This is a genomic window from Rhodovastum atsumiense, assembly GCF_937425535.1.
GTDB lineage: Bacteria > Pseudomonadota > Alphaproteobacteria > Acetobacterales > Acetobacteraceae > Rhodovastum > Rhodovastum atsumiense.
Genome location: NZ_OW485601.1, coordinates 798,906 through 912,460, shown reverse-complemented (window position 1 = coordinate 912,460; position 113,555 = coordinate 798,906). Strand labels below are relative to the sequence as shown.

The window sequence follows — 113,555 nt, the reverse complement described above, 5'->3', positions numbered from 1 at the left end:
AGCCGCCCGGCGGCGATTTCCTCGGCGGCGTGGAACTCGGCCACCAGGGCGAGGCCCTGGCCGGCCACCGCTGCGCGCACCAGAAGATGGTCATCGGGGAAGCGCGTGCCGCGCAGGGCGCGTCCCTCCGCGTCGTTGCCGCCCTGCGCGCGCAGCCAGAGCGCCCAGTCCGCCCCGTCGCTGTTCTGCAGCAGCGGGTAATGCAGCACGTCCTCCGCCCGGCTCAGCCTCGGGCCGGTGGCGAGCCGTGACGGGCTGCCCACCGGTACCAGCCGCGGCATGAGGAAACGCACCACTTCCAATCCCGGGTAGTCGCCGAGGCCATGGCGCAGCGCGACATCGGCGCTGCCGGGGCCGCGCCCGACCTCGACCAGGGCCGAGGTCGCGTCGATGCGCACCTCGATGCCGGGATAAAGGGCGGCGAAGCGTCCCAGCCGGGGCACCAGCCAGCCGGCGGCGAAAGAGGCCGAGGTGCTCACCAACAGGGGCCGGTGACGGTGGCCCCCGGTCGCGCGTTCGGTGGCATCCACCGCCGCCTCGATACGAGCGAAGGCGTCCACCAGCGGGTCGAGCAACTGCCTTCCGGTCCCGGTCAGGCGCAGTTCCCGGTTGTGCCGCTCGAACAGCGGCAGGCCCAGCCGCCGCTCCAGCGCCTTCACCTGCTGGCTGATCGCCCCCGGTGTGACGCCCAGCGCGCCCGCGGCCGCCTTCATGCTGCCGAGCCGTCCGGTTTCGGCGAAAGCGCGCAGGGCCAGCAGGAGCAGCGGTGGGCGTGGCATGGGGTCAGTTTAGCCAGGCTCATCCGAGGCTCAAGCAAACTGGTTTGTCGCCAGTGCCGCCGGTGACGAGGCTGGCGGTCCATCCACGGGATTTCCTCCATGCCGTTCCGCGCCCTGTCCGTCCATCCCCGGTTTCGTCTCGGTGCCGTCGTGGTTCTTGGCTTCCTCGCGCTCGCGCTGGCTTTCTCGGCACGAGCCGCGCTGGGGCTCGCCATGCCGGTATGGGAGCGCGAACTGGGTTGGTCGCGGGGCTTCGTCTCGGGCGTGGCGGCGGTGGGGCTGGTGGTGATGGCGTGCGTGGCGCCCTGGGCCGGTGCCCTGGTGGACCGACATGGCCCACGCAAGGTCCTGGTGCCCGGCCTCGCGGCCGTGGCCCTGGGGTGTGTCGGGGTGGCGGGGGCGGAGCGGCCATGGCAGTTCGTGCTTGCCTATGCCGGACTCGCGTCGATCGGCTTCGGCATCGTGGCGACCCATGTCGTTGCCACTGCGGTCGCGCGAATGACGGCGGGCCGACGGGGGCTCGCCACCGGGGTCGCGACCTCCGGGTCCACCGCCGGTCAGTTCGTGCTGGTGCCGCTGATCGCCGCCCTGCTGGCGGTGGCAAGCTGGCGCTGGGGATTCCTCGGGATCGCCATGGGCGCCGCGCTGCTCGCCATGCTGGCGCTGCCGATCCTGGCGGTGCCGGCGGTGGCGCGGCAGGGCGACCGGTCGCGGCCGCCATTCGCGGCGGAACTCCGTTTCCTCGCGGCGCAGCCGACCTTTCACCTGTTGTTCTGGAGCTTCCTGATCTGCGGTTTCACCAGCACCGGCGTGATCGAAACGCATCTGCTGCCCTATGCCGCGCTGTGCGGTTTCGCCCCGATGCCGGGTGCCGTGGCCTATGGCGTGCTCTCGCTGGTCAACATGCTCGGCATGATGGGGGCGGGATGGCTGACCGACCGGATGAACCGGCCGCTGCTGCTCGCTGTCATCTATGCGGGGCGGGCGGTGACCTTCCTGTTGCTCCTGCATGTCGGTGACAGCTACCCGGCATTGCTGCTGTTCGCCGCGGCCTTCGGCGCCGTGGACTATGCGACGGTGCCGGTGACGGCGAGCCTTGTGGCCAGCCATCTCGGCCTGCGCGTGATGGGACTCGCCATGGGGGTCATTTCCGCCGGGCATGCGGCAGGCGGGGCGGCCGGCGCGCTGCTGGGGGGATGGGTGTTCGACCACGCGGCCGGCTATGCCTGGCTGTGGTGGGGATCGCTGCTGGCGGCCCTGGTGGCGGCCGGGCTTGCGGCCATGATCCGCATGCCGGCCCTGCGGGCGGGCACCGACGCCGTGCCGGTCGACTAAAGGCAGGAGAAGGCTTTCGCGCTTCCCGCGATCGGCCGGGTCGCCCCTGGGGCGGCCCGGCGACCGGATCAGAACGGGAAGGCGCTGGTCAGAACGCGGCGCGATGGTAGGTGCCGTCGCGCCATTCGAAGAAGACGTATTGCGGCGCCTTCAGGTCGCCCTTGGCGTCGAAGGCGAGCGGTCCCACCACCGTGGGCAGCGGATCCTTGCGCAGGGCCGCCGCCACCGCCTTCGGCGTGGCCGAGCCGGCGCGGTCGATCGCCGCGGCCAGCGCCTGGATGGCCGCGTAGTTGTAGAAGGCGAAGTTGTCGGGCGGCACCTTGGCGTCGCGGGCCTCGATGGCCTTGCGGGCCTCGGAGGCGGCGGGGGTGCCGGCGACATCCGGCGAGTTGGTGAACAGCGTGCCGGTGCCGGCATCGCCCGCGATCGCCCAGAACTCGCTGGTGCCGATCCCTTCGCCGCTGACGAAGATGGCGTTCAGCCCGGCGCTGCGCGCCTGACGCAGGATCAGGCCGAGTTCCGGATGGTAGCCGCCGTAATAGGCGATATCGATCCGCTCCTGCTTCAGCCGGCTGACGATGGCCGAGAAATCCTTCTCGCCCGCCGTGACCGAACCGGTGAAGGCGATCGGCACCTTGCGCTGCTTCAGTACCTTGGCGGCTTCGGTGGCCAGGCCGCTGCCATAGGCGGATTTGTCGTCGACGATGGCGATGCGCTTGTTGGCGAAGCGGTCGGCGAGCATTTCCCCGGCGACGGCGCCCTGCTGGTCGTCACGGCCGCAGGCGCGGAACACCGTGGTCAGCTTGCGCTCGGTCAGCTGCGGATTGGTGGCGGAGGCGCTCATCATCAGGATGCCTTCCTCGGCGTAGACCGAGGAGGCGGGAATTGCCGCGCTAGAGCACAGCGGCCCGAGCACCAGCTTGATGCCACGGCCGGCGAACAGGTTGGCCACCGAGACCGCCTGCTTCGGGTCGCAGGCGTCGTCTTCCACCGCGAGCCGCAGCTTGCGGCCATGCAGCACGCCGCCGCGGGCGTTGATGACGTCCACCGCGGCCTGTGCGCCGTTGAGCGCCTGCTGGCCGATCGCGGCGACATTGCCGGAGAGCACGTCGGAAAAGCCGATGACCACGTCTTCCTGCGCCGCTGCCGGGCGCGCGAGCAGCAGGGCGCCGAGGACGGCCAGGGCCGACGCGGTCCTGGAAAATTGCATGACTGGTCCTCCTCTCGGGGAAGGATTGCCGGTGAGGCGTACAACCCGACTCGCGGTCCCGAGGGGGGAGGGCGAGCCAGGTGCGCCGCGACGGTGTAGCAGGGCCGAGGCCGATGTCATCCCGCTACCAGCCGCTGCCTTGTCTGTGCCGCGCAGCGCGAATGGGGTGCAGGGGCCTTGTGGCCCCTGCCGGGTCGAGGGCAGCGCCCTCGCCTTTCCTGACGTCTAACAGACTGTCAGTGCGCCCCTTCCAGGTAGGCTGCCCGGATTTCCGGTCGTGCCAGCAATTCGGCGCCGGTTCCGGCCATGGTGATGGCCCCGTTGACCAGCACATAGCCCCGATGCGCGAGGCGCAGCGCCTGGAAGGCGTTCTGTTCCACCAGCAGCACGGTCAGCCCGGTCTGCCGGTTCAGGTCGCGGATCGCCCCGAAGATCTGCCGCACCACCAGTGGCGCAAGGCCGAGCGATGGCTCATCCAGCAGCAGCAGGCGTGGCCGGCTCATCAGGGCGCGGGCGATCGCCAGCATCTGCTGCTCGCCCCCCGACAGCGTGCCGCCGCGCTGGGCCAGCCGCTCCTTCAGCCGGGGGAAGAGGGTGAAGACCTGTTCCATGGTCTCGGCCGCTTCCGCATCGGCCCGGCCATGGGCGCCCATCAGCAGGTTCTCGAGCACGGTCATGCGCGGGAAGATGCGTCGCCCTTCCGGCGACTGCGCCAGTCCCATGCGCATGATCTCGTGGGTTGGCCGCTGGGTGATATCGTGGCCGTCGTAGCGGATCGCCCCGTCGCGGGCGCGCGGGTTGCCGCAGATCGTCATCATCAGCGTCGATTTGCCGGCGCCGTTGGCGCCGATCAGGGTGACGATCTCGCCCTCGTGGACTTCCAGGTCGACGCCCTTGAGGGCCTGGATCGCGCCGTAGAAGGCGGTGACCCCGGTCAGGTGCAGCAGCATGCTCATGCGGTCACGCCACGCGCGGCCTTGTCGGCCTCCGCGGTCTCCTCGGTTACTTCGTCCTCGTCGCCTTCGCCCAGGTAGGCCGCGATCACGTGCGGGTCGCTGCGCACCGCTTCGGGCGTGCCGTCGCTGATCTTCTTGCCGTGGTCGAGCACGACGATGTGGTCGGAGATGCGCATCACCACCCCCATGTCGTGCTCGATCAGCAGGATGGAGCAGCCGGGCGTGCCCCCCGCGCCGTCGCGGATGCGCCCGAGCAGGGTGGCGAGCTCGTCCGATTCACGCGGATTGAGCCCGGCCGCAGGTTCATCGAGGCAGAGCAGCACCGGCTCGGTGCACATCGCGCGCGCGATTTCCAGCCGGCGCTGGTCGCCGTAGGGCAGGGCGCCGGCAGGGTCGTCGGCGCGCGCGGTCAGATCGATCGCATCCAGCCAGAACCGCGCCCGTTCCAGCGCCGCGCGCTCGGCGGCGCGGTGGCCGCCGAGGCCGAACACCGCGAGCAGGCCCCGCACCACCGAGGGCATCAGCGTGTTGTGCTGGGCCACCAGCAGGTTCTCCAGCACGGTCATGCCGGCGAACAGGCGGATGTTCTGGAAGGTGCGCGCGACATGGGCCGTGCGGGCGATCTGGTGGCCGGGCATGTGCTCGAGGTCGAACTGCACGCCGGTATCCGGGGTGAGGGTGATCGCGCCCGAGGTCGGCCGGTAGAACCCGGTGATGCAGTTGAACACCGTGGTCTTGCCCGCGCCGTTGGGGCCGATCACCGCGGTGATGTCGCCCTTGCGCACATCGAAGGACAGCTTGTTGACCGCGGTCAGCCCGCCGAAGCGCATCGTCAGGTCGGTGACCGAGAGCAGCGTTGTCGTGGTCATGGGCGCCCCCTTCATCCGCGGCCCTGGGCGACGAGGTCGGCGGATATCTGCCGCCGCTCGCCGAGCGAAACCGATGGCGTGCGTCCCGACACCAGGCCGCGTGGGCGCAGGATCATCATCATCACCAGGGCGATGCCGAAGATCAGCATGCGGTACTCGGCGAAGTCACGGAACAGTTCGGAGCCGCCGATCATCACCACCGCGGCCAGTGCCACGCCGAGCTGGCTGCCGAGGCCGCCGAGCACCACGATCGCCAGCACGATCGCGCTTTCCATGAAGGTGAAGCTTTCCGGGCTGATGAAGGCCTGGCGGGTGGCGAAGAAGGCGCCGGCGAAGCCCCCGAAGCAGGCGCCGATGGCGAACGCGGTCAGCTTGGTGGTGGTCACGTTGATGCCGAGCGCCCGGCAGGCCACCTCGTCCTCGCGCAGCGCTTCCCAGGCCCGGCCGAGCGGCAGCCGGCGCAGCCGCAGTGTCACCCAGTTGGTGAGCAAAGCGAGGCCGAAGATCACGTAATACAGGAAGATCACGCGCTGGCTGATGTTCGGCTCGATGCCGAAGAAGTCGGCGACCGAGCCCTCGCCTCCGCTGGAGGAGAAGGTGAGGCCGAACAGCGTCGGGCGGGGGATGCCGGAGATGCCGTTGGGGCCGTTGGTCAGCGAGACGAAGTTCAGCAGCACCACGCGGATGATCTCGCCGAAGGCGAGCGTCACGATGGCCAGGTAGTCGCCGCGCAGCCGCAGCACCGGGAAGCCCAGCATGATGCCCCAGCACGCCGCGAGCAGCCCGGCCAGCGGCAGGCAGGTCCAGAAGCCAAGCCCGAAATTGGTCGCCAGCAGCGCGTAGGAATAGGCGCCGACGGCGTAGAAGGCGACGTAGCCGAGGTCGAGCAGACCGGCGAGGCCCACCACGATGTTCAGCCCCCAGCCGAGCATCACGTAGGTCAGCACCAGGATGCCGAGGTCGATCCAGTAGCGTCCGGCATAGAGCGGCAGCGTCACCGCCAGCACCAGCAGGACCGGCGCTATGTAGCGCCCGGCACGGTGGGCGGTGCTGGCGAGTCGCCGCGGGGTGGGCGTGCCGGCCGGCCGCCAGGCCCGCCAGGCGATCAGGCCGAGTCGGCCGACGAACACCAGCCCGACCGCGACCGCGACCGCCCAGGGCCGCGGGGTCAGCACGAGGCTGGTGGCGCCGGCATCGGTCTTGAGCCCGATCATGACCCCGAACAGGCCAAGCGCCACCAGTGCGGAGAGAAAGGCGTCGCGCAGCGCCGCCGAAAGAGTGGGACGGGTCGCCATCGCCTATACTTTCTCCACGTCGGCACGGCCGAGGATGCCCGAAGGCATGAAGATCAGCACGATGGCCAGGATCGAGAACGCGGCGACGTCCTTGTACTCGACGGTGAAATAGGCCGACCAGAACACCTCGATCAGCCCGATCGCCAGCCCGCCGAGCACCGCACCGGGCAGCGAGCCGATCCCGCCGAGCACGGCGGCGGTGAATGCTTTCACACCCGCAATGAATCCGATGTAGAAGTCGATCACGCCATAATAGAGCAGGAACATCAGCCCGGCGACCGCGGCGAGGGCGGCGCCGATGACGAAGGTGATGCTGATGGTCTTGTCGGTATCGATACCCAGCAGGCCGGCCATCTTCAGGTCCTGCTCGCAGGCGCGCATGGCCCGCCCGAGCGGTGTCTTGGTCACCAGCCAGGTGAACACGCCGAGCACCACCAGGGTGGTCACGATGATGGAGATCTGCATCCAGGACAGGTGCGCGGTGAAATCGGCGCCGCTGAGCAGCGAGATGTCGCCCTGGATCACCGGGGCCATGGGTTTGACCCGCGCGCCCTGGCTGACCTGCACGAAGTTCTGCAGCACGATCGACATGCCGATCGCCGAGATCAGCGGCGCGAGGCGGAAGGAGCCGCGCAACGGCCGATAGGCGATGCGTTCGACTGTCCAGCCGTACAGCGCCGCGATGGCGGCGGCGAACACCAGGGTGATGGCGAGTGCCAGCGGCACCGAGGAGATGCCGAAGGCGGCCAGGCCGGTGAGCGCGATGAGGGAGAGGAAGGCGCCCACCATGAAAATGTCACCGTGGGCGAAGTTGATCATGCCGATGATGCCGTAGACCATGGTGTAGCCGACGGCGATCAGGCCATAGATCATTCCGAGCGTGAGCCCGTTGACGAGTTGCTGCAGCGCGTAGGCCACAGGGCGGTACCCCAAAGGCTGAGTGGTTGTACGGTTGGGCCGTCCCGCAAGGGTGGCGATCCCTGCGGCCAACGAAGCACGGGGTTGCGAGCAGCGCAAGCCGCACGCAGAGAGGCGTTGGGGGGGGCTTCACAGGATCCGGATCGCTTGCTATAGGGCGCGCCTCGGCGATCACGGGGCAACCCGAGCCGCCGCCGGGGCGGGCGCATAGCTCAGTTGGTAGAGCAGCTGACTCTTAATCAGCGGGTCCAAGGTTCGAGTCCTTGTGCGCCCACCACCCTTCCCCCTCCGGTTCAGGCGATTTCCGACGGCTGACGGCCGCGGGCGGCGACCTCGTCCGGAACGGTTCCTCGCAGCTTCCCATGTGTGGCCCCGCTATCCCGGACGCACGTCGTCACGTGCCGGCCGTGTGCGGCGGCAGGATGCCGATCCGGTTCCGTCTCGATTCACAGCCCTGCCGCGCCACGGAACCGTGAGGAAAAGCTGACGAAGATCGGCCGGGAGATATTCGCCTGGCTGGACGAGGTGCGGCCGTTCGTCGTGGCCCGTCGCATCGGCACGGCGCCGCATGCGGCGGTCAATCCTCTGGCCCGACCGCTGGCAAAGCCGCTCGACCCGGCGGACCGGCGCCGACTGGCGCACGCTCGGCGCCATGCCGGCCGGATAGGCCCCCGGACCGGACTTCCTGCGCCTGGGGGCGGAATGTGCCGATCTCCTCGTCGCAAAAGTTGAAATAATTGAAAAGATAATAAACTTTCAGGTTCGTATTGCCGCCTTTGCCAGTTTCCGGGGAGGGCGGCGGGCCTGAACGTTCGCCGGCCGTCTCCCCAGCGATCAGGCCCTGGCGAAACGTTTGGCGAGCGCAAAGCCGTCGCGCATGTTCAGGCCCATCAGCGTGAGGTTGGTGGCGCCTGCCAGCAACTCGATGCCCTGCACCAGGAAGAAGGCTTCTCCGAAATCCCCCTCGGCGGCACGCGCCTGCAGGAAGAATGCACAGGGCACCAGGACGAGCAGGCCATTGAGCGCGATGAATGGCATCCGGCGACGTTTGCTGGCGATGCGCGGCGCGGTGGCGCGGCCGGCCATGCGCCAGCCGGTCGCGCCGGCGACCGCCATGGCGGGCACGAGGAGCAGAAGTCCCCACAGGATCATGGTTTTGACCGCGAGAATCGCGGCGGCATCGCCCAGCGCCTCGGTGGCAACCGTGGAAAACCAGAACGTGGCGATGCACAGCAGGCCGGTGACGCCGGCGATCGGGTGCAGGACGCGGATCATGGCGTTTCTTCTTCCTGGTTGGGGGCCTGGAGTTGCTCTCGGACAAGATGCAGCACCGCCGCCACCCTCTCGGGCTCGCCGGTCGGCAGCGCGGCAGCAAGAGCATCCGCCAGCGCCAGCCAGCGGGTGCTGGCTGCTTCGAAGACGGCCGCGCCTTTGTCGGTGATCTGCATGAGTTTGGCACGGCGGTGATGCGGATTGGGAACGAAGCGGAGAATCCCTTCCTCCGCCAGTTCATCAGCAATCCGCTGCACGGACTGGCGCACGAGGCCCATGGTGCGGGCGATGCCGGCGACCGGCAGGCTGCCGCGTGCCTCGACGACCGCCCCCATCACCTGCCAGCGGGCGCTGGTCAGGCCGAGCGGGGCGACCAGCGCATCGCCGGCGGCGATGAGGGCGCCGTTCAGGCGAAAAACCTCCAGGACGAGCCGGCTGACGGGGTGGGAGAAGGAATTTGAGGTGGCATCCATTATGAGTGGATGCTGTCATAATGACTGTTTGCTGTCAAACTGATTGTCGACGAAGCTCTTCACCTCCCCCGCCTGGTCGCGCGCAGGACCGCGAGAGCCGCGCAAAGCGTGCCCGATCGCCGCCGCGGGCTTGCCTGTTGCCACGCCTCTGCAATCACCCGCGCAAGTGCGGAAATGCTGTGATCAGGACGCCAGCGCCGGATGGAAGAGTAACCCCCGGCATAGCCGCGCGGCGGGCGCTTCAAGGAAGCGATAGCTGACCAGGGCGGCACCTATACCGAAGCCCAGCACGAGAGGCAGGTTCAGGGGCTGTGGTATATGCATGATATGCATCAATCGATTGACAAAACTGATAACAACCAGGTGCAACAGATATAATGAATAGGACCTGTCCCCGAGCAGGACGAATGGCCTGAAAACCGGCCAGCATCCGACCCTCTCCAAAGCCAGTGCTCCGGACACCATGGCGAATGCTGGAATCCCGACCCAAAACGCTCGTCCCTGGCCCAGGCTCATCCCGGTTATCGCAACAGCGATGAACCACACGATGCCAGCCAGCAGCAACCCCACCCCAATCCAGAATCCGCGCAGGTATGCTGCTTACGATAGTAATAGACCAGCAACAAATTCAAGCATTACAGGAGATGAATAGGTCTGAAGGACGGGGTTGGTTGGGGCAAGCAATAAACCTGTTATAACAAATGCAATAATTGTTAGAGAAGAGCAAAAAATTGGCCATCGTGTTTCAAGAGAAATTGCAAATAATGCATAGAAAAATATTTCATAATTCAATGTCTATCCGATGGTAAGTAAAGGTGATATTTGCCCATTTGTGTTAATATATGGTATAAATAAATAAGATTTTATTAAATATACGAAACTAAAGCTAAAATTATTCGAAATTCCTGGCACCAGGGAACCCCCGGCACATCAGTGCCGTCACAGCCCAGTAGAGAGGAACAATGCGAATCAGACGTTTGGCGAAGAAATTGATTCGACTTTGGTTGATGCCAGTTGTTCCGATTATAAAACATGATATTACAAAAAATATATCAACGCCAATATGTCCCGCAACAAATGAATATCCAAATGGATTTACATGTACAAGAACTACTAATATAGCCGCAATGGCGCGTAACATTTGGATAGATTGAAAATGCGCTGCAGATGGATTTCGGATTTCGTAAATGGATGAAGGTGTGTGTTCAAGCATTTGCAATTTCATGACTTTTCCCTTCACTGCGACCATCATAATAATGTGCTTAATGTGAATCCGCAGTGCATCACCTGCCCAGAAACAGCAATCAAAATAATTTACCTCTGATGGATATAATACTTTAGGGGTGTGCGGCTCGGCGCCCACGCAAGAGGCGGGACTCTGGGGTGGCTGCTCGTCAGGCCATGCCTGCGCGTCCGGTCCCCGCTGGCACCCCGAAGGTCTGCGGGATGCCGGTGGGTATCGCGGGCGCGGAGAGGGCCGGGAGGGGCTGTCACCGCGGGCAAAAAGCCGGCCAAGGGCCTGGTCGCCCCGGCTTTCAGGCTGGCCCGGATCTCATTCCCGTTCGGTTCCGGGGTCTTTCGATCAGCGGGCCCAAGGTTCGAGTCCTTCTGTGCCCGTCGCCTTTTCCGACAAGAGTCAAAAAGTCGGGTCGGGTCGGGTCCCGGGGCCGGGGCCATCGATGCGCGTGCTTCCTCTGCCGATGCCGAACGTTTCCACCCTTTTGACGGGTCGCGGACGACCCATCAGGCAGAATCAGCCATCTGCCGGCTCCCGCAGTGCAGGTCGAATGCGTGGGCACAAGATCCGGCACCTGATCGGGAATTGCGCTGGCGGATCGGTTCGCCCGTCGGTCTGCCTTGCACCGTGGATCGGAGGCTGATCGGGGGGCACGCTGGCATTGGCGGAGATGATGACCCGGGTCGCATGCCGACCGCTACCATTTTTGATTTGTAACAAGGGGGCGGGCATGGCCGACAGGTTCGCTTGGCCGGTGTGGTCGATCTTGCCAACCGATCGCGTGAGCGTGGGCAATGAAGCCTGCCACAGGCGACCGCTTTTCTTGCGGCATGTGCCAGGAGGTGGCCTGCAATATCTCGCTGACAGCAATGAGCTGTTCACGAACATGACATCCGCCGCCGGATCGGCTATCCAATAGATTGCGACCGCAAGGGATGTCCCATCTTGACCAGACATGTCCACTCGATCGTTTCCTCGCTGCTGCTCGTGACTGTCATTGCGGCATGCGCGCCGGACTATTCGCCGAACACCTACAATCCCGGCGCTGTCCAGCAGGCCAACAAGGCCGAGCAAGGGGTCATCGTGGGCGTGCGGCAGGTGGCGGTGCAGGCATCGGGCACGACGGGGGCCGTCACCGGTGCCGCCGCGGGTGGCATCGTCGGGTCGCAGATCGGCTCCGGCGGCACGGCCGCGGCCTTTGGCTCGCTCGGGGGCGGCCTGCTCGGCGGGCTCATCGGCACCGGCGTGGAGCATGCCACCGGCGATACCAATGCCTGGGAATACATCGTGCGCAAGGGCAACGGGGAACTGGTCTCGGTTACCCAGAAGGACGACCCGCCGCTGGCGATCGGGCAACGCGTGCTGGTGATCGCCGGCAATCAGGCGCGCATCGTCGCCGACTACACGGTCAACCTGCCGCCGGTGCCGCCCAAAGAGGCAGCCAAGGACGCCCCCAAGGATCCGCAGACAGTGCCGTCGGCGTCCACCACCCCGGCGACGCAAGCTGCCACGGAAGCCCCGGCCTCCGCGCCTGCGCCTGCACCTGCGGCAGCGACCCCGCCGGCCGCCGCTGCGGCCACACCCGCGACAGCGCCTGCGGAATCGAGCGCGCCGGCCACGAATGCGCCCCCCTCCGGCGCCCCCACGGCAGCCTCCACCAGTTCGACCCCGGCGACCGTGGCGGCTGCACCGGCCGGGTCGGATGCCGCCCCGGCAACAACCGCCAGAACCGGCCCAACACCACTGACGCCGCCCTTGCCGACGGGTTCCTCCACGCCCGCGACGACGCAGACGGCGACTCCCGCGACGACGCCCTCCGCGCAGTGATCCCGGGCGGCGTGGCGGCCCCGTTGCCCGCGGGCGTGGATCAGTCGATCAACGCCGCACGCAGCCGGTCGCACCGCGCGGCATCGAGACCGATGCGCTCGTCCAGATAGGCGGCAAGCGAGCCATGCGCCTCGCGGATGGCCGCGAAGACGCCATCGATCAGCTCGACATGGACGCGCAGCAGCACGTCGGCGATCGCCGGCGGCAGCGAGGCGGCAACTTCGGGATCGCCGCGCCAAAGCCGGTTGGTGGCGATGTAGTCGGCGCGGATCGCTTCCCACTCCACCCCGAGGGCGGCCAGCAGCAAGGCCGCGCCGAAGCCGGTGCGGTCCTTGCCGGCGGTGCAGTGGAACAGCAGGGGGCGGCGCGTCTCCTGCAGCAACAGCCCGAACAAATCAGCGTAACGATGCGCCCAGTCGAAGGCATAGGCCGCATAGGCCCGGTGCATTACCCCGATCGCCGCCTCCGGCGCGGCGGCGATGTCATGCAGCGAGGCCCCCAGCGACGGATCGATCGGCAGGAACCGCACCTCCACGCCCGGCAGCGCATCGAGCCGCGACGGCCAGCGCACCCGTTCCTTTTCCCCGCGCAGGTCTACCACCGTACGCAGGAAGCTGTCGGTCAGCACCCTTGCATCGGCATCGGTCAGGCGGCCGAGCGAGGCGGAGCGGAACACCTGGCCAAAGCGCACCCGCCCCCCGCCGGCGACCGGCCAGCCCCCCAGGTCGCGAAGATTGGTTACGCCCTCGAGCGCGAGGCAGCGGGGCAGGTCGGCGTGATCGCTCACGGGTGGAAACTCCGGCACTTGGACGTGGCGGCACAGTAGCGGGCGCGGCGGCGCCGTCCCAGGTTCCTCGCAGGTCTCGTGCCGCCGGGCCGGGACGCCGTGCCCCGGCCCGGTCGATCAGTCCCGTGCCGGCAGCATCGGCGGGTCGCGGACCTCGACGGTGCGGATCGCATCGAAGCCGTTGAAGCCGGTGCGCAGGCAGCCGCCATAGGCGCCGAGCTGGCCGATCTCGATCCAGTCGCCCTCGGCGACATCCGCGGGCAGCGGGAAGGGGCCCGCCATGCGGTCGGCGGAATCGCAGGTCGGCCCGAACAGCATGTAGTCGCACGACGCGGCGGCGGCGGGCGGGCCGTCGGGACGCAGCAGGCGCGCGGGAAAGCGGAAGCCCGGCGCGCCCGCATCCGACAGGCTGCCATAGACGCCATCCGTCACGTACAGCGCATCGCCCCGGCGCAGCAGCACCTGCACCACCACCGATGCACCGCCCGCGACCAGCGCACGGCCGGGCTCGGCCCACAGCCGGGGCAGGTACGGCAGGTCGAGCGCGTCCAGGCTGGCCTCGATCTCGGCGAAGAAGGCGCCGAGCGGCAGCGGAGTCTCCATGCCGGGATAGGCAGCCGGAAACCCGCCGCCCACGTCGATCACGTCCACCGCCACGCCCGCGCGCGCGATCACCGCGCCGGCGAGCCGCATCGCCTCGCGCCAGGCCAGCGGATCGAGGCACTGCGAACCGACATGGAAACAGAGGCCGAGGCGGGCGGCATGCGGACGGGCGGCCCGCAGCAGCGCGGCGGCGTCTTCCAGCGGCGCACCGAACTTGCCGGTGAGGTCATAGACGGCGCGGCCGCGCGGCAAAGCGAGCCGGACGAACAGGCCGAGATCCTCACCCGCGACGGTTTCCGCGCGGATCTTGGCGAGTTCATCGGCATGGTCGAGCGCGTAGTCGCGCACCCCCGCTTCCCAGGCGGCCCGGATCGCCGGGCGGGACTTCACCGGGTGCATGAAGTGGATCGCCGCCTCGGGGAACAGGCTGCGCACCAGCGCCACTTCCTGCGCCGAGGCGCAGTCGAAATGGCGCACGCCGCCGTCCCAGACCGCGCGCAGCACGGCGGGCTCGGGGTTGCACTTCACGGCGTACATGACGTCGCCGGGGAAGCCGGCGACGAAGGCGGCGGTGTCGGTGGTGATGGTGGCCGGGCGCAGGCAGTGCAACGGCGCTTCCGGCCGCTCGACCGCGACCAGGTCGGCAACGGCAGGCAGCAGGGCGGCGGGCGCAGGGCGGGGGGCGGTGCGCAGGCGGAGCAGGTCCATCGAAGCAGTCCTCGCATCACGAGAGGCATCGCCCGGCGGTCAGGGCCGGACGACGGATCAGGCGGTGTGGGGGCCAGGTGCGGCGCGCAATGGCGCGGCGGACCGGGCGGCGGTGCGATGCCGCTAACTTCGAAGGGGAAGCATCGCGGCGGACCGGGCGGACAACATAGGCGGTTCCCTTGCGACCCCGGCCCATTCTGGTGGCCGGGTCCATCGAAAAGGACGCGTTACGTCGTTGCTGTGCCCCGGCGGGGCTCACGGCACGTGCGATGCGTCAAGTCCTTCCTCCCCATAGGGAAGAAGCAGCGCGCATATAGCGACGATGGCGGGCGAATGCCATGCAAAACGCGAGGGTCCGGGGGCGGGTGGGGGCATGGCTCCCCACCCGGCTCAGGCGACCAGCGCCAAGTACTCCCAGACCATGGTGGCGGCGGCCAGGGCGGTGATCTCGGCGCTGTCGTAGGCTGGGGCCACCTCCATCACGTCCATGCCGACCCAGTCAAGCCCCTCCAGCCGGCGCAGGATCGCCTGGGCCTGCCAGGAGGCCAGCCCGCCGATCTCCGGCGTCCCGGTGCCCGGGGCGAAGGCGGGGTCGAGCGCGTCGATGTCGAAGCTCAGATAGACCGGCTGCTCGCCCACCACGGCGCGGACATGCGCGGCGATGGCGGCCGGGCCGGCCTCGTGCACGTCCTGCGCCGAGAGCACCGTGACCTCCTGGTTGCGGGTCCAGTCCATCACCTCGTTCGCCACCGGCGAGCGGATGCCGATCTGCACCATCCGCCGCGGGTCCACCAGGCGCTCGGCGATGGCGTGGTAGAACACCGAGCCATGCGCGAGCGGCTGGCCGAAATTGTCCGGCCAGGTGTCCACATGCGCGTCGAAATGCACAAGGCCGAGCGGTCCGCCGCGCCGGGCAAGCGCGCGCAGCAGCGCCAGCGTCATCCCGTGATCGCCGCCGAGCGCGATCAGGTGCGGGATGGAAGCGGCCTGTTGCTCGATGGTGGCGAGCGTGGCCGCGATGTCGCCCAGCGCCACGGCGAAATCGCCGGCATCGGCGAGATCCAGCTCCGCCGGGTCGGTGCGGAACACCGGATGCGCGCCGTCCACCAGCATGCGGCTGGCCCGGCGGATGGCCTGCGGGCCGTCGCGCGCACCGGCGCGGTTGGTGGTGCCGGCATCGAAGGGGATGCCGGCCACGGTGAAACGTCCGACCCCGGTGCGGGGGGTACCCAGGAAGGTCGGTGGGATCGCGAAGGTAGGGGGTCCGGCCATGGTGCCAGGGTGCCGTTCGCCGTGCGCCCGGTCCAGTGCGAAGACGGCCTGCGCAACGGCGCCGGTTGGCTGGATGAACGCCGGTCCCTGTGTCAGGCTCGTCGCCAAAAGAGGGGAGAGACCGCATGACACGCCAGATCGCCTATGTGTCCTGCGCCGCCGAGAGCGCCATCGTCCTTTTCGGGCTGGATGGGGACAGCGGCGCGCTCATCCCGCGCGGGCGCGTCCGGGTGCCGGGCCCGACCGACCCGGTGCCTACCTCCATGGCGCTGGCGCTGAGCCCCGACCGGCGCGCCCTTTACGCCGCCTGCCGCAATCCGCCCTTCCCGGTCTCGGCCTTCGCCATCGGCGATGACGGGGGGCTGACCCTGACCGGCACCGGCCATCTGGCCGCTTCCATGGCGTATCTCGCCACCGACCGCAGCGGACGGTTCCTGTTGGGGGCGTCCTATCACGGCGCCCGGCTCGCGGTGACGCCGGTCGGCGCCGATGGCGTGCCGGGGGAGCCGGTGGCGGTGCTGGTCACGCCGCCGAAGGCGCACAGCATCCTGCCCGATCCGGAGAACCGCGCGGTCTATGCGGCGGTGCTGGGCGGGGACGTCATCCTGCGCCAGCCCTTCGATCCGGCTACGGGCGCGCTGGGGACAGTGCCGGTGCCGGTCGCGCGCAGCGCCGCCGGCGCGGGGCCGCGGCATCTGCGCTTCGCCCGGGGCGGGACGCTGCTCTATTGCGTCAACGAGCTGGACGCGACCCTGACCACCTACGCGCGCGACCCGGCGGGCGGGGTGCTGACCGAACTGCAGTCGCTGCGTCTGGTGCCGCCGCCGGCATCCGGCACGCCCCTGGCCGGGGCCGACCTGCATCTCACGCCCGACGAACGCTTCCTCTATGCCAGCGAGCGGTCCTGCAACGTGCTGTGCGGGTTCCGGCTGCGCGAGGACGGCACGCTGGAGGCGCTCGGCAGCGTGGCGGCCGAGCCGGTGCCACGCGGCTTCGCCATCACGCCGGACGGGCGGTTCCTGCTGTGCGCGGGGCAGCAGAGCGGGGCGGTCGCGAGCTACCGGATCGACCCGGAGAGCGGCGCCTTGTCGCGCTGCGCGGCGGCGGCGGCGGGCGGCAATGCCACCTGGATCGAGATCGTGGCCCTGCCGGGCTGACCGGGCGCCATCGGCGGGGCGTTGCCCCGCGCCCCACCAGGGGCTCTGCCCCTGGACCTCGCCAAGGGCTTCGCCCTTGGAACCCATGATTCTGTGCCGCGCAGCGCGAATGGGATCCAAGGGCCTTGTGGCCCTTGGCAGGTCCAGGGCAGCGCCCTGGCCTTACTTTTTCTGATCCAGCAGCCGCGCCGCGATCTCCGGCAACTCCGAGAACCGTGCCGCCACCGCGTTCGCCGTCTGTCCCACCTCCGCCGATCCATAGCCCCAGGCGGCGAAGATCGCTGGCATGCCCAACCCCTTCGCCGCCAGCACGTCGTTGTGGTGATCCCCCGCCATCACCGCCTGCGCGGGTGTGCCCCCGGCGGCCGTCAGCGTCGCCAGCAGATGCGCCGGATCGGGCTTGCGGACTGGGAAACTGTCTCCTCCGCCGATCGCCGCGAAGAACCGTGCCAGCCCCAGCGCCCCCAGCAGCGTGCGTGCCGGCGCCTCCGGCTTGTTGGTGCACACCGCCAGGCGCCACCCCAGGTCGGTGAGGCGTTGCAGGGTTTCCGGCACGTCGGGGAAGGCGCGGGTGTGCACCGCGGCGTTGGCGCCGTAATCGGCGAGGAAATCAGCCAGCGCCGTCGCGTCCGGGCTGCGGCCGCGCGCGGCGAAGGCGCGCTGCAGCAGCACGCCCGCGCCGTCACCCACCATCCGCATGACCTCCGGCTCGGGGAAGCCGGGGAGGTCCCGCGTCGCCATCAGCCGGTTCAGCGCTGCCGTCAGGTCGGGCACTGAATCCACCAGGGTGCCGTCGAGGTCGAGTACCAGAGTACGGGTCATGCAGGGTCCATCCGGGCAGGCGGGGGGAGTATTGCGGGGCGAAATCAATTTTGACCCTGCCGGCCATCCTGCAAGGCCGTTGTCCTTTGACAGCCGCGCGGCCCCGCCGCTACCCCAGGCGCATGAACTCCGCAACCGCCGTGCTGCTTGCCGCGGGTCTTGGCACCCGCATGAAGTCGGCCCTGCCGAAGGCTCTGCATCCGATCGCCGGGCGACCGATGCTTTGCCACCTGATTGATAGCTGCGCCACCGTGTTCGACCGCATCGTGGTGGTGGTCGGCCCGGAGATGGAGGCGCTCGCCAAGGTTGCCGCCCCGCATCCGGTGGTGGTGCAGCAGGAGCGACTCGGCACCGCCCATGCCGCGCGCCAGGCCGCCGCTTTGTTCGGCGACGGCGACGTGGCGGTGCTCTATGCCGATAACCCGCTGATCACGCCCGCCACGCTGCAACGCCTGCGCGACCGGCGCGCCGCCGGTGACGCGGGGCTCGCCTTGCTGGCCATGCGTCCGCAGGATCCGGGCCGCTACGGCCGGGTGATCGGCCGCGACGGCTTCGTCGATCGCATAGTCGAATGGGCCGACGCCTCGCCCGAGGAACGCAGCGTCGGGTTGTGCAATGCCGGTGTGCTGTGCGCGGATGCGGCGCGGATGCGGGGCTGGCTCGACGCCGTCCGCAACGACAACGCCAAGGGCGAGTACTACCTGACCGACGTGGTGGCGCTCGCCCGGGCCGAGGGCGCCCTGGTCGCCGCGGTGGAAGCGCCGGAGGCGGAACTGCGCGGCATCAATTCCCGTGCCGAGCTGGCGGAGGCCGAGGCGGTGGTGCAGGCGCGGTTGCGCGTGGCGGCGATGGAGGCGGGGGTGACCCTGACCGATCCCGCCAGCGTGTTCTTCTGTGCCGACACCCGGCTGGCGGCGGATGTCACGATCGGCCCCAACGTGGTGTTCGGCCGTGGCGTGACCGTCGAGGCCGGGGCGGAGATCCGCGCCTTCAGCCATCTGGAAGGCTGCCATGTCGGCCCGGGGGCGGAGATCGGCCCCTTCGCCCGGCTGCGTCCGGGCACGGTGGTGCGCGCCCGTGCCCGCGTCGGCAATTTCGTCGAGCTCAAGGGCACCTTGCTCGGCGAGGGCGCCAAGGCCAACCACCTGAGCTATCTGGGCGATGCCGAGATCGGGGCCGGCAGCAACATCGGTGCCGGCACCATCACCTGCAATTATGACGGCTTCGGCAAGTACCGCACGGTGATCGGGGAGGGGGCGTTTGTCGGCTCGGACTCCATCCTCGTCGCGCCAGTAACGATCGGCAACGGCGCCCTGATCAGCGCCGGCAGCGTGATCACGCAGGACGTGTCGGCGGATGCGATGGCCTTCGGCCGCGCGCCGCAGGTCGAAAAGCCGGGCCGGGCCGCTGCCTTCCGCGCCCGGCACAAGCAAGCGAAATCCTGAACAGCGGAGAACACGGACGCATGTGTGGGATCGTGGGCGTCATCGGGTCGCGACCGGCGGCGCCGCTGTTGCTGGAGGCGCTGCGGCGCCTGGAATACCGCGGCTATGACAGCGCCGGCATCGCCACGCTGGTGAACGGCCATATCGAGCGGCGGCGCGCGCCGGGCAAGCTGCTCAACCTGGCCGATGCGCTGGCGCGCGAGGAACTCGCCGGCACCACCGGCATCGGCCATACCCGCTGGGCCACCCATGGTGCCCCCACCGAGGCCAATGCGCATCCGCATGGCACCGCGCGGGTCTCGGTGGTGCATAACGGGATCATCGAGAACCACGCGGAGCTGCGCGCCGAGCTGGAAGCGGCGGGCCAGCAATTCCGCACGGAAACCGATACCGAGACGGTGGCGCAACTGGTCGACCTGCTGCTCGCCCGTGGCGCGACTCCGGTGGAAGCCGCTGCCGCGGCGCTGCGCCGGCTGGAGGGCGCCTATGCGCTCGCCATGATCTTCGCCGGCCATTCCGAGCTGATGATCGGGGCCCGTCACGGCGCGCCGCTGGCGGTGGGGTTCGGCGAGGGGGCCATGTACGTGGGCAGCGACGCGCTGGCGCTCGCCCCGCTCACCCAGCGCATCGCCTATCTCGAGGATGGCGACTGGGCGGTGGTGTCGCGCGAGGGCGCGACCTTCTTCGATGCCGAGGGCACGGAAGTGACGCGCGAGATCAAGCGCACCGCCGTGTCCGGCGCCGCCGTGGGCAAGGGCAACTACCGCCACTTCATGGAGAAGGAGCTGCACGAGCATCCCGCGGTGCTCGGCGACACGCTGCGCCAGATGGTCAATCCCGGCACGCGCGCGGTGGTGCTGCCGGAGCTGCCGTTCGATCTGGCCGGGATCTCGCGCGTCACCATCACCGCCTGCGGCTCGGCTTTCTATGCCGGGTTGGTCGGGCGCTACTGGTTCGAGAGCATCGCCCGCATCCCCACCGATGGTGATGTCGCCTCCGAATTCCGCTACCGCGCGCCGCCGCTGCCGCAGGGCGGGCTCGGGCTGCTGGTCAGCCAGTCCGGCGAGACCGCCGACACGCTCGCCGCGCTGCGTTACCTGAAGGCGCAGGGCCAGCACGTGCTCTCGGTGGTCAATGTCGAGGAAAGCAGCATGGCCCGCGAGAGCGATGCGGTGCTGCAGACCGTGGCGGGGCCGGAGATCGGCGTTGCCAGCACCAAGGCCTTCACCGCGCAGCTTGCCGTGCTGGCCTGCCTCGCGCTCGCTGCCGGCCGGGCCCGCGGTACGCTGTCGGCTGCGCAGGAAGCGGCGATGACGCAGGCCCTGCTTGAGGTGCCCGGGCGTGCCGCCGAGATCCTGGAGCATGACGCGGCGATCCGCCGCATCGCCGCGCGCATCGCCAAGGCGCGCGACGTGCTGTATCTCGGCCGCGGCAACTGCTTCCCGATTGCCCTGGAAGGCGCGCTGAAGCTGAAGGAAATCAGCTACATCCACGCCGAGGGCTATGCTGCGGGCGAGATGAAGCACGGGCCGATCGCGCTGATTGACCCAACGGTGCCGGTGATCGCCACGGTGCCGTCGGGGCCGCTGTTCGAGAAAACGGCGAGCAACCTGCAGGAGGCGGCGGCGCGCGGCGGTCAGGTGATCGTGTTCAGCGATGCGGCCGGGGCGGCGAAGCTGCAGGGAATCGCGGCGGAAACGATCGTGATGCCGGCGGTCGATCCGTTCGTGGCGCCGATCCTGTACGCGATCCCGGTGCAGTTGCTCGCCTATCACGTGGCGGTGCTGAAGGGCACGGATGTCGACCAGCCACGCAACCTGGCCAAGAGCGTGACGGTCGAATGAAGGACGGGGCAGGCCGGCCGCGCGGCCGGCCTGCCTTCTTCACGATGCGGATTGTCGGGGCGTCGTGCGCCGGCGCAGCAGCGCGTTCGGAGAGGTCGCCATCATTTCCATCTCCGGATGGGCCGCGAGGAACGCATCGGTGGCGCTGCGGCAGCCGCCATAATCCTCGTAGTCATCGATGACGATCGCCGCACCCGGCGACAGGCGTGGCAGCAGCGATGCCAGGATATGCGCGACCGGGTCATGCCAATCGCAATCGATATGCGCGAAGGCCACCTGGTCCGGCAGGGTGGCCGGCACGGTTTCCTCGAACCGGCCCTGCACCAGCGTGACGCTGTGGCCATCCACCGGTACACCAAAGCTGGCAAGCCGGCCTGACACTTCCCCCATCAGGTCGTTGCGGTAGCCATAGTAAAGCTGGCCGCCGATTCCCGCGGAATGACCGGAAGTGATCTCGGCATAGCGCTGGTGGGCGGCCTGCGGGTCCTTCGCGCCCGGCGGTGGAATCAGGCCGAACACGTCATAGCCGAGGAAACGCCGCTGTCCGCGGACATGGCGCGCGATCATGATCGCCGAGCCGCCGAGCGCCACGCCGAACTCGAGCGCCTCGCCCGGCACATTGTCCCGCTGCAGTCGTTTGAGTTCCTGCCTGATCCGCAGCAGGCGCTCGGCCGAAAGGTAGGTGAGCCCGCCGCGGCGAACCATCACGCCGATGCGGCCGAGGCGGGCCGCCAGGGTGGCCTTGCGCAGAAATCCCCCGACATCGGGGATGGGCCGTGGTGCTGCGTCCATGGCCGTCACCTCGCATTTCCCCCTACGGCCCGACGGTCTTGTCCGGCCGTGCTGACGCAATGCCAACGGGATGCCGAGGCGCGGGTTGCCGTTCTGTCAGTGTCTCAGGGAGGGGGCGGGAAGTCCTGCACGGGCTTCAAAGCGTGCAATCCTTCCGATTTGTGCTGATCTGGCAGTCATGGGCCGTTGCATTGACCCAAATGTGATGGTGTTTACTGAATGTATTCAGAAAGGCAAATTTCGCGATCTGTCAAAAACGACGATGGCGGGAAGAGCCCTGAAAGCTCTGCCCGCCATTTGTAGCAAGATGCGCTGAAGCGCTTCTTACTTCGCCGCGACGGTCTTAACCGGCCCGTTGATCCAGTTGAACTTGGGCTGGGAGACAACGGCGAAATGCACGGCGATCGCGACCACGAGGGCGGCAATCCAGATCACCGGCAGCCAAACCTTCGGGTTCAGAACCAGCCAGATCTTGTAGTCGTTCTTGATGGGATCGTACTGCATGGGATGCTTCTCCTCAGAACCAGGGCTTCCAGACCCACACGAGCAGGTGCGCAACCGCGGCGACGCCGAGGAAGGCCGAGAAGGTGGTCTTGAACTGGTTGTGGAATTCCTGGGCTTCGTCGTCGGTGAGGCCCGACAGGCTGTTCGCCATGGTTAATCCTCTCTTAATTGGGTGTTGTAGCTACCGCCGAAATCAAGAGGCACGACCATTGTCGAGAGGTAACGCCCGACAAGACCATCACCCGCGGACATTCGGCGCTCAGCTCGTGAACACGGATGGAGAGTAGATTGCCGGCCTGTAATGTGTCAATCCGCTTTTACGCCTGAGGCGTCATTTTCTGTGGACAGTTCTTGACGCCCACGCATCGACACGTGAAATGCCCCGGCATCCCGCGTGCGCGGAGATGCCGGTCCCGGCAGGCCAGGTGTGGGAAAACGGGGGCCTGCTGGAACAGCCGCACCCGCCCCACAGCGTCAGAAGCGCAGGCCCGCGAAAAGCGCGCCACCGAGCGCCATCCCGCCGACCAGGGGCACGATCGCCAGCAACCATCTGTCCGGGCGGAGCGCGATCAGCGCACAGCCGAGCAGGAACGCCACGGTGGCGGCCAGCAGCAGCCACTGGGCGGAAATCTGATCCATCAGCATGATGGTTTCTTTTGGCACATCCGCGCGCGGAAGGCGAGGGATCGGCGGCCCCGCCCCCTGACATCCCCCGGTGATGGGGCTATCTGTCCGGCAACCACGCCACAAGGAGGGACCGCCATGCAGACCCCTGCCGCTTCGCTGCCGCTGAAGGATCCCACGCTCTTCCGCCAGGCCAACTACATCGACGGCAAATGGGTCCAGGCCGACAGCGGCAAGACCCTGGTGGTCGGGAATCCGGCCACCGGCGAGCCGATCGGGGCCGTGCCGGCCATGGGGGCGGCCGAAACCCGCCGGGCGATCGAAGCCGCCGACCGCGCCTTGCCGTCCTGGCGGGCGATGACGGCCAAGGAGCGTAGCGTCATCCTGCGCCGCCTTTACGAGCTGATGCTCGCCAATACCGAGGATCTCGCGGTCATCATGACCGCCGAGCAGGGCAAGCCGCTCGCCGAAAGCCGCGGCGAGATCGCCTATGCCGCCAGCTTCCTCGAATGGTTCGCCGAGGAAGGCAAGCGGGTCTATGGCGACGTGATCCCGCAGAACCTCAAGGGCCGGCGCATCCTCGTGCTGAAGGAGCCGATCGGGGTGTTCGCCTCGATCACGCCCTGGAATTTCCCGGCCGCCATGATCACCCGCAAGACCGGCCCGGGCTGGGCGGCGGGTTGCACCGGCGTGATCCGGCCCGCCAGCCAGACCCCGTTCTCGGCGCTGGCCATCGCCGCGCTGGCCGAGCGCGCGGGGATGCCGCCCGGCGTGTGCAACGTCATCACCGGCCCCTCCGGCGAGACCGGCACCGAACTGACATCCAACCCGCTGGTGCGCAAGCTGACCTTCACCGGCAGCACCGAGGTCGGGGCAAAGCTGCTGGCGATGTGCGCGCCGACCATCAAGAAGACCAGCATGGAACTGGGCGGCAATGCGCCCTTCATCGTGTTCGACGATGCCGACCTCGATGCCGCGGTGCAGGGCGCGATCGCCAGCAAGTACCGCAACACCGGGCAGACCTGCGTCTGCGCCAACCGCCTGCTGGTGCAGGAGGGCGTCTACGATGCCTTCGCCGCGAAGCTGAAGGTGGCGGTCGAGGCCCTGAAGGTCGGCAACGGCATGGAAGCCGGCGTCACCCAGGGGCCGCTGATCAATGCCGAGGCCGTCGCCAAGGTCGAGGCGCATATCGCCGACGCCCTGCAGCGCGGCGCCCGGGTGGTGACGGGCGGCAGGCGGCATGCCCTCGGCGGTAACTTCTTCGAACCCACCTTGCTCGCCGACGTGCCCGCGGATGCGGTGATCTTCCACGAGGAAACCTTCGGTCCGGTGGCCCCGCTGTTCCGCTTCGCCACGGAGGCCGAGGCGATCCGGCTGGCCAACGCCACCCCGTTCGGGCTCGCGTCGTATTTCTATGCCCGTGACATCGGCCGCATCTTCCGCGTCGCCGAGGCGCTGGAATACGGCATCATCGGCATCAACGAAGGCATCATCTCCACCGAAGTGGCGCCGTTCGGGGGCATGAAGGCGTCCGGCCTCGGCCGCGAGGGGTCCAAATACGGCATCGACGAGTACCTGGAGGTGAAGTACCTCGCCCTCGGCGGCATCGGTACGTAAGACTCCCCCGGCGTTCTGGAGACTCCCCCGGCGTTCTGGCGCACCGACAACGAGGCCCAAGCATGTCCTACGACTTCGACCTTTTCGTCATCGGCGGCGGTTCCGGGGGCGTCCGCTGCGCCCGCATCGCCGCGAGCCATGGCGCCCGTGTCGGCGTCGCCGAGGAGCGGTTCTGGGGTGGCACCTGCGTCAATGTCGGCTGCGTGCCGAAGAAGCTGCTGGTCATGGCGTCCGAATACGGCGCCGCCCTGCAGGACGCGCGCGGCTTCGGCTGGGACGTGCCGCCGGCGCGGCATGACTGGGCCGCGCTGATCGCCGCCAAGGATCACGAGATCACCCGGCTGAACGGCATCTATCGCCGCCTGCTCGAAGGCGCGGGCTGCACCATCTTCGACGCCCGCGCCACGTTCCTGGATGCCCATACCCTCGATGTCGGCGGCCGGCGGGTCACCGCCGGGCGGATCGTGGTGGCTACCGGCGGCGCCCCGGTGCGGCCGGATTTTCCGGGAGCTGCACACACCATCGTATCCGATGACGCTTTCTATCTGAAGGCATTGCCGCGCCGGATCGTCATCCTCGGCGGCGGCTATATCGCCGTGGAATTCGCCGGGCTGTTCGCCGGGCTCGGGGCGACGGTGGACCTTGTCTACCGCCAGCCTCTGCCGCTGCGCGGCTTCGACGAGGACCTGCGCACGGCACTGGCGGAAGCGATGGAAACCGGCGGCATCCGCCTGCATCCCGGCACCACCATCGCCTCGGTCACGGCCGCGGGCGAGGCGAAGCGGGTGGTGCTGGCGGATGGCACCGACATCGAGGCCGACCTGGTCTTCGTCGCCACCGGCCGGTTGCCCAATACGAAGGGACTCGGGCTGGACCGGGCCGGGGTGGCGACCGACGGCTTCGGCGCCGTGCTGGTGGAAGGCCAGGCGCAGACCTCCGTGCCGCATATCTTCGCCATCGGCGACGTCACCAACCGCCTGAACCTGACCCCCGTCGCCATTGCCGAAGGCCACGCGCTGGCCGAGCGCCTGTTCGGACCGGGACCGCGGGAATGGGTGCTGGATGCGGTCGCGACGGCGGTGTTCTCCTCGCCGCCGATCGGCACGGTCGGGATGACGGAGGAACAGGCGGCATTGCAGGGACCCGCCGACATCTACGTGACCCGGTTCACGCCGATGCGGCATACCCTGTCGGGGCGGCCGCGCCGGACGCTGATGAAACTGGTGGTCTGCCAGCAGACCCAGCGCGTGCTGGGCGCCCATATGCTGGGCGAGGATGCCCCGGAAATCATCCAGGGCCTGTCGATCGCCATCAACACCGGGGCCACCAAGCAGGATTTCGACCGCACCGTCGGCGTCCACCCGACCGCGGCCGAGGAATTCGTGACACTGCGCACGCGTACGCGGGTGGCACTGGCGCCCACGGTCGAGGAAGTGGACGCCACCGGCACCCCGGCCGAGGAAATGGGCGCGGCGGAAATGGGGGTGGGCGGCGGGGCCTGACGGGGCGTTGGCGGGGCGTTGCCCCGCGCCCCACCAGGGCGCTGCCCTGGACCTGCCAAGGGCTTCGCCCTTGGAACCCATGAATTTTCTTTGCCGCGCAGCGAGAATGGGGTGCAGGGGCCTTGTGGCCCCTGCCGGGTCGAGGGCAGAGCCCTCGCCTTGTCTTTCCCCGGCATGGGGGCCGGGCGCTGGCGAGAGTAGTCAACCGCCGTCATTCGAGGGATAACCGCCCCCTTACACCCGACCGGCGTCGGTCCGGTCCGGGCAGGAGCCATGCCGATGTCGACCACCTGGACCCCCGATTCCTGGCGCAGCCGCCCCATCCGGCAGGTCCCCGCTTATCCCGACCCTGCCGCCCTGGCCGCGGTGGAGGCGAAGCTGCGCGGTTACCCGCCGCTGGTCTTTGCCGGTGAGGTGCGCCGGCTCAAGGCGGCGCTGGCGCTGGCGGCCGAGGGGCGTGCCTTCGTCCTGCAGGGGGGCGATTGCGCCGAGAGCTTCCAGGACTTCACCGCCAACATCATCCGCGACACCTTCCGCGTGCTGCTGCAGATGGCGGTGGTGCTGACCTTCGGCGCCTCGGTCCCGGTGGTGAAGCTGGGCCGCATGGCCGGGCAGTTCGCCAAGCCGCGCTCCTCGGACACCGAGACCCGTGATGGCGAGACCCTGCCCTCGTACCGGGGCGACATCGTCAACGGCCCCGATTTCACGCCGGAAGCGCGGGTGCCCGATCCGCACCGGATGGAGATGGGCTATTTCCAGGCCGCCGGCACGCTCAACCTGCTGCGCGCCTTCGCCACCGGTGTCTATGCCGATCTGCACGAGGTGCATCGCTGGAACCTGGGCTTCGTCGCCCGCTCCCCGCTGGTCGAGCGCTACCAGGATCTCGCGCACCGCATCGACGAGACGCTGGCCTTCATGTCGGCCTGCGGCATTTTCTCCGGCACCACGCCGCAGATCCGCGAGACCGACTTCTTCACCAGCCACGAGGCGTTGCTGCTGCCTTACGAGCAGGCGCTGACCCGTGTCGATTCCACCTCGGGCGACTGGTACGGGTGCTCGGCGCATTTCCTGTGGATCGGCGACCGCACCCGCCAGCCGGACGGCGCGCATGTCGAGTTCATGCGGGGGCTGAAGAATCCGCTGGGGCTGAAGGTCGGTCCCTCCACTTCCGTGGACGACCTGCTGCGCCTGATCGACCTGCTCAATCCCGACGACGAGCCCGGACGGCTGACCCTGATCAGCCGCATGGGGGCGGAGAAGATCGCCACCTTCCTGCCGCCGCTGCTGCGCGCCGTGCATCGCGAGGGGCGGCGGGTGGTGTGGCTGTGCGATCCCATGCACGGCAACACCATTTCTTCCAACGCCGGGCTGAAGACCCGCAGCTTCGACGCGATCCTGGCCGAGGTGCGCGGCTTCTTCGATGCCCATGCCGCCGAGGGGACCTGGGCGGGCGGCGTTCACGTCGAGATGACCGGGCATGAAGTGACCGAATGCATCGGCGGCGCGCATGGCCTGACCATGATGGATCTGCCGGAGCGCTACGAGACGTTCTGCGACCCTCGCCTGAACGCCGAGCAATCGCTCGAACTCGCCTTCCTGATCGCCGAGGAGTTGAAGGCGCGCCGCCTGCCGTTCGACCGGGCGCCCTCCGCGGCGGCGCAGTAGAGCCGGAACGAAGCCATGACCCTGCCGACGCCCCGCAACGATGCCTCGGCCGTGGAGCTGGCGGCCGACATCGCCGGCCGCACCGACGCCTATTTCAACCGCACCCGCGCCATCGTGCAGCGTTTCGGGGACAAGACGGTCACCTATGCGATCTTCCTGCGCCGCCCGGTGATCTCGGCGCCACGGCTCATGCTGGAATGGCTGGGCACCGTGGCGGAGCTGCGTGGCACCCGCTTCGAGGTTGACGAGGTCTATCCCGAGGGCAGTTGGGTCGGCGCGGGTGAGCCGCTGGTCTACATCACCGGCAGTTTCACTCTGCTGTCCGACCTCGAAACGATCGCGTTGCAGAAGGTCGGTCCGGCCTGCGTCGCCGCCCACAACGCCTACCAGATGGCGCTGATGCTGCCGGAGGTGGCGTTCCTGGCCATGGACGCGCGCCACTGCGCGGGCGCGGAGATGCAGGAGATGATGGCCTATGCCGCCTCGGTCGGCAGCGAGGCGGCGCGGCGGGAAGGGGCACGCGGCTTCGTCGGCAATGCCAATGACGCCACCGCGCACTGGTTCGGCGCCCCGTCCGGCCAGGCGCCGCGCGGCCGCGGCACCATGCCACATTCGCTGATCGGCTATGCCGGTTCGACCCTGCGCGCCGCCGAGATGTTCCACGAGACCTTCCCCGACGAGCCGCTGACTGCCCTGGTCGATTATTTCGGTCGCGAGATCACCGACGGGCTCGCGGTCTGCCGGCGCTTTCCCGAACTGGCCGCGGCGGGGCGGCTGGGGCTGCGGCTCGACACTCATGGCGGCCGCTTCCTGGAAGGGCTCGACCCGGCGGAGAGCTATGCCGTGCTGGAGCGGCATGCCCCGGGGGCGATCCGCCGCTACCGCAGCGAGACCGAACTGCGCTTCCTGGTGGGTACCGGAGTGTCCGCCGCGGCGATCTGGCGGATGCGCGAAACCCTCGATGCCGCCGGCTTCCCGGCGGTGCGGATCGTGGCCTCGTCGGGCTTCGGCGTGGACAAGTGCCGGGTCATGGCCGACGCGAAGGCGCCGATCGACGTGGTCGGCACCGGTAGTTTCATTCCAGATCTATGGCACGAGACCTATGCAACCGCGGATATTGTCGATTACGATGGCAATCCGATGGTGAAGGTCGGCCGCGAGTTCCTGCTGCGTCGCAATGGGGCGCGCCGGAAGGCCGCGCCGGGATGAGGCGACAGTCGATAAGGCGGCAGTCATGGCGACCCGCGAGTCCAGGTCCGGCCCCGGTTGGGGCCGGTGGTTTCCGGCCATTGGCCTGGTCGTAGCGCTCGCGGGCTGCACCAACTGGGTCAAGCCGGGTGCCACCGAAGCGATGCGGGACCGGCAGATGGCGGCCTGCCAGGCCGGCGCGTTCCAGCATGCGCCGGCGGTTCCCGTTGTCGTCATGACCGATCCCGGCGGCTACCGGCCGCCGCAGCGCTATTGCTGGAAGGACAAGGACGAGCGCGTCTGCCGCACCAGCCCAGGCTATTACCAGGAGCCGCGCTACGGCACGCAGGACGCCAACAGCGGCGCCCGCGACGCGTTCTTCGAGGATTGCATGTTCCGGGCGGGCTGGACGAAGGAGTAGTCCGCGCCCGCGCCGCTCCGGTCAGTCCTGGGGAACGTCGCGGCTGCCGTTGCCGAGCGGCCGCTGCATCATGACCACGTCGAGCCAGTGGCCGAATTTCAGCCCGGTCGCCCGCAGCACCCCCGCCCGGGTGAAGCCGAGCGAGGCGTGCACGCCGACCGAGCCGACATTCTCGGCATCGCCGACCACCGCCACCATCTGGCGAAATCCCTTCGCGGTCGCGTCCGCGAGCAACTGCGCCACCAGCGCCTTGCCCACGCCCTGGCCGCGCACGTCCTCGCGCACATAGACGCTGTCCTCGGCGGTGAAGCGGTAGGCCGTGCGGTCCTTGTACTGGGCGTAATAGGCGTAGCCGAGCACGCCGGTCGCATCGACGGCCACCAGCCACGACCAGCCGCGCGCGGTCACGGCGGCGACGCGGGCCGCCAGTTCCTCGATGCTTGGCGGGATTTCCTCGAAGGTGCCGGTGCCGTGCAGGACATGGTAGGCATAGATTGCCTGCATTTCCGGAATATCGGCGGTCGTTGCGGCGCGTATTTGCATGGCGTGATCTTCCGGTTGCGGCTCAGGGCAGAGCCAACACCCCGGCGACCCGTTTCGCAAGGGTGAGCAACGCCCGGTCCGAACCGACCCCGCCCACCAGCGACAGCCCCACCGGGGCGCCTGCCACCGTGCCGGCCGGCAGGGTGACTTCCGGCAGGCCGCAGAGCCCGGCGATCGCGGTCACGCCGAGCGTCGCCTCGCGGATCTGTTGCTGGGTTTCCTCGGGCGCCGACAGCAAGGGGGCAGGGCAGGGAGAGGTCGGGAAGGCCAGCACGGCGCCGCCGGCCAGCAGGGGGCGCAGCCGCGTCTGCAGGCGGCGCCGCAGCGCCGTGCCGTTCCGCACCGCCTCGGCGGGGATGTCGCGCGCCGCGGCGAGGCGTCCGGCGACGGCGGGGCTCAGGCGCGGCTGCACCGCGCTGACCCAGCCTCCCAGGGACGTCCAGGCCTCCTCGGCCTGCAGCGCACGGAATGCCTCGTAGGTGGCGGTCAGGCCCTCGGGCAACACGCTGATGCCAAGGGCGCGGCCAAAGGCCGGTGCCAGCCGCTCCAGCGCCGGGGCGAGGGCGGCGGCGACGGAAGGGTGCGCCCCCAGCCAGGCTTCCTCGACGCGCAGCAGCGGGCCGGTCGCGGGGGCGTTGCTGCCGGGCAACAGCACGTCGCCGATCCGTTCGAGCAGGGCGGCTTCGCGGGTGAACCAGCCCGGCGTATCGAAGCTTGGCGCGAGCGGGCAGGCGCCGGCCAGGCTGATCGCGCCATGCGTCGGGCGCAGGCCATAGAGGCCGCAATAGCTGGCAGGGATCCGCACCGAGCCACCGGTATCCGAGCCCAGCGCGAAATCCACCAGCCTTGCCGCGGTCGCCGCCGCCGAGCCGCAACTTGATCCGCCCGGAAACCGATCCGGCGTGCGAGGATTGAGCGGCGTGCCGTCCCAGGGATTTTCCCCGGTCAGGCCGAAAGCGAGTTCGACTGTCTTGGTGCGGCCCACCAGCCGGGCGCCCGCCGCAAGCAAGGTCTGCACCACCGGTGCCGTGGCGACGGCGGGGGCATGGGTGCGCCGCCAGTCGGGACTGCCAAAACCGGTGGTATCGCCGGCGACGTCGAACAGATCCTTGACTGCCCAGTCCAGGCCGGCAAGCGGTCCTTCGCCGCCGCCCCGGGCGCGGCGAATCGTGAACGCGCCGACACTGTCTTCTGGCAGGTCCATGCTGCTTAATTCTCCTGCTTCCGGCGCGGAAGACTGTCATGCAAATGCTGTGCCGGCAAGCCGCAAATGAGTCGACCATTCCGGTCGGAAAGGGGAGCTTACGCGGCAATGGGCCAGGAAGGTTGCATTCGGACCCGTTTTTGATCGCGATTCGTACGACAATTATTTGAAGAATTTCGTCTCGGAATGCGGGTGTATTGCGATACATCCAAATACACCATATTGGTCCAAGGATATTCACTGTTTAATGCTGGGGGCTCGCGGCAACGTGGTGCATTTGGGCCTCGCGTTGCTCACGAAATTGCTATAAGCGGGGATGCGGCCGGTTGGGTTTGCCGGCGAACGGGATGGCCGTTGCCGGGGTATTGCCCCGCTGCCAGCCATGGTCCCATCGACCGGACAGCGCCGGCCTGTCCTCGAACATGAGGTGTTGATTTGGATCTGCGAAACGGCCAGCTCCAGCCGTCCGGTTCCCGGGCCGATGAGACGGTCCTCACCGGCGCCGCCCCGGGCGTCAATCCCGTGGAACTGCGTCTGCTTGCGGTCATCACCGCCGCGCGCCACTACGGGGTCGAACTCGACCGCGACGATCTGCGCTTCCCCCTGGGCGAGGTGCCTCAGCCGGCGGCGCTGGTGGACTGGCTGCGCAACTCCGGATTGTGGGCGCGCGCCGTAAGGTTGCGCTGGAGCGAATTGCTGGCTCTGCCGATCTCCGGGCCGCTGGTGCTGATGGGGCGTGACGGCGGGGCCTTCCTGGTCGTGCGCGCCGATCCGGCCCGCCAGTTGATCTGGGTGCGCGATCCGGCCTCGGCGACCGATCACGAGCCCCATGCCCTCGACCTGGCGGCGGTGACGCAGCTGTGGGAGGGCAGCGCCATTCTGCTGCGGGCCGATCGCGGCGGCGCCTATGACAACGAGCCGTTCAGCTTCCTGTGGCTGTTCCGCCTGATCTGGCAGGACAAGCGGCTGATGAAGGAGACCTTCGCAGCCTCCATCATGATGACCGCCCTGTCGATCGTCAGCATGATGCTGGTCATGGTGGTGATCGACCGCGTGGTCACCTATCGCAGCTACAGCACCCTCGCCCTGGTCTCGATCGTGCTGGGCATCACGGTTTTCTACGAGGCCTATTTCGGCTTCATCCGCCGCCAGCTCACGGTGGCGCTGGCGCGGCGCGTCGACGGCCGGGTCAATCTGTGGATGTTCCGGCGGGTGCTCGGCCTGCCGATCGATTTCTTCGAGCGCACCCAGGCCGGCGGCGTGCTCTACCGGCTCGGCCATATCGGCAAGGTGCGTGACTTCATCACCGGGCAGGTGCTCACCACCCTGCTCGACCTGGTCACGCTGGCGATGCTGATCCCGGTGCTGCTCTGGCTCAGTCCGACGCTGACCTGGATGGCGTTGCTCGCCGCCGGGGTGATCCTGCTGATCATCGTCGCCTTCATCCAGCCGGTGCGGCGCCTCTATCACCATTACAACGAGGCCGAGATCAGCAAATCCACCGTGCTGGTCGAAAGCCTGCGCGGCATCCGCACCGTGAAGTCGCTGGGCCTGGAGCCGCAGCGCAAGGAGGCGTGGGACCACACCACCGCCGCCGCCGGCGGGTGGAAGCTGGAGATGCTCGACACGCTGAACTGGCCGCAGACGCTGATCATCCCGTTCGACTTCTTCCTGCGCTCCGGCGTGATGATGGTCGGCGCCTATCTGACGCTGGATGATCCGGGCACCGGCGGTGGGCTGGTCGCCTTCATGATGCTCAGCAGCCGGCTCGCCCAGCCGCTCGGCGGCATCGCCCGCATGCTCGAGCAGATCGAGGACGTGCGCGCCGCCGTTTCGATGGCGGCGAGCGTGCTCAACCAGCCGCGCGAGGACACCGGTGCCGGAGCCGGGCTGCGGCCGCGCTTCGCCGGCGCGATCAGCTTTACCAAGGTCGATTTCACTTATCCCGGGTCCAAGACCACCGCGCTCGACGGCGTCAGCTTCGAAATCCCGGCGGGCAGCTCGGTCGGGCTGGTCGGCCGCTCCGGGTCGGGCAAGTCCACCATTACCCGCCTGCTGCAGGGCATCAACCGTGAGTACGAAGGCTACATCAAGATCGACGGCAACGACCTGCGCTCGATCAACCTGCAGCACCTGCGCCGCAGCTTCGGCGTGGTCCTGCAGGAGAACTTCCTCTTCCGCGGCACCATCCGCGACAACATCATCGGCGGCCGCCCCGGCCTGACGCTGACCGACGTGGTCCGTGCCGCCCGCCTCGCCGGGGCCGAGGAGTTCATCGAGCGCATGCCGCAGGGCTACGACACGGTGGTCGAGGAAGGCTCGCCGAACCTCTCCGGCGGCCAGCGCCAGCGCCTGGCGATCGCGCGGGCACTGATCACCGACCCGCGCATCCTGATCCTGGACGAGGCGACCTCCGCGCTCGATCCGGAGAGCGAGGCGCTGGTGAACGCCAACATCGCCCGCATCGCGCATGGACGGACCATGCTGGTGGTGTCACACCGGCTGTCCTCGCTGACCGAGATGGACCAGATCATCGTGCTGGACCGCGGTCGCGTCATGGATGTGGGGCCGCATCGCGACCTGGTGGAGCGCTGCCCGGTGTACCGCCAGCTCTGGCTGCAGCAGACCCGCTACATGGACAGCCAGCGCGCGGCCGCGCCCGCGCCGGTGCTGGCCCAGGGCAGTTGAGGGAGGACGCGGCATGAGCAAGCCTCCCACGTCCGTCATCACCGCCGGGGCCGTGACCCAGAACGAGGGCGCGGCGCCGGTGCTGCTGGAATACCAGTCGCCCACCGCGGCGCTGATCGCGCGCCCGGTGCCGCTGGCCGCGCGCTTCACCACTTGGGTGGTGGCGTCCCTGTTCGCCGCGCTGCTGGCGGTGATGTCGCTGTTGCCGATCGACCGGGTGGTGACGGCGGCGGGCAAGGTGACGGCGACCACCGGCAACCTGATGGTGCAGCCGCTGGAGACCGCGATCGTGCGTTCGATCGAGGTCAAGGAAGGCCAGTTGGTGCATGCCGGCGACACGCTGGCGCAGCTCGACCCGACCTTCGCGCAGGCCGATGCCGGCTCGCTGGAGACCCAGGTGGCGAGCCTGTCGGCCGAGGTGACGCGGCTGACCGCGGAGACGCAGGGGCGGATCTACCAGTCCGATGGCAGCCCGGCCGGGCAGTTGCAGGCGATGATCTTCACCCAGCGCCATGGCGAGCGGACCCTGCGGCTGGAGAATTACCGCCAGAAGATCGAGGCGCTGACGGTGAAGGCGGCGCAGGCGGAGTCGGATGTGCGCACCTACACGCAGCGCCTGGCGCTGGCGAGCGAGGTGGAGTCGAAGCGGCGCGAACTGGAGCGGCTGCAGGTGGGCAGCCAGCTCAACCGGCTGGCGGCCACCGATGCGCGGGTGGACATCGAATCCCGCCTCGCCGCGGCGCGCTCGGAAGTGCAGTCCTCCCGGCGCGACCTCGCCGCCCTGGTGGCCGAGCGCGACGGCTATGTGCACCAGAACGCCGCCGAGACCTCGCAGCAACTGACCGAGCAGGGCCGCAAGCTCGCGGATGCGCGCGAGCAGTTCAACAAGGCGGCGTTGCGGCGCACCCTGGTGCAGTTGCGCGCCGACCGCGACGCGATCGTGCTGCGCATCGCCCCGGTGAGCGTGGGCACGGTGATGCAGACGGCGCAGGAATTCATCGAGCTGGTGCCGCTGGATGCGCCGCTGCAGATCGAGGCGGCGGTGGACGGGCGCGATGTCGGCTTCGTGCGGGTCGGCGATCCGGTGACGCTGAAATTCGAAACCTTCCCCTACGCGCTGTACGGCACGGCGGAAGGCACGGTGCGCAGCCTCAGCCCGGACAGCTTCAAGGATCCGACGGCGCCGCCGTCCAAGGAGCAGGTGGACAAGTCGCGCGCGGCGCAGGCGATGGGGGTGCTGTTCTTCCGCGCCAAGATGTCGATCGACGCGGTGCAGTTGCACGACCTGCCCGAAGGCGCGCGCATCGTCCCCGGCATGCCGGTGACGGCGGATATCCGTGTCGGCAAGCGCACCATCATCGGCTACCTGATGTCACGCTTTATCCCCGCCGCCTCCGAGGGTATGCGGGAACCATGAGGGGACGCATCGGCTTTTCCCTGGTCAACGGAGCCTGATCGATGGCCGGTCTGTTCGGGTTGTTCGGGTCCGCCACGGGCGCACTCAAGCGGGCGAAGCGCCTGATCGCCGGTGGCAAGCGCGCGGAAGCCTTCCCGCTGCTGGCCAAGGCGGCCGAGGCGCGGATTCCGGAAGCGGAGTTCCAGGTAGCCCGCTGCTACCTCGAGGGCACCGGCGTGCCGCCGAGCGCGATCGAAGGGGCGCGCTGGCTCGAGCGGGCGGCCACCCAGGGTTTCGTCGAAGCGCAATCGATGCTGGCGGCGTTGTACGTGCATGGCGTGCCGGCCAGCGCGGGGCTGGTGGCGGCGGCCGCCGCCTCGGAGCTGTCGGCCGGCCGGCCGGCCGCGGCGCTGTTCACCCAGAACGAGCCGGCAAAGCCCGATTTCGAGCGCGCCCTGGACTGGGCGAGCAAGGCCGCCGCGCAGGGCTCGCCCGATGGTCAGGCGCTGCTCGGCTACATTCTGACTTCCGGTCCCGAGGCGATGCGCGACCTCGAACGGGCCGAGGATCTTTACCGCCGGTCCGCCGCGGCCGACTGTCCGCAGGGCAAGCTCGGCTATGGCCTCGCTTTGCTGCGGCGGGCGAGCAAGCCGGAGGAGAACGTCGCCGGCGCTACCTCGCTCGCCGGGGCCGCGGAGGCGGGGCTGCCGACCGCGCAGTACCTGCTGGGCGTGCTGCACGAGCAGGGAACCGGGGTGGAGAAGGATACGGCGAAGGCCGTTGCCTTCTACAAGCTGGCCGCCGAGAAGGGGTTGCGCTCGGCGCAGGCGCGCTACGGCCTGGCGCTGCTGGAAGGCCGCGGCATCCCGAAGGATCCGCTCGCCGGCGAATCCTGGCTGCGCCGGGCGGCGCTCGCGGGCGACCCCGAGGCGGCGGCCCTGATCGGTGACATCTATGTGCGGGGCGGCGAATTGCCACCCAACCACGCCGAGGCGGCGATGTGGTTCCGCCGGGCCGCCGAGGCCGGCCATCGCATGGCCGCCCGGGCCCTCGGCATGCTCTATCTCACCGGCGCCGGGGTGCCGCGCGACCCGGCCGAGGCGGCGCGCTGGTTCCGCACCTCGGCCGAGGCGGGGGACATGCAGTCCAAATACGACCTTGCCGCGCTGGTGCTGCAGGGGCAGGGCTCGGCCGAGGACGGCATCCGCACCCGCGAATGGTTCGAGCAGGCCGCCGCGTCCGGCGACCTGGTGGCGGCGTTCAACTACGGCGTCTGCCTCGCCCAGGGCGTGGGGGTGGAGCGCGACGACCGGCGGGCCGCGGAGTGGCTGCGCAAGGCGGCGGATGGGGTGGTCAACGCCCAGTACTGGTATGGCCGCATGCTGCTGGAAGGCCGCGGCGTCGAGCAGAACCTGGAAGAGGGGCGGTCCTGGGTCGCGCGTGCCTCCGAGGCCGGCATGACCGAGGCGCAGGTGCTGCTGGCGGAGATGATGGTGAATGGCCGCGGCGGGCCGCGCGATCACCATGCGGCGCTGGCGCTGTTCCAGCGGGCGGCGACGGCGGGCCATGTCGGGGCGATGTTCGCCGTCGGCGCGCTGTATGGCGGTGGCCACGACATTCCCTGGGATCGTCCGCAGGCGCAGCGTTTCTTCCGCATGGCGGCGGAGCGGGGCCATGCGCATGCGCAGATGATGCTGGGCCGGTATCTCGCCCGGGGCCTTGCCGGGGAGACCAATTACGACGATGCGCGCACCTGGCTCAAGCGCGCCGTCGAGCAGGGCCTGACCGAGGCGCAGGGGGATCTCGCTGCGCTGCCGCCCCATCCGGCGGCGCCAGCTCAGGCGGATGCGGGCGCAAGATAGCAAGATAAGGCGATGCATTGATGAATGAGGTCCAGGGCGCAGCCCTGGCCCTTCCGACCCGCGCCGGGATTTTGGCCCGTCAGGCACGTGATGCCTTCGACCGGGGGCAGGCTGCCCTCGCCGGGGGGGATGTCGCCGATGCCCTGCGCTGGCTGGACAGGGCGCGTCGCTTCGCCCCCGAGGACGACACGGTCGGCTTTACCCTGGGCATTGCCCGGCTGGCCCAGGGCGATGCCGCCGCTGCCCTGGCCCTGCTGGACGGGGTGGCCCGGCGCACCGATGCCCGTGAAGCCTGGCTTGCCAGCGCGGTGGCGGCATGGCGCACCGGGTGCACCGAACGGGCCGCCGCGGCGCTGCGGACGCTGTTGTCGCGCCACAGCCTCGCCAACGATCCCACGCTGGCGCCGCTGGCGGAAGCGGTGGCGGCGGCGGAAGGGGCGCCGGGCTGGTGCGGCCTGCGCGAGGACGGTTGCCTCGCCATGGCCTCTGCGGCGCCGGTGACCGCGCTGCTGGACGGACGGGAGGTTTCCGCCGCCCGTCCCGTCCCGGCCGGACGGCGCCTGGAGGTGACGGCCGGTGCGCGGCCGCTGCTGGGCAGTCCGCTCGACCTGGTGGCCCTGCGCCGCACCGAGGGATTCGTGGCTGCCCTGGCCGGCGGGCTGGAGGGCTGGGCCTGGCACCCCGCCTCTCCCGACATGCCGCCGCGTCTGACCATCCGCGCCGCATCCGGCCGGTTCCGGCTGGACATCCTGGCCGAGGATGCGGCGATGACGGCGGCACGGTCGCTCGCACGCCCGCGCCGGTTCGTGGTGCCGGCGGCGTCGCTGCCCGGCGCCGGCCTGTTGCATGTCTGCGGCCCCGATGGGCGTGACCTTGCCGGCAGCCCGCTCGATCCTTCGCTCGAGTCCCGCAATGCCGTGTCCGCGGCCCGGGCGGTCGCCGCGGCTTTCCCGGTCGGGCCGGTCCGGGCCAAGGCGCCACCGGTTCCGCCGCTGCTCGCCGTGCCGGCCGATGCCTGGGCGCGGCCGGCCGCAGCCCCGTGCGCGCCGCGCCGCCGGGTGGCCGTGGTCGTGCCGGTGTACGGCAACACCGGGCTGACGTTGGCCTGCCTTGACGCCGTGCTGGCGACCGCACCCACAGGCACGCGGGTGGTGGTGGTGGACGATGCCACGCCCGAGCCGGAGCTGGCGCAGGCGTTGGATGCGCTGGCCCGCCGGCGCCGCATCCGGCTGCTGCGCCATGCGCGCAACCGTGGTTTCCCCGCCGCGGCCAATGCCGGGCTGCGGGCCGCGCGGGCGCTGCCTGGTGACCCGGATGTGGTGCTGCTCAACAGCGATACGCTCACGCCGCCGGGCTGGATCGAGGCCCTGCGCGCGGCGGTGCAGGCCGAACCCGATATCGGCACCGCGACGCCGCTGTCCAATGATGCGACCATCCTCAGCTATCCGCTGGTCGCGGGCGGGAATCCGGCCCCGGACGCCGCCGGGTTGCGCCGGCTGGCCGCCCTGGCCGCGCGCGTCAATGCCGGCATCACGGTGGAGATCCCGACGGCCGTCGGGTTCTGCATGTACATCCGGCGGGAATGCCTGGATGCGACCGGGCTGTTCCGGGAAGACCTGTTCGCGCAGGGCTACGGCGAGGAGAACGATTTCTGCCTGCGCGCCCGTCATCTGGGCTGGCGGCACGTGGCGGTGCCCGGCACCTTCGTTGCCCATCTCGGCGGCGCGTCCTTCGGGGCCGCGCGCAGCCCGCTGATTGTGCGTAACAATGCCATTCTGGAACGATTGCATCCCGGCTACCGGGCACTGGTGGCGGCGCATCAGCGGGCCGATCCGTTGCTGCCGGCCCGGCGGCGGCTGGATGCGGCGGGGTTCGCCGCTTCCCGGCACGGCGCGGCGGCGATCCTGATCACGCACGATTCCGGCGGCGGCGTCGAGCGTGCGGTGCGGGCCCGCTGCGCGGCGCTGCGGGAAGAAGGGCTGCGTCCGCTGGTGCTGCGCCCCGTCCGCACCGAAGGCATGCGCACCGAAGGCATGCGCACCGGGGACGGGGCTGATCCCGACCGCGCCAGCCTCTGCGTGGTGTCCGACGGCCCGGAGCCGACCACCCCCAATCTGCGCTTCGCCCTGCCCGCCGAGTGGCCTGCCTTGCTGCGCCTGTTGCGGGCCGCTCGCCCGGCTGTCGTCGAACTGCATCACCTGCTCGGCCATGACCCGTCGCTGGCCGGGCTGGCCGAGCGCCTGGGCGTGCCCTGCGATGTGCATGTGCACGACTATGCCTGGCTCTGTCCGCGCATCACCCTGGTCGGCCCGACCGGGCATTATTGCGGCGAGCCGGAAGCGGATCCGACCTGCGAGGCCTGTATCGCCGATGCCGGCACCGCCACCGGCGAGGCGATCGCGGTCGCGGCGCTGCGCCGGCGCTCGGCGGCGCGACTCGGCACGGCGCGCCGCGTAATCGTGCCCTCGGCCGATGCGGCCGCGCGGCTGCGCCGGCATTTTCCCGCTGTCCTCCCTTTGATCCGTCCGCTCGATGATGATGCCGCGTTGCCGCCGCGCCGGCCCGGTCCCGCCACACCGGTGCGGCGGGTCTGCGTGGTCGGGGGGATCGGCCCGGAGAAGGGCTATGACGTCCTGCTGGCCTGCGCGCGCGATGCGGCCGGGCGCCGCCTGCCGCTTGAATTCGTGCTGGTCGGGCATTCCCCGGATGATGCGCGGCTGCTGGCGACCGGACGGGTGTTCGTCACCGGTCCGTACGAGCCGGACGAGGTGGTGGCGCAGATCCGGGCCCAGGACGCCCATCTGGGTTTCCTGCCCTCGGTCTGGCCGGAAACCTGGTGCTATACGCTCGGCGAGGCATGGCGGGCCGGGCTTGACGTGGCCGTTTTCGATATCGGTGCGCAATCAGAACGGGTTCGGCGCACCGGGCGCGGCTGGGTCCTGCCGTTCGGTCTTTTGCCTGCTGCCGTCAACAACGCGCTGCTTGCAGTGGCGATACACTCGGGTCATGAATGTCTGCGCGCGAGCGTTGCATAAGCCCCGTCGCCACTTAGCGAATTGTCGAGAGCGAGATAGTTTCGAATGTCAGAAGCCGAGAGCGGCACCGGTCGTGCTGCCCGACTTGTTACCGAGCTGAAAGTCAGCGGTCACCTGATGACGCTGGATGCAGGACTCTATTGCATCGTTCAGAACCCCTCGCAGGCGGCCGATGCGGCATCCGGGCTTCCGGGCGTGCGCCTGTCTCTGCCTCCCGGGCCGCTCGGTCGGCCGGATGCAATCGACATCAAAACGTTTCGCGATGACGGATGGCTGCGCGGTGCCGGCGATGCGGCGCTGGTGCGGGTGACGGACGGCCCGGCGCAGCTCCTCGTGACCGTCTACCAGGCGCAGAATGCCGATGCCGCCGGAGCGCCGCGGCTGCAGGTCGTGCGGCTGCTGGAGACTGCGTCGCGGCCGCAGGCGGCCGAGGCCCCCGCCCCCGCGCCGACGGCGGCGCCCGCAGTGGTGGACGTGCTCGCGCATGTGCAGGCCGTGGGCGATGTCGGCGGACAGCTCGGTGCCTGGATCGGCGAGCCCGGCAGCAAGCAGTGGATCGAAGGTTTCGCCATCGCGCCGGCCTCCGGCATTGCCGCGCAGGACATCGAGTACCAGGCCGTGCTCGGGCGTGGCTGGCTGTCGCCCTGGGTGGAAGGCGGACAGTTCTGCGGAAGCCGTGGCATGGCGCTGCCAATTCTGGGCCTGCGGCTGCGTCTGCGCGGCGCCGCCGCCGAGACTCATGAATGTTTCTATACCGCCACGTTCGTCGACGGGACCCGTGTCGGCCCGGTCGCGGCGGGGGAAGCCTGCGAGGCAGAGAGCCTTGCCCCGGTGGAAGCCTTCCAGATCGTCATCCGGCCCCGCACCAAGGTCCGGGCCGCCCGCCCCGCGGCCCCGCCGGCACCGGTTGCGGAAGCCGGCGCCGAGAGCGGATCGCGTGCGCGTGGCCGGGTCGCCACGCCCGCCAAGCCACGGCCGATCGCCAAGCCCGTGCTCAAGCCGGGAGCGGGCCGGCGGACCCGCTGAGGCGCTTTCACGAACATCCTTGTCCGATACGCAGACCCGTTCGGTTGGATGATGCGCCAGGGGGCGATTGCGACCGGGACCCCCTGGTGTGACGGGCATTCCCGTCCGCCGCGGCGACGTGCGGGGCTGATGATGCCCGCGTGGATGCGCGAGCGGACGCCTCGCGTCCGGTCGGTCGCATCACCAGGGCCGGGGGCGGGGGGCAATCCCGCCTGTTCCCGGCACTGAACCGCCCGGGGAGGCGCCGCGTGCGCTATTTGTTCGTACATCAAAACTTTCCGGGACAGTATCTGCACATCATCCGGCACCTGCTGACGCAGCCCGGCCACGAGATCGTCTTTCTGTCCGAGCCCAACGACAACGCCATTCCCGGCGTGCGCCGGGTGGTCTACCGCAAGCCGGCACCGGCCAAGGAAGCGGTACACCCGAACATCCGCGATCTCGACGTGGCCATGCGACGCGCCGCTTCCGTCGCGGAGCTCGCGCGCAACCTGCGCCATCTCGGCTTCACCCCGGACATCATCATCGGCCATCACGGCTGGGGCGATCTGCTCGAGCTCGTCGATGTCTGGCCCAATACGCCGATCCTTGGCTATTTCGAGTTCTTCTACCGCACCGAAGGCCAGGACGTTGGCTGCGACCCTGAATTCCCGATGGGGGTGGAACAGTTCGCGCGCATCCGGGCGATGAACAGCATCAACCTGCTGGCGCTGTCGCTGGAACAGCACGGCCAGACGCCGACGTCCTGGCAACACACCCGCTATCCCGCCTGGGCGCAGGAGCAGATCAGCGTGCTGCCAGAGGGTGCGAGGCTCGATGTCTGCCGGCCGGACCCGGCGGTGCGGGAGGCGCCGTTCGCACTCGGGCGCTTCGGGGTGAAGCCCGGGGAGAAGCTGGTCACCTATGTCAGCCGCAACCTCGAGCCCTATCGCGGCTTCCACGTCATGATGCGCGCCTTGCCCCGACTGCTGAAGGCGCGGCCGGATGTGCGGGTGGTGATGGTGGGCGGCGACGACGTGAGCTACGGCGCACGGCTGGCCAACAGCACATGGCGGGCGCATTTCCAGCAGGAGCTTGCCGGCAAGTACGACACGAGCCGCGTGTTGCTGCCCGGTCAGGTCAGCTACGAAGACTATCTCCGCCTGCTGCAGCGCTCGGACGCGCATGTCTACCTGACCTATCCCTTCGTGGCTTCGTGGTCGCTGCGCGAGGCGCTGGCCTGCGGCTCTCCCATGGTCGCCGCCGATGTCGAGCCGGTGCGGGAATTCGTGACCGACGGGCGCAACGGCCTGCTGACGCCGATGCTCGATCCCGCGGCCCTGGCGGACAACATCCTGCGCGTGCTTGAAGACGAGAAGCTGAACCGGCGGCTGCGCAGCGGGGCGCGCCGCTATGCGGAGCGGACGCTCGACATGAACATCCATCTCGCGGCGTTCGCGGCGCGGGTGGCGGAGCTGACCGGCGCTGCGGTCGAAGTGCCGCAGGGCAGGTCGGCACGCCGGCGTGTCGCCGCGTTGTAGCGCGTTGGCGGGGCGTCGCCCCGCGCCCTACCAGGAGGCTTCGCCTCCTGGACCTCCACCAAGGGCCACAGGCCCTTGGAACCCGATCTTTTGCCGCGCAGCGAGAATGGGGTGCAGGGGCCTTGTGGCCCCTGCCGGGTCCAGGGCAGAGCCCTGGCCTTGACTCAGTTCAAAGCGGCTTCGGCGGCGGCCGGCTGCACGAAGCGGTGGCCGGGCTCGGCGTAGTAGAAGCCGTTGGCGAAGGGCAGGTCGGGATGCAGGACCGACAACTGCTCCACCGCCGCCGCCGGCGCGAGCTTGCCGTCGAGCACCGCGCGGAAGATGCGCGCCGTCGCCACCATGTCGCCCGATTGCGGCGACAGCCGGAAGCGCTCCACCCCCGCCTGCTGCAGCGGGGCAAGCTCGTGCACCAGGTTGCCGCAGGTATAGGACAGGGTCTGGCAGCCGTTCAGCGCCAGGAAGCCGACATCTTCGATGGTGCGCACCACCCGCCCGTCCGGGTCGGCGTTGCAGGCGAACTGGCAGCCATCCTTGGTGCGGCCCTCGGCACGGGCATGGAAGCAGCGCGCGGAGATCGCCAGCGGCTGGCGGCCGAACACCATCACTTCCAGCGGGACGGTGCTGCGCTGCGCCAGTTCGTTGACCACGTTGCCCGGCACCTCGGGGTTGAGGCAGGCGCGCACCGCGCCGCCCCGCACCAGGTAGCCCAGCGCGTCTTCATTGTAGATGTTGATGAACGGGCCGATCATGTGCGGCTTGCCGCCGAGCTCGCGCAGCACCGCGACGTCGTTGGCCTCGACCAGCCCCGGCGCCAGCGCGATCAGCTCGCGCATCGCCGCTTCCTCGCGCTTGTCGGACATCAGCGAGAGGCTCGACAGCACCACTTCCTTGCCGGCGCGCTGCAGGCGCTGGATCACCTCCGGCATGTGGTCCTTGAAGAAGGGCATGCGCTTGGAGCACACGACCTCGCCCACGCAGACCGTATCCACCTCGGCCTCGTCGGCGATGCGGAAGTAGAAGTCGCGCAGGGTCTCGGCGGGCCAGTGGAACAGCACCGGCCCCATCACCAGTTTCGCGCTCATCGCCATCCCTTCCGATAGGCGCCCTTGGTTTCTTCCCCGCCTTCGGCCAGCCGGCGCAGGCGCTCGAGTGCCGCGCCGTGCTTGGCGAAGGATTCGCCGCGGGCCTCGGCGTCGATCAGTTCCCGGAACGACGCCACCACCTCGGCCACGTAGAACCGGCCGCGCTGGCGGCCTTCGATCTTGAAGGCGCAGATGCCGGCCTTGCGCATGGCGCCGATGTATTCGGCGGCGTTCAGGCACTCCGGCTCCTCGAACACATAGGCCGGGTCGGCATCGCCGGCCATGTAGCGGCCCTTGCACACGGTGGGGTAGCCCGCCGATTCGCCGGGACCGAAGCTGTTGGTGACGAAATCACCCAGCCGGCACAGCAGCTCGCCGTCCTGCTGCTCGTAGCGCACGTGCTCGGCGGGCGAGCAGACGCCGCAGAGATTGGGCGAACGGCCGGTGGCATAGGCGGAGAGCGAGCAGCGCCCTTCCGTCATCGGGCTGAGGCTGCCGAAGATGAAGCACTCGATCTCGATCGGCACGCGCGTCTTCAGCTCGGCGATCTCGTCGAGGGTGAACATGCGCGGCAGGATCATGCGCGCGATGCCGAATGCCTCGTAGTAGTAATGGATCGACGAGATGGTGGAAGCGCCGCCCTGCACCGACAGATGCCGCCGCAGCTTCGGATGGGTGCGGGCGGCGTAGTCGAGCAGGCCGATATCGGCCATGATCACCGCGTCCGCGCCAAGCGAGGCGGCGGTGTCGATCGCCTTGTGCCACAGCTTGGTGTTGCCGGCCGAGGCATAGGTGTTGATCGCCACGTTCACGCGCCGGCCGCGGGCATGGGCGTAGGCGATGCCCTCCTTCAGGTCCTCGGCGGTGAAGTTCAGGCCCGGGTAGTTGCGGGCATTGGTGGCGTCGCGGAAGCCGCAATAGACGGTGTCGGCGCCGGCATCGATGGCGGCGACCAGGGCGGCCGGCGTCCCGGCGGGGGCCACGATCTCGGGGATCATCTGCGCGCTGGCCGTCGGCGCGCTGGTCATGACGGCGCTCATGGGCGGGCTCCGAGTGGCGGGGCGGGGCGGGCCGGCCGCGGCCGGGGGGTGCCTTCCTTCAGCCGGCGCAGCTCGGCGCGCAGCGAGGCGACTTCCGATTCGAGCCGGGCGGCGCGTTCGGCGAGCGGCCCGAGCACGATGCCGGCGCAGCGATCGACCAGGCTGCCGGCGCCGCGCACCAGCGGGCCGATCGGGCCGGGCATGTCCAGGAACTCGGCGAACAGGTCGACGCCGGCGCCGTCCATGGCGTTGCGCAGCGTGACCGCCGCGGCCATGTCGCCGGTGACGCTGAGCTCGCGGCTGAAGAACAGCGCATCGCCGTCGCGTCCGCCGCGCACGAGGTCGTAGAACAGCCGCAGCGGACCGCGCATCTGCGCTTCCGTGGGCGGGGCCTCGGCCGGGTCGATCAGTTCGATCTGCACCGTGCCGCCCGGGAAGCTCATCAGGAAGGCGTAGGGCAGTTCGTCCGGCACAATCAGGATACGCTTGCCGTCAAGCTCGGCCATGCGGCGCACCAGCGTGGGCTGGCGCTGCGGCAGCGTGCGGGTGAGACGCCGCAGCAGGCCCGCGATCACGGGCTGCGGCAACGTGGCCATGGCCAGCGAGACCGCAAGATCAAGCGATCCGGGCTGGAGCGGCCGGTGAGTGCGTCGGGGGAGCATGATGCGGCGGACCGTCGTCTGTTGCAGCTTCAGGGTCCTTGATCTGAATCAATAAACCGATGCTGTCGCGACCAATCGTCACAGGGGCGCGCAACCCCGTCCGGCGCCCGGAGCGGGGCGCCGTTCAATGGGGGACAGATGCCGTGCGGCGGCAGCTTGATGATCGCTATGGCTGAAAAAGAATGGGATGGTGGGCGCGACAGGGATTGAACCTGTGACCCTTCGCGTGTGAAGCGAATGCTCTCCCGCTGAGCTACGCGCCCATCCGTGGGGAGCGGCTTGATAGGTTGGAGGCCGCATGCATGTCAAGCCTCTGTGACGCCCGGCGACGCGGCATTTCATGGCAGGCTGCGGCCATGCGGAATTTCCCCCTTCCCGTTCTGATTCTGGCACTCCTGCCCCTGTCGGCGGCGCAGGCGGAAACGCGATCGACGCTGACGGCGGGGAACGCGCATATGAGCTATGTCGGCAGCGCGATGGGCCTGTCGGTCATGCGCGTGCAGGCCGCGCTGGCCATGGACCGGTCCGGCTACCGGGTGGATGTGACCTACGGCACCACCGGGCTGTTCTCGGCCTTCATGCGCACCGAGCAGCATTCCTGGGCGCAGGGGCTCTGGCAGGGCAGACGGCCCGCGCCGCAACGCTTCTATTCCTGGGGGCATGTGCGCGGCCAGCCGCGCGAGACGCTGCTCGACTACGATGCCGGCCAGCCGGTGCTGCGCACGCTGCAGCCCCCCAATGCGGGCGATCGCGACGAGGTGCCGGCGGCCGAGCGCCGCAACACCATCGACACCCTGAGCGCGCTGGCGCTGCTGGTGCAGCGCGTCGCCGATGACGGGCGCTGCGACGGCACGGCGCGCGTCTTCGATGGCCGCCGGCTGTCGGAGGTCTCCGCCCGCACCGTCGCCGAGGTGGTGCTGCCGCCCGAATCGGACGCGGCCTATGCCGGGCCGTCCCTGCGCTGCGATTTCTTGGGCCGGCAGCTTGCCGGGTTTTCCATCGATAGCGACCGGGAATGGCAGCAGCGCCCGCACGGCGGCAGCGTCTGGTTCGCCCGCGCGGTTCCCGGCGTGCCGCCGGTGCCGGTGCGGATGACCTTCGAGACCCGCTGGTTCGGCGACGTCACCATGGTGCTGACCGCCGCGGGGCCGGGGCCGGGGCCCAGCGCCGCCAGATAAGGGCGCGCCGTCAGCCGAAGCGGTCGCGCCAGGCCGGCAGCGCGCCCGGGAAGGGCAGGGCGGTCGCCTCGTAGACCCCGCGTGCCACCGCCCGCGCCAGCACCATGGCGGCGAGGTGGCCGAGTTCGGTCAGGTCTTCCTCGTCGGCGAGGGGGCGCCGGCCGGTGGCGGCGGCGAACACCGTGTCGCCGTCCATCGGCGCGTGCGCGGGCAGGATCGCGCGGGCCAGCCCGTCATTGGCCATGATGGCGAGCCGCTTGGCCTGGGGCTTGGTCAGGGTGGCATCGGTGGCGACCAGGGCGATGGTGGTGCTGGTGCCGGGCGCGCGCTTGATCCGCAGCTCCAGCGCCTCCGGCGGGACCTGGGAGGGCCAGCCACGGCCGCCGAATTCCGTGCCCTGCTCGAACGGCGCCGCCCAGAACCAGGGGCCGTCCCCCAGCGTCGCCGTGCCGACCGCGTTCACCGCGACGATCGCGCCCACGGTGTGGCCGGATGGCGTGACCGCGCTGGCCGAGCCCAGCCCGCCCTTCAGCGTCACCGTGGTCGCCCCCGCGCCGGCCCCGACGGTGCCGAGCGGGAATTCCCCCGGCCGGGCGGCGACCGCCGCGGCATAGCCGAGCTCGCGATACGGCGGGAACCGGCCCCAGTTCTTGTCGCCCCCGTTCAGCAGGTCGAACAGGATCGCGGCCGAGGCCAGCGGCACCACCGCCGGGCCGAGCCGGAACCCGCGGCCGGCCTCGCGCAGGGCCGCCTGCACGCCGCCGGCCGCGTCCAGCCCGAACACCGATCCGCCGGACAGCACCACGGCGTCGATGCGCTCGACGGTCATGTGCGGTTCCAGCATGGTGGTGTCGTGCCCGCCCGGCGCGCCACCGAGCACGGCGACCGAGGCCACCGCCGGGGGGTCGAACAGGATCGCGGTGACGCCGGAGGCCAGCACCGGATCGGAGGCGTGTCCGACCGCGAGCCCCACCACGTCGGTGATCAGATTGAGCGCCATGTCCCCTCCGGCCCGTTGCGCAGGGCAGCGTAGCCCCGGCCCGCGTCGCCACACCAGGGAGGGGATGAATGGCCATAACCATCTGCGTCATGGTTGCGCCTTGCGCGCCGACGCTGGTGCCACTGTTCAGGTATCGGTTTCAAGATATCGGTCTCATCGCCTAATTTGCGTCAGGCGCTTGTTTCGCCACGCGCTGTGGTGGAACGGTGCGTCGAGCTGACCCACGCGAAGGACTGACGATGGCCCCCCCGCCCCGGCACACGCTGCACGACACTGGCACCGATACCGTGCGCGGAATCCTGCTCGCCTGCATCTGCTACATGTTGCTGACGGTCGGCGATGCCGCGGTGAAATGGGCGTTGCCTGTGGTCGGGCTGGCCGGCGCCATGTTCGGCCGTGCCGCCTTCGGCCTGCCCACCGTGGCGCTGCTGGCCCGCGCGCAGGAGACCAGCATGGCTGCCACCTGGGCGCGGCTGCGCCCGGTGCGCAAGGGCATGGTGGCGCTGCGCAGCCTGGTGCATGCCTTCGTCTCCTTTGCCTGGTACGTGGCCTGGCAGCAGGGCATGACGCTGGCCGACAGCTATGCCCTTGGCTACGTGGTGCCGTTGCTGATGACGCTGCTCGCGATCCCCATGCTGGGCGAGCGCATCCATTGGCGCCGCGCCACCTCCACGCTGATCGGCTTCGCCGGGGTGATGGTGATGCTGCGGCCGGGCGGCATCGCCTGGACGCCGGTGCTGCTGCTGTTCATCGCCGGGCTGGTGGCGCTCGCGGTCTCGCGCATCATGAACCGCATGCTGGCGACCACTGAAACCCCGGAATGCCTGTCCTTCTGGCTGCTCGCGGCGCATGTGCCGGCCGGTGTGCTGCTCGCGGCGATGTATGCCATGCCGGCCCTGACACCCGCTGCCACGGCGGCGCTGCTGCTGATCGGGGTCAGCAACGGGGTCGCCCATTGGCTGCAATCGCGTGCCTTCGCCCTGGCCCCGGTGAGTGCGCTGGCGCCCTATGAGTACACCACCCTGCTGTGGGGCGGCGCGTTGGGATGGCTGGTGTTCGCCGAGCTGCCTTCGCGCGATGCCCTGGTGGGGGCGGCGATCGTGGCCGCGGCCGGGCTGTACAACCTTCATCGCGAGCAGGTGCGCCGGCGCCAGGAAGAGAAAGCGGCGGCCGCCGCTTCCGGCGGCGCGGTTGCAGGCGCGGCCGCGATGGTGCATCGAAGACCGGACTGACGGAGGGAGCGCCCATGGGTTTCCTCACCGAACCCGAACCGGCCCGTGGCGTGCCGTTGCCGGCTGCCCCCGGGGTGGTGCGGCTGGTGGCGGACAACCCGGGGCCGATGACCGGCCACGGCACCAATACCTGGCTGATCGAGGATGATGGCATCACCGTGCTCGATCCGGGGCCGGACGATGCGCGGCATGTCCAGGCGATCCTGCGTGCCACGTCCGGGCGGGTGCGGCGGATCCTGGTCAGCCACACCCATCGCGACCATATCGGCGCGGTGCCGGCACTGGCCGCGGCCACCGGCGCCCCCGTGCATGGCTTCCATCGCCCTCAGGATCCAGGCTTCGTGCCGGATGTGGCCCTGGACGACGGCGACATGGCCGGGGCGTGGCGGGCCTTGCATACGCCCGGCCATGCCGGCGACCATCTCTGCTTCGCCCGCGCCGACGGCGTGATCCTGACGGCCGATCACGTGATGACCTGGTCGACCAGCGTGGTCAGCCCGCCAGAGGGCGACATGGCCGCCTATGTGGCCAGCCTGCGCCGCCTGATCGCGCGCGAGGACCGGCTGCTGCTGCCCGGCCATGGGCCGCCGCTGGCCGGGCCTGCCACCTATCTGCGCGAATTGCTCGACCACCGGTTGCGGCGGGAGGCGGCAATCCTGGCCGCCATCAGCGCCGGTTCGCAGTCGCTGAACGAAATCGTAGAATGCGTCTATGTGCCCCTCAACCCGGACCTGCGTCCGGCGGCCGGGCGCAATGTGCTCGCCCATCTGCTGAAGCTGCAGCAGGAAGGGCGTGCGCGGCCCGACGGCACGGGCTGGCGGGCCGCCTGACCGACCCTCAAGCGACCCACTCTCAAGGAGAGCGCGATGCCAACCTATGAATACGTCACGGTGGACGTCTTCACCGATCGCCGCTTCGGCGGCAATCCGCTGGCCGTGTTCCCCGATGCACGCGGCCTGTCCGACGCGCAGATGCAGGACCTCGCGCGCGAGTTCAACTATTCGGAGACGACTTTCGTCCTGCCGCCCGCGGATCCGCGCCATACCGCGGAGGTGCGCATCTTCACCCCGACCACCGAGCTGCCCTTCGCCGGCCATCCGAATGTCGGCACCGGCTATGTGCTGGCCTCCCGCGCGCAGGCCGTGCCCGACCACTTCACCTTCGAGGAAAAGGCCGGGCTGGTGCGCGTGCATATCCTGCGCGACGAGGCCGGCCGGCCGAACGGGGCACGCATCTCCTCGCCGCAATCGCTGTCGGTCGGCATCGCCGTGCCGACCGACCTGGTCGCGGCGGCGGCGTCGCTGGAGGATGCCGACATCGCCACCACCACGCATGAGCCGCTGGTCGCCTCGGTCGGCACCAAGTTCGTGATCGCGGAAGTGGCGAGCGTGGACGCGTTGCGGCGCGCGGTGCCCGATATCGGGCGCTTCCGTCACGCGGTGGTGGAACTCGACGAGCTGCAGGGGCGGTTCGCCCTGTACCTCTATGCCCGGGTGGAGGGCGATGCGACCCGGCTGCGGGCCCGCATGTTCGCCCCGCTCGGCGGGGTGATCGAGGATCCCGCGACCGGCAGCGCCAATGCGACGGTGGCAGCCCTGCTGACCTCGCTGGCACCGGGCAGCGATGTCGATCTCGCCTACGACATCAGCCAGGGCGAGGAAATCGGGCGCCCCAGCCGGCTGCTGGCGACCGCGCGCAAGACGGCGGAGGGCCCGGTGCTCTCGACCGTCGCCGGCAACTGCGTGCCGGTCATGCGCGGTCAGGTGGAGATTTAGGATCCTTCCATCCGCGCCGGCACATGCCGGCGCGGATGGAAGGCCGGCCGCTCGCGAAACCCGTTGCAGTGCAGCGGATATTTCTGTGATACCGGTTTCATCGAGGCGGCACCGGCAAAGACTGTCCCGGCCCGGCTTGTGATATCGGTTTCATAGCTGCCGGCACGGCGAAATCCATGATTCCGTCGTGCCGGTGCGCGGGTTTTCGCGCTAGGGCCATTTCACCATGGGGGGCAGGCTCATCAGGATCGCTTCCACATTGCCGCCGGTGCGCAGGCCAAACAGCGTGCCACGATCATGCAGGAGGTTGAACTCGACGTAGCGGCCCCGCTTGACCAGCAGGGCGTCGCGGTCCGCCCCGGTCCAGGGCTCGCCCATGCGGCGGCGTACGATCCGTGGATAGGTTTCCAGGAAGGCGCGGCCGACATCCTGGATGAAGCTCAGGTCCGCCGCGGCGTCGCCCGAGGCGAGGTTGTCGAAGAAGATGCCGCCCGCGCCGCGCGCCTCGTTGCGGTGGGGCAGGAAGAAATAGCGGTCGCACCACGCCTTGAAGCGCGGGTAGTACGCCGGATCGTGCCGGTCGCAGGCGGCCTGGAAGGCAGCGTGCAACTCGGCTGCGTCCTCGATCGCCTCCGCGCTGTCGAGCTGCAGCGGCGTCAGGTCGCCGCCGCCGCCGAACCAGCCCTGCCGGGTCACCAGCATGCGCGTATTGAAATGCGCGGCCGGGACACGCGGGCTGTGCATGTGGGCAACCAGGCTGATGCCGCTGGCCCAGAAGCGCGGATCCTCGGCGGCACCGGGGATCCGGGCCGCGAATTCCGGCGTGAAGTGGCCGAACACGGTGGAGACGTTGACGCCCACTTTCTCGAAGACGCGGCCGCGCATGATGCTCATCACCCCGCCACCGCCGCTGCTTGCATCCTCGGTCGGGCGCTGCCAGGCGGTGCGCTCGAAGCGCCCGGCCGGACGATCCGAACTTTCCTGTGCGTCCTCGATCGCTTCGAAGCTGGTGCAAAGCGCGTCGCGCAGGCTCTCGAACCAAATGCGGGCAGTCTCCTTCAAGGATGCGTGAGGTTCGGAAGCGGGTGTGGATTGCGGCATCTGCTGACGTCCCCCGGATGGCCGGTGCAGCCTAGACCGGAGGGATTTGGCGTTGCAGAGGCGAAGTGTAGGGATGGACCCCGGAAAGGCTTTACGCTAAGCCGCCGGCCGGAGGGCCGCGCCCGCCCGTATCTGCGGGTGAACGGGCGTGGCCTCGCGTCATGCAAATCGCAGCCCCGCGAAGGGGGTTCATTACAGAGGGATGGCCGATACGATGTCTGGGACCGCTCATGCTTCCGGTCATGGCTCCGGGCAGGATGTCAATAAACGCGACTTCCTGAAGCTGGTCGCTGGCGCTTCGGCCGCCATCGGGGTGGGGGCCATCGCCTGGCCGCTGGTTGACAGCATGAATCCGTCGAAGGACGTGCTGGCGCTGTCGGAACTCGAGGTCGACCTTGCCCCGATCGCTGCCGGCCAGGCGATCATCGTTTCCTGGCGCGGCTCCCCGGTGTTCGTCCGCCATCGCACCGCAACCGAGATCAAGGAAGCCGAGTCCGCGCCGATGGCGGATCTGAAGGATCCGCAAACCGACGAGGCGCGCGTCAAGAAGGGCCACGAGGAGTGGCTCATCGTCAGCGCCGTCTGCACCCATCTCGGTTGCATTCCGCTCGGTGCCAAGCCGACCGACCCGCGCGGCGAGTTCGGCGGCTGGTTCTGCCCCTGCCACGGCAGCCAGTACGACACCTCCGGCCGCATCCGGAAGGGCCCGGCCCCGGCCAATCTGCCCGTTCCGCCCTATGCGTTCCTGAACGACACGAAGATCAAGATCGGCTGAGTCGGATCAGCCCGCGGAGCAATACCAATGGTTGGCCTGTTCAAAAGCGAAATAGAAAATCCCATCCTCCGATGGGTTGATACCCGTCTTCCTATCGTCACGATGATGCAGAAGGAATATGGGGTTTTCCCGACGCCGAAGAATTTCAATTACTTCTGGGCCTTCGGCGGCCTGGCCATGGTCAATCTGATGATCATGATCGCCACCGGCATCTTTCTGGCGATGGCCTATACCCCGCATGTCAGCATGGCGTTCGATTCCGTCGAACGCATCATGCGCGACGTGAATTTCGGCTGGCTGCTGCGCTACGCTCACGCCAACGGCGCCTCGATGTTCTTCATCGTGGTGTACATCCACACCTTCCGCGGGCTTTACTACGGGTCGTACAAGGCGCCGCGCGAGCTGCTGTGGATGCTCGGCGTGGTGATCCTGCTGCTGATGATGGCGACCGCCTTCATGGGCTACGTGCTGCCCTGGGGCCAGATGTCCTTCTGGGGCGCCACCGTCATCACCAACCTGTTCTCCGCCATCCCCGTGGTCGGCGAGCCGATCGTGCACTGGCTGTGGGGCGGGTTCTCGGTGGACAATCCCACGCTGAACCGCTTCTTCAGCCTGCACTACCTGTTGCCCTTCGCCATCTTCGGCGTGGTGTTCCTGCACGTCGTGGCGCTGCACATCACCGGGTCCAACAACCCGCTCGGCATCGAACCGAAGGGCCCACAGGATACGCTGCCGTTCCATCCGTACTACACGGTCAAGGACAGCGTGGCGATCTGCGTCTACTTCATCGTGTTCGCCATCCTGGTGTTCTTCTATCCGAACTATCTCGGCCACCCGGACAACTACATCCCCGCCAACCCGCTGGTCACGCCCGCGCATATCGTGCCGGAATGGTACTTCCTGCCGTTCTACGCCATCCTGCGCGCCGTTCCCTCCAAGCTCGGCGGCGTGGCCCTGATGTTCGGCGCCATCATCGTGCTGTTCCTGCTGCCCTGGCTGGATACCAGCAAGGTCCGCAGCACCAGCTTCCGTCCGATCTACCGGATCTTCTTCTGGTGCCTCGTGGTTGCCTGCCTCGTGCTCGGCGTGGTCGGCGCCAAGCCGCCCGAAGGCATCTGGGTGCCGGTCGGTCAGTTCGCCACCGCTTATTATTTCGCCCACTTCCTGCTGATCCTGCCGATCCTCGGCAAGCTGGAGCGTCCCCGGCCGCTGCCGGAAAGCATCAGCCAGGCCGTGCTGGGCGGAGGACCGCTGCCCACAGGCGCTGCCGCCAAGCCGATGGAGAAGGCCTGATGCGTACCCTGCGCTTCGCCGCCCTGTTCGGGGCGGCCCTGCTCGCCGCCCCGCTCGCCATGACCCCCGCGCGTGCTTCTGAGGGCGGGGCGGAACTGCCGAACGTCAACTGGAGCTTCGGCGGCCTGTTCGGCTCGTTCGACCGTGCCTCGGCCCAGCGCGGCTTCCAGGTCTACAACAATGTCTGCTCGGCCTGTCATTCGCTGAAGCAAGCATACTACCGCAACCTGACCGGCATCGGCCTGACCGACGAGCAGGTCAAGATGATCGCGGCCAACAAGACCGTGCCGACCCTCAAGGACGACGGGTCGGTGGGCGAGCGTCCGGCGCTGCCGTCGGATCACTTCCGCTCGCCGTTCCCCAACGACCTCGCCGCCCGCGCCGCCAACAACGGCGCCCTGCCGCCCGACCTGTCGGTCATCGTCAAGGCGCGCGAGGGCGGGGCGAACTACGTCTATGGCGTGCTCACCGGCTACGCCGACCCGCCCGCCGGCTTCAAGCTGATGGACGGGATGAACTACAACCACTTCTTCCCCGGCAACCAGATCGGCATGCCGCAGCCCCTGCGCGACGACACCGTCGAGTACACGGACGGCACCAAGCCGACGCTCGATCAGCAAGCCCGGGACGTGGTCACCTTCCTCGCCTTCATCGCCAATCCCGAGCTCGAGGAACGGCACCGGATGGGCGTGAAGGTGGTGCTGTTCCTGCTGCTGCTCACCGGCCTCAGCTACTCGGTGAAGCGGAAGCTCTGGGCCGGCGTGCACTGATACCGGCAGCCCGAAGGGCTGACCGGTATGCGCGCGGGGATGGTGGGGCGGCCGCGCGCGAAAACAAAGACATACTGGCCGAACTTTGGCCGGCCAGTATGAGCCACCGCCGCCCGCGCGACTGACCGGCCGCCGCGTCCCCGCCCGGGGGCGCGGCGGTCGCGTTTCGGGATCCTGACGTTTGACGAGGAGAGGACAGCGATGTCCGAGCAGACCAACCAACCGGTGATCGGCATCATCGGCGGCTCCGGGCTCTATGACGTGGACGGGCTGGAGGACAAGACCTGGCGCCGGGTGACGACGCCGTGGGGCGATCCCTCCGACGAATTGCTGGAAGGCCGGCTCGGCGGCGTGCGCTGCGTGTTCCTGCCGCGGCACGGGCGCGGCCATCCGCTCTCGCCCACCCACCTGAACTATCGCGCCAATATCGACGCGCTCAAGCGCCTCGGCTGCACCGACGTGATCTCCCTCTCCGCGGTGGGCAGCCTGAAGGAAGAACTGCCGCCGGGGCATTTCGTCATCGTCGACCAGTTCATCGACCGCAGCTTCGCCCGCGAGAAAAGCTTCTTCGGCGAGGGCGTGGTGGCGCATGTCTCGATGGGCCATCCGGTCTGCGCGCGCCTGGGCGACGCGCTGGAAGGCGCCTGCCGCGACATCGGCCTGTCCGTGACCCGCGGCGGCACCTACCTGGTGATGGAAGGGCCGCAATTCTCTACCGTCGCGGAAAGCGAGCTGTACCGCTCCTGGGGGTGCAGCGTGATCGGCATGACCAACATGCCGGAGGCCAAGCTCGCCCGCGAGGCGGAGCTCTGCTACGCGACCGTCGCCATGGTGACGGATTACGATTGCTGGCACCCCGACCACGATCACGTCACGGTGGACATGATCGTCAAGGTGCTGCTGCAGAACGCCGACAATGCCCGCACCCTGGTGCGGCACGTGGTGCCGGAACTCGGCAAGCCGCGGGGGGCCTGCTCCGCGGGCTGCGACCATGCACTGGACCACGCCATCATCACCGCACCGGCGAAGCGCGATCCCGCCCTGGTGGCGAAACTGGACGCGGTGGCGGGACGGGTACTGGGGAAGTAAAGCAAGCAAGGCCAGGGCGCTGCCCTGGACCCGGCAGGGGCCATAAGGCCCCTGCACCCCAGTCTCGCTGCGCGGCACAGAATGGGTTCCAAGGGCGCAGCCCTTGGTCGGTCCAGGGCGAAGCCCTGGTGGGGCGCGGGGCAACGCCCCGCCGCTAAATTCGCCTCAGCACCAACAGCACCACGACGATCAACAGCAGTAATCCCAGGCCGCCTGACGGGTAATACCCCCATGCCGAGCTGTAAGGCCAGGTTGGGAGGGCGCCCAGTAGCAGGATGATCAGGATAACCAGCAGTATTGTGCCCATTGCGTAACCTTTTCGCTCGTGAACCTGCGGGCGAAAACGTTCGGATCGGTGGACCGTTTCAGTCAGTCACGCCTGGCACGAAAACCCTCCGGGCACATTCGCGGGATTGCCTGCATCCCTGTGCCCCCTTGCATCCGGCCATCCCGTCCCGTCAGGATGGCGGCATGGGTGAGATCGTTAATCTCCGGCAGGTGAAGAAGCGGCTTGCACGCGCGCAGCAGCAGGCGGAAGCCGCGGAAAACCGGATTCGCCATGGCCGCACCGGCGCGCAGAAGCAGGCGGACCGGCGGGACGCCGAGCGGTTGCAGCGCGCCCAGGATGGCGCACGGATCGAACGCGACGGCGAGGCCTGACCCTCGCCGGAACGTCAGGGCTGCGGGCGCGCGAAGCGGGCGAAGGACACCGCCAGGATTTCGTAGATCGGTCGCTTGAACGCCACTGCCAGCGCGGGAAGTTCGGCCAGGTCGGCCCAGCGCCAGGCGTCGAATTCGGGATGCGGGTCGGCGTCCAGCCGCACATCCGCGTCCGTGCCGAGGAAGCGCAGCGCGTACCAGCGTTGCTTCTGCCCGCGGTAGCGCCCGCCCAGGGCCACGCCCAGCAATTCATCCGGCAGGTCGTAGGTCAGCCAGTCCGGGTGTTCGCCCATGATTTCGGCGCGGTCGGTGCCGATTTCCTCGGCGAGCTCGCGCAGCACCGCGGTGGCCGGATCCTCCGCTTCGTCGATGCCGCCCTGCGGCAACTGCCAGCCCCCCGGGGCGCCCTCGGCGTTCGGCAGGTCGGCGCGACGGGCGACGAAGATGCGGCCCTGGGGATTGAACAGGACTGCCCCGACATTGGGGCGGTAGGGAAGACGGTCACGCAGGGACTGGCTCATCGACGGGTCTCGGTGGGGAGGGGAAGGGGGGATACCAGCGCGCTGACCGGCACCAGCACCACGCCGCGGCCCGGCAGTTTCGCCGCCCAGGCTGCCAGGCGTTCGACGGTGACGGGTCCCGGCAGGCTGGCGAGGCCAATCGCCGCGCCGCGGTCACGGGAAATCTGTTCGAGGCGCGACAGCTTCGCCTCGATCTCCGCGCGCACCGGCGGGTCGTCGATGGTCACGTCCACCGCACGCAGGCCGGGGCGCCGATCCTGTGGCGCTGCCGTCGTCCGGGCGGCGGTGGGCCGGGCATCGATGTACAGCACACCCCGCCTGGCAAGCTCGTTCAGCACCTGGGGCATCTGTCCGCTTGCCGCGAAGCGTTCGCCGCGCAGGCCGTTGTTGCTGCCGGTGGCGCCGACATAGCCGGCGATGCGCGACAGCGCCCAGAGCAGGCGTTCCTGATTCTGTGCGGCCGGCAGCCCGGTCAGCAGCGCCCGGTTGCCCGGGTCGTCCAGCGGATAGCCGGCGGGTTCCATCGGGATCGAGATCAGTGTCTCGTGTCCGGCGGCCCGCGCCATTTCCTGCAGGCGGGCCGGCCGGGCCGCGTAGGGGGAGATGGCGAGCGAGATGGCGGGGGGCGTGGCGCGGATCGCCTCCTCGCTGTCCATCTCGGCCATGCCGATGCCGCCGAGCAGCACGGCGACACGCGGGCGTGGATCGGTGGGGTCGAAGGGCGCGGCATAGACCTGCATCGGCATCCGCCCATCGGGGCCGATGCGCGGCAGGATGCCGTCTTCTGGGCCGGGCTCCAGCAGCGCCATATCCGCCGGTGCCAGGCCGCCCCGGCCCGTGGCGGGCTGGGATGGGATGGCGATGGCAGCCGCGGACACCGGGGGAGCCGGAGATGTCGCGGGAGAGGACGGTCCCGGGGCACCCGCCTGCGACGGCCTCGGCCGATCAGGGCCGGCCAGCGGCATCCGGGGCGCGGTCGGCGTCGGTGGCCCCAGCACCTGCAGGGCGATCCCGCCGCCGATCAGGCATGCCAGGATCACCACCCAGAACCAGCCGAGGATGATCCAGGCCCATGGGCGCTGGTCGCTTCCGCTTGCATTGCCACGATTCACCACATGCGCTCCCATCGCCGCCAGACCGTTCCGGCAACGCCGAGATTACCCGACCCGCCCTGTCCGGGGGTAGTCCAGGCGATTTGTGGCATTATGGCAACGAACGGGTCGGTTCCCATCGCACCGCCGGGGCATTTTCCGTTCGCTGTGGCTGACGGAAAATGCCCCGGCTGTTTGATCGGGCGGCGCCTTGTGCCGACTCGCGGCCCCCCATGGGGGCAGGGATCGGGGGGCAGGGGCCGGATTAACGAGAGGCGCGCTTGCTGGTCGGCATGGCGCGCAGCAGCGTCAGGCCCTGCTGCAACTGGAAGTCGGTCTCCGGCTTGGTCGCGTCGAAGGTCGGGAAGCCTTCCGGCGGCAGCTTGGGAAGGTCGCGCACGATCGGCGGCAGGTCGTTGCGCGGCGGCGCGGCCTGCTGCGGCGTGCCGCCCGAGTTGCGCAGGGCCCGGTTCAGGTCGGCCTCGCGATCGGGCAGGAAATGCGGCTTCTCCTCGCGGGTGGCCGCCACTTCCACGTCGGGGGTGATGCCCAGGCCCTGGATGGAGCGCCCCGAGGGCGTGTAGTAGCGGGCCGTGGTCAGGCGCATCGCGCCGTTGCCGGGCAGCGGGATGACGGTCTGCACCGATCCCTTGCCGAAGCTGCGGGTGCCCAGAACGATCGCTCGCCGGTGATCCTGCAGCGCGCCGGCCACGATCTCGCTGGCCGAGGCCGAGCCGCCATTGATCAGCACCACCATGGGCAGGCCGCCGCTGATGTCGCCGCCCTTGGCGTTCCAGCGCTGGCTGTCCTCGGCGTGGCGGGCGCGGGTGGAGACGATCTCGCCCTGTTCGATGAAGTCGTCGGACACCGCCACCGCCTGGTCGAGCAGGCCGCCCGGGTTGTTGCGCAGGTCCAGCACGATGCCGCGCAGCTTGTCGCCGGCCTGTGCCTTCAGCGTCGCGATCGCCTTGCGCAGTCCGGCATCGGTCTGTTCGTTGAAGCTGGTCACGCGCAGATAGGCGATGTCGCCCTGCTCCAGCCGCGACTTCACCACCTGGATGTGGATGACCTCGCGGGTCAGCCCCACCTCGAGCGGCGCGTCGTTGCCTTCGCGGCGGATGGTCAGCTTGATCTTCGAGTTCGGCGGGCCGCGCATCTTGTCGACCGCCTCGTTCAGCGACAGGCCCTGCACGGTCTGGCCGTCCAGCGCCAGGATCAGGTCGCCCGCCTTGATGCCGGCCTTGCTGGCCGGGGTGTCGTCGATCGGGCTGATCACCTTGATGAAGCCGTTGTCCTGCGTCACCTCGATGCCGAGTCCGCCGAACTCGCCGCGCGTCTGCACCTGCATGTCGCGGAAGGACTTCGCGTTCATGTAGTTGCTGTGCGGGTCCAGCCCGGTCAGCATGCCATTGATGGCGTTCTCGACGAGGTCGCGATCGCCGACCGGCTCGACATATTCGGCGCGTACGCGTTCGAACACGTCGCCGAACAGGGTCAGCAGGCGATAGGTTTCGGCCCGCCCGGAATCCTGCGCGAGGGCATAGGGAAGGAATTGCAGGTTCGGCGCGACATGGCGCGTGATTGGGCCGATCGCCACACCGGCGCTGAAGGCGGCTCCCAGCAGCAGGCCCGTGCGAAGCTTCATGGATGCGTCCTCATGCGCGTATGCGCGCAAACGTGGTCACTTTCGACGGGATGTCACCCGAAAACCAGAGTTTCCCTCAGATCCCGCCCGCGGGGAAGGCATAACGGCGACGCCCTGGCCGATCACCCCCGGGCGCGCAGGTAGGGCGCGGGATCGACGGGCCTGCCGGAGCGGCGCAGTTCCATATAGAGCGTCCCGCGTCCGCTGCCAGCTTGCTGTGACTCCGGCAGCATCGCGCCGACCGGTTCGCCCTGCTGCACATTTTCGCCCACCTGCGCGTCCAGCCGTTCCAGCCCGCCGAGCACCGCGTGCCAGCCGCCGCCGCAGTCCAGGATCAGCAACAGCCCGTAGCTGCGGAAGCGATCGGCGAAGGCGACCCGGCCGCCGCAGGGGGCGACGACGCGGGCGCCGGGAACGGGTGTCCAGGTCATGCCGCTGCTGGGCCCGCCATCGGACGCGTCACCGAAGCCGCGGACAAGCTGGCCCGTCACCGGTACGGTCAGGCGGGAATTCGCGGCTGAAAGCCCGCGTCCCGCCGGGCGGGCGAGGGCTTCCTGCCGGCGCTTCGCCGCCTCTGCCTCGGCCTCGCGCCTGGCCCGCAGGGCTGCCGCCGCCTCGGCCCGGGCGCGTGCCTCGGCGGCGCGGCGTTCCGCCTCGATGCGGGCGATGGCGGCGCGCAGGCTGTCCGCGCGGGATGCCGCCGCGGCGGCCTGGCGAGCGGCGTCCGCGGCCTCGTCCTCGGCCTGTTTGCGCGATTGCCGCGCTGCCTCGATCCGGGAATCGAGCGCCGCCGCTTCGCGGGCCTGGGCGGTCTGGGCGGCGGCGAGCCTGGGCAGTTCGGCCTCGGTCTCGCGGCGCGCCTGCATCGCCTGGGCCTGTGCGTCCCGCAATGCAACGGCTTCCCGTTCAAGCCGGCGGCTGAGCCCGCCGAGCACCAGCAGGCCACGCACCGCCTGTTCCGGCGGCAGGGGCACCGCAAGCAGCGTTTCGGCGGGATAGAGGGCCAGGCGTTCCATCACCGGCAGCATCGGCGCGAGGGTCGCGGCGCGCTCGGCGATCCTGGCTTGCGCGGCCTGCTGGCGCGCGCGCAGCGCGGCGATGCGCTCCGCCGTCTCGGCGGTGGTTTGTTCGAGCCCGCGCAGCCGGGCGGCCGCGGCCACGCGGTCCGTGGCGAGGCGCTGTTCCTGCGCCCGGGCGGCAGCGCTGCGTGCCTCGGCCTCGGCCCGGGCCGCGGCATGGGCGGCGCGGGCGCGTTCGGCTTCCTGCACATCCTGGGGGGTCTGGCCCAGGGCGGTCCCCGCCAGCATCCCCAGGATGAGCAACCCTCCCCCGATCCCGTTGCGGAGTCCCTTCGGCATGGGATCCAAGGGCCTCAAGGCCCTTGGTGGAGGTCCAGGAGGCAAAGCCTCCTGGTGGGGTTTGGGGCAACGCCCCAAGACGGAGTGGCCGCCATCACGCCTCGATCAGCGAGTGCCCGGTCATTTCCGCCGGCTGCGGCAGCCCCATCAGTTGCAGCAGGGTCGGCGCGATATCGGCCAGTCGCCCGTCCCGCAGTTTCACGCCCGGCCGTCCCGCCAGCACCACCGGCACCGGGTTGGTGGTATGGGCGGTATGTGGTCCGCCGGTCTCGGGGTCGCGCATCATTTCGCAATTGCCGTGGTCGGCGGTGATCACCACGGCGCCGCCCTGTGCCTCCACCGCGGCCAGGATGCGTCCCAGGCTGGCATCCACTGTCTGCACCGCCGTGATCGCGGCCTCCAGGATCCCGGTATGGCCGACCATGTCGGGATTGGCGAAATTCAGCACGATCAGGTCGTATTTCCCGGATTCGATCGCCGCCACGGCCTTGTCGGTCAGTTCCGGGGCCGACATTTCCGGCTGCAGGTCGTAGGTGGCGACCTTGGGGGAGGGCACCAGGATGCGGTCCTCGCCCGGGTACTGCTTTTCCTCGCCGCCGTTGAGGAAGTAGGTGACGTGCGGGTATTTTTCCGTCTCCGCCATGCGGATCTGGGTGCGGCCGGCGGCGGACACCACCTCGCCGAGCAGGTTGTCCATGACCTGCGGCGGGAACAGGGCGGACATCCGGGGGGCCAGTTCGTCGCTGTAGCGGGTCATGCCGAGCACGGCGGCGAAGCGCAGGGCGCGGGGGCGGTCGAAGCCTGGGAAGGCGGGGTCGGTGAAGGCGCCGAGGATCTCGCGCGCGCGGTCGGCGCGGAAATTGAAGCACAGCACGCCGTCGCCGTCCTTCATGCCGCGATAGCCCGCGACCACGGCGGGGACGACGAATTCGTCGGTGATCTGGTTGGCGTAGGCGGCATCCAGCACGCTCGGGGGATCGGCGAAGGCCGGTGCCTGGGCTTCGGCGATCGCCATGTAGGCCTTGGCCACGCGGTCCCAGCGCTTGTCGCGGTCCATCGCGTAGTAGCGTCCGGACACGGTGGCGATGCGCGCCCCGGCCGGCAGGTCGGCCTGGAAGCGGCGGATGTCGTCACCGCCTGACTGGGGTGGGGTGTCGCGGCCGTCCATGAAGGCGTGGGCCGCCACCGGGACGCCGGCCGCGGTGATCAGGCGGGCGAGCGCGATGGCATGGTCCTGGTGGGAGTGCACGCCGCCGGGCGAGACCAGTCCCATGAGGTGGCAGGTGCCGCCGCTGGCCTTCAGCGTGGTGATGAAGTCGGTCAGGGCGGGGATGGTGCCGATCGAGCCGTCGGCGACGGCGGCGCCGATGCGCGGCAGGTCCTGCATGACCACGCGGCCGGCGCCGATATTCATGTGGCCGACCTCGGAATTGCCCATCTGGCCGTCGGGCAGCCCGACATCGAGGCCGGAGGTGCGCAGGAAGGCGTGCGGGGAGCTGGCCCAGAGCCGGTCGAAGACGGGGGTCTGGGCGTCCCGCACGGCGTTGTCGGCGGGATCCTCCCGCCAGCCCCAACCGTCCAGGACGACAAGCATGACGGGGCGGGGCAGGTTGGGCATGGCGGCACTCCTCGGGGCGGACATTGCCGACTGCGTAGCGCCATGGCGGGCGGCAAACAACGCCTCGTCACCGGCTCGCGAAAGATTTGCGGGGATTGCCACCGCAGGTGGTGGAGGTTCGGTGTTGTTACGAACCAAATTATGTTTCAAAGCAAATATAATCAAATGAAGCAGAAATAATTATCAAGAAAACATTCAATATTTATCAACTTGAGCCAGCTGTAAACTCCAGGATACATCACGCGCTGTTGATATGGATGCCGGATCACGGGATGGCGCGCGAATTAACTGATAAGCAATTCCCTTCATGTGATCTGGCGGCGCTTAGTGCCCAGAAAGGATTTGGTCCGATGTCGCTCCATCCCGCCAGCCCCGATGTGCTGCCGCAGGCCGTGCCCCCACAGCTCCTGGCCGGGGCGGCCCTGCGCAAGGTCACGCCGGAGCCGGCGCAGGAGGGAGAGCGGTTGATCACCCTGCGTTCTCCGGCCGTCCTGCCGTTTCCTTGCTACGACTCGCTTGATCTCGAACTCGACGCCGCTTCCGGAACCTGCTGGTGCTTCATGCGCCCGGAGGGACGCGCCAGCTTCACCCCGCAACTGATGGCCGACATCGCGCGCATGCAGGCGGCGGTGCGCCACATGGGCAAGGTCGGGCTCGACGCGGGCGGCACGAAGTTGCGTTATTTCGTCATGGCCTCGCGCCGGCCGGGCGTCTTCAATCTCGGCGGCGACCTCGCCTTGTTCGCCAGGGCGATCCGCGCGCGCGACCGGGCCGCCCTGCGCCAGTATGGCCATGGCGCGGTGCGGGCCCTGCACGAGAACACGCGTGGCTACGATGCCGGCGCGATCACCATCGCCCTGGTGCAGGGCGATGCCCTGGGCGGTGGCTTCGAATGTGCCCTGGCCTTCGACCTGATCGTGGCCGAGAGGCGGGCCCGCCTGGGCTTCCCCGAGATCCTGTTCAACCTGTTTCCGGGCATGGGCGCCTACAGCTATCTGTCGCGCCGCATCGCCCCGGCCGAGGCCGGGCGGATGATCAGCAGCGGGCAGATCCATACCGCCGAGGAGTTGCACGCCATGGGCGTGATCGACGTGCTGGTGGAAGACGGACAGGGCGAGCAGGCGGTGCGTGAGCTGATCGCCCGGCAGGGGCGCCGGCAGAATGCCTTCCAGGCCATTTCCCATGTCCGTCGCCGGGTCAACCCGGTGTCGCTGCAGGAATTGCTCGATGTCGTCGATATCTGGGTCGATGCGGCGCTGAACCTCGAGGAAGCGGATCTGCGCAGGATGCAGCGGCTGGTCGCCGCCCAGGATCGGCGCTGCGCCGAGGCCGCCCCGTTGGCGCACGCCTGAAGCGGGCGGGCCGGTCCGGAGGTTTCCCTCGCCGGCGCCCCCTCATCCCGTGCGCCGCCGGCGTCAGCTCGGCGGCCGGGTGGTGCCGTCGCCCAGGACGGTGGCGAGCCGGTCACGCAACGTCTCCAGCGAGAACGGCTTCTGCAGCAGGGTGCAACGCGGTGGCACGCCGCCACCGGAGAATGGCGGCGCGCTGTCGCCGGCATATCCCGTCGAGAGCACGGCCGGCAGGTCGGGGCGGCGCAGCCGGGCCTCGCGGATCAGCGCCAGCCCATCGGTCCCGGGCATGCAGAAATCGGTCAGCAGGACGTCGACGGCCAGTCCGGTGTCGAGCCGCGCCAATGCCGCGGCGGCATCGGCTTCGGCCTGCACCGCGTAGCCGAGATCCTCGAGGCTCGCGCACAGCATTTCCCGCACCAGCGGATCGTCGTCCACGACCAGGATGCGGTGCGCGGCGACGGGGGCCTGTGCCGGCAGGGGTTCGTCCTGGGGCGTGGCGGCAGACCCGGTCGTCGCGGCCGGTGGGGGAGAGGGCAGCCAGAGCGTGACCGTCGTGCCCAGGCCGGGTGTGCTGTGGACCGCCATTGCGCCTCCGGACTGTTCGGCAAAGCCCCGGGCCATCGAAAGGCCAAGGCCGGTGCCTTTGCCCGCGGGCTTGGTGGTGAAGAAAGGTTCGCCCACGCGGGCGAGGGTCTGGGCGTCCATGCCGCAGCCGGTATCGGTGACCTGGAGCCGGACGTAGTGGCCGGGCTGCAGCCCGGCCGGATGCGCCGTGCCGGCTGTTTCCGGCTGCGCCGTCAGCGTCAGCCTGCCACCTTCCGGCATGGCGTCGCGGGCATTGGTGGCCAGGTTGACCAGCACCGTTTCCAGCTGGCCCTTGTCGGCCAGCAGCGCGGGCAGGCCGGGGGCCACCTCGGCGCACACCGTGATCGCCGCCCCCAGGGTAGGGGCCAGCACCTCGCGCAGTTCCGCGAGCAGCAGCGCGGCCTCGACCGGCTCGGCGCGTAACTCGCCCCGGCGGGCAAAGGCGAGCAGGCGGCGGGTGATTGCTGAGCCCCGGCCGGCGGCGTCGACCACGATGCGCGCGAGCCGCTCGACCGTTTCGCGCTGGCCGGACTGGCGCAGGATCAGGCTGGCGCCGCCCTCGATCGCCTGCAGGACATTGTTGAAGTCATGCGCGATGCCGCCCGCGAGCTGGCCGAGCGCCTGCATCTTCTGCGCCTGCGCCAGGCGCTGCTCCAGATCGCGCCGCTCGGTGATGTCGCGCATGCTGCACAGCACGCGTGACACCCGGCCGTCCGGACCGTCGCGCAGCGGCACCATGCTGGTATCGGTGATGCGCGGGCCCTGCGGCGTCGGCCAGGTTTCCTCGTAGCGCAGCGCGCCTTCGGCGACGCAGCGTTGCAGCGCCGCGATGATGCGGGCGCCGGCATCGGCGCCGAGGATCTGCTCGGCGGTCATGCCGCGGATGGCGGCGGCGCTGACACCCATGATGTGCTCGGCGTGGGGATTGATGTTGCGGCAGAGAAACCGTCCGTCCGCCGTGACCTCGATCTCGCAGAGGCTGTCCTCGGCGTGGTCAAAGAACGTCCGGTATCCGGCTTCGCTGGCGGCGAGTTCGGCGATCCGCTGCCGCACTGCTTCGTCGAGCCCGACATTGCCGCGCTCCATGGGAGGGTCCGGTGCCGTGATGGGGGAAGCGAGCGGTTGCGGCGATGGGGGCGGATCGAGCGGGATGCGGCCATCGGGGCGCGGGACATGCGTGGGGGCGGCCGGTTGCAGCAGGCCCGGCTCTGTCCGCCAGGAAAGCCGGGCCACCGTCCAGGCGAACAACCCGGCCGTGGCCGCGCCGTACAGCCAGATCCTGAATTCCACGGCTGCAAGCGGCGGCATGGCCGTCCCGCTCCAGGCCAGCCAGGCCAGCCAGGCCAGCGGACATGCCGTCGCGCCGAGCCATTTGACCGGGCGGGAGCGGGCATGGTGCGTCCCCGGGCGTGCCTGTGGCTGCGGTCGGAGCGAACCGGTAGGACGCCCCATGACGCTGACCGGGGGGACGCTGACCGGGGGGACGCTGGCTGGGGAGGGAGCCCAGGCCACCGCGCGCTGCTCGTCTGTGCGCGGCCGGCACGGTCCTGCACGACCGGGTTCTCTCGGGTAGGACTGCATGATGCCGCTCCGCTGGAAGGCTCGCCTGCGAATGGCCAACGGAGGACCCGGGGTGATCCGGTTGGGCGGCAGGTGAGCCGTCGAAACCGCGGCGGGACTCGGCTGCCTCACGTCCTGGTTGACCTCTTCACCTCATACAGCGGATGCAGAAGCAATATAGCATGATTTTGTAGCCAAATCACTTATTTGTGATGGCCTTTACAGGGATTTCCACTAAGGCATTTTATACAGATTCAATTCAATATTGAGGGTTGTTGGTAGGATTCAGTAAATTATGGGCTAGTTTATTTTGCATTATCCTGCATGCGGTGCCTCTCCGCCCGTGCCGGATCACGGGCGGTCGCACGAAGCTGTTGGCCTCGCCGGCGCGTTGCCCCCGGGCGTTGCTCTCCTGCGTTGGTCTGGGAGGCATGCAGCCGGAAGGGCGGGGAAGGATGCAGGACGTCGGCAATGAGACCCTCGACTGCCTGGTCGTCGGTGGCGGACCGGCCGGGTTGACGGCGGCGCTGTACCTGGCGCGCTTCCGGCGGCGCGTGGTGGTGGTCGATGCCGGCGCGCCGCGGGCCGCCTGGATCCCGAAGAGCCACAACATTCCGCTTTTCGCCGCGGGAATTCCCGGTCCCGAGATCCTGGAGCGGGCCCGTGCGGCGGTGCGGCGCTACGGCGTGGCGATCCTGCCCGGTGAGGTGACGCAACTGCGCCGGACGGGCGGCCTGTTCGCCGCCGGGATTGCGCGCGAGGACGGGACGCGCTGCGAGATACGGGCGGAGCGGGTGGTGCTGGCCACCGGGTCGGTCGATGTCGAGCCGGCCTTGCCCGACCTGCCGGATGCGGTGCGCCGCGGCCTGGTGCGCTACTGCCCGATCTGCGATGGCTTCGAATCGCGTGACCGGCGGATCGCGGTCATCGGCCATGGCGCGCGCGGCCTCGGCGAGGCGGCCTTCATCGCCCGCAGCTATGCCGAGGACGTGACGTTGCTCACGCTCGGGCAACCGTTGCGGCTGGATGCACGGCAGCAGGAGATCGTGGCGCGGCACCGGATCCGGGTGATCGAGCAGCCCGTGGCGGCGCTGGAACAGCGCGATGGCATGATCGCGGCGATCCGGATGGGGGACGGCGCGGAGCATCGTTTCGATGTGCTCTATTCGGCGCTGGGGCTGACCTATCGTTCCGGGCTCGCCGTCGCGCTGGGGGCGGCGCATGACCCTTCGGGGGCCCTGATCACCGACGCCCATGCCCAGACCAGCGTGCCGGGGCTGTACGCGGCCGGCGACATCGTGCGTGGGCTGGACCAGATCGTGGTCGGGATGGCCCATGCCGCCGCAGCCGCCACCCATGTGCATAACCGCTGTGGGCTGCCAACCGAGGACGAACCGGAGGCGGCTGACGCCCATCCGGGGTGATCGCGCCGGGGTGCTGCCACCGCAACATTCTCTTGACACCGCCCATGTATTGGCGCAACATTCCGAGCGTTCAAAAGAATACAGGAGGGTGGGTAACAAACATGATTCCACCTGGTTTCTTCCTGGTTGCCGCCTGATTTGGTGTGGGTGGCTAAGAAATCGTCGAACTGTCGTCTGGTGGATGCACCGGAACAGTCGCTTCATCCTCAGGGGCCCCCGAGCGACGTCTGGATGACGTAGCGGGGGCCTTGGGCTGTTCATGCATCCCGGTGTCCGGACCGGCTGATCTGTCTTCCATCCGCCATGGGCGTGCTGCTTGCCTGCCGATGCGGGCGCGCTGGCAATACTTCGCGGGGCAGTGATGTCCTGTGCATCGATTGATCGAGGTCAACGCGCGAATACTGCCCTGCGGCAAGATGAGCTCACGCGCCTGATGCCGACGGAGCCAAAATGTCACGCGGATCGCCTGCCGAGGAGTACCGCATTCCCGTTGGCCGCGCGACAACCATCGTGGATGTCGCGGAGCGGGCAGGGGTCTCGAAAGCCACCGTCTCCCGCTATCTGAGCGGCAAATCCGAAGTCCTCTCCGAGGCGACCTGGAAGCAGATCGAGGACGCGGTCGCCGCGCTCAACTACAGGCCCAGCCAGATCGCGCGCAGCCTGAAAGGCGGGCATACGCGGCTGATCGGCATGGTGGTCGCCGATGTCACCAACCCCTACTCGGTCGCCGTGCTGAAAGGCGCCGAGGACGAATGCCAGCGCGCCGGCTACATGCTGGCCCTGTGCAACAGCGGTGGCAGTCCCGAGAAGGAACAGCTGCTGCTCGCCGGGCTGCGTGCCTATCGCATCGAGGGCCTGATCCTGAACCTTGCCGGCCCGGGCGGTGAAAAAGTGCCCGAGGCGATGCCGGCGGACCTGCCGGTGGTGTTGCTGGACCGGCACCTGCCCGCCGGCCGGTTCGATTTCGTCGGGCTCGACAACATCGCCGCCATGGGCGAGGCAACACGCCACTTGGTCGGCAACGGATATCGGGATCTCATGCTGCTGGCCGAGCCGTTGCGCGGGGTCAGCGTGCGCATCGAACGGGGCCTGGGCTTCCGCGAGGCGGTGGCGGCGGCCGGCTGCAGCGGCGAGGTCTGCGAGGTCGATCTGCGCCAGGAGGGCGCCATGGGCGCGGCGCTGGCGCGGTTCATGGCCGGCCCGGATCGCGGGCCCAGGGCGGTGATCGCCGCCAGTGGCCTGGTGACGCTGCGGACCGTGCAGGCCATGCAGGCCCTGGGCCTGCGCATGCCCGGCGATCTCGCAGTGGTGGGATTCGACGAACTCGAATGGTCGTCGCTGGTCGGGCCCGGCATCACGACCATCGCGCAGCCGACCTATGATATCGGCATCGCAGTGGTGCGCAGCCTGTTGGCGCGGCTGGCCACGCACAACATGACCGAGCCGCGCAGCACCATCTTCACCGGGCGGCTGGTCGTGCGTGGGTCGTCCGCGCCCGCCGGTGCGGCCCGCCATGTGCGGCCGGCAGGCGAGGGATGAAATTCTGATATTCCGTCGGGTCGGGCCCGGCATTCACCCGGCGGCGCAATAATAAACCTGACCGGCGCACGGCTGCGCGCGAAAGCTGCGCCGATGGAACCGGGCATTTCATTTTCTGGCGCAGGGGGCGCCAATCCTGCGGTGGCCGGTCATCGGCGGTTGATATGGATCAATGCCACTGTCCGGGTGCCGGCTAATGTGACGACATGAAACCGGTTTCATACAAAACCCAACTTGTTCCGGTATCGGGGGAAGCAGCGACCCGGCTGGATGTCGTGACCTTCGGCGAGGCCATGGCCTTGCTCGTGGCCGAAACCTGCGGCGACCTGGCCGACGTGGAGCGGTTCACCCGGCGCCTGGCCGGGTGCGAGACCAACGTGGCGGTCGGGTTGGCCCGCCTGGGGTTGCAGGTCGGCTGGGTGAGCCGGCTGGGCCTTGATCCGTTCGGTGACTTCGTGCGCGCGACCCTGGCCGCCGAAGGCGTGGATTGTTCGCATGTGGCGACCGATCCGGTGCGATCGACCGGCAGGATGTTCAAGGCGAAGACGCCGGACGGCAGCGATCCCACCATCCATTATGCCCGCAAGGGATCGGCGGCGAGCCAGTTGAGCCCTGCCGATTTCGACCCGGCCTATTTCCGTGGCGCCCGTCTGCTGCATGCGACCGGCGTTGCCGCCGCGCTGTCCTCCGGCAGCATGGCGCTCGCGCTGCACGCCATCTGCGAGATGCGGGCCTGGGGGCGGACCGTCTGTTTCGATCCCAACCTGCGTCCCTCGCTGTGGCCGAGCCGCGACGTCATGATCGAGCAGATCAACAGCCTCGCCGGGCGCGCCCATTGGGTGCTGCCGGGACTGTCCGAGGGCGTGATCCTGACCGGCTACCGCCAACCCCGTGACATCGCGGCCTTCTACCTGGACTGCGGCGTGGAACTGGTGGTGGTCAAGCTTGGTGCCGAGGGGGCCTATTTCCGCACGCCCACGCAGGAGGGCATCGTGCCGGCGGCGCGGGTCGAGCAGGTCGTGGATACCGTGGGTGCCGGCGACGGCTTCGCCGCGGGCCTGATCAGCGCGCTGCTGGAAGGCGAGAGCATCGAGGAGGCGGTGGCGCGCGGCAATCGCGTGGGGGCCTGCGCCATCCAGGTGATCGGCGACATGGACGGCCTGCCCACGCGCGCGCAACTCGGCCAGACGGCACTGCTGCGGGTTCCGGCGTGACGACACGCCTCGCGGCGGCCGCTGGCATGGCGGCATCGCGCGCGGGGCGGTGAGGCGCCGCGTCGTTTCGGAATTGCTTCGAGGAGACGGGAATGAACGTGATGTCAACGGTTGCGGCGGGGATCGATCCCTGGCGCGACTTCGCCGGCGAAGGCTGGCGGGAGCGTGTGGACGTGCGGGCCTTCATCCAGGCCAACTACACGCCCTATGCCGGCGACGATTCCTTCCTGGCCGGCCCGACCGAGCGCACGCTCGCGGTGTGGAAGAAGCTCGAGCCGCTGCTGGCCGAGGAACGCAAGCGCGGCGTGCTGGACATCTCGGGCGACCGCGGCTCCTCGATCACCGCGCATGACGCGGGCTATATCGACCAGGGGCTGGAGATCATCGTCGGGCTGCAGACCGATGCGCCGCTGAAGCGGGCGATCATGCCCAATGGCGGTCTGCGCATGGTCGAGACCGGCATGCAGGCCTACGGCTTCACGCCCGATCCCGTGGTCGCGGAAATCTGGACCAAGTACCGCAAGAGCCACAACCAGGGCGTCTTCGACGTCTACAGCCCCGACGTGCTGGCCGCGCGCAAGTCGGGCGTGGTCACCGGCCTGCCGGATGCCTATGGCCGCGGCCGCATCATCGGCGATTATCGCCGGGTGGCGCTGTATGGCGTGGACTTCCTGCGCCGCGACAAGCAGCGCGAGTTCCACGAGCTGGACAACGTCCCCTTCACCGAGGACGTGATCCGGCTGCGCGAGGAGCTGTCCGAGCAGTGGCGGGCGCTCGACGAGCTGAAGCAGATGGGGGCCAAGTACGGCTGCGACCTGTCGCGCCCGGCGCAGGACGCGCGCGAGGCGGTGCAGTGGACCTATTTCGGCTACCTTGCCGCGGTGAAGGAGCAGAACGGCGCGGCGATGTCGATCGGCCGCATCTCCACCTTCCTCGACATCTACATCCAGCGCGACATCGAGGCCGGCACGCTGACCGAAGCGGCCGCGCAGGAGATGATCGACGACCTGGTGATCAAGCTGCGCATCGTCCGCTTCCTGCGCACGCCGGAATACGACCAGTTGTTCTCGGGCGACCCGACCTGGGTGACCGAGAGCATCGGCGGCATGGGCGAGGACGGACGCTCGCTGGTGACGCGCAACTCCTTCCGCTTCCTGCAGACGCTGTTCAACCTCGGCCCGGCACCGGAGCCCAACCTGACGGTGCTGTGGAGCGCGCAACTGCCGGACGGGTTCAAGAAGTTCTGCGCGCGCGTCTCGATCGAGACCTCGGCGATCCAGTACGAGAGCGACGACCGCATGCGGCCGTTCTGGGGCGATGACTATGGCATCGCCTGCTGCGTCTCGGCCATGCGCATCGGCAAGCAGATGCAGTTCTTCGGCGCCCGCGCCAACCTGGCCAAGGCGATGCTGTACGCAATCAACGGCGGCGTCGACGAGAAGTCGGGCGCGGTGGTGGCGCGCGGCTTCACCCCGATTACCTCCGACGTGCTCGACTACGACGAGGTGATGGCCAGGCTCGATCCCATGATGGACTGGCTGGCGGCCACCTACGTCAAGGCGTTGAACTGCATCCACTACATGCACGACAAATACGCCTACGAGCGGATCGAGATGGCGCTGCACGACCGCGACATCCTGCGCACCATGGCCTGCGGCATCGCCGGGCTGTCGGTGGCGGCGGACTCGCTGTCGGCGATCAAGCACGGCCGCGTCAGCGTGGTGCGCAACGAACAGGGCCTCGCGGTCGACTACAAGCGCGAGGGCGACTACCCGGCCTATGGCAACAACGACGACCGCGCCGACGAGATCGCGGTGTGGCTGGCGCAGACCTTCATGGAAAAGGTCAAGGCGCAGCCGCATTTCTATCGCAACGCGATGCCGACGCAGTCGGTGCTGACCATCACCTCCAACGTGGTGTACGGCAAGAAGACCGGCAACACGCCGGACGGGCGCCGCGCCGGCGAACCCTTCGCGCCGGGGGCCAACCCGATGAACGGGCGCGACATCAAGGGCTTCGTCGCGGCCGGTGCGTCGGTGGCCAAGATCCCTTACGAATGCGCGCTGGACGGCATCTCCTGGACCGCCTCGGCGACCCCGGACGGGCTCGGCCACACGCCGTCGGACCGGATCGCCAATCTCGCCAACTGCCTGGATGGCTTCGCCTGTGCCGGCGGCTTCCATGTCAACGTCAACGTGTTCAATCGCGACACGCTGGTCGACGCCATGGAGCACCCGGAGCTGTATCCGCAACTGACGGTGCGGGTCTCCGGCTACGCGGTGAACTTCGTCAAGCTGACGCGCGAGCAGCAGCTGGACGTGATCAGCCGCACCTTCCACGGCTCCATGTAACCTGCCCCGTGGCGGGAGCTTCGGCTCCCGCCGCACCCGCCCTGGTTCCTTCGCGAGTGCCCCATGTTCGACGCCGCCAGTCCCGTCCTTTCGCATGCCCATCCCACCGCCGACACCGGCACGGGGTTCCTGCATTCGGTCGAGACCGCCGGCGCGGTGGATGGGCCGGGGCTGCGCTTCATCTTCTTCACCTCGGGCTGCCTGTTCCGCTGCCTCTACTGCCACAATCCCGATACCTGGAAGCTGCACAACGGCCGCGCGGTGACGCTGGATGAAGCGCTGGCGGAGGTGCGGCCCTATGCCGGCTTCCTGCGCTTCGCCGGCGGCGTCACCATCTCCGGCGGCGAGCCGATGCTGCAGGCGGGCTTCGTCGGCGCGCTGGCCCGGCGCATCAAGACGGAGCTGCGGCTGCACGTCGCGCTGGATACGCAGGGCTTCCTGCATGACACGCTCGACGATGCCTGGTTCGATCCGATCGACCTCGTGCTGCTGGACATCAAGCACAGCGACCCCGGCCAGTACCGCCGCCTGACCGGGCAGGATCTGCAGCCGACGCTGGATTTCGCGCAGCGGCTGGTGCGGTTGGGCAAGCGCATGTGGATCCGCTACGTGCTGGTGCCGGGCTGGACCGACGGCGACGACGATATCCTCAGACTCGCCGACTTCCTGGCGAGCCTCGGTCCGGCGGTGGACCGCGTCGAGGTGCTGCCCTTCCACCAGATGGGCGCGCATAAATGGCAGGCGCTCGGGCTGTCCTATGAACTCACTGACACCCCCACACCGACGCCGGCCCAGGCCGATGATGCCCGCGCCCTGTTCGCCTCGCGGGGGTTGCAGACCTGCTGAGGCAGGCGCAATCGTCCCTCATCGGCAACCGGTGACAGCCGTCATCACAATCCCGCGTGTATTCTCCATCCGGGTGGGCTACCGGTACAGCCCCTGGTCCGGGGGAGGTCACCGCCGTGTCGCCATTGCCGTCATCCGCCGCCGCGCAAGCCGCGCCGTCCTGAGGAGCGGAAGATGAAGGATGCCCGTCCCCCGACGATTGCCGTTCTCGCCAGCCGCTCCCTGCGCACCGGCCCGCTGAGTCCGTTGCTGCGGTTGATGCGGACCATCGAACCCTGGCTGCGCCACGTGCTGCAGCCCCGCATCCTGGCGATCGGCGGCAGCTACCGGGTCCTGCGCCGCTATGGCGTGCTGGATGGCTATGCCGGGCTGGAAGCCCTGCCATCGGGGCGCGAGGGCGGACTGGTCACGCTCGCGGCGCGGCTGGTGGATTCCGATCCCGATCACGCGGTCGATTGGGTGATCTACCTGATGGATCCCGCTGACCCGACCACGCTCTATCCCGAGAGCCAGGCGGTGAAGCGCGAATGCGTGGTGAATGCCAAGCCTTTCCTTGCGACCGAGGCCGCCGCGCTGGAATGGTGCGTGACCCACTGGCTTGCCGCCGACCGGCAGGCGCCGCATCCGCTGACCCCGCGTTTCCTGCGCCCGCGCAGCCAGCATCCGCCAGGCTTCTCCACCAGCCTGGGCCTGATCGCGCATGATGCGCGCAAGGCCGAGATGGTGCATTTCGCCACGGATTTCGCCGACCTGCTGGCGCGGTTTCCGCGGCGGCTTGCCACCGGCACCACGGGGGGGCTGTTGAACGGCGGCATCCCCGCGCGGCTGCAGCAGGGCGTCGAGGCGCTGCGGCGTGAGGCCGACGCCTATGCCCGACTGGGCTTCACCCCCGACAGCCTGGCGCGCCGGCTGCGCGAGCACGAGCGCCTGCAGGAGCTGACGCAGGCCCTGCGCGCCCGCCTGGAAGCGCTGGGGGTCTCGGGCCCCTGGGTGAGCGCGTTGCGCAGCGGGCCGCAGGGCGGCGATGGCCAGATCGCCCAGATCGTGCTCGAGGGGGCCTGCCGCCACGTGATCTTTTTCGAGGACCCGCATGTCTCGCGCGAGCACGAGGCGGACATCCAGTTGCTGGAGCGCGCGGCCCGCATCCAGACCGCCGACACGGTCTGCCTGCACGATCCCGTCACCGCGCGCAGTTGGGCGGCGGCCTGGACCGCCTGCCTCGATCATCCGACGCTGGCGCCGGTGACGCTGGAGACCGCGTTCCGCCAGCGTTACGGCTGCCACCTGATCGTGGCGCATGACGGTCCGCAGGAGACGCTGCGGCGCTATGCCTCCGGGCTGGTGGCGCAGGATGGCACGGCGCCGCCGATCGCCTTCGCCGGTGATGCCCTGTCCCGTGGCGGCGTCGCCGTGCTCACCCCCGAAGAGGCCGCCGCGGCGCTCGAGTCCGCATCTGCGGTCGCCTGACCGCGGCCGATGAAGGAGACGACTGCATGGAACCCCTGCAACGCAGCAGGCTGGCCGCCGGGTCCTACGGCGTGCCGCACACACCCGGCGCACCGGTCTATCCCGTCAACATCCTGCAGATCGGGGATGGGAACTTCCTGCGTGCCTTCGTCGACTGGATGGTCGATGTCTGCAACGGCCAGGGGCTGTTCCGTGGCGGCGTGGCGATCGCGCAGCCCTTGCCGCAGGGCCTCGCCGATCGGATCGAGGCGCAGGAAGGGTTGTTCACCGTCCTGCTGCGCGGGATCGAGAACGGGCAGGAGGTGCAGTCCCGCCGCGTGGTGAGCTGCGTCCACCGGGCGCTCAACCCGTACGACCAGTGGGACGAGATGCGGGCGCTGGCGGCCGATCCCGACCTGCGCTTCGTCGTCTCGAACACCACCGAGGCCGGCATCGCCGATCTCGAAGAGCCGTTCGCGCCGGAAGCCTGCCCGGCCAGTTTCCCCGCCAAGGTCGCGGCCCTGCTGAATGCCCGTTACCAGGCGCTCGGCGGCAGCGCGGCGCCGGGACTGGTGTTCATCCCCTGCGAGCTGATCGAGGCCAACGGCAGCAATCTTCGCCGCATCGTCAAGCTGCACGCGCAACGCTGGGCTCTCGGCACCGGCTTCATCGACTGGCTGGAGCGGAACAACCATTTCCTCGACACGCTGGTCGATCGCATCGTGCCTGGCTATCCGGGCGCGGAGGCCGATTCGCTGCGCGCGTCCTGGGGCTATGACGACCAGCTCATCGTCGCCGCCGAGCCCTTCCATCTCTGGGTGATCCAGGGGCCACGGGCGCTGGCGGATGAGTTCCCGCTGCACAAGGCCGGGCTGAATGTCGTCTGGACCGACGACCTGCAGCCGTACCGGACTCGCAAGGTCCGCATCCTCAATGGCGCCCATACCGCCAGCGTGCTTGCCGCCTACTGCTCCGGCCTCGATACGGTGCAGCAGATGATGCAGGACCCGGTGGTGTCGGGCTTCCTGCACCAGGTCATGTTCCAGGAGATCGTGCCCTTCGTGCCGCTGCCCGAGCCGGAACGGCAGAGCTACGCCGCGACCATCGTGGAACGCTTCGGCAATCCCTTCATCCGGCACGAGCTGATCTCGATCGCGCTCAATTCGGTCTCCAAGTGGAAGGTGCGGGTGCTGCCGACGGTGAAGGATTTCGCCGCGCAACGTGGTGCGGCCCCGGCCGGTCTGTCCTTCTCGCTCGCCGCGTTGCTGTGGTTCTATCGCGGCCAGGTCGTGGACGGCGCCTATACCGGCACGCGCGCGGCCGGCCCCTATCCGATCCGCGACGACGCGGCGGTGATCGCGAAGATGGCGAGCGCCTGGGAAGGCGACGATCCGTCGCAGGCGGCGGCGCTGCTGCTCGGCGATGCCAGCCTGTGGGGCGAGGATCTCACGACGCTGCCGGGCTTCTCCGGGCGGGTGATGGAAGGGCTGCTGGCGATCGCGTCGAAAGGCATGAAGGCGGCGCTGCAGCAGGTGGTCGCCACCGGCTGAGCCGGCACGGCGCGCACATGAAAAGGGCCCGGCTGCCGAGCGGCGGCCGGGCCCTTTTCCGTTCGGCGGGGCGCGCTACATCACCGCGCCGATCACCCAGGGTTGGAATTCATCGGCGCCGAAGCCCAGCGCCTCGCTCTTGCTGCGATGCCCCGATGCGGTGGCGATGGCCAGGTCCAGGATGCGCCGGCCCATCTCGGCGACACTGACCTCGCCGCGGGCGATCGGCCCGCAATCGAGATCCATGTCGTCCTCCATGCGGCGGAACAGCTCGGAATTGGTGGCGAGCTTCAGGCTTGGCGTCGGCTTGCAGCCGAACACCGATCCGCGTCCGGTGGTGAAGCAGATCAGGTTGCAGCCGCCGGCCACCTGGCCCGTGGCCGAGACCGGGTCGTAGCCGGGCGTGTCCATGAACACGAGTCCGGGCGTGCCGACCCGCTCGGCGAATTTCAGCACGTCCACCACATTGCTGGTGCCGGCCTTGGCCACCGCGCCCAGCGACTTTTCGAGGATGGTGGTCAGCCCGCCCGCCTTGTTGCCGGGGGAGGGATTGTTGTTCATCTCACCCCCGGTGCGGGTGGTGTACTCCTCCCACCAGCGGATGCGGGCGACCAGCTTCTCGCCGACTTCGCGATTGATGGCGCGGCGTGTCAGCAAATGCTCGGCGCCGTAGATCTCGGGCGTTTCCGACAGCACTGCCGTGCCCCCCTGCGCCACCAGCAAATCGACCGCGGCGCCCAGGGCCGGATTGGCGGTGATGCCCGAATACCCGTCCGAGCCGCCACATTGCAGGCCGATGCGCAGATGGCTGACCGGAACGGTGCTGCGCACGGCTTCGTTCGCCGCGGCGAGCATCTCGCGCACGATCTCGATGCCCTGGCGCACCGTGCGGGCGGTGCCGCCGAGCTCCTGGATGGTCATCGTGCGCAGGCGCGCGCCTTCCTGCAGCCCTTCCGTCTCCAGCAGCGGCGCGATCTGGTTGACCTCGCAGCCCAGCCCGATCATCAGCACGGCGTGGAAATTGGCATGGCGCGCATAGCCGCCCATGGTGCGGCGCAGCGTCTCCAGCATCTCACCGGTGGCGCCGGTGCCGCAGCCGGTGCCATGCGCCAGTGCCACCACGCCATCGACGTTCGGCCATTCGGCCATCACCGCGCCACGGAAATGGTCGGCGATCTGGCGCGCGGCGGTCACCGAGCAGTTCACGCTCGGGATGATGCCGATGTAGTTGCGCGTGCCCACCTGCCCATCGGCGCGGACATAGCCTTCGAAGGTCGCGGTCGTGGCGGTCGGCACGGTCGGATGGGCGTCGGCACCGAAGGCGTAGTCGCGGTCGAAGGCGCCCATGCCGACATTGTGGGTGTGCACGTGATCACCCGGGGCGATGTCGGTGGTCGCGAAGCCGATCACCTGGTTGTACTTGATGACCGGGGCGCCCTGCGGCATCGGCGCCGTCGCGATCTTGTGCCCCGCCGGAATCGGCGCGCGGGCGGAAATCCTGCCGTCTTCAATCCCGGTCCCGGCCGCGATGGCACTCAGGGCGACGACAACGGTATCGGCCGGATGCAGGCGGATGGCGAGCATGGGAGACCCCCCCTCGGAGTGTCCGCGCCGGGCGCGGGAGAAAAACCTGCCTTCCCCTGGGCGGAGAAGGCGAACCGCCGGCGGGGCAGGCCCCGCCGGCGGCGTCTCAGTTGCTGCGGATGCGCGACCGGGCGGTCACTGCAGCAGGTCGTGCACGAACATCGAGGTTTCCGGCACCAGCGTCACGATCAGCAGGGTGACCCAGAGCGCCAGCATGAACGGCCAGATCGAGCGGACCACCTTGCCGACCGAGACCTCGCCGATGGCGCAGCCGAGATAGAAGGCGGCGCCCACCGGCGGCGTGTTCAGGCCGATGGTGCAGTTCAGCAGCACGATGATGCCGAACTGCACCGGGCTCATGCCGTAATGCATCACGATCGGCAGGAAGATCGGGGTGCAGACCAGGATGTGCGCGGCCATGTCGAGGAAGATGCCGAAGATGAACAGCGCCAGGTTGACCAGCAGGAAGATCACCCAGGGCGTGGTGCTGATGCTGCTCAGCGCATCACCGGCCATTTCCGCGACGCCGTAGAGGCTCATCAGGTAGCCGAACATGGTGGAGATGCCGACCAGCAGCAGCACCACGCCGGTCGTCTTGGCCGCCTTCGCCGCGGCCTTGAGGAAGGCTTCCACGGTCAGGCTGCGGTAGACGAAGATGGTCAGCAGCAGGGCATAGGCCACCGCCACCGCGCCGGCTTCCGCCGCGGTGAAGACGCCCGAGAGGATGCCGCCGACGATGATCACCATGATGAACAGGCCGGGCAGCGCGGTCGCGAGGCTGCGCCAGACTTCTTCCCAGCCGGGGAACTGGCCGCTCGGGTAGCGGCGCGCGACCGCCACCATGTAGGCGGCGACGATGTTGGCGACCGTCAGCATCGCCGCCGGCACCGCGCCCGCCATGATCAGCGAGCTCATCGACACCGTGCCGCCGGCGGCGAGCGAGTAGATGATCATGTTGTGGCTGGTCGGCATCAGCGCGCCCACCAGCGAGGAATAGGTGGTGACGTTGACGGCGTAGTCGGCCTCGATGCCTTCGCGCTTCATCAGCGGGATCAGCGCCGAGCCCATCGCCGAGACGTCCGCCACCGGCGAGCCGGACACGCCGCCGAACATGGTGCAGGCCACCACGTTGGTCATGCCCAGGCCGCCCCGCACATGCCCGACCATCGCCTTCGAGGCGCGGATGATGCGGTCGGCGATGCCGCCATACATCATCAGCTCGCCGGTGAAGATGAAGAAGGGAATGGTGAGGAAGGCGAAGACGTTCATGCCGGCGGCCATGCGCTGGAACACGACGGCGATCGGCAGGCCCTCGTAGAAGACGGTGACGAGGGAGGAAAGACCAATGGCGAAGACCACCGGCATGCCGAGCAGCAGCCCGAGCACGAAGGTGACGCAGAGAAGTGTCAGTGCCATGACGGAACGACTTCCAGATTGAGCAGGCGCGCGACGATCCGTTCGATGGCGAAGAGCGCGATGAGCACGCCCCCCACGGCGAGGGGCACGTAGCTCCATGCCTGTGAGATCGGCAGGCCGGGGTTGAGGTACTCCATCATCTCGAAGCTCAGCACCGAGCCGCCGTAGCTCATGGCCAGGCCGAAGACGATCATGCCGGCGTAGACCACGATCTCCGCCCATTTCCGCACCGACTCCGGGGCGTAGATGAGCAGCGATTCCATGCCGATATGGCGACCGTCGCGCACGCCGACGGCGGCGGCGAGGCAGGTGACGTAGAGCACCAGCACCAGCGCCAGGATTTCCGTCCAGGCCGGCGAGTCATTCAGCACGTAGCGCCCGAAGATCTGGATGAGCACGGCTGCCAGGATGACGAGCAGGCCCAACACCGAGATCTTCAGGCAGATCCGGGCGAGGACGGCGTGGAAGCCGAAATAGAGCGAGAGAAACCCCGGGGCAACGGCCGTGGTCGGGGTCTTTGACGAAGGCAAGGCCGGCGAATGCGCGTCCAACGGAGAATCTCCTCGTAGCCTTTCAGATGCGGCCCCCGCGCCTCGCCCGGTTCGGTGCCCTTGGCAGGCCGGCCAATGTCGGACGACACTGGCCGGCCTGACCTGGGCCGGGGCGCGGATCAGGCCGCCGGCATCATTTCGTTTCCTGGATGCGGACCAGCAGCGCCTTCAGCTTCGGGTCGGTGACGAACTGGTCGTAGACCGGCTTCATCGCCGCCTGGAACGGGGCCTTGTCGATGGTCGCGACCTGCACGCCGGATTTCTCGACGATCTCCCGCGACGAGGTTTCCATCTCCTGCCAGAGCTTGCGCATGTAGGGGACGGAGTCCTTGGCGGCCTGGCGGACGGCCTGCTGCTCGGCCGGCGTGAAGCTCTTGTAGAGGCGCTGGGACATCAGCAGCACCTCGGGCGCCATCGAGTGCTCGGTGAGCGTGTAGTACTTCGCCACCTCGTACTGGTGCGAGGACTGGTAGGTCGGCCAGTTGTTCTCGGCGCCGTCGATCAGGCCGGTCTTCAGGCCGGTATAGACCTCGCCGGTCGGCATCGGCGTGGCGTTGGCCCCGAGCATCCGCATCATGGAGACCCACACGTCGGATTGCTGGACGCGGATCTTCTGGCCCTTCAGGTCGGCCATGCTGCGGATCGGCACCTTGGTGTAGAAGGAGCGCGAGCCGGAGTCATAGAAGGCCAGCCCGACCATCCCGTGGCTGGTGCAGTCGGCGAGAAGCTCATCGCCGATCGGGCCGTCGAGCACGGCGTGCATGTGCGCGGTGTCGCGGAACACGAAGGGCAGCACCGGCAGCATCATGGCCGGGCAGATCGTGTTGATCGTGCCGGAATTGACGCGCAGGAAGTCGATCGCGCCGAGCTTGACCTGCTCGATCGTGTCCTTCTCGCTGCCGAGCTGGGAGTTGGCGAAGACCTTGATCGAGTACTTGCCGTCGGTGGCCTTCTTGAGCTGGTCGCTCATGAACTGCACGGCTTTGACCGTGGGATAGTCCGCCGGCTGCACGTCGGCCGAGCGGAACTCACGCGCCTGCAGCTGCGACGCGCCGAGCGCGAACGCGCCGGCGACCGCCGTCATGAGGAACTTCCTCGCGGATATCACTGATGTCTTCTCCGTTATTATGGTCCGCACGCCCGTTCCGGGCCTGGACCCGGAAGGAAGGCGTTACAGCCCGAAGTAGCTCTTGGCGTTGCCGTGGGAGACGCCGCGCACGATCGTCGCCAGGGCATCGAGATCAGCCGGGTACTCGCCATCCTCGACCCAGCGCCCGAGCAGCCGGCAGAGCAGGCGCCGGAAATAGTCGTGGCGCGGGAAGGAGGCGAAGCTGCGGGAATCGGTGACCATGCCGACGAAGGTGCCGAGCACGCCGTGGCTGGCGAGCACACGCATCTGCTCGAGATTGCCGTCCTTGTGGTCGTTGAACCACCAGGCCGGGCCGAACTGCAGCTTGCCCGCCACCGAGCCGTCCTGGAAGCAGCCGGTCAGCACCGACAGCATCGCGTTCATGGTGGGGTTGAGGCAGAACAGCATGGTCTTCGGCAGCAGGTTTTCGCTGTCGAGGGCATCGAGCAGCCGCGCCAGCGGGGCGGCGATCGTCATCTCGGCGATCGCGTCATAGCCGGTGTCGGGTCCGCGGACGGCGAGGCCACGGCTGTTGGTGTTGCGCAGCGCGCCGATGTGCAGGCACATCGTCCAGCCCTTGCGGGCATAGGCGCGGCCGAGATGCAGCAGCAGCGCCGCCACGTAGCCGCTGCGTTCCTCCGCGGTCAGCGTCTCGCCGGCGAGGCGGCGGGCGAACAGCCGCTCCACGGTCGCGTCGTCGGGGATGGTGGTGGGGAGGGGAACATCGACCGCATGGTCGCTCGCGCGGGCGCCATGGTCGTGGAAGAAATCGATCCGTGCGGTCAGCGCGCGCACCAGGCTCGCGAAGCTGTCGATGCCGACATTGGCGGTGCGGCCGAGCTGTTCGAGATAGGCCGGGAACGCATCCGCATCGATGCGCATCGCCTTGTCGGGCCGGTACGCCGGCAGCACCCGCGTGGACAGATCCGAACGCGCGAGCGCCGCATGCGCGGCGAGGTCGTCGGCGGGATCGTCGGTCGTGCAGGACACCTCGACGCGCGCCTGGGTCAGAAACGACCAGGTATCCATGCCCGCGAGCTGCTCGTTCACCTCGTCCCACAGGCGGGGACCGGTTTCAGCGTTGATCACGGTATTGATGCCGAAGATGCGCTTCAGCTCGAGATGGCTCCAATGGAGAATCGGATTGCCCGCAGCAAGCGGCAGCACGCGACAGAAGGCGAGGAAGCGGTCGCGATCATCGGCGTCGCCGGTGATCAGGCGTTCGGGAACGCCGCTCGCGCGCATGAGGCGCCACTTGTAATGGTCGCCGGCATTGCCGCGGCCGAGCCAGAGTTCGGCGATATTGCGAAAGGTCTTGCGGCCGGCGATGTCGGCCGGCGGCAGGTGCGCGTGGTAATCGATGATCGGCAGGTCGGCGGCGATCTCATGGTACAGCTTCCGCGACCATCCCGTGTCGAGCAGGAAGTCTTCCGTGATGAACATACCGAGGTCTCCTCAGTGTTTGGCCTGCTGGTGCGGGCTGCCCGGTCACGACGGGAGCCGGTGGCTGCCATCTATGAAACCGGTTTCTCGCATACTGCCGGGAAAGAGGGGGCGCGTTGAGCTAGATCAATAGGTGCCATCGCAACGATTAATCACGACATCCGGCCCGATGGACCGGTTACGGGCAGCCAAGGCGCGTGCGGCACAGTGTCGGGCTCCCGGGCCGAATCCCGGCTGCACATCATGAACTTTAAGGAGTCACGCCATTTCAATGGTGCAGCCTCTAACAACATTTTGGCGAAACTGCAAAGAGATTCTCAACAAAAACTGATAATCATACTTATAATCTATGGATAAACCAATAAATTATCGGTTTTCAAACAATAAAAATATCAGAATTTATGGCACGATCCGGATCTTCATCGTCCTGTTCTTCATGCCTTCGACCGCCCCTGTGATCAGGGGGAAGGGGGCATGCCAGCGTCGATCAGATATCCCTTGCCTTGGCGACGGGCGCCATCGCAGAGACGCCAAAGTGCAACTGTTGTTGCTTTACTCTCTTCCAGGAGACGTCGTGTGGACAGGCAAGTCGAGAGCGTGACTATTCTGCACCAGGATCATGTTCCGGCGGAACAACTGGGCAGCGGCCGCGAGCGGCGCATCATCCACACGGCCGGCCTGATGACGGTCGTGATCGACTTCCAGGGCGGCCCCTGGGCCGAGCCCGACCCGATGCACACCCATCCGCACGAGCAGATCACCTACGTGGCCAGCGGCGAGATCCTGTTCATCTCCGCGGGCGCGCAGCCGGTGCGGCTCAAGGCCGGCGATCTGTTTGCCGTTCCCCCCGGCATTCCGCACGGGATCCAGCTCCTGTCCGCCTCGGCACGGCTGGTCGACAGCTTCACCCCGATCCGGGAGGATTTCCTGAAACCCTGATCGCCCGACACCGGCGGCCGGTGCCTTGCGGCGCGGTCGTGCTATGCTCGTCATCATGTCGAAAAGCACCCGTGCCACCCAGGCCCTCAGCAAGGCGGGCGTTGCCTTCACCCTCCATAGCTATGACTACGATCCCGCTGCCGAGCGCGTCGGCCTGCAGGCGGCCGAGGCGCTCGGCGAGGCGCCACATCGGGTCCTGAAGACGCTGATGGCCGAGGTGGACGGCAAGCCGGTCTGCGTGATCGTGCCTTCCGATCACGAGGTCAGCATGAAGAAGCTGGCCGCTGCCTTCGGCGGCAAGACGGCGCAGATGCTGCGCCCGGCCGACGCGGAACGGTTGACCGGCTACCATGTCGGGGGAATCAGCCCGTTCGGGCAGAAGAAGAAGGTTCCCACGGCCATCGAAGCCGCGGCCATGGCCGAGCCGCAGGTCTTCATCAATGGCGGCCAGCGGGGATTGCAGGTCCACCTCGATCCGAACGAGGCGCGCCGGGCGCTCGATGCGATCGTGGCGTCGCTGATCGTCTGAAGCGCGGGGCGGTCCCGGCGCTAGACGATCAGCAAGCCGCGCCGCAATCCCGTGGTCACCGCTTCCGCCCGGCTGCTGGCACCGAGCTTCGTGAACACGGATTCCAGGTGATACTTCACCGTGTGGGCGCTGATGCCGAGCCGCCGGGCAATCGCCTTGTTGCTCTGTCCCTGTCCGACCAGGGCCAGGATCTCTACTTCCCGCGGCGTCAGTAACGGCCGGGCCGGTTCGGGCGGGACGAATTCCGGCGACTCGCGCGAACCGCCGGGCACGCGCACGCTCAGGCCCTCGGCGATGGCTGCCACCGCCGCCGCCACCTGCGCGGGCGTGGCCGCTGCCGGCAGCACGCCCGGCAGCGCGGCGTCGGCCGCCAGCGCCGGATCGTCGCTCAGCACCAGCAAGGCTGCCTCCGCCATGCGAGCCCGCGGCTGCAACGCCTCGCCAGGGCCGAGCGCCACCACCAGCACCTCCGCCGTCTCCTCCGGCACCACCGCCAGGGCGCGCTGCAACTGGCGGTGCCGGAGCGGATCAGGAACCTGCAGGGCCACGCGGACGGCGTGCCCCGGATTGGCCGCGGCGGCGAGGGCGATCATGCCGGCCTCGCCGCGACGGTGACGTCGCGCTGCATCGTCTGGCCCCCCCGCAGCAGCGTCAGCGGCAGGGCGGTGCCGATGGTCTCCGGCCCCAGCGCGCCGGCGAGGGCCCGGGGATTGGCGAGCTTCTGCCCCGCCGCCTCGATCAGGATGTCGCCGGGCAGCAGGGTGGTGGCGGCCGGGGAGTCCTCGGCGACGCTGACAACCATCAGGCCGGAAGCCGTGGCGGTGCGCTCCGACAACTCCTTGGGCAGCGCGACCGGATGCAGGCCGATGCCGAGCCAGCCCCGGGCGACGCGCCCGTCCTGCAACAGTGCGGTGGCGATGCGGCCGATGGTGGCGGCCGGGATGACCAGCACGCCACGGCGCGGGCCGAAGGTGGACATGCCGATCAGCCGGCCCCGCGCGTCGATCACCGGACCGCCTTCGGCAGCCGGGCCAAGCCGCACGCCGATACGGATCAGCGCGTCGATTCGCCCGCCCCGCTGCGACTGCCAGGCCGGGCCGCGCACCTCGACCGGGCCGAGCCGCGCGGTGGTGCCGCCCATGCCGTCGCTGCCCAGCGCCAGCACCAGGCTGCCCACCCCGCCGGCCTCCGCGACCTCCCGGGTCGGTGCGCCGGCCTGCAGCTTCAGGACCGCGACATTGGTGGCCGGGTCACGGCCGGCGAGCGTGGCCGGCACGCGGGCCCCATCCGGCAGGATGGCCGTGTAGGTCTCCGCGTCGGGCAGCGACTGCTCGGAGGTGACGAGGGCATCGTCGGTCCAGAGAATGCCGCTCAGCGTGTGGTGATGGCCCCAGTCGAGGCCGGCGACGGTGGGGGCGGCGGCACGGGCGTGGGCCTCCAGCGCGTCGGAGAAGGCGGCGAAGGGATCGGGGGCTGTGCTGCTCATGCCCCATCATGTGGGGGGAGCAGGGCGTCATGCTATCGGGCGGATGACGGGGGAAGGCCAGGGCTCTGCCCTGGACCCGGCAGGGGCCACAAGGCCCCTGCACCCCAGTCTCGCTGCGCGGCGGGATCCAAGGGCGAAGCCCTTGGTGGAGGTCCAGGAGGCGAAGCCTCCTGGTCGGGTTCGGGGCAACGCCCCGAGCTATGCCGCCAGCGCCGCCCGCACCGCCTCCAGGGCCGCGTCCGCCTGGGCGCCATCCGGGCCGCCGGCCTGGGCCATGTCCGGCCGTCCGCCACCACCCTTGCCGCCCACGGCCGCCGCGGCCGCGCGTACCAGCTCCACCGCGTTGAAGCGTCCGGCGAGTTCGGGCGACACCCCCACCACCACGCTGGCCTTGCCTTCGGCGGTGGAGACCAGCGCCACCACGCCCGGGCCGATCTGCTTGCCGATCGCCTCGGCCAGCCCCTTGAGGTCGCGCGCCGGCACGTCGCCGAGGTTGCGTGCCGCCAGCTTCACCCCGCCGATTTCCTCGACCTCGGCGGCGCCGCCGCCGGTGGCGAGCTTCTTCTGCAGCTCCGCCACCTGCCGTTCCAGCTTCCGGCGGTCCTCGAGCAGGGCGGTCACCCGCTCCGCCACGTCGGCCGGGTTGGTGCGCAGGGCGGCAGCGACCTCGGCCAGCCTGCGGTCGTTCTCGGCGACCAGGGCCAGGGCGGCTTCGCCGGTCACGGCCTCGATGCGGCGCACGCCGGCGCTGACCGCGCTTTCGCCCACGATGCGGAACAGGCCGATATCCCCGGTGCGCCGCACATGCGTGCCGCCGCACAATTCCACCGACCAGCCGAGCTTGTTGCCGTCCTTGCCGCCCATGGCGACGACGCGGACCTCGTCGCCGTATTTCTCGCCGAACAGGGCCATGGCGCCCTCGGCGACGGCGGCATCCGGCGTCATCAGCCGGGTGGTGACCTCGGTGTTCTCGCGCACCTTGGCGTTCACCGTGTCCTCGACCCAGGCCAGGTCGTCGCGGCCGATCGGCGTGGGCTGGCTGACGTCGAAGCGCAGCCGGTCGGGGGCGTTCAGGCTGCCTTTCTGGGTGACATGGGTGCCGAGCCGCCGGCGCAGCGCCTCGTGCAGCAGGTGCGTGGCGCTGTGGTGGGAGCGGATGGCGGTGCGGCGGGCATGGTCCACCTCGGCCACCACGGAGGTGCCGACCGTGGCCTCGCCTTCCTCCACCCGGCCGACATGGACAAACAGGTCGCCAAGCTTCTTCTGGGTGTCGGTGATGGCGATCCGCAGGCCGGGGCCGGCGATCACGCCGCCATCGCCGACCTGGCCGCCGCTCTCGCCATAGAAGGGGGTCTGGTTCAGCACCACCGCGACCTCGGTCCCGGACGCGGCGCGCTCCACGGGATGGCCGTCGGCCACCAGGGCGATGATCTCGCCCTCGGCGCGCTCGGTGGAATAGCCGAGGAACTCGGTCGCCCCGACCTTCTCCTTGACCTCGAACCACACCCGGTCGGTGGCGGCCTCGCCCGATCCGGCCCAGGCGGCGCGGGCGCGGCGGCGCTGCTCGGCCATGGCGGCGTTGAAGCCCTCCACGTCGACGCCGCGGCCCTGTTCGCGCAGCGCGTCCTGGGTCAGGTCGAGCGGGAAGCCGTAGGTGTCATACAGCTTGAAGGCCACCTCGCCGGACAGGGCGGAGCCGGACCCGAGCTTCGCGGTTTCCTCGGACAGCAGCCCCAGGCCGCGTTCCAGCATCGCCTTGAAGCGGGTTTCCTCGAGCTTCAGCGTTTCCTCGATCAGCGTCTCGGCGCGGATCAGTTCTTCGTAGGCGGCGCCCATCTGGCGCACCAGCGCCGGCACCAGGCGCCACATCACCGGCTCGCGCGCGCCCATCATGTGGGCATGGCGCATGGCGCGGCGCATGATGCGGCGCAGCACGTAGCCGCGGCCTTCGTTGGAGGGTAGCACGCCGTCGGCGATCAGGAAGGCGGTGCTGCGCAGGTGGTCGGCGACGACGCGGTGGCTGATGCGGTGCGGCCCGTCCGGTTCCTGCCCGGTCGCTTCCGCGCTCGCCAGGATCAGCGCCCGCAGCGTGTCGGTGTCGTAATTGTCATGCTTGCCCTGCAGGATGGCGGCGAAGCGCTCCAGACCCATGCCGGTGTCGATCGAGGGGTGGGGCAGGGGCACGCGGGTGCCGGGCGGGCCCTCCTCGAACTGCATGAACACGAGGTTCCAGATCTCGATGAAGCGGTCGCCGTCCTCGTCCGGGCTGCCGGGCGGGCCGCCGGGGATGGAGGGGCCGTGGTCGAAGAAGATCTCGCTGCAGGGTCCGCAGGGACCGGTGTCGCCCATGCGCCAGAAATTGTCCGAGGTCGGGATGCGGATGATCCGCTCATCCGGCAGGCCGGCGATCTTGTGCCAGAGCGCGGCGGCTTCCTCGTCCTCGCTGAAGACGGTGACCAGCAGGCGGTCCTTCGGCAGGCCGAAATCCTTGGTGACCAGGGTCCAGGCATGGTGGATCGCCTGGTCCTTGAAGTAGTCGCCGAAGGAGAAATTCCCGAGCATCTCAAAGAAGGTGTGATGCCGGGCGGTATAGCCGACGTTGTCCAGGTCGTTGTGCTTGCCGCCGGCCCGCACGCATTTCTGCGCGGTGGCAGCGCGGTTGTAGGGACGCTTCTCCTGCCCGGTGAAGACGTTCTTGAACTGGACCATCCCGGCGTTGGTGAACAGCAACGTCGGGTCGTTTCGCGGCACCAGAGGACTGCTTGCCACGACCGTGTGGCCGTTGCGGGCGAAGTAGTCGAGGAAGGTGGCGCGGATGTCGTTGCTGGAAGCCATGGCTTGGGAGGATCCTGGGGCGGAGAATGATTTTCGGCGAGAGGTAGCGCAGTGCCCCCCGCCTGTCACGCGGCCCTCGGCCGGATCGGGCCCGAGGCGCCGTGGGGCAGGGGCCATCCGGGGCACAGCACGGCGGCCGGCGCACCGGTTCCGCGGCGATGCAGCATGTCGGGATGCACCGGCGGAACGCAAGATCGCGCCGGATGGGCGGCGCCGGGCGCTACCGCCGGTATGGCAGCGGCAGCAACGCGCCCACCAGCACTTTCACCAGTCCCGCGGCATACGGTACGATTACCAATGCATGCGGGGCGTAATCGGTGATCATTTCGCGGCAGGCGCCACAGGGGGAGACGACGGCGATCTCCTGTTCGTCTTCCTCGGGCTTGGGATGGCGGACGGCGACCGCGGTGGCGATGCTGCCGTCGCCTTCCAGAACGGCCCGGCCGAGTGCCACGGCTTCGGCGCAGATCTGCAGCCGCCCGACGGTGGCGCCCAGATGCACCCCTGTCCACACACGCCCGTCATGGCTGCGCAGGGCTGCGGCGACGGTGTGCCGGAAGGGCTGGTAATGCCGTTCGAGCACCGCGCGCGCGGTGGCGATCAGGTCGTGGTCGGCCGCGTCCAGCGGCAAGGGAGGCGGCGATGGCGCGTCGAACACCGAAACGTCCTGCCGGGCGAGGGCGCAAAGAATAACTCTCGCTTCTGTCGCGGGCCAAATCACGGTTCGGCGGGGCGTCGTGCCGCCCCCGGCAATCATGGCAGGGGGGCCTCTTTGCCAGAACGCCCCGGCCGTGGAACGGCCGGGGCGTTCTGGAGTGTTCGTTTTGAGGGGAGGCCGGGCGGCGGGCCGACCGGGATCGGGTCTAGCGACTGGCCATCTGCCCCCCTTCGGGGCGCAGCGGCGTGCAGGGAATGCGGTGGCGCGCCAGGGTGGCGCAGGCCTGTGCGGCCTCGCTCTGGCTCAATCCCGTCAGTTGCGCGCGCCAGGTCTTGCGCCCCCTGACCGATGCCTGCTCGACCCGGATGTCGCCGTCATCGGCGGCGCGGCGTGCGTTCGCGGCGGCCTGCCGCGCGGCGGCCAACGTGCCGAAGGCGCCCACCTGCACGCTCCAGCGGGCCAGTTGCGGGCGGGGACGGGCGAGCGGAGCCGCGTTGGCGACCGGCACCAGCGCCGGCAGGTGGCTGGGCGCGGCGATGCGCGGCGCCACCGGAACGTCCATCCGCTCGAAGCCCTGGTCGAGCAGGTTCGACATGTGGATGTCGCGTTCCGGATTGGAGGCGGCCCCCAGCACCACGCCGACCAGCCGCACGTCGCCGCGCACGGCCGAGGTCACCAGGTTGTGGCCGGAAGCATCAATATAGCCGGTCTTGATGCCGTCGGCGCCGGGATAGGTCTGCAGCAGCCGGTCATGGTTGAAGATGGTGCGGCCGCGCCAGGTGAAGGTCGGGGTGGAGAAGTAACGGTACTCGAGCGGGAAATCGCGGATCAGGTGTCGCCCCAGCGTCGCCAGGTCGCGCGCGGTGGTGACCTGGGCCGGGTCGGGCAGGCCCGAGGCGTTGCGGAACACGGTGCGGGTCATGCCCAGCGCGCGCGCCCGCAGCGTCATCATCTGGGCAAACCGCTCCTCGTCGCCGCCGAGCAGTTCGCCGAGCGCTGCCGCGGCATCGTTGGCCGATTTGGTGACCAGGCCGAGGATCGCTTCCTCGACGGTGAGGCGCGTGCCCGGCATCAGCCCGAGCTTGGACGGGCTCATTGACGCCGCGTGGGCAGAGACGGGCACGGGCTGGTAGAGTCCGATCCGGCGGTCGCGCAGCGCCTCGAACGCCAGGTAAAGGGTCATCATCTTGGTCAGGCTGGCCGGATGGCGCAGTTCATCGGCGTTCACCGCCGACAGCACATTGCCGCTCGCGGCCTCGATGACGATCGAACTGTAGCGGCTCGACCCGATCTGAGCCTGCGCGGCCCGCGCGAGCAGGCAGGGCGCGACGATCAACAGGGCCAGGCTGACCCATGCGGTTCCGGAACGAATTGGCATCACATGGTCGCGAAATTTATGCCAGAGGTCGGGCATCCGGCGTCTCTCCAAGCTCGGCGGTTGCAACCCTACAAGCAGAGACTCAACCCTGTCCAGACTGAATCCTCGGTGAAAGGTTGTGTTTTGAACGGCTTATTCCGCGTTGCTCAGAATGGACGGCACCTCTGGTCGCGCTCGTGAATTGATTTCGCTGGAAACGCGGCCTTTTGTGCACTGCACAAAAGTCGCTTGACCAGGGTCCGGCGAAGCACGTATACCGTTCTTGCTGCAGTGCAGCAAAAAACAGTTGCACACAGACTTAACCACGAACGACGGATCGTGGTCTACCGAGAGCGGCGGTGCGGGGCCTGTCGGGACCGACGGGCACCAGACGGAGGAGTGGGAGATGGCGAAAAAGAGCGAGGACAACGTTGCGCCGGCGCCCGAGACGCCGGCTGCCTCCGGGCCGGCCGAGGCGAAACCGGCCGAGGCAAAGGTTGAGATCGCAGAGGCCCCCAAGGCGGTGGTGACGGTCGCCGCGAGCGCTCCGGCGGCGAATGTGGCGCCATCGGTGCGAGCCACTCCCGAGGCAACCCCGGTGGTGACCGGGATCCCGAAGATCCAGGCAGAGGTGAAGACGAACATGGTCGACAAGGCATTCAAGACGGTCGAGGACCTGGTGGCATTCAACCAGGGCAACTTCGAGGCTTTCGTTAAGTCCGGGCAGATCTGGTTCGCCGGCGTGCAGGACCTGTCCAAGGCGGTGGCTGCCACCGCGCAGGCCCAGATCGACGCGACCGTGGCGACGGTGAAGGCGCTGGCCGGCGTCAAGTCGCTCAAGGAAGCGGTTGACCTGCAGACCGGCCTGGCGCGTTCGCATGTCGAGAAGGTCGTCGCCGAGACCAGCAAGCTGACCGACGCCAGCCTGAAGCTGGCCGAGCAGAGCTGGGCGCCGATCAATGCCCGCGTGACGCTCGCCGTCGAGAAGTTCGGCCGCGCTGCCTGAGGCAGCCGGTCGTACCGGGCCCCTCCGCGCAGGCGGAGGGGTAGCTACAGAAGGCCCGGGCCCCCCCCTCCCGGGCCTTCGCCTGTACGGGTCTCGCGTTTCTTGCCTGGCAACCCCGGTTGCCTGACGGCAGTGCCCGGCCGGAGCCTTCCGGAGCGGTTGCCGCCTTGGCCAGCGCGGCTGGCATGCCCATAATCCCATCATGGAACCTGCTGACGCCCTTTCATCGGCGCCGGGCTTTCCGATATGTTCACCTTGGAAGGGCCGGACGGGCGCACAGGGCGGGCCGTGCCTACGGGTGCCGATGCTCGGCCCGGGGCGGCCAGGAATGGGCGATTGCGAACGATGAGCGAGAGCGACAGGCGCGAGCAGATCTGGACAGGGGCCGGCCCGCCGGTCCCATGCATGACCACGCCGCCGGATTCCGGCGGGCGCGGCAATGACGGACGGACCGACGGCGGCGGCGAGAACCCGAATACCGGTGTCGTGGTGAAGGCCCGGCCGAAGACCCGCAAGCCTGCCATGTACAAAGTGTTGATGCTGAATGACGACTACACGCCGATGGAGTTCGTCGTTCATGTGTTGGAGCGCTTTTTCCAGAAAACCCGGGAGGAAGCGACCCGCATCATGCTGCATGTGCACCGGCGCGGTGTCGGCGTCTGCGGCGTCTTCACCTACGAGGTGGCCGAGACCAAGGTCACCCAGGTGATGGACCTCGCACGGCAGAACCAGCACCCGCTGCAATGCACGATCGAGAAGGAGTGACGTTCCGGCAGCTCATCCATGCCGCGGGTCCGGTCTTCGGTCCGGCCCGGGGGCATCGGTGCCGGTTGGGGGCATCCGGGGGGGCACAACCCCGCCATATGCCCGGCTACGAACCCACTATCCGCATTTTAAGTCAAAGAAGTTGATATTTTGCTGGTGCGCCGGGCCGCTGATCGAGAAAGAATGATGGCGCGTGGATACGGTCAGCGTAACGTTTGCTCGCCATGCGCGTAGTCGAGACCGCAGAGTAGCGTGGTACGGGCACCATGCGGGACCATTGACGACCATTGAGCTGAGGAGCGTTGCACCATGTTGTCACGGAACCTCGAACAGACGCTCCACCGGGCTCTTTCGCTCGCCAGCGAACGTCGCCACGAATACGCGACCCTTGAGCATCTGTTGCTCGGCCTGACCGACGACACCGATGCGGCCACCGTGCTGCGAGCCTGTGGCGTCGACCTGGACAAGTTGCGCACCGACCTGACCGAGTTCCTCGATAAGGACCTGGCCGGCCTCGCGACCGACCGCCCCGGTGATCCCAAGCCAACCGCCGGCTTCCAGCGCGTTGTGCAGCGGGCCGCGATCCATGTCCAGTCCTCCGGCCGCGATGAGGTCACCGGCGCCAATGTGCTGGTCGCGCTGTTCAGCGAGCGCGAGAGCCATGCCGTCTACTTCCTGCAGACCCAGGACATGACGCGCCTGGATGCCGTCAACTTCATCAGCCACGGCATCGCCAAGGCCCCCGGCCGCAGCCAGCCGCGCCCGGTGCAGGGTTCGGGCCCGGAGAACCACACCGAGCAGGAACGCGAGGAGAAGCCCTCGCGCCGTGGCCAGGACGCGCTGTCGAATTACTGCGTGAACCTGAACAAGAAGGCGATGCAGGGGAAGATCGACCCCCTGATCGGCCGCGACACCGAGATCGAACGCACCATCCAGATCCTGTGCCGTCGCACCAAGAACAATCCGCTGTTCGTGGGTGACCCCGGTGTCGGCAAGACCGCCATCGCCGAGGGCCTGGCCAAGCGGATCGTCGAAGGCGACGTGCCGGAAGTGCTGTCCAAGGCGACCATCTATGCCCTCGACATGGGGGCGCTGCTGGCCGGCACCCGCTACCGCGGCGACTTCGAGGAACGGCTGAAGGCGGTGGTGACCGAGCTGGAAGCCCAGCCACACGCGGTGCTGTTCATCGACGAGATCCATACGGTGATCGGGGCCGGCGCCACCTCGGGCGGGGCGATGGACGCGTCCAACCTGCTCAAGCCCGCGCTCGCCTCCGGCACGCTGCGCTGCATCGGCAGCACCACCTACAAGGAATTCCGCAACTACTTCGAGAAGGACCGCGCGCTGGTCCGTCGCTTCCAGAAGATCGACGTGAACGAGCCCTCCACCGAGGACGCGGTCAAGATCCTGCGCGGTCTGAAGGCGAACTACGAGAAGCACCACAAGGTCCGCTACACCGACGAGGCGATCCGGGCTGCGGTGGAGCTGTCGGCCAAGTACATCCACGACCGCAAGCTGCCGGACAAGGCGATCGACGTGATCGACGAGGTCGGCGCCTCGCGCATGCTCCAGCCCGAGCACAAGCGTCGCAAGACCGTGACGTTGCGCGATGTGGAAGAGATCGTGGCGAAGATCGCGCGCATTCCCCCGAAGTCGGTCTCGGCCGACGACAAGGAGACGCTGCGCAACCTCGAGCGCGACCTCAAGGCGATGGTGTTCGGCCAGGACAAGGCCATCGAGGCGTTGTCGGCCGCGATCAAGCTGTCCCGGGCCGGGCTGCGCGACATTGAAAAGCCGATCGGCAACTACCTGTTCAGCGGCCCGACCGGCGTCGGCAAGACGGAAGTGGCCCGCCAGCTCGCCAATACGCTGGGCATCGAGCTGATCCGCTTCGACATGTCCGAGTACATGGAGCGGCATTCGGTGTCGCGCCTGATCGGTGCCCCGCCGGGCTATGTGGGCTTCGACCAGGGCGGCCTGCTGACCGACGCGATCGACCAGCATCCGCATGCGGTGCTGTTGCTCGACGAGATCGAGAAGGCCCATCCGGACCTGTTCAACATCCTGTTGCAGGTGATGGACCACGGCAAGCTGACCGACCACAACGGCAAGACCGTCGATTTCCGCAACATCATCCTCATCATGACGACCAATGCGGGGGCGGCCGATCTGGCCAAGAACGCCATCGGTTTCGGCCGCGAGGACCGCGCGGGCGAGGACGACGACGCGGTCAAGCGCCTGTTCACGCCGGAGTTCCGCAACCGCCTGGATGCGACCATCGCCTTCGGCCATCTGACCCCGGAGATCGTCGGCCGGGTGGTCGAGAAGTTCGTCATGCAGCTCGAGGCGCAGCTCGCCGACCGCAACGTGACGATCGAACTGTCCAGCGCGGCCAAGGAATGGCTGGCCGAACGGGGCTACGACAAGCTCTACGGGGCGCGGCCGCTGTCCCGCATCATCCAGGAGCACATCAAGAAGCCGCTGGCCGAGGAGCTGCTGTTCGGCCGGTTGACCAAGGGCGGTGCCGTGAAGGTGACGCTCAAGGAGAAGAAGCTCGATTTCGAGTTCATCGAGGCCGCCGTGCCGGCGTTGCCGCGCCCCGAGGGCGATGGCGACGAGGGTGGGTCGGAGAAGGAACCCGAAACCGCCGAGTGATCCGGCCGGGGTGGCGGGGCGTTGCCCCACGCCCCACCAGGAGGCTTTGCCTCCTGGACCTCCACCAAGGGCTTCGCCCTTGGAACCCGATTTTCTGTGCCGCGCAGCGAGATTGGGGTGCAGGGGCCTTGTGGCCCCTGCCGGGTCGAGGGCGGAGCCCTCGCCTTTAGCTTTCTTCTGCTTCGAGTAACTGACGCGCCTCTGCCAGGCGGATGCGGTCAGGGGCCGGCATTTCCTTGGCTTTCAGGTCCAGCGCCTCGATCGCGGCGATGATCGCCTCCATCACCACGAGGCGGGTGAACCATTTGTTGTCGGCCGGCACGACGTACCAGGGTGCGTGTTCGGCCGCCGTCGCGGTGATCGCGTCTTCGTACGCCTTCATGTAGGCGTCCCAATGTTGCCGTTCGGCAATGTCGGAGGCGCTGAATTTCCAGTTCTTGCCGGGGTCTTCCAGTCGTTCGAAGAAGCGGCGCTTTTGCTCGGCCTTGGAGACGTTGAGGAAGAACTTCAGCACCACCGTACCTTGCCGGGCGAGGTGCTGTTCGAAGGCGGCGATATCCTCCAGCCGGTGTTTCCAGATCTTCTTGCCGTTCAGCGCCGCGGGCAGGCGCTGCTTCTCCAGGATCTCCGGATGCACCCGCACCACCAGCACTTCTTCATAGTGGCTGCGGTTGAAGATGCCGATATATCCGCGCTCGGGCAGCTTGCCGACGATGCGCCAGAGGAAGTCGTGGGCCAGTTCTTCCGGCCCCGGCGTCTTGAAGCTGGTCACCTGCACGCCCTGCGGGTTCACCCCCGACATCACGTGCTTGATCGTGCTGTCCTTGCCCGCCGCGTCCATGGCCTGGAAGATGCACAGCACGGCCCAGGACGCGTGCGGGTAGAGCAGTTCCTGCAGCCGCGACAGCCGCGCCACCCCGTCGGCCAGCAGGGCCTCCGCCTCGTCCTTGTCGACGAGGCGTTCGGCGGTATCCGCGGGATCGTGATCCTTGAGGCGGAATCCCTTGCCCGAGGTGATCCGGTAGCGGTCGAGCAGGGCGCGGATGTCCTTGCGGCCCATCCTACCCGGCCCGTTTGACCGCGAGCGGTCCGGGCGCCTGGCAGGTCGGCATCATCTCGATGCGGTTGATGTTCACATGCGCCGGCTGGCCGACCACCCAGCCCACCGCCTCGGCGATGTCGGTGGCGGTCAGCGGCTCGGTGCCGGCATAGACCGCGGCTGCCCGTGAATCATCGCCGCCGAACCGGACATTGCTGAACTCGGTGCCGCCGCACAGGCCGGGCTCGATGCTGGTTACCCGCACATTGGTGCCGATCAGGTCGGATTTCAGGTTCAGCGTGAACTGGGTCACGAAGGCCTTGGACGCGCCGTACACGTTGCCGCCGGGATAGGGGTAGGTTCCGGCGACGCTGCTGAGGTTGACCACATGGCCCCGGTTACGCGCCACCATGCCCGGCAGCAGGGCCCGCGTCAGCCGCATCAGCCCCGACACGTTGGTGGCGACCATTGTCTCCCATTCATCCAGCGAGACCTGCCAGGCCGGATCGAGGCCCAGAGCGAGGCCGGCGTTGTTGACCAGCACGTCCACTTCCCGCCAGCCATCGGGCAGGGAGTCCGGCAGGGAGGCAACCGCAGTAGCTTCGGCCACGTCCAGCGGGAAGGGACACAACGCCGGGCCGAGATCGCGCGCCAGGGCTTCCAGGCGCTCCACCCGCCGGGCCGCGGCGATCACGCGGTAGCCGTCCCGCACCAGGCGGCGGGCGATGGCATCACCGAACCCGGCCGAGGCGCCGGTGACCAGAGCTGTCAGAGCCATGGGAATCTCCTTCGAGTCGGATGGTTATCCCGGCACAGCGCTTCCCTGAAGGCAACCTGTCGCCACTTTGGCGCATCAATGGTGCCCGGAGGGGTCGTTCCTAATCCGGCAGGCGCATCCTGACCGAGACCGGGCAGTGATCGGAGAGCCGTGCGCGCGCCGCTTCGTCGGTTTCACGGTACACCAGCACCCGCAAAGTCTCCGTCGTGATCCAGGCGGTGGCGGCGCCGCCGGCGATGATGTGGTCGATGAAGCCGCCGCCGCCCCAGCACGGGCTCGACCGGCCGGCGGTGACGCGCAGCAGCGGTGCTGCTTCCTGCAGCGCCGCGGAGAACGCATCCCGCCCATCCATCCAGCGATTGAAGTCGCCCATCAGCACGAAGGGCACGCCCTCGGCGCGCCGCTGCGCCACCCAACCCTGCAGCACCGCGAGTTGCGCCCGCAACTGCGGACAGGCGACGCGGCGGGTATCGGTCAGCCGGTCTTGCCGGCACCCCTGCTTGAGATGCACCGCGAGCAGGCGCAGCCGCCCTTCCGGCAGGTCGAGCGTCACGTCGGCGCCGCTGCGCAGCCGTGTGCCGGGCAATTCGAGCCCAACGAGGTCCGGATTCGCCGTCACCTTCAGGCCGCGCCGGACCGCGAAGCCGACGCGCTGCACAACCGGATCTGAAGTGAAATGAAATCCATAGCGGTCGGGTGGGAACACGCGCGCGGCCACGTCCGGTCCATCCACTTCCTGCAGCGCCACGACGTCGGCATCCAGGGCAAGCGCGTACCAGCGCAGCCTATCGAGATCTTCCGCGTGCCGTGGTTGCACGTCCGGTGGCAGGGCCGGATCCCCCTGTGGGCGCAGGGTCAGCCAGTCCAGGTTCCAGGTGGCGAGTTTCAGCTCGGCCGCCGACGCTGGCGCGAAGCTGATCAGCAAGCCGATCAAGATGGCGAAAATCCGCATCATGCCGCCACTCTCCGGCATGGGAGCTCACCGCGGAAGAGCCTGTTCCAGGCCAGAGGCGGGTGCCATAGTTGCAGCCAAACATAAATTGGATGTCCCGCCGGAACGGTGGGTTCAGGGAGTAGAACGCTTGCAGCCGACCAATGTCGGCGATCCCGACTATTTTCATAAGGTCGTGGATTGCCAGTGGGCGTGCCCCGCGCATACGCCCGTTCCCGAATATATCCGCCTGATCGCCGCCGGGCGCTACGCCGACGCCTATATGGTGAACTGGGCGTCGAATGTTTTTCCCGGAATACTTGGCCGCACTTGCGACCGGCCCTGTGAGCCCGCCTGCCGGCGTGGCCGCGTGGAGCAGGAACCGGTCGCGATCTGTCGCCTCAAGCGTGTCGCCGCGGACCACAAGGGCGATATCCGCACCCGTCTGCCCGTGTCCGCCGCGCCCAACGGCCGGCGCGTCGCCTGTGTCGGCGCCGGTCCCGCCAGTCTGACCGTGGCGCGCGACCTTGCCCTCGCCGGGTACCAGGTGACGGTGTTCGACGGCTTTGCCCGCGCGGGCGGCATGATCCGCAGCCAGATCCCGCGGTTCCGTCTGCCCGAGGAAGTCATCGACGAGGAAGTCGGCTATATCGAGTCGCTCGGGGTGGAGCTGCGCTGCGGCACCTGGGTCAGCAGCCTGAAGACCTTGCTGGCGGAGGGCTACGATGCCGTGTTCGTCGGTTCCGGCGCGCCGCGCGGCCGCGATCTCGACGTTCCCGGCCGGCAGGAGGCCGCCGCCAACATCCATATCGGTCTCGACTGGCTGGCCTCGGTGTCCTTCGGCCATGTCCGCCGCATCGGCCGGCGGGTGCTGGTGCTGGGGGGCGGCAATACCGCCATGGATTGCTGTCGCACCGCCCGCCGCCTCGGCGGCCAGGACGTGAAGGTGGTGGTGCGCAGCGGCTTCGCCGAGATGAAGGCGTCCCCCTGGGAGAAGGAGGACGCCATGCACGAGGATATTCCCATCCTGAATGACCTCGTGCCGAAGCGCGTCCTGCACCAGGACGGTCGGTTGGTCGGCATGGAATTCGAGCAGGTCCGGGCCGAGCACGACGGGGTGGGCAACCGCCGCCTGCTGCCCACCGGGGCGACGCTGCAACTCGCCTGCGACGACGTGCTGGTGGCGATCGGGCAGGAGAATGCGTTCCCCTGGATCGAGCGCGACATCGGCATTGATTTCGACCGGCGCGGCATGCCGGTGGTCGATCCGCTGACCCTTGGCTCTACCCATCCGCGCGTCTTCTTCGGCGGCGACGCCGCCTTCGGGCCGAAGAACATCATCTGGGCGGTGGCGCATGGCCATCAGGCGGCGATCTCCATCGACCTGCTCTGCCATGGTCAGGACCTGAGCCAACGGCCGCCCCCGCAGGCGACGCTGGTGTCGCAGAAGATGGGCATCCATGAATGGAGCTACGACAACGCCGTCTCCATCGACCTCCGCTATAAGGTGCCGCAACGCGACAAGGCGGTGGCGCTGGCCGATCTCTCCGCCGAGGTGGAGCTCGGCTATGACGCCGCCCTGGCCTACAAGGAAGCCCAGCGCTGCCTGAACTGCGACGTGGAGACGGTGTTCACTGCGCGGCTCTGCATCGAATGCGACGCCTGCGCCGATATCTGTCCGGTCGACTGCATCACCTTCACCGCCGACGGGGACGAACCGGAACTGCGCGCCCGCCTGAGCGCGCCCGCGCATAACCTCGCCCAAGCGCTTTATGTGCAGGACGGCCTGAAGACCGGCCGCGTCATGGTCAAGGACGAGGATGTCTGCCTGCATTGCGGCCTGTGCGCCGAGCGCTGCCCGACCGGGGCGTGGGACATGCAGCGTTTCCTGCTCGATCTGGCACAGGTGACGCCTCGCCCTGTCTGCGAGAGGGTTCCGGCATGAAACCGATCGAGCGCGTCAACGACTTCGTCATCCGCTTCGCCAATGTCAACGGCTCGGGCTCGGCGAGCGCCAACGCGTTGTTCGCGCGCGCCATCATGCGCATGGGCGTGCCGGCGACGCCGCGCAACATCTTCCCGAGCAACATCCAGGGCCTGCCCACCTGGTACGAGGTGCGCGTCTCGGAAGCCGGCTGGCTCGGCGCCCGCGACGGCGTCGACCTGATGGTGGCGATGAACCCGCAGACCTGGGAGCGGGACGTGCAGTCCATCCTCCCCGGGGGATACCTGTTCTACGACAGCACGAAGCCGCTGCCGGCCACGCGGTTCCGTCCGGACATCACCGTGCTCGGCGTGCCGCTGACGGCGATGTGCAACGCCGAGTATTCCGATCCCCGCCAGCGCCAGCTCTTCCGCAACATCATCTATGTTGGCGCGCTGTCCGTCCTGCTGGAGATCGATCCAGAGGCAGTCGCGCAACTGCTCTCCGAGCAGTTCCACGCCAAGGAAAAGCTGGTCGCGCCGAACCTGCACGCCTTCGAGCTCGGCCGGCGCTGGGCGCAGGAGAACCTGCCCTGTCCGATCGGGCTGCGGGTGCGCCGGGCCGGGACGGTGGGCGACCGCATCTTCATCGATGGCAACACCGCGGCGGGGCTCGGCGCGGTCTATGGCGGGGCCACGGTCTGTGCCTGGTACCCGATCACGCCCTCCACCTCGCTGGCCGAGGCGTTCATCCGGTACTGCAACCGCTTCCGCATCGATCCCGCGACCGGCGAGAAGCGCTTCGGCATCCTGCAGGCCGAGGACGAACTGGCCTCCATCGGCATGGTGATCGGGGCCGCCTGGAACGGTGCGCGTGCCTTCACCGCGACCTCCGGGCCGGGCGTCAGCCTGATGCAGGAATTCCTCGGCCTGGCCTATTTCGCCGAGATCCCGGCGGTGATCTTCGACGTGCAGCGGGCCGGCCCCTCCACCGGCATGCCCACCCGTACCCAGCAATGCGACCTGCTCTCGGCGGCCTATGCGAGCCATGGCGACACCAAGCACGTGCTGCTCCTTCCCGAAGACCCGCACGAATGCTTCGAAATGGCGGCCCAGGCCTTCGATCTTGCCGACCGGCTGCAGACGCCGGTGTTCGTCATGCTCGACCTCGACATCGGCATGAACGAGCGCCTGTGCCGGCCCTTCGCCTGGGATGATGCAAAGCGCATGGACCGTGGCAAGGTGATGACGGCTGCCGAGCTGGAAGCCGGCCGCGATTTCGGCCGTTACCTCGACGTGGATGGCGATGGCATCCCGTACCGCACCTATCCCGGCACGCATCCCTCGCGCGGCGGCTTCTTCACCCGCGGCACCAGCCGTGACGAATACGCCCGCTACACCGAGGACGGCGCCCCCTATCTGCGCAACATGGAGCGCCTGCTGCGGAAATTCGCCACCGCCCGCAAACTGGTGCCTGCACCGGTGCGCAACGACGCCGCCACCCCGGCCCGGCTCGGCGCGATCTGCTACGGCTCGACCGGCCCGGCCATGGACGAGGCCGCCGCGCTGCTCGCCGCCGAGGGCGTGGCGCTCGACCGGATGCGCATCCGCGCCTTCCCCTTCCACGACGACGTCGCGGCCTTCATCGCCGCTCATGAACGCGTCTTCGTGATCGAACAGAACCGCGACGGCCAGCTGCGCTCGATGCTGGTCAACGAGCTTGAGATCGACCCGAAGAAACTTGTGCGCGTGCTGCACTACGACGGCACGCCGATCACGGCGCGGCACATCGCCGGGCCGATCGCCGAGCTTGCCGCCGAGATGCGGATCGTGCCCCTGCGCCGCCCCGTGCCGGCCGCCGAATAGAAGGGTGCCATGACCTACCTGCCCAAGCCCCGGCTGCATCATCCCGAACTCGCGGTGAACGAGCTCGGGCTCACCCGCCGCGACTACGAGGGATCGATCTCCACCCTCTGTGCCGGCTGCGGCCACGATTCCATCAGTGCCGCGATCGTGCGCGCCTGCTTCGAGCTGTCACTGCCGCCGCACCGTATCGCCAAGCTTTCCGGCATCGGCTGCTCGTCCAAGACGCCAACCTACTTCCTTGGCAACAGCCATGGCTTCAACTCCGTGCATGGCCGCATGCCGAGCGTGCTGACCGGCGCCTATCTGGCCAATCGCGACCTGATCTATCTCGGCGTTTCCGGCGATGGCGATTCCGCCTCGATCGGGCTCGGCCAGTTCGCCCACGCCATGCGCCGCGGCATCGATATGGTCTACATCGTCGAGAACAACGGCGTGTACGGCCTCACCAAGGGGCAGTTCTCCGCGACCGCCGACAAAGGGGCCCGCAACAAGCGCGGCGTCGCCAACCTCGACGAGCCGATCGACCTCGTCGGCATGGCACTGCATCTCGGCGCCACCTTCGTCGCCCGCAGCTTCTCCGGCGACAAGGCCCAGCTCGTGCCGCTGATCAAGGCCGCGCTGACGCACAAGGGGGCCGCCTTCATCGACTGCATCAGCCCCTGCGTGGCCTTCAACAACCATGACGGCTCGACCAAGAGCTTCGACCACGTGCGCGCACACAACGCCGCGGTGAACCGGCTCGACGTCATCATCGGCCAGCCCGAGATCACCGTGGACTACGCACCGGGCACGGTGGAAATCGTGCGGCAGCATGACGGATCCATCCTGAAGCTGCGCAAGCTCGCCGACGAATACGACGTCACCGACCGCATCGCCGCCATGGATTTCATTACCCGCCACCACGCCCGGGGCGAGATCGTCACCGGCCTGCTCTATGTCGATCCCGATGCGCCCGATCTGCACAGCTACCTGAAGACCGCCACGAAGCCACTGAACGCGATGGATGAAAATGAGCTTTGTCCGGGGGCGGGCGCGCTGGAGGCGCTGAACGCGACCTTGCGCTAGCGCGGGGCGCTGCCCCGCCCCCGCCAGGGGCTCCGCCCCTGGACCGGGCCAAGGGCCGGAGGCCCTTGGATCCCATGTTGCCGGTTCCAGGGAGCGGGACCCGGATTCCACCGGAGGGCAACCGTGGCCGTTCGGTTGCGTTCGTTCGCCGACCGTGCACGGAGGGCAGGGCTTGGCAGAGATACGGGTGGCGATCGTCGGCGTCGGCAACTGTGCTTCTTCGCTGGTGCAGGGGCGGCATTTCTATCGCGATGCATCCGCAGCCGAGCCGGTGCCGGGCCTCATGCATGTCGACCTTGGCGGCTATCATGTCCGCGACATCGCTTTCGTCGCCGCCTTCGATGTCGCCCTCGGCAAGGTTGGTCGTGATCTCTCGGAAGCGGTCCTCGCGGCCCCCAACAACACGAGAAACTTCGCCCCGCCGCCTGCCAGCGGCGTCACTGTCCGCCGCGGCCCCACGCTCGATGGCCTGGGCCGCTATCTCGAAGGTGTCGTCGCCGAGGCGCCGGAGCAACCGGTCGATGTCGCCCGGGGGCTGCGCGAGGCGAGGGCGGAGGTGGTGGTATCCTACCTTCCGGTTGGCTCGGAGCATGCCACGCGCTTCTATGCCGAACAGGCGCTGGCCGCGGGCTGTGCCTTCGTCAATTGCATTCCCGTCTTCATCGCCTCCGATCCGGCGTGGCGCCGGCGCTTCGCTGCGCGCGGCCTGCCGCTGATCGGCGACGACATCAAAAGCCAGCTCGGTGCCACCATCCTGCATCGCGCGCTCGTGGCCTTGTTCCGCGAGCGCGGCTTGCGCCTTGACCGTACCTACCAGCTCAATTTCGGCGGCAACACCGACTTCCTCAACATGCTGGAGCGCGAGCGGCTGGAATCGAAGAAGCTCTCCAAGACCCGGGCGGTCACCAGCCAGATCGGCGCCGAACTGCCGGCAGGGGCGGTGCATGTCGGCCCCTCCGACCACGTGCCCTGGCTCGATGACCGCAAATGGGCCTATATCCGCCTGGAAGGCACGGCCTTCGGCAATGTGCCGATTGCCTGTGAGATGAAACTGGAAGTTTGGGATTCGCCCAATTCCGCCGGAGTGGTCATCGATGCCGTGCGCTGCGCCAGGCTCGCGCTCGACCGCGGAATTGGCGGCGCGCTCACCGGTCCCGCGGCGTGGTTCATGAAAAGCCCTCCACAGCAAATGCCAGATGAGGAGGCCCGGCTGCGCACGGAAGCCTTCATCCGCGGCGAATGCCCGTCACCTTCCATCTGATCCGCCACGGCGAGACCGACATGGTCGGCCATGCCCTGGCCGGCCGTGCCCCGGGCGTGCCTCTGAACGCGCATGGCCGGCGCCAGGCCGGGGCAGTTGCCGCCGGGCTCGCAGCCACGCGGCTTGCGGCGGTGGTGTCCAGCCCCCGCGAGCGTGCGGTGCAGACCGCCGGGCCTTTGGCCGCGCGCCAGGGACTGACCGTGCAGGTCGATCCCGGCTTCGAGGAACTCGATTTCGGCGACTGGACCGGTGCCGCCTTCACCAGTCTCGACGGTTCCCCGGACTGGCATGCCTTCAATGTCTTCCGCAGCACCGCGCCGATTCCAGGGGGAGAGACGGCGCTTGCCGTGCAGGCGCGTGCCGTTGCCGCGGTGTGCCGGTGGGCCGCCCTGCATCCGGATGCGGACATCGCCATCGTCAGCCATGGCGACGTGCTGCGAGCGGTGCTCGCGCATTTCCTGGCGGTGCCGCTCGATCTGGCAAGGCGCTTCGACATCGCCCCGGCGCATCGCAGCGTGCTGGTGCTGTACGAGGCGGATGTGCGGGTCGAGGCGCTCAACCTGCCGCCGGGTTAGGCCAGTGGCGGCAGACCGGCGGCCAGGGCGTCACGCAGCGATGCCAGCGGGGCCTGCCAATCGCCCGGTCGCGCCTGTCGCAGCAGGCGCAGCGACGGATACCAGGCGCAGCGCTTGCCGCGCATCCAGCGCCAGTCCGCCGCGTGCGGCAGCAGCACCAGGCCCGGCCGTCCCAGCACGCCGGCGAGATGCGCGACCATGGTGTCCACCGTGATGACAAGCGTGGCGCCCAGGATCAGCGAGGCTGTCCGCAGCACGTTCTCGTCTGCGTCGTGCGGGTTGATGAAGCGGCCGGACACTGCCTCGGATGCCGCCGGCCCACGCTGCAGCGACACCAGCCTCAACCCGGCGGGAAGGGCCTGCAGGACGGCTTCCAGGGACACCGAGCGTGTCCTGTTCCATTCGCCCGCCTGCCAGCACAGCCCGATCCCGGATGGTCCTGGCGCTGGCACGGCCAGTGCCGGCGCGGGCTGATCCGGCGGTAGCCGCAAGGCATGCGCCAGTTCCATGATCTCGATGTCGCACTCGGCCGGCGGCAGGGGCACGCGCAGGTCGAACGGCACGACCCGGTCCGCGAGCCCCGCCAGCAGCGGCGCCAGCGCCGGCTGCACCTCCAGCGTCACCGCGGCGGCGCGCCGGCGCAACGCCGGCAGGAAGCGACAGAACTGCAGCGTGTCGCCCAGCCCGTGATAGCACCGCACCAGCACCTGCCGTCCGTCCACCGGGCGTCCGTCCCACACCCAGCGCAGGTGATAGGGCAGGCGGGGATCGTCCCGGGTCGCCGGATCGCGCGCGTCCAGCACGGCATCGCTGATCGCCCAGGCGGTGGCGAGGTCGCCCGCCAGCATGGCTTCTGTCCAGGGATCGTTGGCCCCGGGCACGGCGCGGGTTCGGCCTGATGTCAGCAGGAACGGCGCGCTGCGATCAGGACGAAGGCCGTGCCATCCCACAGGCTGAACGGGGCCGTGCCGGCGGCGCGCAGCGCGAAGCCATGGCGTGCCGCCCATGTGTCGGCTTCGGCGCGATCCTGATCGAGACTGCGATAGGACCAGTTCAGCACCACCAGCGCTCCGCCCGGCCGCAGCACCCGCGCGGCGTCGATGACGTGCCGCTCCGCCACCCCCGCCTGCACCAGATAGGGGAAGCTGTCGGCTGCGAGCACAAGATCGAAGCCGGCATCGGGCAACTCTCCCAGTCCCGTGCCATCGGTCAGCGCGAAGCGTGCATTGGCCACGGTGCAGCGCTGCCGTGCCGTCGCGATCATGCCGGGAGAGACGTCCAGCCCCAGTACCGATGTCGCGACCGGTGCGAGTGTTGCCGTCATACGGCCGATGCCGCAGCCCAGATCCAGCACCGTGGCCCCTGGCTGCAGCAGGTCCTCATGGCACAGCCAGGAGCGCAGTTCCGCGCTCGCCCGCGCCAGCAGCGTGGCGTCGCCGAGCGAGCAGGCGGCGACGCTCGCCTCCGGGCTCGCTGCCACCGCCGCATCGAACATGCGCCCGATCGCGGCCGGCGTGGCCGGCATGGCGTGGTTCACCGCCGTCCGGACCGCCTGCAACGCCGCCAGCCCGTGCCGCTTCGCCACACTGGCCAACTCCGGTACGGCGGCGATCGCGTCCTGCTCGCCCGCCAGCACCAGTCGCGCCACCGCGACTTCGGCGGAGATCCGACCGGCGCGCCATGCGTCCAGCGCCGTCATGGCGGTGTCAGCACGCGGAGTGCGTTGCGCACCGGCACCGCACCCCAGCTCCGCTTATAGGCTTCGTCGCCGCGCAGCAGATGCAGCTCGCGCAGGCCGGCAGCGGTCGCGTGCTCCAGGATGGCCCCGAGCAGCAAGGTGCCCGGGCTCTCGAAGCGGTAGGTGGGATCGTAGCCCTGCATGTAGAGCAGCAACTGCCCGGGGGCGACCAGGGCTAGGCAGGCGGCGGCCGGCGCGCCGCCAAGCCGCAGCAGGAACAGTCGCGCCGCGCCCTCCCGTATCAGTGCTGGCGCGGCGTCCTGCAGGAAACCGTGGACGCGCGCGTCGGCCAGCACGCCACCATCGCACCAGCGGGCGGCGTGCAGCCACAGCAGCATCTTGAGCCCCGTGGCATCCGCTTCCTCCATCGACCAGCCGCCCGCCCGTGCGGCACGGTGCCGCGCCATCCGCAATTTGCGCTGCTGGCCCGGCGGCACGTCGGCGGGCAGGCGCAGCAGCGGGCAGGGATCGCTCTTGCGCAGGTCCGTCCGCCAGCCCTCCGGCGGCGCCGCGTCGCGCAGCGCCGCGCCGGGCGGCAGGTCGCAGAGATGGCAGGGCAGGGAGGCACCGGCGAGGGCGGTGCGCAACAGCCGCTCCGCCGCGTCGGCCGGGGCCTCGGGGGCGAGCAGGGCGTCCTGGAAATCCGCAAGCCCCGCCCCGATCGGCAGGATCTTGCCCGCCTCCGGCAATTCGTAGAGCGGCAGCACACCGAGCAGGTCCGTCCCGTCCCGCAGCACCGCCACCCGGGCGCGCGTGGTGCCGAACCAACGCCACCACGCCAGCACCCAGGCAGGAGCCGCGAACGGCGCACGCACCCGCCGCCACAGATGCTGCCAGGGTTCGCCGAGCGCGGCGGGGTCGTCCAGGCATTCGGTGGAGAGCGTGGCCGCGCCGTGCCGGCGGCAGGTCACGCCGGGATCGTGGCGAGCTGGCGGTAATGCGCGAGGTATCCCGCCACCATCCGGTCCATGCCGAACCGCGCGCGCGCCACGGCACGGCAGGCTTCCGGGTCGATGTCGCCGGCGCGGGAAATGGCGGCGGCCATCTCCGCGGCGTCGCGCACCAGGAATCCGGTGCGGCTGTGCTCGACGATGTCGGGGATCGCTCCGGCCGGGAAGGCCACCACGGGCGTGCCGCAGGCTGCCGCTTCCATCGCCACCAGCGAGCTGGTTTCGGGGGCGAGGCTCGGCAGCAGCACGCAGTGCGCGGCGGCAAGCAATCGCCGCTTGCGCGCGATCCCAAGTGGCCCGATCCAGCGCCGGCACCGATCCAGCAAGGGGCGCACCCGCTGGTTGAGGTAGTCGAGATGGGACGGATAGGGAAAGGCCGTTCCCGCCACCAGCAACGGCACGCCCGCGACATGCGCTGCCGCCAGCGCCAGATGCTGGCCTTTTTCCGGGCAGATCCGGCCCAGCATCAGCGCGAAGCCCCGCCGCGCGTGGCGGGTCGCGCCCAGCGTCGCCACGTCGACGCCGTTCGGCACCGGCGCCAGCAGCGGCGCGCCGGGCGGGCAGGTTTCCTGCTGCGAGAGGGAGACGCAGTTGAGCCAGGTGTCGGGCCGTGTCGGTGCCAGGGCTGCCGGTGGGTACCAGGATGGCGGCAGGTGCAGTGTCGCCAGCACGGGTGGTCCCGGCGGCGGCAGGGTGGCGGCGAAGTCGATCCCGTGCATGTGCACGACATCGGCCTGCGCCATCACGCCGGCGAGGGCCTCGCGCACCGTCGCGTGCACGGCGCCGCGGCAATCCTCATCCACCGGCATGACCGGGATCGGCACCAGTTCTCCCGCGATCCGGGAATCCGCGCGTGCGATCACGATCGAGCGGTGCCCCGCCGCCACCAGGGCGCGGTCGAGGGTGTGGAGTACCTGTTCCACGCCTCCGACCGCATCGGGTCCGACCGGTGCGAGCGGGTAGGCCACGCTGACGATCGTCATGCGCGCCGGCGAACGGATCGGTCGCGCCTCTTCTGTTGCTTGCGTCACTCCATCACCAATATGTCGGCCGGGGCTCGCCCCGGTGCATAGCGGCGGATCATCGCCGCGCAGAACTCGGCGAAACGTTCGGGCGCCTTCGGCACGGCGGTGTAGTGCGGCCAGACGCCTTCTTCCTCGGGCGTGAAGCAGAAGGTCAGGGTCACGTCGAATTCCTCCAGGGCGCGCATCTGTCGGTCGAACCAGGCCTCGGCATTCGGCCGCAGCCAGTCCGCCCAGGACAGGCCCGTGCGCAGCGTGGTGACGCCCAGCTCGCGCATCCGCGCGATGGCCGCGTCCAGCCGCGGGTCCTCGAAATGGAACCACTGGCAGAGGCCGAACGCCGGGGTACAGTCGGCGAAGCTGCGGGCCGCCAGCTTCGGACGGTTGTGTTCGTCGAACAGCCCCATGTGGAAATGCCGGTAGTAGGAGCTGCCTTCGGCTTCCTTGTGGCGTGTCGTCGCCGGCCAGGCGGCGGGCAGGTCGAACAGGCTGTACCAATGGATCCGCGGGGCCCGTCCGCGCAGCAGCTCGAAGCTGCGGCGCAACCCCCAGTCCTGCACTTCCTCGGCGCCAAAGGTCGAGACGCCGACTTCGGAAACCCAGATCGGCAGCGCGGTCACCGCGCGGATCTCGTCGAGCTTCGCCGGCCAGTCATGAATCAGCCAGTGATTCCAGTCGAGCGGAAACCCGTGCACGGCGACCGCATCCATGTGGGAGAGCACGCCCTGCCGGTCCATCAGCCGGATGAACGCCGGATCGATCGGCGAGATGCCGCCGAGCACGCGCGGCAGGCCCGGGGCCTCGGCGGCGATGGCCTGGGCGGCCAGGATTGCCATGCGCGCGAAGCAGCCCCAGTCCGGATCGTTCTCGAAATCCCAGTGGGATTTGTTGTTGGGCTCGTTCCAGATCATCGCCGCTTCGATCATCGTTCTTCCCCGCGCGCCGGATAGACCGCCCCCCATTCGCCCGCGTCGCGTGCCACCCGGCGGCAGATGAACACCTCGTCCTCGGGGTGGCGTTCGATGATGAAGCCGGCGCTGCGCAGCATCGCCTCGGAACAGGCGCGGTTCGGCACCCACCAGTTGGTGGGATCATGGGCGTAGCTGTGCTCGACGAAATGCAGCCGGGGCCAGGCAGAATCGTCGAAGATCTCGGTTTCCGTGAAGTCGTGGTCGGCGCCCGGATCATGCGCGGCGGCGCTGCCGCGCTGCATCGACTGGAACACCAGCAGGTCGCGGGCGACATGGGCGTGGATCAGGTCGAGCGCCAGCAGCGGGTGGCGCAGGTGGTACAGCACCCCGATGAACAGCACGATGTCGAAGCGTTCGCGCAGCGCTCCCACGTCGTAGACCGAAAGCTGCCTGTATTCGACGGCGAGCCCGCTGACCTCGGCGGCGAAGCGCGCCTGCGCCAGGTAATCGGGATCGCTGTCGATGCCGAGCACCCGCGCCGCGCCGCGACGTTTCATTTCCAGGCTGTAGAATCCGGCGTTGCAGCCGATGTCGAGCACGCTCAGCCCGCTCAGGTCCAGCGGCAATGCCGGTGCGAAGCGCTGCCATTTGACGTTCGGATAGTCGCCGAGGAAATGCTCCGGCGCCGTGCGCACGCCGCCCAGCTCCATGTTGTGGAACCAGGGGCCGAGTTCGCGCACGCGGGCGCGGATGCGTGCTTCGGTCCAGGCCAGCGTGGGGTTCATGGCCGGGCCCCCGGCAGCCGGGGCGGAGCGGCGCGCTTGCCCGCGAAGGCGGCCGGCCCGGCCGGCGTGCCGCCGTCCAGCAGTGCCATCGCCGTCTTCCAGCCGTGCAGCGTGCCGACATCCACGTAGGAGGTGCCGGCGCGCACGCCGAAGGCCTCGCCGCCGGCGGCAAGCCAGGCATTGACCAGCGTGCCGAGATATTCGTCCTGGCGTCCGCGGGCCTGCCACAGCGCATGCAGGGCGTGCAGCACGGCCCCCGGCAGTCGCAGCGCCCCCCAGATCCAGTGTGAGCGGGCGCGTGGAGACTTCACCACCACCTCGCGCACGCGCCCGTCGGCGTCGGTCTCCACCGCGTCGAACAACTCGGGCCGCTCCACCGGGAACAGCAGGAAGGAGAAGCGCCCGGCCGGCAAGCGCGCCAGCGCGTCCTCGGGGAACCAGATCGTGTCGGGCAGGCCAATCACCACGTCCTCGTCGGCCGCCACCACCGGCAAGGCGCGGAAGATGGCGTCGCAGAGGCCGCGCGGCGCGTCCTGCACCGCGTAGACGATGCTCGCCTCGCCATAGGCGCCGCCGAAATATTGGGGGATGTCGGATTTCCAGGGCGAGATCACGAAGCAGAGCTTGCCGGCACCGGCGGCAAGCATGCGCTCGACCAGGTATTCGCTGATGGCGCGCGGGCGTTCGGTGTCGCGGTCATCGATGCGGCTGCCCACCGGCAGCAATTCCTTCGAGAAAGCCAGAGGCTGGATGCGGGTGCCGTTCCCGGCGGCCGGGATGATGCCCCACATCCGGTTCAGGCCTCCGCCGGGGCCGCGGCCTGCGCCAGCAGCCCCACCAGTTCGCGGGCCCGCTGCGTCGCCGAATGCTGCGCCAATGTCCGTTCGCGCGCCCGTCGTGCGATCGCGGCCAGCGTCGCCGCCGGCGTGTCGAGTGCCGCGAGCGCCGTCGCGGTGTCGCCGGCCACGAGGACTTCCTCGCCCGGGGTGAAGAAATGGTCGAGCCCTTCCCAGGAATCGGTGAGCAGCGGCGCGCCGCAGGCGGCGGCCTCGAACAGCCGTCCGGACGGGCAGAATCCCATGCGTGCCATCGCCCCGCGCGTCACGTTCAGGGTCAGCCGCGCCGAGGCGTAGAAGGCCGCGTGCTCTGATGGCGGCAGATGCCGCACGTAATAGAGGTTGGCCGTCCAGGGAAAACCGTCCGGGTACTGCGCGCCCGCCAACACGAAGCGATCCCCGGGTCGTCGTCGCGCGGGCTGCAGGAACAGCGCGTCCAGTGCTGCCTGCCGGTCCTCGGCGTAGGTGCCGAGCCAGGAGAGCACCGCCTGGTATTGTGGCCGTGGCGCCGCCGGCCGGTGCAGGTCGGGATCGACCGACCCGTACAGCGGCGCCACGTGCCTTCCCCCCAGGCGTATCCGTATCTCGTCGAGTGCCTGCCCGCCGGTGAAGCTCAGCACCAGGTCGAAGCCGCCGAGCCCCTCCGGAAGCAGATAGGGAACGGTCTGGCCGGCTTCCAGTTGCGCCAGCGTCACCGGCGTATCGAGGTCGTAGAAGCAGCGCACCCGTGCGCGGCTGTCCAAGAGCAGATGCGCGGCCGCCACTCCGTCCGGGCAGTAGGAGGTCACCATGCCGGCATCGGCGTCGTCGAGCGCGGCCTGCGCCGGCCCGGCCACTTCCTGCCAGTGCCGGTACAAAACCAGCCTGCCGCCTTCGGGCAGTTCGTGCAGGTCGCGGTTGTAGCGATACCAGGGCTCGTCGCGTTCGAAGAACACGACCCGGTGTCCGTCGCGCAGCAGCGCGCCGATCAGTCCGCGCCACAACGCGGCATGGCCGTTGCCCCAGGAGGAACTGACGGACAGGCCGAAGATGACCAGCTTCATCCTGCGCCCATCCGCGTGTCCTCTCCTCCGCCGGCCCCGCCGCCAGGACGGCGCGGGCGGCCATGGCAACGGCCGAGCGTGGCCGCGGTTGCAGGGCGTCACCCACGGTGTCCCGGAACACTCCCCGACCTGTTTGCGTTCGCTGCTGCGACAAAGCGCAAAAGGGGAACGACGCCATGGCGTTGGCACGGAATCGCGACGACAACACGCCGCACGGGGGGAAGCCCTGAGCGACCTCGCCCTGTCGGCGCCTTCGCCTCGGCATGCAGCCCCGTCACCGGTTCTGGTTCCCGGCCGCAATGTCTGGCGCATTGCCGAGGCCCGGCGGGCCGCAGTGCTGGTGGACGCCGCCGCCTATTACGCGGCGTTGCGCGCCGCGCTGCGCGCCGCCCGGCACAGCATCGTCATCATTGGCTGGGACATCGACAGCCGCACCCGGTTGGTCGGTCCCGCGGGGCGGGCAGAGGACGGGCTGCCCGAGACGCTCGGGGCCTTTCTCGCCGGCCTCGCCGCGGCCCGGCCGGAACTGTCGATCAGGCTGCTGCTGTGGGACTTCGCCATGCTCTACACGCTCGAGCGGGAGACGATGCCGGCGCTCGCGCTGCACTGGCGGACTCCCCCGCAGGTCGAGCTCTGCCTCGACGACACCGCCCCGCCCGGGGCCTCGCATCATCAGAAGCTGGTGGTGATCGACGACGCGCTCGCCTTCTGCGGCGGGCTCGACCTGACCATCCGGCGCTGGGACACGCCGGCGCACGCGCCGTGGAATCCGCATCGCGTCGATCCCGCGGGCAGGCCCTACAATCCATTCCATGACATCCAGATGATGGTGGACGGACCCGCCGCCGCGGCGCTGGCCGACCTTGCCCGCGAGCGCTGGGCCCAGGCCGCCTGCGAGACCCTGCCGCCGGTGGTGGCGCCCGAAGCGCAGGGCCGGCTCTGGCCCGTCTGTGTCGCCGCGCAGTTCGAGCATGTCACGCTCGGCATCGCCCGCACCGGCCCGGCGCATCGCGACCGGCCCGGGATCCGCGAAGTGCAGGCGCTGTTCGCCGACATGGTCGCCGTTGCCGAACGCGCGATCTATGTCGAGAACCAGTTCCTCACCAGCGGCCGCTTCGCCCAGGCCCTGCTGCAGCGCCTGCGCGAGTGCCCCGCGCTGCAGGTGCTGATCGTCGCGCCGCGGACGCACCATACCTGGCTCGAACACCGCACCATGCTCGCCGGCCGCATCCGCTTCATGCGGATGCTGCGCCAGGGCGGGATGCACGAAGACCGGGTGCGGCTGGTGCATCCGCAGGTGCAGGGCCGCGGCGGCACGGCCGAGGTGATGGTGCATGCCAAGCTGATGGTGGTGGATGATCGCCTGCTGCGTGTCGGCTCGGCCAATCTCAACAACCGTTCGATGGGCACCGACACCGAGTGCGACCTCGTCATCGAGGCATGCGGCGATGCCGGGCGGGCCGCCGTCATCGGCGTGCGCAACCGCCTGCTCGCCGAGCATTGCGGCAGCACCGAAGCGGCCGTCGCCGCCGCGATCGTCCGCGCGGGATCGCTGTTCGGCGGGCTCGACGCGATCAACCGAGACCGCGCCCGCTGCCTGCGCCCGATCGAGGACGGAGAGCTGGATCCTGCCGAGACCTTTCCCGCCATCGAGGCGGTAGCCGATCCTGGCCGCCCCATCGCGTCCTCGGATCTGCTGGCCGACATCACTGCCGAGCCGCCCGGTTCGCACCGCCCCTGGTTGCGCGCCGTCCTGCTGCTGCTGGCGACGGGACTGTTGCTGGCGGCCTGGCGCTTCACCCCGCTGCGGGACCTGCTGCAGCCCGACTCGGTGCGCGACCTGCTGCTGCGGGCCGACGGGGCCTGGGGGGCGGGGCTGGCGCTCATCGCCTTCCTGTTGCTCGGCTTCCTGTTCTTCCCGCTCAACGTGCTGATCCTTGGCACCGCCGCGGCCTTCGGCGCCTGGCCCGGATTGGCCTATGCGGCGGCGGGCGGGCTGGTCAGCGCCGCCGCCACCTACATCGCCGGCCGTCGTCTCGGCCCGTCGCTGCTGCGCGGCGTCCTCGGGCCGCGCATCAATCGTGTCATTCGCCGCATCGACAGCAACGGTGTGGTGGCGGTGACCATGGTGCGGCTGCTGCCGGTGGCGCCGTTCACGCTGGTCAACCTGGCGGCCGGCGCCATCCGCGTGCCCTTCATCGACTACATGCTCGGCACCGCGCTCGGTCTGCTGCCCGGCATCCTGCTGATGTCCTTGCTCGGCGACCGCCTGACCCGCATCGTCACCGATCCCGGCGCGGGCGACATCGGCATCTTCCTGCTCCTG

97 protein-coding genes and 2 tRNA genes (2 of these 99 cut by a window edge) are annotated in these 113,555 nt (G+C 69.0%); 45 read left to right on the top strand and 54 right to left on the bottom strand.

Going from position 1 to position 113,555, the window contains the following annotated elements:
- A protein-coding gene (locus NBY65_RS03940; protein WP_150043134.1) for a LysR substrate-binding domain-containing protein crosses the window boundary here: on the bottom strand, positions 1-779 show its 5' portion. Its footprint begins 199 nt before the window's first position; 779 of the gene's 978 nt are visible here — the first part of the coding sequence; its start codon is at positions 777-779; its stop codon lies off the left edge, out of view.
- A gap of 99 nt (positions 780-878) precedes the next feature.
- On the opposite strand from NBY65_RS03940, the gene NBY65_RS03935 reads away from it, so the two are divergent.
- Positions 879-2,114 (top strand): MFS transporter, encoded by a 1,236-nt coding sequence (locus NBY65_RS03935; RefSeq protein WP_150043135.1) that lies wholly within the window; start codon positions 879-881, stop codon positions 2,112-2,114.
- 88 nt (positions 2,115-2,202) lie between these two features.
- Here the strand turns inward: NBY65_RS03935 and NBY65_RS03930 are convergent, their stop codons facing one another.
- The 5 genes from NBY65_RS03930 to NBY65_RS03910 form a co-directional block, all read right to left on the bottom strand.
- On the bottom strand, positions 2,203-3,324 hold the full coding sequence (locus tag NBY65_RS03930; RefSeq protein ID WP_150043136.1) for a branched-chain amino acid ABC transporter substrate-binding protein: 1,122 nt from the start codon (positions 3,322-3,324) through the stop codon (positions 2,203-2,205).
- Positions 3,325-3,560: 236 nt separating this feature from the next.
- Positions 3,561-4,280 (bottom strand): ABC transporter ATP-binding protein, encoded by a 720-nt coding sequence (locus NBY65_RS03925; protein ID WP_150043137.1) that lies wholly within the window; start codon positions 4,278-4,280, stop codon positions 3,561-3,563.
- Positions 4,277-5,149, bottom strand: a complete 873-nt coding sequence (locus NBY65_RS03920; RefSeq protein ID WP_150043138.1) for an ABC transporter ATP-binding protein — start codon at positions 5,147-5,149, stop codon at positions 4,277-4,279. Before NBY65_RS03920 ends, NBY65_RS03925 begins: the two co-directional genes overlap by 4 nt.
- Positions 5,150-5,160: 11 nt before the next feature.
- The gene (gene livM, locus NBY65_RS03915) at positions 5,161-6,444 is read right to left on the bottom strand and encodes a high-affinity branched-chain amino acid ABC transporter permease LivM (RefSeq protein WP_150043139.1); all 1,284 of its coding nucleotides are present in this window, start codon (positions 6,442-6,444) and stop codon (positions 5,161-5,163) included.
- 3 nt (positions 6,445-6,447) lie between these two features.
- Complete coding sequence (locus tag NBY65_RS03910; RefSeq protein WP_150043140.1) at positions 6,448-7,362, bottom strand: ABC transporter permease subunit; 915 nt, start codon at positions 7,360-7,362, stop codon at positions 6,448-6,450.
- A gap of 201 nt (positions 7,363-7,563) precedes the next feature.
- Here NBY65_RS03910 and NBY65_RS03905 point away from each other — a divergent pair.
- Positions 7,564-7,639: transfer RNA gene (locus NBY65_RS03905), tRNA-Lys, on the top strand.
- 557 nt (positions 7,640-8,196) lie between these two features.
- On the opposite strand, the gene NBY65_RS03900 is transcribed toward NBY65_RS03905, so the two are convergent.
- The 4 genes from NBY65_RS03900 to NBY65_RS03885 form a co-directional block, all read right to left on the bottom strand.
- Positions 8,197-8,637 (bottom strand): hypothetical protein, encoded by a 441-nt coding sequence (locus tag NBY65_RS03900; protein ID WP_150043141.1) that lies wholly within the window; start codon positions 8,635-8,637, stop codon positions 8,197-8,199.
- Positions 8,634-9,107 carry a MarR family winged helix-turn-helix transcriptional regulator gene (locus NBY65_RS03895; RefSeq protein ID WP_150043142.1) on the bottom strand — a complete coding sequence of 158 codons (474 nt, stop codon included), beginning with the start codon at positions 9,105-9,107 and terminating at the stop codon, positions 8,634-8,636. The genes NBY65_RS03900 and NBY65_RS03895 overlap by 4 nt, the downstream gene beginning before the upstream one ends.
- A gap of 183 nt (positions 9,108-9,290) precedes the next feature.
- Positions 9,291-9,677: an acyltransferase family protein gene (locus tag NBY65_RS03890; RefSeq protein ID WP_150043143.1), complete on the bottom strand. Its 387-nt coding sequence runs from the start codon at positions 9,675-9,677 to the stop codon at positions 9,291-9,293.
- 322 nt (positions 9,678-9,999) lie between these two features.
- Complete coding sequence (locus NBY65_RS03885; RefSeq protein WP_162530746.1) at positions 10,000-10,470, bottom strand: acyltransferase family protein; 471 nt, start codon at positions 10,468-10,470, stop codon at positions 10,000-10,002.
- Between the two features lie 819 nt (positions 10,471-11,289).
- Here NBY65_RS03885 and NBY65_RS03880 point away from each other — a divergent pair.
- Positions 11,290-12,171, top strand: coding sequence for an outer membrane lipoprotein (locus NBY65_RS03880; protein WP_162530747.1), 882 nt, complete (start codon positions 11,290-11,292; stop codon positions 12,169-12,171).
- Between the two features lie 40 nt (positions 12,172-12,211).
- Here NBY65_RS03880 and NBY65_RS03875 read toward each other — a convergent pair whose 3' ends face one another.
- From NBY65_RS03875 to speB, 3 genes are all read right to left on the bottom strand, one after another.
- Positions 12,212-12,958 (bottom strand): tyrosine-protein phosphatase, encoded by a 747-nt coding sequence (locus NBY65_RS03875; protein ID WP_162530748.1) that lies wholly within the window; start codon positions 12,956-12,958, stop codon positions 12,212-12,214.
- A gap of 117 nt (positions 12,959-13,075) precedes the next feature.
- The gene (locus NBY65_RS03870) at positions 13,076-14,269 is read right to left on the bottom strand and encodes a type III PLP-dependent enzyme (protein WP_150043147.1); all 1,194 of its coding nucleotides are present in this window, start codon (positions 14,267-14,269) and stop codon (positions 13,076-13,078) included.
- Positions 14,270-14,659: 390 nt separating this feature from the next.
- On the bottom strand, positions 14,660-15,541 hold the full coding sequence (gene speB / locus NBY65_RS03865) for an agmatinase (RefSeq protein ID WP_150043148.1): 882 nt from the start codon (positions 15,539-15,541) through the stop codon (positions 14,660-14,662).
- Between the two features lie 125 nt (positions 15,542-15,666).
- Here speB and NBY65_RS03860 point away from each other — a divergent pair, with 125 nt between their 5' ends.
- A complete protein-coding gene (locus NBY65_RS03860) occupies positions 15,667-16,698 on the top strand; it encodes a lactonase family protein (RefSeq protein WP_150043149.1) in 1,032 nt (343 codons plus the stop codon).
- Between the two features lie 162 nt (positions 16,699-16,860).
- Here the strand turns inward: NBY65_RS03860 and NBY65_RS03855 are convergent, their stop codons facing one another.
- A complete protein-coding gene (locus NBY65_RS03855) occupies positions 16,861-17,520 on the bottom strand; it encodes an HAD-IA family hydrolase (RefSeq protein WP_150043150.1) in 660 nt (219 codons plus the stop codon).
- Between the two features lie 122 nt (positions 17,521-17,642).
- Between NBY65_RS03855 and glmU the strand changes: the two genes are divergently transcribed.
- On the top strand, positions 17,643-18,965 hold the full coding sequence (glmU, locus tag NBY65_RS03850) for a bifunctional UDP-N-acetylglucosamine diphosphorylase/glucosamine-1-phosphate N-acetyltransferase GlmU (protein WP_150043151.1): 1,323 nt from the start codon (positions 17,643-17,645) through the stop codon (positions 18,963-18,965).
- A gap of 20 nt (positions 18,966-18,985) precedes the next feature.
- Positions 18,986-20,809 (top strand): glutamine--fructose-6-phosphate transaminase (isomerizing), encoded by a 1,824-nt coding sequence (glmS, locus tag NBY65_RS03845; RefSeq protein ID WP_150043152.1) that lies wholly within the window; start codon positions 18,986-18,988, stop codon positions 20,807-20,809.
- A gap of 39 nt (positions 20,810-20,848) precedes the next feature.
- On the opposite strand, the gene NBY65_RS03840 is transcribed toward glmS, so the two are convergent.
- From NBY65_RS03840 to NBY65_RS03825, 4 genes are all read right to left on the bottom strand, one after another.
- Positions 20,849-21,601, bottom strand: coding sequence for a TylF/MycF/NovP-related O-methyltransferase (locus NBY65_RS03840; RefSeq protein WP_150043153.1), 753 nt, complete (start codon positions 21,599-21,601; stop codon positions 20,849-20,851).
- A gap of 324 nt (positions 21,602-21,925) precedes the next feature.
- On the bottom strand, positions 21,926-22,105 hold the full coding sequence (gene pufA / locus NBY65_RS03835; RefSeq protein ID WP_150043154.1) for a light-harvesting antenna LH1, alpha subunit: 180 nt from the start codon (positions 22,103-22,105) through the stop codon (positions 21,926-21,928).
- Between the two features lie 13 nt (positions 22,106-22,118).
- Positions 22,119-22,256 carry a light-harvesting antenna LH1, beta subunit gene (gene pufB / locus NBY65_RS03830; RefSeq protein ID WP_150043155.1) on the bottom strand — a complete coding sequence of 46 codons (138 nt, stop codon included), beginning with the start codon at positions 22,254-22,256 and terminating at the stop codon, positions 22,119-22,121.
- A gap of 323 nt (positions 22,257-22,579) precedes the next feature.
- On the bottom strand, positions 22,580-22,750 hold the full coding sequence (locus NBY65_RS03825; RefSeq protein ID WP_162530749.1) for a hypothetical protein: 171 nt from the start codon (positions 22,748-22,750) through the stop codon (positions 22,580-22,582).
- A 117-nt stretch (positions 22,751-22,867) separates the two neighbouring features.
- On the opposite strand from NBY65_RS03825, the gene gabD reads away from it, so the two are divergent.
- The 5 genes from gabD (at position 22,868) to NBY65_RS03800 (ending at position 29,122) form a co-directional block, all read left to right on the top strand.
- On the top strand, positions 22,868-24,346 hold the full coding sequence (gabD, locus tag NBY65_RS03820) for an NADP-dependent succinate-semialdehyde dehydrogenase (RefSeq protein WP_150043156.1): 1,479 nt from the start codon (positions 22,868-22,870) through the stop codon (positions 24,344-24,346).
- A 62-nt stretch (positions 24,347-24,408) separates the two neighbouring features.
- A complete protein-coding gene (gene gorA, locus NBY65_RS03815) occupies positions 24,409-25,848 on the top strand; it encodes a glutathione-disulfide reductase (protein WP_150043157.1) in 1,440 nt (479 codons plus the stop codon).
- A 279-nt stretch (positions 25,849-26,127) separates the two neighbouring features.
- Positions 26,128-27,513 (top strand): class II 3-deoxy-7-phosphoheptulonate synthase, encoded by a 1,386-nt coding sequence (locus tag NBY65_RS03810; RefSeq protein WP_250265631.1) that lies wholly within the window; start codon positions 26,128-26,130, stop codon positions 27,511-27,513.
- 15 nt (positions 27,514-27,528) lie between these two features.
- Entirely contained in the window at positions 27,529-28,722 is a 1,194-nt protein-coding gene (locus tag NBY65_RS03805; RefSeq protein WP_150043159.1) for a beta/alpha barrel domain-containing protein, read from the top strand.
- 25 nt (positions 28,723-28,747) lie between these two features.
- The gene (locus NBY65_RS03800) at positions 28,748-29,122 is read left to right on the top strand and encodes a hypothetical protein (protein ID WP_150043160.1); all 375 of its coding nucleotides are present in this window, start codon (positions 28,748-28,750) and stop codon (positions 29,120-29,122) included.
- A 21-nt stretch (positions 29,123-29,143) separates the two neighbouring features.
- Here NBY65_RS03800 and NBY65_RS03795 read toward each other — a convergent pair whose 3' ends face one another.
- Entirely contained in the window at positions 29,144-29,665 is a 522-nt protein-coding gene (locus NBY65_RS03795; protein WP_150043161.1) for a GNAT family N-acetyltransferase, read from the bottom strand.
- 22 nt (positions 29,666-29,687) lie between these two features.
- Complete coding sequence (locus tag NBY65_RS03790) at positions 29,688-30,869, bottom strand: amidase (protein WP_150043162.1); 1,182 nt, start codon at positions 30,867-30,869, stop codon at positions 29,688-29,690.
- 435 nt (positions 30,870-31,304) lie between these two features.
- On the opposite strand from NBY65_RS03790, the gene NBY65_RS03785 reads away from it, so the two are divergent.
- The 6 genes from NBY65_RS03785 (at position 31,305) to NBY65_RS03760 (ending at position 42,396) form a co-directional block, all read left to right on the top strand.
- Positions 31,305-33,557 (top strand): peptidase domain-containing ABC transporter, encoded by a 2,253-nt coding sequence (locus tag NBY65_RS03785; protein ID WP_239002967.1) that lies wholly within the window; start codon positions 31,305-31,307, stop codon positions 33,555-33,557.
- Positions 33,558-33,570: 13 nt separating this feature from the next.
- Complete coding sequence (locus NBY65_RS03780; RefSeq protein ID WP_250265630.1) at positions 33,571-34,974, top strand: HlyD family type I secretion periplasmic adaptor subunit; 1,404 nt, start codon at positions 33,571-33,573, stop codon at positions 34,972-34,974.
- 41 nt (positions 34,975-35,015) lie between these two features.
- Positions 35,016-36,815: a tetratricopeptide repeat protein gene (locus tag NBY65_RS03775; RefSeq protein ID WP_150045392.1), complete on the top strand. Its 1,800-nt coding sequence runs from the start codon at positions 35,016-35,018 to the stop codon at positions 36,813-36,815.
- Positions 36,816-36,835: 20 nt separating this feature from the next.
- A complete protein-coding gene (locus NBY65_RS03770) occupies positions 36,836-39,850 on the top strand; it encodes a glycosyltransferase (protein WP_150045393.1) in 3,015 nt (1,004 codons plus the stop codon).
- Positions 39,851-39,895: 45 nt separating this feature from the next.
- On the top strand, positions 39,896-40,876 hold the full coding sequence (locus NBY65_RS03765; RefSeq protein ID WP_150045394.1) for a hypothetical protein: 981 nt from the start codon (positions 39,896-39,898) through the stop codon (positions 40,874-40,876).
- Positions 40,877-41,124: 248 nt separating this feature from the next.
- A complete protein-coding gene (locus tag NBY65_RS03760; RefSeq protein ID WP_150045395.1) occupies positions 41,125-42,396 on the top strand; it encodes a glycosyltransferase family 4 protein in 1,272 nt (423 codons plus the stop codon).
- A 164-nt stretch (positions 42,397-42,560) separates the two neighbouring features.
- On the opposite strand, the gene ubiV is transcribed toward NBY65_RS03760, so the two are convergent.
- The 4 genes from ubiV to NBY65_RS03740 all read right to left on the bottom strand — a co-directional run bounded on the left by ubiV (position 42,561) and on the right by NBY65_RS03740 (position 45,443).
- Positions 42,561-43,478, bottom strand: a complete 918-nt coding sequence (gene ubiV / locus NBY65_RS03755; protein ID WP_150045396.1) for a ubiquinone anaerobic biosynthesis protein UbiV — start codon at positions 43,476-43,478, stop codon at positions 42,561-42,563.
- The gene (gene ubiU / locus NBY65_RS03750; protein WP_150045397.1) at positions 43,475-44,518 is read right to left on the bottom strand and encodes a ubiquinone anaerobic biosynthesis protein UbiU; all 1,044 of its coding nucleotides are present in this window, start codon (positions 44,516-44,518) and stop codon (positions 43,475-43,477) included. Before ubiU ends, ubiV begins: the two co-directional genes overlap by 4 nt.
- On the bottom strand, positions 44,515-45,180 hold the full coding sequence (gene ubiT, locus NBY65_RS03745; protein ID WP_150045398.1) for a ubiquinone anaerobic biosynthesis accessory factor UbiT: 666 nt from the start codon (positions 45,178-45,180) through the stop codon (positions 44,515-44,517). The genes ubiU and ubiT overlap by 4 nt, the downstream gene beginning before the upstream one ends.
- Positions 45,181-45,368: 188 nt before the next feature.
- A tRNA-Val gene (locus tag NBY65_RS03740) sits at positions 45,369-45,443 on the bottom strand.
- A 93-nt stretch (positions 45,444-45,536) separates the two neighbouring features.
- Here NBY65_RS03740 and NBY65_RS03735 point away from each other — a divergent pair.
- Positions 45,537-46,358, top strand: coding sequence for a DUF3108 domain-containing protein (locus NBY65_RS03735; protein WP_162530877.1), 822 nt, complete (start codon positions 45,537-45,539; stop codon positions 46,356-46,358).
- 10 nt (positions 46,359-46,368) lie between these two features.
- Here the strand turns inward: NBY65_RS03735 and NBY65_RS03730 are convergent, their stop codons facing one another.
- Positions 46,369-47,358 (bottom strand): P1 family peptidase, encoded by a 990-nt coding sequence (locus NBY65_RS03730; protein WP_150045400.1) that lies wholly within the window; start codon positions 47,356-47,358, stop codon positions 46,369-46,371.
- 239 nt (positions 47,359-47,597) lie between these two features.
- On the opposite strand from NBY65_RS03730, the gene NBY65_RS03725 reads away from it, so the two are divergent.
- From NBY65_RS03725 to NBY65_RS03715, 3 genes are read left to right on the top strand one after another with little or no spacing between them, the layout of a single operon-like run.
- Entirely contained in the window at positions 47,598-48,590 is a 993-nt protein-coding gene (locus NBY65_RS03725; RefSeq protein WP_203330731.1) for a DMT family transporter, read from the top strand.
- 14 nt (positions 48,591-48,604) lie between these two features.
- Complete coding sequence (locus tag NBY65_RS03720; RefSeq protein ID WP_150045401.1) at positions 48,605-49,420, top strand: MBL fold metallo-hydrolase; 816 nt, start codon at positions 48,605-48,607, stop codon at positions 49,418-49,420.
- A 36-nt stretch (positions 49,421-49,456) separates the two neighbouring features.
- Positions 49,457-50,365, top strand: coding sequence for a PhzF family phenazine biosynthesis protein (locus tag NBY65_RS03715; protein WP_150045402.1), 909 nt, complete (start codon positions 49,457-49,459; stop codon positions 50,363-50,365).
- Positions 50,366-50,575: 210 nt separating this feature from the next.
- Here the strand turns inward: NBY65_RS03715 and hemF are convergent, their stop codons facing one another.
- A complete protein-coding gene (gene hemF, locus NBY65_RS03710) occupies positions 50,576-51,466 on the bottom strand; it encodes an oxygen-dependent coproporphyrinogen oxidase (protein WP_150045403.1) in 891 nt (296 codons plus the stop codon).
- A gap of 148 nt (positions 51,467-51,614) precedes the next feature.
- On the opposite strand from hemF, the gene petA reads away from it, so the two are divergent.
- The 4 genes from petA to NBY65_RS03690 all read left to right on the top strand — a co-directional run bounded on the left by petA (position 51,615) and on the right by NBY65_RS03690 (position 55,393).
- Positions 51,615-52,241 carry a ubiquinol-cytochrome c reductase iron-sulfur subunit gene (petA, locus tag NBY65_RS03705; protein WP_456316133.1) on the top strand — a complete coding sequence of 209 codons (627 nt, stop codon included), beginning with the start codon at positions 51,615-51,617 and terminating at the stop codon, positions 52,239-52,241.
- Positions 52,242-52,268: 27 nt separating this feature from the next.
- A complete protein-coding gene (locus NBY65_RS03700; protein WP_150045404.1) occupies positions 52,269-53,534 on the top strand; it encodes a cytochrome b in 1,266 nt (421 codons plus the stop codon).
- Positions 53,534-54,304 (top strand): cytochrome c1, encoded by a 771-nt coding sequence (locus NBY65_RS03695; protein WP_150045405.1) that lies wholly within the window; start codon positions 53,534-53,536, stop codon positions 54,302-54,304. The genes NBY65_RS03700 and NBY65_RS03695 overlap by 1 nt, the downstream gene beginning before the upstream one ends.
- A 201-nt stretch (positions 54,305-54,505) precedes the next feature.
- The gene (locus tag NBY65_RS03690; RefSeq protein ID WP_150045406.1) at positions 54,506-55,393 is read left to right on the top strand and encodes an S-methyl-5'-thioadenosine phosphorylase; all 888 of its coding nucleotides are present in this window, start codon (positions 54,506-54,508) and stop codon (positions 55,391-55,393) included.
- A 154-nt stretch (positions 55,394-55,547) separates the two neighbouring features.
- Here NBY65_RS03690 and NBY65_RS03685 read toward each other — a convergent pair whose 3' ends face one another.
- Positions 55,548-55,700 (bottom strand): DUF3309 family protein, encoded by a 153-nt coding sequence (locus NBY65_RS03685; protein WP_250265629.1) that lies wholly within the window; start codon positions 55,698-55,700, stop codon positions 55,548-55,550.
- 164 nt (positions 55,701-55,864) lie between these two features.
- Between NBY65_RS03685 and NBY65_RS03680 the strand changes: the two genes are divergently transcribed.
- Positions 55,865-56,053: a DUF4169 family protein gene (locus NBY65_RS03680; protein ID WP_150045563.1), complete on the top strand. Its 189-nt coding sequence runs from the start codon at positions 55,865-55,867 to the stop codon at positions 56,051-56,053.
- Positions 56,054-56,067: 14 nt separating this feature from the next.
- Here the strand turns inward: NBY65_RS03680 and NBY65_RS03675 are convergent, their stop codons facing one another.
- The 5 genes from NBY65_RS03675 to gpmI form a co-directional block, all read right to left on the bottom strand.
- Positions 56,068-56,574 carry an RNA pyrophosphohydrolase gene (locus NBY65_RS03675; RefSeq protein ID WP_150045564.1) on the bottom strand — a complete coding sequence of 169 codons (507 nt, stop codon included), beginning with the start codon at positions 56,572-56,574 and terminating at the stop codon, positions 56,068-56,070.
- The gene (locus NBY65_RS03670; protein WP_150045565.1) at positions 56,571-57,686 is read right to left on the bottom strand and encodes a divergent polysaccharide deacetylase family protein; all 1,116 of its coding nucleotides are present in this window, start codon (positions 57,684-57,686) and stop codon (positions 56,571-56,573) included. Before NBY65_RS03670 ends, NBY65_RS03675 begins: the two co-directional genes overlap by 4 nt.
- Before the next feature lie 244 nt (positions 57,687-57,930).
- Positions 57,931-59,310: a S41 family peptidase gene (locus NBY65_RS03665; protein ID WP_150045566.1), complete on the bottom strand. Its 1,380-nt coding sequence runs from the start codon at positions 59,308-59,310 to the stop codon at positions 57,931-57,933.
- Between the two features lie 122 nt (positions 59,311-59,432).
- A complete protein-coding gene (locus NBY65_RS03660; RefSeq protein ID WP_150045567.1) occupies positions 59,433-60,668 on the bottom strand; it encodes a murein hydrolase activator EnvC family protein in 1,236 nt (411 codons plus the stop codon).
- Positions 60,669-60,762: 94 nt separating this feature from the next.
- On the bottom strand, positions 60,763-62,286 hold the full coding sequence (gene gpmI / locus NBY65_RS03655) for a 2,3-bisphosphoglycerate-independent phosphoglycerate mutase (RefSeq protein WP_239003255.1): 1,524 nt from the start codon (positions 62,284-62,286) through the stop codon (positions 60,763-60,765).
- Between the two features lie 350 nt (positions 62,287-62,636).
- On the opposite strand from gpmI, the gene NBY65_RS03650 reads away from it, so the two are divergent.
- Positions 62,637-63,638, top strand: a complete 1,002-nt coding sequence (locus NBY65_RS03650) for a crotonase/enoyl-CoA hydratase family protein (RefSeq protein ID WP_162530900.1) — start codon at positions 62,637-62,639, stop codon at positions 63,636-63,638.
- 63 nt (positions 63,639-63,701) lie between these two features.
- On the opposite strand, the gene NBY65_RS03645 is transcribed toward NBY65_RS03650, so the two are convergent.
- The gene (locus NBY65_RS03645; protein ID WP_162530901.1) at positions 63,702-65,531 is read right to left on the bottom strand and encodes a hybrid sensor histidine kinase/response regulator; all 1,830 of its coding nucleotides are present in this window, start codon (positions 65,529-65,531) and stop codon (positions 63,702-63,704) included.
- A gap of 707 nt (positions 65,532-66,238) precedes the next feature.
- Here NBY65_RS03645 and NBY65_RS03640 point away from each other — a divergent pair.
- The 7 genes from NBY65_RS03640 to NBY65_RS03610 all read left to right on the top strand — a co-directional run bounded on the left by NBY65_RS03640 (position 66,239) and on the right by NBY65_RS03610 (position 76,153).
- Entirely contained in the window at positions 66,239-67,207 is a 969-nt protein-coding gene (locus NBY65_RS03640; protein WP_150045571.1) for an NAD(P)/FAD-dependent oxidoreductase, read from the top strand.
- Positions 67,208-67,657: 450 nt separating this feature from the next.
- Complete coding sequence (locus NBY65_RS03635) at positions 67,658-68,746, top strand: LacI family DNA-binding transcriptional regulator (RefSeq protein ID WP_150045572.1); 1,089 nt, start codon at positions 67,658-67,660, stop codon at positions 68,744-68,746.
- A gap of 206 nt (positions 68,747-68,952) precedes the next feature.
- Positions 68,953-69,960, top strand: coding sequence for a sugar kinase (locus NBY65_RS03630; RefSeq protein ID WP_150045573.1), 1,008 nt, complete (start codon positions 68,953-68,955; stop codon positions 69,958-69,960).
- A 92-nt stretch (positions 69,961-70,052) separates the two neighbouring features.
- Complete coding sequence (gene pflB, locus NBY65_RS03625; RefSeq protein ID WP_408904178.1) at positions 70,053-72,311, top strand: formate C-acetyltransferase; 2,259 nt, start codon at positions 70,053-70,055, stop codon at positions 72,309-72,311.
- 63 nt (positions 72,312-72,374) lie between these two features.
- Positions 72,375-73,157, top strand: coding sequence for a pyruvate formate-lyase-activating protein (gene pflA / locus NBY65_RS03620; protein WP_250265628.1), 783 nt, complete (start codon positions 72,375-72,377; stop codon positions 73,155-73,157).
- 174 nt (positions 73,158-73,331) lie between these two features.
- Positions 73,332-74,624: a methylglyoxal synthase gene (locus tag NBY65_RS03615; protein WP_239003262.1), complete on the top strand. Its 1,293-nt coding sequence runs from the start codon at positions 73,332-73,334 to the stop codon at positions 74,622-74,624.
- Between the two features lie 26 nt (positions 74,625-74,650).
- On the top strand, positions 74,651-76,153 hold the full coding sequence (locus NBY65_RS03610; protein WP_150045645.1) for a tagaturonate reductase: 1,503 nt from the start codon (positions 74,651-74,653) through the stop codon (positions 76,151-76,153).
- 75 nt (positions 76,154-76,228) lie between these two features.
- On the opposite strand, the gene NBY65_RS03605 is transcribed toward NBY65_RS03610, so the two are convergent.
- From NBY65_RS03605 to uxaC, 5 genes are all read right to left on the bottom strand, one after another.
- The gene (locus NBY65_RS03605; protein WP_150045644.1) at positions 76,229-77,737 is read right to left on the bottom strand and encodes a UxaA family hydrolase; all 1,509 of its coding nucleotides are present in this window, start codon (positions 77,735-77,737) and stop codon (positions 76,229-76,231) included.
- A gap of 135 nt (positions 77,738-77,872) precedes the next feature.
- On the bottom strand, positions 77,873-79,153 hold the full coding sequence (locus NBY65_RS03600) for a TRAP transporter large permease (RefSeq protein ID WP_150045643.1): 1,281 nt from the start codon (positions 79,151-79,153) through the stop codon (positions 77,873-77,875).
- Complete coding sequence (locus NBY65_RS03595; protein ID WP_203330753.1) at positions 79,144-79,704, bottom strand: TRAP transporter small permease; 561 nt, start codon at positions 79,702-79,704, stop codon at positions 79,144-79,146. Before NBY65_RS03595 ends, NBY65_RS03600 begins: the two co-directional genes overlap by 10 nt.
- A gap of 133 nt (positions 79,705-79,837) precedes the next feature.
- Positions 79,838-80,788: a TRAP transporter substrate-binding protein gene (locus NBY65_RS03590; protein ID WP_150045642.1), complete on the bottom strand. Its 951-nt coding sequence runs from the start codon at positions 80,786-80,788 to the stop codon at positions 79,838-79,840.
- A gap of 87 nt (positions 80,789-80,875) precedes the next feature.
- Positions 80,876-82,276, bottom strand: a complete 1,401-nt coding sequence (gene uxaC, locus NBY65_RS03585) for a glucuronate isomerase (RefSeq protein WP_150045641.1) — start codon at positions 82,274-82,276, stop codon at positions 80,876-80,878.
- Between the two features lie 576 nt (positions 82,277-82,852).
- Here uxaC and NBY65_RS03580 point away from each other — a divergent pair.
- The gene (locus tag NBY65_RS03580; RefSeq protein ID WP_162530911.1) at positions 82,853-83,215 is read left to right on the top strand and encodes a cupin domain-containing protein; all 363 of its coding nucleotides are present in this window, start codon (positions 82,853-82,855) and stop codon (positions 83,213-83,215) included.
- A 55-nt stretch (positions 83,216-83,270) separates the two neighbouring features.
- Positions 83,271-83,744 (top strand): Cys-tRNA(Pro) deacylase, encoded by a 474-nt coding sequence (ybaK, locus tag NBY65_RS03575; protein WP_150045639.1) that lies wholly within the window; start codon positions 83,271-83,273, stop codon positions 83,742-83,744.
- 20 nt (positions 83,745-83,764) lie between these two features.
- Here the strand turns inward: ybaK and NBY65_RS03570 are convergent, their stop codons facing one another.
- From NBY65_RS03570 to NBY65_RS03550, 5 genes are all read right to left on the bottom strand, one after another.
- On the bottom strand, positions 83,765-84,337 hold the full coding sequence (locus NBY65_RS03570) for a helix-turn-helix transcriptional regulator (RefSeq protein ID WP_150045638.1): 573 nt from the start codon (positions 84,335-84,337) through the stop codon (positions 83,765-83,767).
- Positions 84,334-85,230, bottom strand: coding sequence for a S1C family serine protease (locus NBY65_RS03565; protein WP_150045637.1), 897 nt, complete (start codon positions 85,228-85,230; stop codon positions 84,334-84,336). The genes NBY65_RS03570 and NBY65_RS03565 overlap by 4 nt, the downstream gene beginning before the upstream one ends.
- A 198-nt stretch (positions 85,231-85,428) precedes the next feature.
- Positions 85,429-88,065, bottom strand: coding sequence for an alanine--tRNA ligase (gene alaS / locus NBY65_RS03560; protein WP_150045723.1), 2,637 nt, complete (start codon positions 88,063-88,065; stop codon positions 85,429-85,431).
- A 220-nt stretch (positions 88,066-88,285) separates the two neighbouring features.
- Positions 88,286-88,723, bottom strand: coding sequence for a cytidine deaminase (locus NBY65_RS03555; protein ID WP_203330770.1), 438 nt, complete (start codon positions 88,721-88,723; stop codon positions 88,286-88,288).
- Between the two features lie 205 nt (positions 88,724-88,928).
- The gene (locus NBY65_RS03550) at positions 88,929-90,137 is read right to left on the bottom strand and encodes a D-alanyl-D-alanine carboxypeptidase family protein (RefSeq protein WP_150045722.1); all 1,209 of its coding nucleotides are present in this window, start codon (positions 90,135-90,137) and stop codon (positions 88,929-88,931) included.
- A 349-nt stretch (positions 90,138-90,486) separates the two neighbouring features.
- Here NBY65_RS03550 and NBY65_RS03545 point away from each other — a divergent pair, with 349 nt between their 5' ends.
- From NBY65_RS03545 to clpA, 3 genes are all read left to right on the top strand, one after another.
- Positions 90,487-91,086, top strand: coding sequence for a phasin family protein (locus tag NBY65_RS03545; protein ID WP_203330768.1), 600 nt, complete (start codon positions 90,487-90,489; stop codon positions 91,084-91,086).
- A 405-nt stretch (positions 91,087-91,491) separates the two neighbouring features.
- Positions 91,492-91,851 carry an ATP-dependent Clp protease adapter ClpS gene (gene clpS, locus NBY65_RS03540; protein WP_150045721.1) on the top strand — a complete coding sequence of 120 codons (360 nt, stop codon included), beginning with the start codon at positions 91,492-91,494 and terminating at the stop codon, positions 91,849-91,851.
- Between the two features lie 309 nt (positions 91,852-92,160).
- Positions 92,161-94,506: an ATP-dependent Clp protease ATP-binding subunit ClpA gene (gene clpA, locus NBY65_RS03535; protein WP_150045720.1), complete on the top strand. Its 2,346-nt coding sequence runs from the start codon at positions 92,161-92,163 to the stop codon at positions 94,504-94,506.
- Between the two features lie 166 nt (positions 94,507-94,672).
- On the opposite strand, the gene NBY65_RS03530 is transcribed toward clpA, so the two are convergent.
- The 3 genes from NBY65_RS03530 to NBY65_RS03520 form a co-directional block, all read right to left on the bottom strand.
- Entirely contained in the window at positions 94,673-95,566 is an 894-nt protein-coding gene (locus tag NBY65_RS03530; protein WP_150044778.1) for a polyphosphate kinase 2 family protein, read from the bottom strand.
- 1 nt (position 95,567) lies between these two features.
- Complete coding sequence (locus NBY65_RS03525) at positions 95,568-96,323, bottom strand: SDR family oxidoreductase (RefSeq protein ID WP_150044781.1); 756 nt, start codon at positions 96,321-96,323, stop codon at positions 95,568-95,570.
- Positions 96,324-96,423: 100 nt separating this feature from the next.
- Positions 96,424-97,278, bottom strand: coding sequence for an endonuclease/exonuclease/phosphatase family protein (locus tag NBY65_RS03520; RefSeq protein ID WP_239003122.1), 855 nt, complete (start codon positions 97,276-97,278; stop codon positions 96,424-96,426).
- 127 nt (positions 97,279-97,405) lie between these two features.
- Between NBY65_RS03520 and NBY65_RS03515 the strand changes: the two genes are divergently transcribed.
- The 5 genes from NBY65_RS03515 to NBY65_RS03495 all read left to right on the top strand — a co-directional run bounded on the left by NBY65_RS03515 (position 97,406) and on the right by NBY65_RS03495 (position 103,944).
- Complete coding sequence (locus tag NBY65_RS03515; RefSeq protein WP_150044783.1) at positions 97,406-99,199, top strand: FAD-dependent oxidoreductase; 1,794 nt, start codon at positions 97,406-97,408, stop codon at positions 99,197-99,199.
- On the top strand, positions 99,196-101,043 hold the full coding sequence (locus NBY65_RS03510; RefSeq protein ID WP_150044786.1) for a 2-oxoacid:acceptor oxidoreductase subunit alpha: 1,848 nt from the start codon (positions 99,196-99,198) through the stop codon (positions 101,041-101,043). The genes NBY65_RS03515 and NBY65_RS03510 overlap by 4 nt, the downstream gene beginning before the upstream one ends.
- Positions 101,044-101,052: 9 nt before the next feature.
- Positions 101,053-102,108 carry a 2-oxoacid:ferredoxin oxidoreductase subunit beta gene (locus NBY65_RS03505; protein WP_150044789.1) on the top strand — a complete coding sequence of 352 codons (1,056 nt, stop codon included), beginning with the start codon at positions 101,053-101,055 and terminating at the stop codon, positions 102,106-102,108.
- 172 nt (positions 102,109-102,280) lie between these two features.
- The gene (locus NBY65_RS03500; RefSeq protein ID WP_150044792.1) at positions 102,281-103,369 is read left to right on the top strand and encodes an inositol-3-phosphate synthase; all 1,089 of its coding nucleotides are present in this window, start codon (positions 102,281-102,283) and stop codon (positions 103,367-103,369) included.
- Positions 103,348-103,944 carry a histidine phosphatase family protein gene (locus tag NBY65_RS03495; protein WP_150044795.1) on the top strand — a complete coding sequence of 199 codons (597 nt, stop codon included), beginning with the start codon at positions 103,348-103,350 and terminating at the stop codon, positions 103,942-103,944. Before NBY65_RS03500 ends, NBY65_RS03495 begins: the two co-directional genes overlap by 22 nt.
- Here the strand turns inward: NBY65_RS03495 and NBY65_RS03490 are convergent.
- From NBY65_RS03490 to NBY65_RS03455, 8 genes are read right to left on the bottom strand one after another with little or no spacing between them, the layout of a single operon-like run.
- Positions 103,941-104,792 carry a hypothetical protein gene (locus tag NBY65_RS03490; RefSeq protein WP_150044798.1) on the bottom strand — a complete coding sequence of 284 codons (852 nt, stop codon included), beginning with the start codon at positions 104,790-104,792 and terminating at the stop codon, positions 103,941-103,943. The genes NBY65_RS03495 and NBY65_RS03490 overlap by 4 nt on opposite strands.
- A 53-nt stretch (positions 104,793-104,845) precedes the next feature.
- Entirely contained in the window at positions 104,846-105,643 is a 798-nt protein-coding gene (locus NBY65_RS03485) for a class I SAM-dependent methyltransferase (RefSeq protein WP_150044800.1), read from the bottom strand.
- A complete protein-coding gene (locus tag NBY65_RS03480; RefSeq protein WP_150044803.1) occupies positions 105,640-106,593 on the bottom strand; it encodes a GNAT family N-acetyltransferase in 954 nt (317 codons plus the stop codon). Before NBY65_RS03480 ends, NBY65_RS03485 begins: the two co-directional genes overlap by 4 nt.
- Positions 106,590-107,663, bottom strand: coding sequence for a glycosyltransferase (locus NBY65_RS03475; protein WP_239003125.1), 1,074 nt, complete (start codon positions 107,661-107,663; stop codon positions 106,590-106,592). Before NBY65_RS03475 ends, NBY65_RS03480 begins: the two co-directional genes overlap by 4 nt.
- Entirely contained in the window at positions 107,660-108,580 is a 921-nt protein-coding gene (locus tag NBY65_RS03470; protein ID WP_150044806.1) for a glycoside hydrolase 5 family protein, read from the bottom strand. Before NBY65_RS03470 ends, NBY65_RS03475 begins: the two co-directional genes overlap by 4 nt.
- The gene (locus tag NBY65_RS03465; RefSeq protein WP_150044808.1) at positions 108,577-109,350 is read right to left on the bottom strand and encodes a TIGR04290 family methyltransferase; all 774 of its coding nucleotides are present in this window, start codon (positions 109,348-109,350) and stop codon (positions 108,577-108,579) included. Before NBY65_RS03465 ends, NBY65_RS03470 begins: the two co-directional genes overlap by 4 nt.
- A complete protein-coding gene (locus NBY65_RS03460) occupies positions 109,347-110,141 on the bottom strand; it encodes a sugar phosphate nucleotidyltransferase (protein ID WP_150044811.1) in 795 nt (264 codons plus the stop codon). The genes NBY65_RS03465 and NBY65_RS03460 overlap by 4 nt, the downstream gene beginning before the upstream one ends.
- Before the next feature lie 5 nt (positions 110,142-110,146).
- On the bottom strand, positions 110,147-111,229 hold the full coding sequence (locus NBY65_RS03455) for a CgeB family protein (protein ID WP_150044814.1): 1,083 nt from the start codon (positions 111,227-111,229) through the stop codon (positions 110,147-110,149).
- A 334-nt stretch (positions 111,230-111,563) separates the two neighbouring features.
- On the opposite strand from NBY65_RS03455, the gene NBY65_RS03450 reads away from it, so the two are divergent.
- Positions 111,564-113,555: the 5' portion of a VTT domain-containing protein gene (locus tag NBY65_RS03450; protein ID WP_239003127.1), read on the top strand. The gene runs 69 nt beyond the window's last position; only the first 1,992 of its 2,061 coding nucleotides appear in the window; its start codon is at positions 111,564-111,566; its stop codon lies off the right edge, out of view.

What these genes read in the sequence shown, in the direction of transcription:
- NBY65_RS03720 (WP_150045401.1), top strand. Translation starts at nt 48,605, where the DNA reads ATGGGTTTCCTCACCGAACCCGAACCGGCCCGTGGCGTGCCGTTGCCG.
- NBY65_RS03550 (WP_150045722.1), bottom strand. Translation starts at nt 90,137, where the DNA reads ATGCCCGACCTCTGGCATAAATTTCGCGACCATGTGATGCCAATTCGT.
- NBY65_RS03840 (WP_150043153.1), bottom strand. Translation starts at nt 21,601, where the DNA reads ATGGACGCAGCACCACGGCCCATCCCCGATGTCGGGGGATTTCTGCGC.
- NBY65_RS03495 (WP_150044795.1), top strand. Translation starts at nt 103,348, where the DNA reads ATGCCCGTCACCTTCCATCTGATCCGCCACGGCGAGACCGACATGGTC.
- NBY65_RS03645 (WP_162530901.1), bottom strand. Translation starts at nt 65,531, where the DNA reads ATGCCGCCGCTTGCAGCCGTGGAATTCAGGATCTGGCTGTACGGCGCG.
- glmU (WP_150043151.1), top strand. Translation starts at nt 17,643, where the DNA reads ATGAACTCCGCAACCGCCGTGCTGCTTGCCGCGGGTCTTGGCACCCGC.
- NBY65_RS03460 (WP_150044811.1), bottom strand. Translation starts at nt 110,141, where the DNA reads ATGTGGGGCATCATCCCGGCCGCCGGGAACGGCACCCGCATCCAGCCT.
- NBY65_RS03630 (WP_150045573.1), top strand. Translation starts at nt 68,953, where the DNA reads ATGAAACCGGTTTCATACAAAACCCAACTTGTTCCGGTATCGGGGGAA.
- NBY65_RS03685 (WP_250265629.1), bottom strand. Translation starts at nt 55,700, where the DNA reads ATGGGCACAATACTGCTGGTTATCCTGATCATCCTGCTACTGGGCGCC.
- NBY65_RS03855 (WP_150043150.1), bottom strand. Translation starts at nt 17,520, where the DNA reads ATGACCCGTACTCTGGTACTCGACCTCGACGGCACCCTGGTGGATTCA.
- NBY65_RS03650 (WP_162530900.1), top strand. Translation starts at nt 62,637, where the DNA reads ATGTCGCTCCATCCCGCCAGCCCCGATGTGCTGCCGCAGGCCGTGCCC.
- NBY65_RS03520 (WP_239003122.1), bottom strand. Translation starts at nt 97,278, where the DNA reads ATGATGCGGATTTTCGCCATCTTGATCGGCTTGCTGATCAGCTTCGCG.
- NBY65_RS03735 (WP_162530877.1), top strand. Translation starts at nt 45,537, where the DNA reads ATGCGGAATTTCCCCCTTCCCGTTCTGATTCTGGCACTCCTGCCCCTG.
- NBY65_RS03805 (WP_150043159.1), top strand. Translation starts at nt 27,529, where the DNA reads ATGACCCTGCCGACGCCCCGCAACGATGCCTCGGCCGTGGAGCTGGCG.
- NBY65_RS03715 (WP_150045402.1), top strand. Translation starts at nt 49,457, where the DNA reads ATGCCAACCTATGAATACGTCACGGTGGACGTCTTCACCGATCGCCGC.
- pflB (WP_408904178.1), top strand. Translation starts at nt 70,053, where the DNA reads ATGAACGTGATGTCAACGGTTGCGGCGGGGATCGATCCCTGGCGCGAC.
- clpA (WP_150045720.1), top strand. Translation starts at nt 92,161, where the DNA reads ATGTTGTCACGGAACCTCGAACAGACGCTCCACCGGGCTCTTTCGCTC.
- ubiV (WP_150045396.1), bottom strand. Translation starts at nt 43,478, where the DNA reads ATGAGCGCGAAACTGGTGATGGGGCCGGTGCTGTTCCACTGGCCCGCC.
- NBY65_RS03695 (WP_150045405.1), top strand. Translation starts at nt 53,534, where the DNA reads ATGCGTACCCTGCGCTTCGCCGCCCTGTTCGGGGCGGCCCTGCTCGCC.
- NBY65_RS03465 (WP_150044808.1), bottom strand. Translation starts at nt 109,350, where the DNA reads ATGAACCCCACGCTGGCCTGGACCGAAGCACGCATCCGCGCCCGCGTG.
- NBY65_RS03870 (WP_150043147.1), bottom strand. Translation starts at nt 14,269, where the DNA reads ATGGACCTGCTCCGCCTGCGCACCGCCCCCCGCCCTGCGCCCGCCGCC.
- NBY65_RS03600 (WP_150045643.1), bottom strand. Translation starts at nt 79,153, where the DNA reads ATGGCACTGACACTTCTCTGCGTCACCTTCGTGCTCGGGCTGCTGCTC.
- ybaK (WP_150045639.1), top strand. Translation starts at nt 83,271, where the DNA reads ATGTCGAAAAGCACCCGTGCCACCCAGGCCCTCAGCAAGGCGGGCGTT.
- pufA (WP_150043154.1), bottom strand. Translation starts at nt 22,105, where the DNA reads ATGCAGTACGATCCCATCAAGAACGACTACAAGATCTGGCTGGTTCTG.
- NBY65_RS03825 (WP_162530749.1), bottom strand. Translation starts at nt 22,750, where the DNA reads ATGCTGATGGATCAGATTTCCGCCCAGTGGCTGCTGCTGGCCGCCACC.
- NBY65_RS03730 (WP_150045400.1), bottom strand. Translation starts at nt 47,358, where the DNA reads ATGGCGCTCAATCTGATCACCGACGTGGTGGGGCTCGCGGTCGGACAC.
- NBY65_RS03640 (WP_150045571.1), top strand. Translation starts at nt 66,239, where the DNA reads ATGCAGGACGTCGGCAATGAGACCCTCGACTGCCTGGTCGTCGGTGGC.
- livM (WP_150043139.1), bottom strand. Translation starts at nt 6,444, where the DNA reads ATGGCGACCCGTCCCACTCTTTCGGCGGCGCTGCGCGACGCCTTTCTC.
- NBY65_RS03700 (WP_150045404.1), top strand. Translation starts at nt 52,269, where the DNA reads ATGGTTGGCCTGTTCAAAAGCGAAATAGAAAATCCCATCCTCCGATGG.
- NBY65_RS03610 (WP_150045645.1), top strand. Translation starts at nt 74,651, where the DNA reads ATGGAACCCCTGCAACGCAGCAGGCTGGCCGCCGGGTCCTACGGCGTG.
- NBY65_RS03485 (WP_150044800.1), bottom strand. Translation starts at nt 105,643, where the DNA reads ATGACGGCGCTGGACGCATGGCGCGCCGGTCGGATCTCCGCCGAAGTC.
- NBY65_RS03665 (WP_150045566.1), bottom strand. Translation starts at nt 59,310, where the DNA reads ATGAAGCTTCGCACGGGCCTGCTGCTGGGAGCCGCCTTCAGCGCCGGT.
- NBY65_RS03590 (WP_150045642.1), bottom strand. Translation starts at nt 80,788, where the DNA reads ATGACGGCGGTCGCCGGCGCGTTCGCGCTCGGCGCGTCGCAGCTGCAG.
- uxaC (WP_150045641.1), bottom strand. Translation starts at nt 82,276, where the DNA reads ATGTTCATCACGGAAGACTTCCTGCTCGACACGGGATGGTCGCGGAAG.
- NBY65_RS03930 (WP_150043136.1), bottom strand. Translation starts at nt 3,324, where the DNA reads ATGCAATTTTCCAGGACCGCGTCGGCCCTGGCCGTCCTCGGCGCCCTG.
- alaS (WP_150045723.1), bottom strand. Translation starts at nt 88,065, where the DNA reads ATGGCTTCCAGCAACGACATCCGCGCCACCTTCCTCGACTACTTCGCC.
- NBY65_RS03690 (WP_150045406.1), top strand. Translation starts at nt 54,506, where the DNA reads ATGTCCGAGCAGACCAACCAACCGGTGATCGGCATCATCGGCGGCTCC.
- gabD (WP_150043156.1), top strand. Translation starts at nt 22,868, where the DNA reads ATGCAGACCCCTGCCGCTTCGCTGCCGCTGAAGGATCCCACGCTCTTC.
- NBY65_RS03675 (WP_150045564.1), bottom strand. Translation starts at nt 56,574, where the DNA reads ATGAGCCAGTCCCTGCGTGACCGTCTTCCCTACCGCCCCAATGTCGGG.
- NBY65_RS03920 (WP_150043138.1), bottom strand. Translation starts at nt 5,149, where the DNA reads ATGACCACGACAACGCTGCTCTCGGTCACCGACCTGACGATGCGCTTC.
- gorA (WP_150043157.1), top strand. Translation starts at nt 24,409, where the DNA reads ATGTCCTACGACTTCGACCTTTTCGTCATCGGCGGCGGTTCCGGGGGC.
- NBY65_RS03605 (WP_150045644.1), bottom strand. Translation starts at nt 77,737, where the DNA reads ATGCTCGCCATCCGCCTGCATCCGGCCGATACCGTTGTCGTCGCCCTG.
- NBY65_RS03505 (WP_150044789.1), top strand. Translation starts at nt 101,053, where the DNA reads ATGACCTACCTGCCCAAGCCCCGGCTGCATCATCCCGAACTCGCGGTG.
- NBY65_RS03790 (WP_150043162.1), bottom strand. Translation starts at nt 30,869, where the DNA reads ATGGACCTGCCAGAAGACAGTGTCGGCGCGTTCACGATTCGCCGCGCC.
- hemF (WP_150045403.1), bottom strand. Translation starts at nt 51,466, where the DNA reads ATGCCGCAATCCACACCCGCTTCCGAACCTCACGCATCCTTGAAGGAG.
- NBY65_RS03510 (WP_150044786.1), top strand. Translation starts at nt 99,196, where the DNA reads ATGAAACCGATCGAGCGCGTCAACGACTTCGTCATCCGCTTCGCCAAT.
- NBY65_RS03530 (WP_150044778.1), bottom strand. Translation starts at nt 95,566, where the DNA reads ATGGGCCGCAAGGACATCCGCGCCCTGCTCGACCGCTACCGGATCACC.
- glmS (WP_150043152.1), top strand. Translation starts at nt 18,986, where the DNA reads ATGTGTGGGATCGTGGGCGTCATCGGGTCGCGACCGGCGGCGCCGCTG.
- pufB (WP_150043155.1), bottom strand. Translation starts at nt 22,256, where the DNA reads ATGGCGAACAGCCTGTCGGGCCTCACCGACGACGAAGCCCAGGAATTC.
- speB (WP_150043148.1), bottom strand. Translation starts at nt 15,541, where the DNA reads ATGGCCGGACCCCCTACCTTCGCGATCCCACCGACCTTCCTGGGTACC.
- NBY65_RS03545 (WP_203330768.1), top strand. Translation starts at nt 90,487, where the DNA reads ATGGCGAAAAAGAGCGAGGACAACGTTGCGCCGGCGCCCGAGACGCCG.
- NBY65_RS03455 (WP_150044814.1), bottom strand. Translation starts at nt 111,229, where the DNA reads ATGAAGCTGGTCATCTTCGGCCTGTCCGTCAGTTCCTCCTGGGGCAAC.
- NBY65_RS03635 (WP_150045572.1), top strand. Translation starts at nt 67,658, where the DNA reads ATGTCACGCGGATCGCCTGCCGAGGAGTACCGCATTCCCGTTGGCCGC.
- NBY65_RS03860 (WP_150043149.1), top strand. Translation starts at nt 15,667, where the DNA reads ATGACACGCCAGATCGCCTATGTGTCCTGCGCCGCCGAGAGCGCCATC.
- NBY65_RS03770 (WP_150045393.1), top strand. Translation starts at nt 36,836, where the DNA reads ATGAATGAGGTCCAGGGCGCAGCCCTGGCCCTTCCGACCCGCGCCGGG.
- NBY65_RS03565 (WP_150045637.1), bottom strand. Translation starts at nt 85,230, where the DNA reads ATGAGCAGCACAGCCCCCGATCCCTTCGCCGCCTTCTCCGACGCGCTG.
- NBY65_RS03810 (WP_250265631.1), top strand. Translation starts at nt 26,128, where the DNA reads ATGTCGACCACCTGGACCCCCGATTCCTGGCGCAGCCGCCCCATCCGG.
- NBY65_RS03775 (WP_150045392.1), top strand. Translation starts at nt 35,016, where the DNA reads ATGGCCGGTCTGTTCGGGTTGTTCGGGTCCGCCACGGGCGCACTCAAG.
- NBY65_RS03570 (WP_150045638.1), bottom strand. Translation starts at nt 84,337, where the DNA reads ATGATCGCCCTCGCCGCCGCGGCCAATCCGGGGCACGCCGTCCGCGTG.
- NBY65_RS03765 (WP_150045394.1), top strand. Translation starts at nt 39,896, where the DNA reads ATGTCAGAAGCCGAGAGCGGCACCGGTCGTGCTGCCCGACTTGTTACC.
- NBY65_RS03780 (WP_250265630.1), top strand. Translation starts at nt 33,571, where the DNA reads ATGAGCAAGCCTCCCACGTCCGTCATCACCGCCGGGGCCGTGACCCAG.
- NBY65_RS03725 (WP_203330731.1), top strand. Translation starts at nt 47,598, where the DNA reads ATGGCCCCCCCGCCCCGGCACACGCTGCACGACACTGGCACCGATACC.
- NBY65_RS03925 (WP_150043137.1), bottom strand. Translation starts at nt 4,280, where the DNA reads ATGAGCATGCTGCTGCACCTGACCGGGGTCACCGCCTTCTACGGCGCG.
- NBY65_RS03935 (WP_150043135.1), top strand. Translation starts at nt 879, where the DNA reads ATGCCGTTCCGCGCCCTGTCCGTCCATCCCCGGTTTCGTCTCGGTGCC.
- ubiU (WP_150045397.1), bottom strand. Translation starts at nt 44,518, where the DNA reads ATGAGCGCCGTCATGACCAGCGCGCCGACGGCCAGCGCGCAGATGATC.
- clpS (WP_150045721.1), top strand. Translation starts at nt 91,492, where the DNA reads ATGACCACGCCGCCGGATTCCGGCGGGCGCGGCAATGACGGACGGACC.
- NBY65_RS03490 (WP_150044798.1), bottom strand. Translation starts at nt 104,792, where the DNA reads ATGCTGGCGGGCGACCTCGCCACCGCCTGGGCGATCAGCGATGCCGTG.
- pflA (WP_250265628.1), top strand. Translation starts at nt 72,375, where the DNA reads ATGTTCGACGCCGCCAGTCCCGTCCTTTCGCATGCCCATCCCACCGCC.
- NBY65_RS03470 (WP_150044806.1), bottom strand. Translation starts at nt 108,580, where the DNA reads ATGATCGAAGCGGCGATGATCTGGAACGAGCCCAACAACAAATCCCAC.
- NBY65_RS03900 (WP_150043141.1), bottom strand. Translation starts at nt 8,637, where the DNA reads ATGATCCGCGTCCTGCACCCGATCGCCGGCGTCACCGGCCTGCTGTGC.
- NBY65_RS03615 (WP_239003262.1), top strand. Translation starts at nt 73,332, where the DNA reads ATGAAGGATGCCCGTCCCCCGACGATTGCCGTTCTCGCCAGCCGCTCC.
- NBY65_RS03680 (WP_150045563.1), top strand. Translation starts at nt 55,865, where the DNA reads ATGGGTGAGATCGTTAATCTCCGGCAGGTGAAGAAGCGGCTTGCACGC.
- gpmI (WP_239003255.1), bottom strand. Translation starts at nt 62,286, where the DNA reads ATGCCCAACCTGCCCCGCCCCGTCATGCTTGTCGTCCTGGACGGTTGG.
- NBY65_RS03660 (WP_150045567.1), bottom strand. Translation starts at nt 60,668, where the DNA reads ATGCCGAAGGGACTCCGCAACGGGATCGGGGGAGGGTTGCTCATCCTG.
- NBY65_RS03525 (WP_150044781.1), bottom strand. Translation starts at nt 96,323, where the DNA reads ATGGCTCTGACAGCTCTGGTCACCGGCGCCTCGGCCGGGTTCGGTGAT.
- NBY65_RS03800 (WP_150043160.1), top strand. Translation starts at nt 28,748, where the DNA reads ATGGCGACCCGCGAGTCCAGGTCCGGCCCCGGTTGGGGCCGGTGGTTT.
- NBY65_RS03795 (WP_150043161.1), bottom strand. Translation starts at nt 29,665, where the DNA reads ATGCAAATACGCGCCGCAACGACCGCCGATATTCCGGAAATGCAGGCA.
- NBY65_RS03895 (WP_150043142.1), bottom strand. Translation starts at nt 9,107, where the DNA reads ATGGATGCCACCTCAAATTCCTTCTCCCACCCCGTCAGCCGGCTCGTC.
- ubiT (WP_150045398.1), bottom strand. Translation starts at nt 45,180, where the DNA reads ATGCTCCCCCGACGCACTCACCGGCCGCTCCAGCCCGGATCGCTTGAT.